The sequence below is a fragment of the Kitasatospora sp. NPDC098663 genome (genome assembly GCF_044760075.1).
Lineage (GTDB): Bacteria > Actinomycetota > Actinomycetes > Streptomycetales > Streptomycetaceae > Kitasatospora.
In genome coordinates, this window is record NZ_JBIWAP010000021.1 from 1 (window position 1) to 113558 (window position 113558).

Sequence of the window (113558 nt, forward strand, 5' to 3'; positions counted from 1 at the left end):
GGCCCGGGGGCTTCTCTGTCCTCCCCCACCCTTATCGCCGGGGGGGGGGGGGGGGGGGGCGGGGGCCGGGGGGGGCGGGGGGGGGGCCGGGCGGGGGGGGGGGGGGCCCCACCCCCCCCCCCCCCCCCCACGGCCCACCAACCATCTGCCCCACCCTCCCGCTTCGGGGGCGGGACGCCGGCCCGGCCGACGTCCCGCCCCCGTCCGCGGTTCACGGTGCGGGCGGCGGTCGACGGGCGGTCGACGGTCAGTCGTCGCTGTCCTGGTCCTGGCCTTGGTCCTGGTCGTCGCCCTGGGCGTCGCCGTGGCCGTGGTGCGCGGTGGCGCGGGCGAAGACCTGGGAGTCGGTGCCCGCCGGGCCGCCGGTGCCGCTGAGCAGGTTGCCGCTGGTCGAGCTGAACACCACCGTGCGGCCGCGGGCGTCCACGACCGGGTCGGTCGAGGAGCCGTTGCCGAGCGAGCCGTCCGCGGCGGTGGCGACCCGCTCGGTCCGGCCGGTGCGCAGGTCGTGCCGGTAGACGTCCCAGCCCGGGTGCTGCGAGCCCGCCACCAGGTTGTCGGCGGCGGAGGCGAAGTAGACCCAGCGGTTGTCGGCGGTGATCCGGGCGTGGTCGGAGGAGCCGACCGAGGTGGTGCCGGGCAGGCCGCCGCTGATCTTCGTCACGGTGCCCTTCCTGAGGTCCCGGACGTACAGCACGGTGTGGAACCGGTGGCCGCCGGTCGACCCGCCGGGCTCGGGCAGGGCGTAGATCGCGCGCCGCCCGTCGGGACTGATCGTCGCGTCGAAGCTCGCGGCGCCGAGCTTGCCGTCGAGGTCGAGGCTGGCGGCGGAGATCCGGCCGGACTCCACGTCGTAGGTGTAGTAGGGGGCGGTCACCGGCCGGGCCAGGTTCGGCTGGGCCAGGCCCTTCTGTGCGCTGTGCGGCAGGGCCGGGGCGATGCCCGGGGCCAGCTCCACGTCGGCGGGGGCGGCGGCGCCCCCGGCGGCCGGGGCGGGGGTCTGGTCGGCGGGCAGCAGGTTGTCGGCCATGGAGGTGAAGCCGATGGTGCGGCCGTCCGCGCTGATCGTCGGGTGGAGGGACATGCCGTCGCCCGGCTTGCCGTCCACGCCGCGGGTCACCAGCCTGGTCTTCCCCGTCCAGCGGTCGGTGACGTAGATGTTGTAGTCCCAGGTGTAGGGCCTGGCCAGCGAGGGGGCGTCACCCTGGAGGTCGGGGACGAGGTCCTTGCGGCTGGAGCCGAAGACCACGTAGTGGCCGTTCGCGCTGATCGAGGGCGCGTAGGAGGCGTGGAACTTGTCGGTGTCGGTGCCGGTGAGCCCGCCGCTGATCAGCTCGGTGCGGCCGGTCTTCCGGTCGCGGACGTACACCTCGTCGCGCCCCTGGACCTGCATGCCGGGCACCACGTTCTCGGCGTCGCTGTCGAAGGCGACGTAGCGGCCGTCGGCGTTGATCGCGACGTTGTCGGTGAAGCCGTCCAGCGCGCTGCCGTCGGCGGCCAGGTTGATCCGCTCGGTGCGGCCGGTCCGCAGGTCGCGGACGTAGGCGTCGCGGGCGCTCTTCGCGGGCTGGGACACCAGGTTCGTGGCCCAGGAGGTGAACAGGGCGTAGTGGCCGTCGGCGCTGATCGCCTGGCTCCACGACTGGTTGTCCGGCGCGGCGCCGTTCACCCCGACGCTGACCTGGACGGTGCCGCGCGGCGCCCGGTCGGCCCGGTCGGCCTGGGCGGGCGCGGCGGTCACGGCGAGTACGGCGGTGGCCGCGAGAATGCTGCCGCCGCCGGCCAGCCACCGGTTGCGGGTGGTACGGGTGCTGCGTGTCATGACGTCTGCCTCCCCGGGGGTCGCCCGGCCGGGCTCCCTCCCGGCGACGGGCTTTCGGGAGAGCCAATCGTCGGGAGGGCCGGTGGTCAACGCCCACGGGTGATCTCGGCCGAAAATACGTCAACGGACGTATGCGGCAGGGGAGTCAGGGCGTCACAGGCGGCGCAGGAAGACGTCCAGGAAGGTGTTGGTGTCACCCGGCACCAGGTCGCCGTCCGAGGCGTCGAAGATCACCGTGTCGCCGGTGGCGTCCACGTACGGGCCGTAGGAGGAGGCGGTGCTCTGCCCGCCGCTCCGGGTGAGGCTGACCCGCTCGATCCGCCCGGTCCACAGGTCGCGGCGGAAGATGTCGCTGGCGGAGTTGGTGTCGTCGGGGACGAGGTTCTCGGCGGCGGAGTCGAAGTAGACCCAGCGGTCGTCGAGCGTCATGACGCCACCGGACGAGGACCACTTGGCGGTGGTGCCCGGCAGGTCGGTGTTGACCTTGGTGATCTTGCCGGTGGCCAGCTCGTGCACGTACACGTCCATCCGGATGCCGTGGGCCGGGGCGGGGGCCCCGCCGATGAAGACCGGGAGGCTGTAGATCGCGTAGCGGCCGTCCGGGCTGATCCGGCCGTCGCGGCCGCCGTCGCTCAGCGCCCCGGTGTCGTCCAGGCTGGCGCCGGCGATCCGGCCGGTGCCGGCCTTCCAGACGTAGTACGGGTAGAAGCGGGGCCCGGCCAGCTGGGGCGACCCGGCGCCGGTGGCCGGGTCGGTGGCCGGGGCCGGAGCGCCCGGGAGCAGGTTCCCGGCCCGGGAGCCGAAGCCGACGGTCGAGCCGTCCGCACTGATCGTCGGACCGAAGGAGTTGTTGTCGGCGCCCTCGCCCTCCGTGCCGGAGGTGACCAGCCGGGTGGTGTGCGTCCAGCGGTCGGTGACGTAGATGTTGTTCTTGCCGCGCTTCACGCCCGGGGCGAGGTCGGTGCGGCTGGAGGCGTAGGCGACGAAGCGGCCGTCCCAGCTGAGGGTGGGGCTGTCGGCGGTGCGGATGCTCTGGTCGTCGGTGCTCGCCGGGCCGGCGGCGGTGATCAGCTCGGTGCGGCCGGTCCAGCGGTCGCGGACGAAGACGTCGCTGCCGTGCTTCGGCTGGCCGGGCAGCACGTTGGTGGCGGCGGTGCTGAACGCCACGTACCGGCCGTCGCCGCTGATCGCGGCCTGGTCGGTGGCGGCGTCCAGCTTGGAGCCGTCGGCGGCGACGCTGACCCGCTCGATGTGCCCGTTGCGCAGGTCCCGCACGTAGATCTCGTCCGAGTTCGGGGTGCCGGCCCCGGGCAGCAGGTTGGTCGCGGTCGAGCTGAACAGCGCGGAGCGGCCGTCGGCGCTCAGCCCGAGCGCGGACGAGGTGCCGTCGAGCTGCTCGCCCTTGGGCCCCTCGCTCACCCGGGAGGTGTCCCCCTTGAGCGGCCGGGCCTCGGCGGCGGGCATCGCGGCCCCGGCCACGGCGGCGGCCACCAGGACGCCGGCGGTGCGGGCCAGCCAACGGCGGGTTCGTGCGGTGGTCATGGACATCCTCCCCTGATGACGGCGCCGGGCCCTCGTCACCCCCGCGGCCCGGCTCGGGAAGAGCCAATCGTCGCCCGGGCCGGGTGGTCAACCGGGCGAAGCGATCTCGTCCGGAAATACGCCACCGGTCGTATCGCCCCTTACCCGGAACCGGGCCCGAACCCCGCCCCGGCTCCGGGCCCGGTCCGGGCGGCCCCGGCACGCTGGCAGAATTGGCCTGTGATCGACGCCCGACGGCTGCGGACCCTGCGGGCCGTGGCGGACCACCGCACCGTGACCGCCGCGGCGGCCGCCCTCTACCTGACCCCCTCCGCCGTCTCCCAGCAGCTGGCCGCCCTGGAACAGGAGACCGGCCACGACCTGCTCGCCCGCGAGGGCCGGGGGGTGCGGCTGACCGCCGCCGGGGAGATCCTGCTCGGCCACGCCGACGCCGTGCTCGCCCAGTTGGAGCGCGCCGAGGCCGACCTCGCCGCCTACAGCGCGGGCGTCTCCGGCGAGGTGACCGTCGCCTCCTTCGCCACCGGCATCGCGCTCGTCCTCGCCCCGGCGATCGGGCTGCTGGCCGCGCGGGCGCCCGGGGTGCGGCTCAAGGTGCTGGACGCGGAGGGCGACGCCAGCCTGCCGATGGTCCTCGACGGCCGGGCCGACCTCGCGGTGGCCGTCGAGTACCGGGGCGCCCCGCGCGCCGACGACGCCCGGCTCACCCGCGTCCCGCTGTACGCCGAGCCGTTCGAGGCGGTGCTGCCGCTCGGCCACCCGCTCGCCGCCGACGGCGGTCCGCTCGCGGTCGCGGCCCTGGCCGACGAACGGTGGATCGGCCCCTACCCCGGCAACCCCTGCCACGACGTCGTCCTGCTGGCCTGCGAGCACGCCGGCTTCCAGCCGCGCCTGGTGCACTCCTCCGACGACTTCCGGGCCGTCGTCGCCCTCGCCTCGGCGGGCGCGGGCGTCGCCCTCGTGCCGCGCTCGGCGCTGCGCGGCGTCGACCTCGGCCGGATCGCCGTCCGGCCGGTGGACAGCGAGCTCGCCACCCGCCGGGTCTTCGCCGCCGTCCGGGCCGGCGCCGACGGGCACCCGCTGATCCGCCCGGTGCTGGACGCCCTCGCCGAGGCGGCCGCGGCGGGCGCCTGAGCCCGGGCCGGACCGGGGGGGGGAGGGGAGCGCCCGGGACCGGACGGCCTACCGGACAACCCGGGATCCCACCGGACGGGAGTGTGAGAACTTCACGATCCGGACATGGCGGGATCACTGGCGCGCCGCGAGACGAGGCGGGCAGACTCGGTGCCGGAGAACCAGCTGACGGGAGGCCGTGGACGTGGGATTACCGGTCGCGCCGGACGGGGGGCGGCCGTATCGCGAGCTGCGCTCGCTCCGGGAGGACACCCTGCTGACGCCGCGGCCGGACGGCCCGGCGGTGTTGCAGGGGCCGTGGGGGACCAGACGGCTGGAGGTCGCGGCGGAGGCCGAGGCCCGCAGCTTGCTCGGGGCCGTGCAGGCCCGGGGTGCGGACGAAGCCCTGGCCGGTGGGGCTGGGCTGGCTGCCCTCGGTGATGAACACCGCTGCAGAGGCCCGCTGGGCGTAGCAGGTGGCGGCGGACGGGCCCGGCGCCCCTTCGCGGTAGGCCCGGTTGCGGGTGAGCGGGGACATGGCCGAACTCGGCGGTCCACCCCTCGTAACTGCCCGGCCCCGGCGTCCCCGGCGTGCCCGCGTACGTCGCCGACTACCTGCTCGACACCACCCGCGCCGCCATCGACCGCACCAACTCCGCCCGGCTCTTCGCCGGGGCGGCGTTCCTCAAGTAGCGGCCGAAGGCTGTGGGGGCCTCACTCCACGATCAGGTACCGCTGCGCGCTCGCCCCGCTGGCGCAGGTCCCGCCGTCGCAGCCGCCCTTGGCCTCGGTGAACGCGTTCCAGACGTAGACCCCGGGCGAGGGCGGGGTGTACAGGTAGGTCGACGCGTCCTGCCAGGGCATGTTCTGCCAGGTCCCGTCGGGCGACAGCACCGAGGCGTGGGAGGAGAAGCCGCTCGCCGCCCAGCTCAAGGAGACCGGCCGGCCGGCCTTGGCCACGGCCTGGTCCGCCGGGGCCAGCAGGCGGGGGACGGCCGGGGCGTCGTGCCCGGGGTCGGGCGTCGAGGAGCCCTTCGCCCTGACGAACAGGAACCGGTCCTCGGACCACGCGCTGCCGGCCTGTCCTTCGGCGGCGTTCGCGGTGCTCGCCTCCCACCGGTACAGCCCGGCGGCGGTGGGCGTGAACGTGCAGGCGGCTGAGCTCAGCCAGGTGGTGTAACGGGGGGCGTCGTCGCCCAGCCCGGCGAAGACCCGCGACATCGCGGCGGCGTGGGCCCAGCTGAGCGTGACCGACTGGCCGAGCTCGATGACCGTCCGGTCGGCGGGCCCGGTGGGCTCGGGCGGGTGCGGAGTCCCCGCGGGCACGCTGGTCACCCTGGCCGGGGGCGGGGAGTCGGCCGGGGCACCGCCGGACGGGAAGCAGTCCGGCGGCCCGGAGCCGCCGGTCATCACGAAGAGGCGGACGCAGACGGCGGCGGCGACGAGCACGAGGGCGAGCGGCACCGGCAGCCAGCGGAGCCGGCGCTTCCCGCCACCGGGCGGCGGGGCGTCGGGAGCCTGCCGGAGCTCGGTGATCGCCGTACGGGTGCGGTCGTCCGGGTCGTTCGGTGGCCCGATCGGCGGGGGCCCGGGGTGGGCCGGAGCCGCCCGCCGCTGCGCCGGAAGCCACGCCCCGGCGGGCGCGTCGTGCGCGGCCGGCCCGAACAGGTCCAGCAACTCGGCGGGGGTGGGCCGGTCGGCGGGATCGCGTGCCAGACAGGCGGCGATCGCCGGGCGCAGGGCCTGCGGGACGCCGTCGAGATCCGGCTCGGTGTGCATGACCCGGTAGAGCATCACCTGCGCTGCACCGTGGCCGAACGGCGCGCACCCGGCAGCGTGGCAGAGCACGTGGCCGAGGCTGAACACGTCACAGGCCGGCCCGATCGCGCCACCCGCGATCTGCTCAGGCGCCATGTAGCCGGGCGTGCCGACGACGACCTGGGTCCGGGTGATCGCGGTCCCGTCCAGCGCGCGGGCGATCCCGAAGTCGATGACGCGCGGCCCGTCGTCGGCGAGCAGCACGTTCGACGGCTTGAGGTCCCGGTGGATCAGGCCGACGGCGTGGATGGCGTCCAGCGCCTCGGCCAGCCCCGCCCCGAGGACGCGCAACGACGCTTCCGGCAGCGGGCCGTGGGCGGCGACCGCCTCGGCCAGGGACGGCCCCGGAACGTAGGCGGTGACCAGCCACGGCGGGTCGCCGTCCGGGTCGGCGTCGACGACCTGGGCGGTGTGGAACCCGCCGACCCGCCGTACGGCCTCCAGCTCGTGGGCGAAGCGCCGCCGGAACTCCGGGTCGGCGGCGAGCTCCCGGTGCACGCACTTGACGGCGACCAGCCGGCCGCCCGGCGAACGCCCGAGGTACACCACGCCCATCCCGCCGCTGCCCAGGCGTCCGAGCAGCCGGTACCGGCCGCCGACCGTCGTCGGGTCAGTGGCTCGTAACGCCTCCACGACACCCCCGGTGGGCCACCGCGCAGCAGCCGGTCCCGTCGACCGGACCCCCCGTGACGAACCCTCGCCTCATCCCAGCGCGTCGCGCGCGGGGCTGTCAATGCCGGCCGCCGAACACCGGGCCGCCGAACAGCCGGCGACCGAACACCCGGCGACCGGCCGCCCCCGCGGGGCCGCTCGCGCTACGGCGTCAGATGCGCAGGGTCCGCAGGAAGCAGCCCTTCGCCGAGTCGGAGTAGTCGCAGCCGGCGACGTACAGCGAGTGGCCGTCCGGCCCGACGGTAAGGGCGTGGATGTACGGGTCGGGGATGGAGAGGGGCACGCTCTCGTCGAACCGGTTCTCGCCCGGTACGAACGTGTGCAGCGGAACGGGGAGCCTGTACTCGGGGCCGAAGAGCAGGTAGACGCGGCTGCCGTCGGCGTTCATCGCCGGGTGGTGGAACTCGAAGTAGCCGGAGCCGTACTTCATGACGAAGCGCACCTTGCCCGTGCCCGTTTCGAGCCCGATGCCGTCGGAGTAGGTGCGGACCAACCCGAGCGCCAGCAGGAAGGAGCCGTCGGGGGAGAGGGCCAGCTCGTCCTTGGCCCCGAGGTCGACGACCTTGACGGTGCCGATCCCGGTCCTGATGTCGAGGCGCAGCAGGTCGAGGTTGGTGCCCGCGTAGAGGTAGTTGCCGTCGGGCAGGACGGCGAGATCGTTGACCGTGTGGCCGGTGACCGCCGTCTGGTCGATGAACTCCTGGTCGCCGGTGGAGAATTCCAGGATCCGGCCCGGCTCCTCCTGCCCGGCGGGGCCCGAGGGCCCGGACTGGCCGACGTAGAGGGTCTCGCCGTCCGGGTCGGTGGCCAGACTGGTCGCCGCGCCCGGGGTCCAGCCTGCCGGGAGCTGCTGCTCCGGCGCGGCGATGCGGGCCTTGACCGTGTTGGTCCCGGTGTCGATGACGTAGAGGGCGGAGCCGACTCCGACGTACAGCCGGGTGCCGTCCGGGCTGAGGGCCGGCCGCCCGTAGGGTGCCGGGTCGCCGAGCGGGAGGCGGGCGGTCACCGTGCCGGTCTGCGTGTCGACGGTGGACAGGTAGACGCCCTGGCGCCCGCCGACCACGTCCGTCAGCACGAGGTAGACCGTCCGGCCGTCCGGACTGACCGCCTCGGTGACCTTCTCCCAGGTGAATTCCGCGAGCCGGACGGCCCCCGGAACGCCGGAGGCGGGGGCGGCGGGATCGCCGGAGGGGGCCGCCCCCGAGGCTCCCGAGACACCCGCCCCACCGAGCAGCAGGGCCACCGCCGTCGCCGCCGAGACGGTCCAGCGGGATCCGCGCCGTAACGCGCCTGCCGGGGTCCTCATCATGTCCTCCCCTTGTCGGCCGGTGCGCCGAGCCGGGCACCGGGTGGATCGAAGTCTAGGGGATTCCATTGCCGTCGAATGGCTCAACTATTAAGGAGTAAAGGAGAGTTGGAAGATGCGGAAGTGGCTGGTGGGTCGGGAGGCGGCCAGCGAATAGGGTGGGTACGGCCGATGACCGAGCGCACCACTGGAGACCTCATGAGTTCGACCGCTGTTCCCGACACCCTGCTCCCGGTCGGGGTCATCGGCCTCGGTGACATCGCCCAGAAGGCGTACCTGCCCGTCCTCGGCGCGATGCCGGGCCTCGACCTGCGACTGATGACCCGGGACCGGGCCAAGCTCGACCGCCTCGGCGACGCCCACCGGATTGCGCCCGAGCACCGCTTCACCGATCTCGGGGAGTTGATCGGGAGCGGGATCCGGGCGGCGTTCGTGCACGCCGCGACCAGCCAGCACGTCCCGATCGTGGAGCAGCTGCTGACGGCCGGTGTCGACGTCTACGTCGACAAGCCGCTCGACTACACCGTGGACGGTGCCCGCCGGCTCGTCGATCTGGCCGACCGGACGGGCCGCTCGCTGATGGTCGGCTTCAACCGTCGGTACGCGCCCGGCTACGCCCAGGCCAAGGAGCGCCCCCGTGACCTGATCGTCCTGCAGAAGAACCGCGAGGGCCTCGCGGAGGCCGCCCGCACCCTGGTCTTCGACGACTTCATCCACGTCGTCGACACCCTGCGCTTCCTGGCCCCCGGAGAGATCGAGCACGCCGACGTCCGCGCCCGCGTCCGGGACGGGTTGGTCGAGCACGTCGTCCTGACCCTCGGTGGGGACGGCTTCACGGCGCTCGGCATCATGAACCGGCTCTCCGGCTCGACGGAGGAGATCCTGGAGGTCTCCGGCGCCGACTCCAAGCGGGCGGTGCACAACCTCGCCGAGGTGATCGACCACCGTGGCCAGCCCACCGTCCGTCGGCGTGGTGACTGGGTGTCCGTCGCCCGCCAGCGCGGCATCGAGCAGTGCGTGCTGTCCTTCCTGGACGCGGTGCGGGCCGGCAAGGCACTGGACGCGCACGACGCCCTGCGCACCCACGAGCTGTGCGAGCTGATCGTGGAGCGGATCGAGGCGGGCTGAGGGGCCGTCGAGGCGGGCTGAGGGAGCGGGGTAGGCGCAAGGGGCCGGAGCGGAACCAGAAGTTCACTGACGGGGTCTTGTCGCGTCATTTTCTACGCGCGTATCTTGAGGGCGCTGCAGAAGGCGGGTGACCGGCTTCCGCTTCATCTACGCGGGTAGCGCGTGCCGTGGGCACGCCGCCTGACCATGCGTCACGGCCCGGCGGCCGCAGGCCCGCCGGGTCGACGACACCCTGTGCCCCCGCTCCACCCTCGACCGCCGTGCCACGACCGTGCCGCACGACGGAGCTAGGAGTCATGACCCGGTGACCACCGCCCCCGCTCCCCGCCCCCGCCGGGCCCTGCTGCGCGCCGCGATCCTCCCGGCCGGACTGGCCGCCTCGCTGGTGCTCGTCCCGCTGCCGGCCGCGAACGCCGCGCCCGCCGCCGCGAACGCCGCAGCCCCCGCCGGGCCGACCGAGGCCGGACCGCTGCGCATCCACGACATCCAGGGCACCACCCGGATCTCCCCGCAGGCCGGAAAGCCCGTCACCGGCGTGCCCGGCGTCGTCACCGGCGTGCGCGCCTACGGCAGCGCCAAGGGCTTCTGGATGCAGGACCCGAACCCCGACGCCGACCCGGCCACCAGCGAGGGCATCTTCGTCTACACCGGCGGCAACCCGACCGTGAAGGCCGGCGACTCGGTCCTGGTCAGCGGCAAGGTCACCGAGTACTACCCGAACTTCGCGGGCGGCTCGCAGTCCGTCACCGAGCTCACCGGCCCCGCCGTCACCGTACTGTCCTCCGGCAACCCGCTGCCGGCCCCGGTGGTCGTGGACACCCGCAACATCCCCGGCACCTACGCCCCGCCGGCGCCCGCGGGCGGCAGCATCGACGCGCTGCCGCTCAACCCGGAGAAGTACACCCTGGACTTCTACGAGTCGCTGGAGGGCATGCTCGTCCAGGTCAAGGACGTCCGGGTGATACAGGCGACGGACAAGTACAACGAGCTGTGGGTCGCCGCCGACCGGCAGGACCAGCGCAGCAAGCGCGGCGGCGTGCTGTACGAGTCGTACGCGGAGCCCAACGTGGGCCGCCTGATGGTGCAGCAGCAGGCGGCGGTCACCCCGCAGCAGCCGTTCCCGGTGGCCAACGTGGGCGACGTGCTGACCGGCACCACCACCGGCCCGCTGGACTACAACCAGTTCGGCGGCTACACCCTCGTCGCCGGCACCCTGGGCACGCTCCAGGACAACCACCTCCAGCGCGAGGTCACCGCCAAGGCGGCCGACCGCGAACTCGCCATCGCCACCTACAACGTGGAGAACCTGGCCCCCGGCAACCCGGACGCCAAGTTCGCCGAGCTGGCCCAGGGCATCGTCACCAACCTGCGCTCGCCCGACATCGTCGCCCTGGAGGAGATCCAGGACAACAACGGCGCCAAGAACGACGGCACGGTCGACGCCAGCCAGACCGTCGCCAAGTTCATCGCCGCGATCAAGGCGGCCGGCGGCCCGGCGTACGACTGGCGCTCGATCGACCCGCAGGACGGCAAGGACGGCGGCGAGCCGGGCGGCAACATCCGGCAGGTGTTCCTGTTCAACCCGCAGCGGGTCTCCTTCACCGACATCCCCGGCGGCTCCGCCACCAGTGCCGTGGACGTCGCCGGCAGCGGCGCCACCACCGCGCTGACCGCCTCGCCCGGCCGGATCGCCCCGACCGACGACGCGTGGACCAACAGCCGCAAGCCGCTGGTCGGGCAGTTCTCCTTCCGCGGCAAGAAGGTCTTCGTCATCGCCAACCACTTCAACAGCAAGGGCGGCGACCAGGGCATCGACAGCCGCTTCCAGGCCCCCACCCGCAGCTCCGAGGTGCAGCGGGTCAAGCAGGCCACCGTCGAGCAGGCCTTCGTCGCCAAGCTGCTGGCCGCCGACAAGGAGGCGCGCGTCGTCTCGCTCGGCGACTTCAACGACTACCAGTTCTCGCCCGCGCTGGCCGCGCTCACCAAGGACGGCGTGCTGCTCGACCTGGTGAACGAACTGCCGGAGACCGAGCAGTACTCGTACGTCTACCAGGGCAACTCCCAGGTGCTGGACCACATCCTGGTCAGCCCCGAGGTCGGCTACGCCAAGTACGACGTGGTGCACATCAACGCCGAGTTCGCCCAGCAGGCCAGCGACCACGACCCGCAGGTGGTCCGCATCAAGCCCTGACCCCCCGCATCAAGCCCTGACCTGAAGCCATGCCGCCTTCGCCGGTGGTGACCACCGCCGGCGAAGGCGGCTGCGGCATGGGGCGGGGTCATTCGCCGAACGGCCGTTCCCACCCCGCAGGTTGGGCGGAAAAGCACGGGCCCCGAACGCGCCCGCGCCCTAGGATCGACGGTCATGGTTGATCTCTACCCTCCGACGAGTCCCTACGCCCACGGTTTCCTCGACACCGGAGACGGCAACCGGGTCTACTACGAGCAGCTCGGCAACCCCGAGGGCAAGCCCGTCCTGTACGTCCACGGCGGCCCCGGCGCGGGGACGCCGGACCGGCCCACCCGGGCGTGGGACCCGGAGTGCTACCGCGTGATCCGCTACGACCAGCGCAACTGCGGCCGCAGCACCCCGCACGCCAGCGACCCGGCGGCGGACATGAGCCTGAACACCACGCAGCACCTGATCGACGACATGGAGCGGCTGCGCCGAAACCTCGGCATCGAGCGGTGGTTGCTGAACGGCGCCTCCTGGGGTTCGACCCTCCTGCTCGCCTACGCGCAGCAGCACCCCGAGCGGGTCAGCGAGATCATCATCCAGGCGGTGACGACGACCCGCCGGGCCGAGACCGACTGGCTCTACCGGGGCGCCGGGTCCTTCTACCCCGAGGCGTGGGACCGGTTCCGCGAGGGCGTGCCCGAGGCCGAGCGGGACGGCGACCTGCTCGCCGCCTACGCGCGGCTGATGGAGAACCCCGACCGGGCGGTCCGGGAGAAGGCCGCCGCCGACTGGCTGGCCTGGGAGGACGCGGTCATCTCGAACGAGCCCAACGGCTCGCCCGGCATGTACAGCGCCCGGGAGGCCGACGAGCAGATCGCGTTCGTCCGGATCTGCGCCCACTTCTTCAGCAACGGCGCCTGGCTGGAGGAGGACCAGCTGCTGCGCAACGCCCACAAGCTGGCCGGCATCCCGGGGGTGCTGGTGCACGGCCGGCACGACATGGGCGGCCCCGTGCAGACGGCCTGGGAGCTGGCGAAGGCGTGGCCGGGCGTGCGGCTGCACATCTCCGAGGACTCGGGGCACATCGGCAGCGAGGAGATGAAGAACACCGTCCGGGAGGCCATCGAGGAGTTCAAGCACCGCTGATCCCCGGGGTGCCCGGCAGGGCGACGCCCGCCCGGGGCGTCGCCCTCAGGCCCGGTGTGACTGGAAGTCGTAGTCGGCGGGTGGGTCTGCGGTTCGTGCAGGTGGTGCGGACGTGTCGTGCGCCCGCAGCGTGTGCGCCCGCAGCGTGCGCGCGGGCAGGGTGGCCGGCGAACTCGGCGACCAGGGCGGCCGGGGCGCCGGGACAGGGCCACTCCATGTCCTCACCCCAACCCTCGCGCATCGGCAGCGGCATCACCACGTCCCGCAGCAGCATCGCGATGTCCACCGACGTGTCCGACACCAGCGCGAGACGGAACGCCACGATCGAATGCGTGTAAAGGTCCAGTGCCAGCTTGTGGACGTAGTTCTGGACTGACCGTTGACCGCTGGTCAGGGTCTTCTGGATCTCCGGCGGTATCTGGAGCCGGCTCGCCCGGTCACGTTGGCTCTTGCCCCGGGTTCTGCCCAGCACGCCTCATTTTCTGGTGGCCCCACCCGCGTGAGTCCTGGCATCATGGGCCCATGACGCAGACCCGAAAGGCCGATGGCGCGTAGGCCGCCCGGCGCCATCCGCGCTCAGCGGTGGCCAGCCCCCAGCACGACCCGTTCCGTCCGCCGGATTCCAGGCATTCCCCGTCGAACTCGGGCGGCCATCTACCAGATCGAGGCCCAGCATCTGGGGCGCGGTGCTGTTGCTGAGGCTCTGCACCGATACGAGAGATTCCTCCAAAAACCCGGCCGATACCTGTATCTGCCCTGGGATGACTGTCCCTGCTGCGACCCGACGGACGCCCGGGACACCCTCGAAGACGCCCTTCGCCGGCTGCCACCCGCAGCGCGGGGAGGGCTGCGCGGGATCGTCGCACGACTCGATGAGGAGTTCCTCCGCCGCACCCTGCCCGACCCATCGGCCGCGTCGGTGAGTTCATGGCATGCAGCAGCGTGGTGGAGGCAGCGAATCCGGGAGATATGACCGCTGACCTGCTGCTGGGCAGCGTCCTCCTGGACCGGGACGAGACAGACATCATCGAGCGCGCGCTCTTCATCGCCCTCTATCACCGGCGCCCGCCTGCGGACAGCGAACCGTCGGTGGACACGTGCCGAGCCCTCTTCGACGAACTTCGTCGCGTCAGATCGACGGCACAGCCTTCGGGACCCGAATCTCGCCGGCTCGCCGCCGCCGCCGCCGACGGCGTGCGACACGAGTGCCTCCGGGCGGCCAGGTGCCCCGGCCAGACCAGGGAGCCGTCTTGCAACGGCGATCCGAGGTCTGGTCACGCTTCTTGCAACCTGCGATGAATTGCCATTCATGGTGGAACCGGTTCCGGTCATCCCGGGCTCGCGCGACCGGGGCGGACCTCAACTCTTGATGGCCTCCGCGATCTGCAGGGCGGCTTGGGCGGGCGTGAGGTGCGTGGTGTCGATGACCTCGGCCTCGGCGTGCAGCCACGTGCGGGCCGCCTCGGCGTAGGGCTCAAGGTATTTGAGGCGGAACGGGGAGTTGGGACCAAGAACAGTGTCGCCCGCGATGCGCCCACGAAGGGTGTCCTGGTCGGCGTGGAGGACGAAGTGCCTTACCGGAATGTCATGTTGGGCGAGGCCCGTGCTGATCTCGCGCCAGTACTGCTCGACAAGGACAGTCATGGGCATCACCAGTGTGCCTCCGGTGTAGTCGAGTACGCGGCGGGCGGTCTCGACTACGAGCGGCCGCCACGGCGGCCAGTGCTGGAAGTTGTCCGTCACGGGCAGCCCCGGCGTGATGTCCATGAGCGTCTCACCGACCTTCTCGGCGTCGAATACCCGTGAATCCGGGATCAGTTGCTGCACGAGTGCACTGGTCGTCGTCTTGCCTGCGCCGTGGGTGCCGTTGAGCCATACGATCATGGAACCCGATGCTAGTGCTGTGCGGGCCGGGGGAACGGGCACAGCATCAATCTGGTACGGCTTCGGCTTTCCCAGGGTGGTATCAACCGCAAAGATCAGGTGTCACCGAACTCGAAGATGTCCCGTCGCGATGAGTCTGTCCGTGGATCTCGTGGTGAGCTGCGGGGTTGCCAGGTGGAGTGAGAAAGCTCGACGCTGGATTCTCGGTGTGCCTGGCTTCCGCGGAATCCGGGCGCAGTCGGCTCGTCGCCGTCGGGGAAGTCGGGCGCGAGGTGTCGTGGTGTCGGGGGGTCAGGTGCCGAGCAGGTCGGTCGAGACCGCCCATAGGCGCTCGGCGGCAGCGGGATCGAGCGCCCATTCCTTGACGCCGTGCGGGTGTTGCGCGAGATCGGCGTCGTTCGGCACCGTGTAGGCCTCCTGCGAGTCATCGAGGTAGTGGCCTCCGGAGTGGGCGAACTGCGGGGCGACGGCCGCGACCATGGTGGTGGCGGCCCCCTGCTGGACCGTTTTGTACGCGAAGACTCCGGCGGCCTCGGCCGCATCGAGCGCCTGCTTCTGCCGCGCGGTGAAGTTCCGCTGCAGACCCGTTGCGACGCCGCCGGGGTTCACCGCGTTGGCGACGATGCCGTCGGAGGCCCACAGCCTGGTCGCCTCGACAGCGAACAGGGAGTTCGCCGTCTTCGACTGGGCGTAGGCGATCTGCGGGTCGTAGCCGCGCCGCTCGAAGTGGAGGTCGTCGAAGTCGACGCCGGAACGCATATGCGCCGTCGAACTGACCGAGACGATCCGTGCGCCGTCGCGGTCGCACGCTCCGAGGGCCAATGCGTGGTGCAGACCTATGGTGAGTGCGAGGTGACCCAGATGGTTCGTCGCGAACTGCAGCTCCCAGCCCTCGCGGGTTCGTTCGAGGCCACCGGTGACCACGCCCGCGTTGTTGACCAGCAGGTGAAGCGGGCCGCTCCACGTGTCGACGAACGACGTGACGGTGGCCCTGTCGGCGAGGTCCAGACGGACGACTCGGGGGCGGATCCCTCTGGTCGAGCTCTCGATCTCTCCGGCGACGGCAACACCCGTAGCCGTGTTCCGCACGGCGAGCGTCACCTGTGCCCCAGCTGCGGTCAAGGCGCGAGCCGTCTCGATTCCGATTCCGGAGGAAGCTCCCGTCACGATCGCGCGGATGCCGGTCAGGTCAACGCCCCGCACCACCTCGTCCGCTGTGCTGGAGGCGGTGAAGGGCGTGGAGAGAGGTTCGCGAGCCGTCATGACAGCGAGGCTATACACACTGAACTGAACTTGTATAGCTGGACTCACGCTCCTATGCTCGCCCCATGAGCAGCCCCGAGGCCGGCCCCTTGTCGTCGCCAACCACCGATACCGACCGTCGGACCGCAGTCCTGGACTCCGCTCTGGCCACGTTCGCGCGATTCGGCTACCGGAAGACCTCGATGGAGGAAGTGGCGCGGGCGGCAGACATCTCCCGCCCCGGGCTCTACTTCCTCTTCTCCTCGAAGGAGGCTCTGTTCCGTGCCGCCGTCACCCAGGCCTTGGAACGCGACATCGCAGTGGTCGAACACGTCCTGGCCGATGTCGACCGTCCTCTTCCGGAGCGCCTCCTCGAAGCCTTCGACCAGTGGGCGGGCCGCTACGTCGGCCCGCTGACGCGCGATGTCGCCGTGGTCATCGAGAACAACCCCAACCTCCTCGGGGGGATCGCACAGACCACTCCACGACGTTTCGAGGAGCTGATCACGGATGCGATCTCCGTCGAGTCAGGGCAAGAGACAGCCACTCCCGTCGCGCGGACGATGATCAGCACATCGATCGGCCTCAAGCACCAGGCCGCAACGCGGGAGTTCTACCTCGAACGCCTGAAGATCGCCATCGAACTCCTGGTGCACTGAAGAGCCGAGGCCTGCCGCTTGTGCCCAGAGCCGCCGGTACCTCCGGCCTTCCGCGTACACGCCGCAAGCGACCGTGGCGGGAACGGTGAGAATCCGACGACACGGATGAGACCGAGTGAGAATCCGCCATCTGCCGTGCGACAGGACACCCGGCTCAAGTCACTCAGCGTGGCGGGAGCCTGAAGCCGCCACCTATCGGTTCCAACCGCCATCTATCGCTGCCAGTCACAAGGCCCGGTGTGACGGTCGACGTTCGCATCGGCAACGAAACAAGCAGGCGCGATTGCTTTTTTCTGCGCCCGGTGCCACGCTGCTGCCCGGCGGCGCTCGCGTGGGGGCGTCGCCAACCCGTCGGCAGGGGAGGCGCTTTGGCGCGCGAACGCTCGGTACTGCGGATCGGTAACGCCTCGGGGTTCTACGGGGACCGCTTCGCGGCGATGCGGGAGATGCTCACCGGCGGGCCGCTGGACGTGCTCACCGGGGACTACCTGGCAGAGCTGACCATGCTCATCCTGGCCCGGGACCGCCTGAAGGACCCTTCCCTCGGCTACGCCCGGACGTTCCTGCGGCAGATGGAGGAGTGCCTCGGCCTGGCGCAGGAGCGCGGGGTGAGGATCGTGGTGAACGCGGGCGGGCTGAACCCGGCCCGGCTCGCCGCCGAACTGCGGAACCTGGCGCAGCGCCAGGGCCTCGCGGTGGCCGTCGCTCACGTCGAGGGGGACGACCTGCTGCCGCGTCGGAGCGAACTCGGCTTGCCCGAGGGCCTGTTGGCCGCGAACGCCTACCTCGGTGGCTTCGGGGTGGCGGCCTGCCTGGCCGCGGGCGCCGAGGTGGTGGTCACCGGCCGGGTCACCGACGCGGCGCTGGTCGCCGGGCCCGCGATCGCCCACTTCGGCTGGACGGCGGCGGACCTCGACGCCCTCGCCGGGGCGGTGGTCGCCGGGCACGTGCTGGAGTGCGGCGCCCAGGCGACGGGCGGGAACTACGCGTTCTTCCGCGAGCATGACGTGACCCGCCCGGGCTTCCCGATCGCCGAACTGCACGCCGACGGCTCCAGCGTGATCACCAAGCACCCGGGCACCGGCGGCGCCGTCACCGTGGGCACCGTCACCGCCCAACTCCTGTACGAGACGGGCGGAGCGCGCTACCTGGGCCCGGACGTCACCGCCCGGCTGGACACCGTGCGGCTCGCCGAGGAGGGGCCGGACCGGGTCCGGATCGACGGGGTGTGCGGCGAGGCGCCGCCGCCCACACTCAAGGTGGGCCTGAACCGGCTCGGCGGCCACCGCAACGAGGTGGTGTTCGTCCTCACCGGCCTCGACATCGAGGCCAAGGCCGACCTGGTGCGGCGGCAGTTCCTGGACGCCCTGCCGCCCGCCGCCCGGCCCGCCGAACTGCGCTGGACGCTCGCCCGGACCGACCACCCGGACGCCGGTACCGAGGAGGCGGCCTCCGCCCTGCTCCGGCTCACCGCCCGCGACCCGGACCAGGCCAAGGTCGGTCGCGAACTTGGCAGGGCAGCCGTGGAGTTGGGGTTGGCCGGCTACCCGGGCTTCCACCTCACCGCGCCGCCCGGCGCCGGCGCGCCGTACGGGGTGTTCGCCGCCGCGTACGTCGACGCCAAGGCCGTCGAGCACACCGCCGTGCTGCCGGACGGCCGCCGGCTCGCCGTCCCACCGGCCCCGGTGACGAGCCGGCCGCCCGAGACCTCCGAAGAGCCGCCGCTCCCCGACGCGTACCCCGACGCGTACCCCGACGCGCTCCCCGACGCACCCCCCACCGGCCCGACCCGCCGCGCCCCGCTCGGCCTGGTGGCCGGCGCCCGCAGCGGCGACAAGGGCGGCGACGCCAACCTCGGCGTCTGGGCCCGCTCCGAGGTGGCCTGGCGCTGGCTCGCCCACACCCTCACCGTCGACAAGCTGCGCGAACTCCTGCCCGAGACGGCCGACTTGCCCGTCGCCCGGCACCTGCTCCCGAACCTGCGCGCGGTCAACTTCACCCTCACCGGCCTGCTCGGCGAGGGCGTCGCCGCGCAGCACCGCTTCGATCCGCAGGCCAAGGCCCTCGGGGAGTGGCTGCGCTCCCGCCATCTCGACATCCCGGAGGCCCTGCTGTGACCGTGCTGCCCACCCGCGTCGACCCGGCCGGGCCCGAGTACGCCGAGCACCGCGCCGCGATGCTCGCCAAGCTGGCCGGGCTGGACGCCGAGCACGCCAAGGCGCTGGCCGGCGGCGGCCCCAAGTACGTGGACCGCCACCGCACCCGGGGCAAGCTGCTGCCGCGTGAGCGGATCGAGCTGCTGGTCGACCCGGACTCGCCGTTCCTGGAGCTCTCGCCGCTGGCCGCCTGGGGCAGCGACTACCCGGTGGGCGCGGCGCTGGTCACCGGCATCGGCGTGATCGAGGGCGTGGAGTGCCTGATCACCGCCAACGACCCGACCGTGCGCGGCGGCGCGAGCAACCCGTGGACCCTGCGCAAGGCCCTGCGCGCCAACGAGATCGCGTTCGACAACCGCCTCCCGGTGGTGAACCTGGTCGAGTCCGGCGGCGCCGACCTGCCCAGCCAGAAGGAGATCTTCATCCCCGGCGGCGCGCTGTTCCGCGACCTCACCCGGCTCTCCGCCGCCGGAATCCCCACCGTGGCCGTGGTGTTCGGCAATTCGACGGCCGGCGGCGCCTACGTCCCCGGCATGTCGGACCACACCGTGCTGGTCAGGGAGCGCGCCAAGGTGTTCCTCGGCGGCCCGCCGCTGGTCAGGATGGCCACCGGCGAGGAGGCCGACGACGAGTCGCTCGGCGGCGCCGAGATGCACGCCCGCACCTCCGGCCTGGCCGACCACTTCGCGGCGGACGAGGAGGACGCGCTGCGGCTGGCCCGCCGGATCGTCGCCCGGCTGGACCACCGCAAGCCGGGCCCGTCGCCGGACCGGCTCGCCGAGCCGCCGAAGTACGACGAGGAAGAGCTGCTGGGCATCGTCCCGGGTGACCTCAAGGTGCCCTTCGACCCGCGCGAGGTGATCGCCCGGATCGTCGACGGCTCCGACTTCGACGAGTTCAAGCCGCTCTACGGCACCAGCCTGGCCACCGGCTGGGCCCGGCTGCACGGCTACCCGGTCGGCGTGCTGGCCAACGCACAGGGCGTGCTGTTCAGCGCGGAGTCCCAGAAGGCCGCCCAGTTCATCCAGTTGGCGAACCAGCGGTGCATCCCGCTGCTGTTCCTGCACAACACCACCGGCTACATGGTCGGCCGGGCGTACGAGCAGGGCGGCATCATCAAGCACGGCGCGATGATGATCAACGCCGTCGCCAACTCCCGGGTGCCGCACCTGTCGGTGCTGATCGGCGCGTCCTACGGTGCCGGCCACTACGGCATGTGCGGGCGGGCGTACGAGCCGCGCTTCCTGTTCGCGTGGCCGAGCGCCAAGTCCGCGGTGATGGGCCCGCAGCAGCTCGCCGGGGTGCTGTCGATCGTCGCCCGGCAGTCGGCCGCCGCGAAGGGGCAGCCGTACGACGAGGACGCGGACGCGGCGATCCGCGCCATGGTCGAGCAGCAGATCGAGGCCGAGTCGCTGCCGGTGTTCCTGTCCGGGCGGCTGTACGACGACGGCGTGATCGACCCGCGCGACACCCGTACGGTGCTCGGCCTGTGCCTGTCCGCGATCCACAACGCGCCGGTCGAGGGCACACGCGGCTACGGCGTCTTCCGGATGTGAGGCCGAGCCGCGATAACCGAGCTGCGATAACCGAGCCGCGAGACCGAGCCGCGAGACCGAGCCGCGAGGCCGAGTTGTGAGGGGCACCCGAGAGATGATCACCAACCTGCTGGTCGCCAACCGTGGCGAGATCGCCCGCCGGGTCCTCCGCACCTGCCGGGCCCTGGGCGTCGCGACCACCGCCGTCCACTCCGACCCGGACGCCGGGGCCGCGCACGTCCGTGAGGCCGACGCGGCCGTGCGGCTGCCCGGCGCCGCGCCCGCCGACACCTACCTGCGCGCCGACCTGATCGTCCGCGCCGCGCTGGCGGCGGGTGCGGACGCCGTCCACCCCGGGTACGGATTCCTGTCGGAGGACGCCGGGTTCGCGCAGGCCGTGCTGGATGCCGGGCTGGTCTGGGTCGGCCCGCCGCCGGCCGCGATTTCCGCGATGGGCTCCAAGACGGCCGCCAAGCGGCTGATGGCCGCGGCCGGGGTGCCCGTGCTGGACGCCCTGACCGACCCCACCGAGGCCGACCTGCCGCTCCTGGTCAAGGCGGCGGCGGGTGGTGGCGGACGCGGCATGCGGGTGGTGCGCACGCTCGCGGAGCTCCCCGGCGAACTGGCCGCCGCCAGCGCCGAGGCGGTGAAGGCCTTCGGCTCGGACGAGGTGTTCTGCGAGCGCTACCTGCCCGCCGGGCGGCACGTCGAGGTCCAGTTGCTGGCTGACGCGCACGGCACGGTCTGGGCGGTCGGCGACCGCGACTGCTCGCTCCAGCGGCGGCACCAGAAGGTGATCGAGGAGGCCCCGGCCCCCGGCCTGTCCGAGGCGGTGCGCGCCGGGCTGCACGCGGCGGCCGTCAGCGCCGCCCGGGCGATCGGCTACACCGGTGCCGGTACGGCCGAGTTCATGCTCGGCGAGGACGGCCGGTTCCACTTCCTGGAGATGAACACCCGCCTCCAGGTCGAGCACCCGGTCACCGAGGCGGTCACCGGACTGGATCTGGTGGCGCTCCAACTCGCCGTCGCCGAGGGGGACCGGCTGCCCGGGCCGGTCCCGCCGCCCGCCACCGGCTGCGCGATCGAGGCCCGGCTGTACGCGGAGGACCCGGTGAAGGACTGGCAGCCCGCCACCGGCACTCTGCACCGGCTCGAACTCACTGTCCCGCACGAGGAGTTCGGCGGGCGAGGCGTCCGGCTGGACTCCGGCGTGGCGGCCGGCGACGAGATCACCCCGCACTACGACGCGATGCTCGCCAAGGTGATCGCCTGGGCGCCGACCCGCGCCGCCGCCGCCCGCCGGCTGGCCGACGCGCTCGCCCGCGCCAGGGTCCACGGGCCCGCCACCAACCGGGAGTTGCTCGTCCGGGCGCTGCGGCACCCGGCCTTCCTGGCCGAACGCCTGCACACCGGTTTCCTGGCCGAGCACGCGGCCGAGCTCACCGCCCCGGACGGCAAGGAGACCACGCGCGCCGCCCTGGCCGCCGCCCTCGCCGACGCCGCCGCCCGGCGCAACGGGCCGCACGGCGCACTGCCGTCGGGCTGGCGCAACCTGCCCTCGCAGCCGCAGACCAAGCGCTACCGCACCGACGACGGCGCCGAGTTGGAGGTCCGCTACCGACTCACCCGGGACGGCCTGCGGGCCGACGACCACCCGCAGGCGGAGCTCCTGGACGCCTCGCCCGAGCAGGTCACGCTGCGCGAGGGTGCCGTCCGGCGCGGCCACCGCGTCGCGCGCTACGGCGACCGGGTGTACGTCGACACCCCCGACGGGGGCATCGCGCTCACCGCCCTGCCGCGCTTCCCCGACCCGGCCGCCCGGGCGGACCCGGGCGCGCTGCTCGCCCCGATGCCCGGCACCGTCGTGCGTATCACCGCCGCCGTCGGCGACACCGTCACCGCCGGCCAGCCGCTGCTCGTCCTGGAGGCGATGAAGATGGAGCACCGCGTCACCGCCCCCGCCGACGGCGTCCTGGTCGAACTCCGCGCCGCCCCCGGCCTTCAGGTCGAGCTCGGCACCCTGCTCGCCGTCGTGCAGCCCGAGGCCGAGCCCGCCGCCGAGCGCACCGCCGGGCCCGCCGCCGAGCCCACCGCCGGGCTCACCGCCGAGCCCGCTGCCGAGCCCACCGCAACAGCCGCCGTCCAGCCCGCCGCAGAAGCCTGAGGAAGGACCCGCATGTCCACCATCGGCAGTCAGCTCATCGAGACCCCCGAACGCCGGGCCCTGCGCCAGGCCGTCGGCGACCTCGGCCGCCGCTACGGCTCCGCCTACTACATGGCCAAGGCCCGGGCCGGCGAGCCCGCCGACGAGCTGTGGGCGGACGCCGGCAAGGCCGGCTACCTCGGCGTGAACCTGCCCGCCGAGTACGGGGGTGGGGGCGGAGGCATCACCGATCTGGCCATCGTGCTGGAGGAGTTGGGATCGGCCGGCTGCCCCCTGCTGCTGCTCATCGTCTCCCCGGCGATCTGCGGCACCGTGATCGCCCGCTTCGGCACCGAGGAGCAGAAGCAGCGCTGGCTGCCCGGACTCGCCGACGGCAGCCGCAAGATGGCCTTCGGCATCACCGAGCCGGACGCCGGCTCCAACGCGCACCGGATCTCCACCGTCGCCCGCCGGGACGGCGGGGACTGGCTGCTGACCGGCCGCAAGGTGTTCGTCTCCGGCATCGACCACTGCGACGCCGTGCTGTTCGTCGCCCGCACGGAGGACGCTCGAACAGGCAGGCTCAAGCCCTGCCTGTTCATCGTCCCGCGCGAGGCCGCCGGCTTCGAGTACCGGGCGATACCGATGGAACTCGTCGCCCCCGAGAAGCAGTTCCAGGTCTTCCTGGACGACGTCCGGCTGCCCGCCGACGCCCTGGTCGGCGACGAGGACGCCGGCCTGCTGCAACTCTTCGCGGGCCTCAACCCCGAGCGCGTGCTGACCGCCGCGTTCTCCCTCGGCCTGGCCCGCCAGGCTCTCGGCAAGGCCGTCGAGTACGCGAAGACCCGCACCGTCTGGTCCACCCCGATCGGCGCCCACCAGGGCCTGGCCCATCCGCTGGCCCAGTGCGCGGTGGAGATCGAGCTGGCTCGGCTGATGACTCAGAAGGCCGGGCTGCTCTACGACGCGGGGGAGGACGTGGCCGCCGGGGAGGCCGCCAACATGGCCAAGTACGCGGCCGGCGAGGCCGCCGCCCGCACCGTCGACCAGGCGGTGCAGACGCTGGGCGGCAACGGCCTCACCCAGGAGTACGGGCTGGGCGCGCTGCTGGCCGCCACCCGGGTCGGCCGGGTCGCCCCGGTCAGCCGCGAGATGGTGCTCAACTACGTCGCCCAGCACACCCTCGGCCTCCCGAAGTCCTACTAGTCCGCCTCCTTCCAGGGCGCACCGCACCCGCCGGACGCACCCGCCGGACGCACCCGCCGGGGGTGCCCCCGGTGGGTCACCAGAGGGACATCTCGGCGAACTTTGCAGTGGCGGACGTCATGGTCCGTATGCTCCTGTCCGTACCCTCGGTCTACCTCTCGCCGCGCCAGTCGATGCGTCAACTACCTTCCTGGAGGCTTACTTTGGTGTTCCGCAGCGAATTCCCGGACGTGCCGACGGTGGACCTGCCGATCCATGAAGCGGTGCTCGGCGGCGCGGCGGCGTACGGTGACGGGCCGGCCCTGATCGACGGCGTCACCGGGGAGCGCGTCAGCTACGCGCGGCTCGCCGCCGGCGTCGAGCGGGTGGCCGCCGGACTGGCCGAGGCCGGGGTGCGCCAGGGCGACGTGGTGGCCCTGTTCAGCCCCAACACGCTCGGCTACCCGACGGCCTTCTACGGCGCCACCCGGGCCGGCGCCACCGTGACCACGGTGTCCTCGATGGCCACGCCCGCCGACCTGGCCGGGCAGCTCGGCGACAGCGGCGCCCGCTGGCTGGTGACCGTCTCCCCACTCCTGCCGACCGCCCGCAAGGCCGCCGCCCTGCTGGCCGAGCAGGGCGACCCACTGGCCGAGATCCTCGTCCTGGACGGCGCCGAGGGCCACCGCTCGCTCGTCGACCTGCTGGCCACCACCGGCCCCGCCCCCGGGATCGCCATCGACCCAGGCCGGGACGTCGCCGTGCTGCCCTACTCCAGCGGCACCACGGGGCTGCCGAAGGGGGTGATGCTCACCCACCGCTCGATCGCCACGAACCTGGCCCAGTGCGACGCCCTCTACCGGCCCGCTGTGGGCGAGCGGGTGCTCGCCGTGCTGCCCTTCTTCCACATCTACGGCCTGACGGCGCTGCTCAACCAGCCGCTGCGCTGCGGCGCCACCGTGGTGGTGCTGCCCCGCTTCGACCTGGAGCAGTTCTGCCGCACCATCGAGGAGCAGCGGGTGCAGGCGCTGGTGGTGGCCCCGCCGATCGCGCTCGCCCTGGCCAGGCACCCGGTCGTGGAGCGCTTCGACCTCTCCTCCGTCGAGTACCTGCTGTGCGCGGCCGCCCCGCTGGACCCGGAGCTCGCCGCCGCCTGCGCCCGCCGCCTGGGCCTGCCGCACCTGCTCCAGGGCTACGGCATGACCGAGCTGTCCCCGGTCACCCATGTGGTCTCCCCGCTGGAGCGCGACCCCTCGCCCGGCTCGGTGGGGCGGCTCATCCCGTCCACCGAGCTGCGGGTCACCGCCCTGGACGGCGCTGGCGAGGACCTCGGGCCCGGGGAACCGGGCGAGCTGCTGATCCGGGGCCCGCAGGTGATGAAGGGGTACTTCGGCCGGCCCTCCGACACCGCCGCGGTGGTCGACGCCGAGGGCTGGCTGCACACCGGCGACGTCGGCTTCGTCGACGACCGGGGGTACCTGTACATCGTCGACCGGGTGAAGGAGCTGATCAAGTACAAGGGCCACCAGGTGGCCCCGGCCGAACTGGAGGCCGTGCTGCTCGGCCACCCGCAGATCGTCGACGCCGCCGTGATCGGTGTTCCGGACGCCGACGGCACCGAGTGCCCCAAGGCCTTCGTGGTCCGTGCTCCGGGCAGCGGCCTGAGCGCGGACGAGGTCACCGGCTTCGTGGCCGGGCTGGTGGCCCCGTACAAGAAGGTCCGCGCGGTGGAGTTCGTCGAGGCCGTCCCCAAGTCAGCGGCCGGCAAGATCCTCCGCCGCGAGCTACGGGCCCGCGAGGCCGAGCGCCGTGCGTCCGCCTCCGCCTCCGCCTCTGCCTCTGCCTCTGCCTCTGCCTCTGCCTCTGCCTCCGCCTCCGCCTCCGCCTCCACTTCCGCCACCGCCCCCGAGGCCTCCCGCTGAGCGGCCGGGCCCCCGGCGGCCGAAGACCGGCGCCCGTCTGTGAGGATCGACCCGCCGAGCACGGCGGGCCCGCCGACCGTAGCGGGCCCGCCGGGCACGACCGGCCCGCCGAGCCCCCACCGGAACAGGAACCGCCGCCAGCCATGACCAGCCACCCCGCCGCCCGCACCCCCCAGCAGGACCGCAGCCGCGCCACCCGGGCCCGGCTGCTCGCGGCGGCCGTGGACTGCCTGGCCGAGCTCGGCTGGCACGGCTCCACCGTCACCGTGGTCGCCGAGCGCGCCGGAGTGTCCCGGGGCGCCGCCCAGCACCACTTCCCGACCCGCGAGGACCTGTTCACCGCGGCCGTCGAGCACGTCACCGCCGAGCGGCTGGCCGCCGTCCGCGCCCACACGGACGAGCTGCCGGCCGCCGGCCCCGACCGCACCCGGGCCGTCGTCGACATGATCGTGCGTCTCTACACCGGCCCGCTGTTCCACGCCGCCCTGCACCTGTGGACGGCCGCGGCCACCGAGGAGCCGCTGCGCGAGCGGATCATCGCCCTGGAGGGGCACGTCGGCCGGGAGGCCCACCGGGCCGCCGTCGAGTTCCTGGGCGCCGACGAGACCCGCCCCGGCGTACGCGAGTCCGTGCAGGCCACCCTCGATCTCGCCCGCGGGCTGGGCCTGGCCAACCTGCTCACCGACGACAGCGTCCGACGATCCGGGGTGATCCGGCAGTGGACCGGCGTTCTGGAGAGTACGCTGCGGCCGGTACGCCCATGACTCCCGTACTACCGGAACGGCCGGACGACCCCTGACCAAGGGGTCGCCGGGCGGCCGATGTCCGTGCAGTCTGGAGAAGAATCCCGGCCGGCACGGACCGTGAGGCCCCCGGCCGGGCACGAGCTGAACCGGGGTGCTGCCTGATCATGCACGGAAACGAGTGGGACGTGACCTCCGCCGCCGGCCCCGCACCGGGCGCCACCCCCGTACGCCCCGAAGGCCACCGACTCGTCCCGCTCGCGACGGCCCTGCTCCAGGGCGACGGCCTGATCCTGCACTGGAGCGAGGACGCCGAGGCGCTGCTCGGCTACTCCGCCGAGGAGGCCGTCGGCAGCTACGCCGCCCAGCTGCTCACCGACGGCACCGACCGCCCCGAGGTGCTGTCCCTGTTCGCCCACATCATGGGCGGCTCCACCGGCTGGTCCGGCGTCTTCCCGGTCCGCCACCGCGACGGCCACAAGGTCGACCTGGAGTTCCGCACCTACCCGATCGCCGGCCCGGCCGGCACCCTGCTGCTGCTCGCCACCGCCTCCGACATCCGCGCCCTCCAGGCGGTCGAGGCCGACCTCGCCGTCCTGGACGGCGTCTTCGACCGCTCGCCGATCGGCATGGCCGTCTACGACACCGAGCTGCGCTACGTCCGGCTCAACGAGGCGCTCGCCCGGATGAACGGCGTCCCCGTCGCCGCCCACCTCGGCCGCCGGATACCCGCGGTGCTGCCGGGCATCAACAGCGTCGAGATCGAGCAGACCATGCGGCAGGTGCTCAGGAGCGGCAAGCCCGTGGTGGACGCCCGCTCCCACGGCCGGGTGCCCGGGGACCCGAAGCGCGACCGCGCCTGGTCCGCCTCCTACTTCCGGCTGGAGGACTCCACCGGCCGGGTCTTCGGCGTCTGCTCCTCGATCATCGACGTCACCGAGCGATTCCAGGCCGAGGCCCGTGCCGCCCGCGCCCAGGAGCGGCTCGCCACCATCGCCGAGGCAACGGCCCGGATCGGCACCACCCTCGACCTCCAGCGCACCGCCGAGGAGCTGATCGAGGCCGTCGTCCCCCGGTTCGCCGACTTCGCCACCGTCGACCTGCTGGAACCGGTGCTGCGCGGCGCCGAACCCACCCCCATCCCCTCCGACCGGACGGTCACCCTGCGTGCCGTCGCGGTCGGCGAGTCGTACGAGTCGGGCCTCGTGCACGCCGTGGACACCGTCGGCGAGACCTCCGAGTACGCCCCCGACCGCAGTTACACCCAGTGCCTGCGCAGCGGCCGCCCCCTGCTGCGCGCCCACGTGGACGCCGAGGTGCTGCGCGGCCTCGTCTCCAGCGAGGACCGGGTCGAGCCCGGCATCGCGGCGGGCATCCACTCGTACCTGATGGTGCCGCTCACCGCCCGGGGCATGGTGCTCGGCGGCTCCGAGTTCATCCGGATGCGCAACTCCGAGCCGTTCAGCGACGCCGACGTGGCGCTCGCCGAGGAACTGGTCGCCCGCACCGCGCTGGCCATCGACAACGCCCGGCTCTACCGGCGCGAGCGGGAGACGGCGCTCACCCTCCAGCGCAGCCTGCTGCCGCAGGAGATCCACCGCACCCTGGGCCTGGAGATCGCCTACCGCTACCTGCCCAGCAGCGTGGTCAGCGAGGTCGGCGGCGACTGGTTCGACGTCGTGCCGCTGTCCTGCGGCCGGGTCGCCCTGGTGGTCGGCGACGTGATGGGCCACGGCATCCGGGCCGCCGCGACCATGGGCCAGCTGCGTACCGTCGCCCGGACGCTCGCCACCCTCGACATGCCGCCCGAGCAGGTCCTCACCCGCCTGGACGAGACCGCCTCGGGCATCGGCGAGGGCCAGTTCGCCACCTGTATCTGCGCCGTCTACGACCCGCTGGAGCGCACCGTCCAGATCGCCTCGGCCGGCCACCTGCCGCCGATCCGGGTCGCCCCCGACGGCACCGCCCGCCGGGTCGAGGTGCCGCCCGGCGTGCCGCTGGGCGTCGGCGGGGTGGCCTTCGAGTCGATCGAGTTCACCCTGCCCGAGGGCGGCATGGTCACCCTCTACACCGACGGCCTGGTCGAGCGGCGCGGACAGGACCTCGACGACGGCATCGACCTGCTGGCCGACACCCTCGCCGGGCCCGGCCGGACCCTGGAGGAGAACTGCGACGCCGTCCTCGGCGCACTCGTCACCGACGGCACCGAGGACGACATCGCGATGATCATGGCGCGGGTGCTGCCGCTGCCCGCCGACCGGATCGCCACCCTCCCGCTCACCGGCGGCGGCCGGCTGCCCGGCAAGGCCCGCCGCTTCACCCGCGCCACCCTGGACGCCTGGGGCCTGTCCGCCCTCTCCGACTACGCCGAACTGCTGGTCAGCGAGCTGGTCACGAACGCCCTGCTGCACGCCGAGGCCCCGCGGCGGCTGCGGCTGTTCCGCGACCGGGTGCTCACCCTGGAGGTCTCCGACGCGGGCGGCGCGGCCCCGCAGCTGCGCCCCTTCGCCGAGCAGGACGAGGGCGGGCGCGGCATGTTCCTGGTCAGCGAGCTGGCCCAGCGCTGGGGCAGCCGGCTGACCAGGGACGGCAAGGTGGTCTGGGCGGAGCTGGAACTGCCCTTCGGGGCCGCTTAGTTCCCCGCGGGTCAGTCCCCGGTCAGCACGCTTCCCCGGTCAGTGCGCGGCGAGCGGGTAGTGGTCGGAGAGGTCGGTGTAGGTGTAGCTCTTGCCCCAACTGCTCACCGTCCACGGTGCGCTGTGCGTGCGCAGGACCTGGTTGGTGTACTGCTGCGGGCGGGCGTGGTCGGCCCGGTAGAGCACGTAGTCCAGGTCCTCCCTGGGCTCGCCCGGGTAGCGGTAGGCGGCGATGGAGTTGTCGGCGGTGTCGAAGGAGTAAGGCCAGCCGGTGCGGGCGGAGGCCGGCGCCAGGTTGGCGTTGTCCAGCAGGGCCTGGTACTCGGAGCCGTGCGAGTCGATGTTGAGGTCACCGGCGAGCAGGATCGGCTCGTTCGCCGGGATCTGCTTGGCGTCCAGGAAGCCGCGCATGGCCGTGAGCTGCTTGGCCCGGATGGCGGCCGGCTGGCCGTTGGAGCAGCCCGAGTCGGTGGACTGCAGGTGGGTGCCGACCACATGGGTGCGCTGGCCGTTCACGTTCAGCACGGCGTAGACGAAGCCCTTGTTCGAGAAGTAGTCCGAGCCGCAGGCGTCCTTGTAGACGTACTGCTCCTTGCGCAGGATCGGCCACTTGCTGAGCAGCGTCACGCCGCCGTCCTCGGGGGTGGCGGCGCTGTAGCTGCCGGAGGTCGCGTCCCAGCCGCTGGTGGAGCGGCCGACGACCGGGGTGTGGTACGGGTAGGCGGCCGAGGCCTTGGCGGTCAGGGCGTCGGAGGCCGCGTTGTCGAAGGCCTCCTCCAGGACGACCACGTCGTGACCCTGGAAGAAGTCCGCCGAGGCGATCGCCTGCGCCCGGTGCGCCTGGCCCCAGTTGGGGTAGAGGGTCGTGCTCATCAGGAACGTGTTGTACGTGAGGACGTCCAGCGCGGGCGCGGTGACCGGGGCGCTCTCGGTCGTGGCGCCGGTGGCAGCCGTGGCGGGGGCGGTGGCGAGCGCGCCGAGCACGGCGGCGGCAGCGCAGGCGGCGGCGGCCTTGCGGAGGGACGACAGCGGCATTGGGGCTCCGTGAGGGTGTGACGTGAACGCGACGGTCGGCGGATGGTGTACATCCAACGTTGCCGCCCGCACGGTGCACAAGACCGCGCACGAGCATTCGGTGAACGCAGTTGAAACACTGTCACCACCCAGAACGCGCGAACCCCACTACCCGCGGTGGGTAGTGGGGCTCAGGCGGCGTGCGTGCGTCAGACCTCGCCGAACTCGCCGGCCTGGACGGCGGCGACGAACGACGACCAGGCGTCGGCGGGGAAGACGAGGGCAGGACCCTCGGGGTCCTTGGAGTCACGAACGGGCGTCAGGCCAGGGAAGTTCGGAGCTACCTCAACGCAAGTGCCACCGTTGTTGCTGTAGCTGGACTTGAACCATGTGGCGCCGGATAGGTCTACAGGGGCGATCATGATGTTCCTCTCACGCCTTGCACTTTCGGATCAGCTCCAGTGACGCAGCCTTCGAGAGCGCTTCCACCTGGAGCTGGTGGCATTCCCGCTCCCAGGCTTGAGCAGTCTCGGCGTCCCGCGAGAGGAAGCCGCGCAGCTGGCACTCCGAGTATGCCAGGAGTTTGCGATCCGCCAGGGTCAGCAAGGTAACAACCATGGTGAACGGCAGCTCTTCTGCAAGAGAGAACGGCGCCACTTGGATCGTGATGTTCGGACGAGTGGCGAGGTCTTCAAGGTGCGCAAGCTGCCGAGCCATGACCTTGCGCCCGCCCACCGGTCGCAGAAGGGCGCCCTCGTCCAGGACGAAGTGGAGCCGGGGCGCAGGCTGCCGGTCAAGTAGCTTCTGGCGCGTGGCAAGGAAGTCGAGCCGATCCGCAGCCTGCTCCTCGGTGACGCTGCCACGCCGCACGGCGGCCGAGGCGAAGGCTGCGGCGTACTCCATGGTCTGCGCCAGGCCAGGCACGATGCCCAGTTCGAAGTGGTTGATGCTCAGGGCCTTCGCTTCTTGCTGGGCGTACTCGGGAAACCCTTCCAGCAACGATGAGCCGCTGAGACTCCAGTACGTCAGTTCTAGTGTTCCACCAGCACCGAGGGCCCGGTCAGCTTGTACGACCCAGTCGAGTGTGGGACTGCGTGTCCCTCGTTCGAGGTTGGAGATCTGACTGTCGCTCAAGTTCGTCATCGCCCCGAGGTCGGTCTGCGTGAGCCCCGCCGCCTTGCGCAGCCTGCGGAGTTGTGCACCGAAGGCCTTGAGCGGTGATGCGGACGGGTCCAGCTCGGTCTCGCGCATGATCAGACCTCCGGTGCCTTCCTTGTCCCACAAGGGATTTCGTCAAGTGGAGAACCCTTCCGATCGTAGGGGATGCCACGCCACCATGGCTACACCAAGTGACACGCCAAGAGCGAAGCGCTACGGAGACCCCATGTCCGAAGACCCGAAATCCGTGCTGCCCGACTTCGTCCGCAACGAGGTGGTGCGGGACCTGAAGCACCGAGACGACGATGGCAGGCCGAAGGAGGGGGTCTTCATGGAGATCCTCTGCGGGGCGGCCTTCCTGAGGCCGCTCGGCGGGGGGTGCGAGTGGACGACCAGGCCCGATCAGCTGCGACGGTGCGACCCCAGGGAGATCGCGCCGGGTACGGGGACCAGCCCGCAGCGTCGGCCGATGTTTCCGGAGTCGGCGTGACCTCGGGGGAGATGCTGCTCGCCGGGCTGCACCTCGGCTCGTTGGCGGCCGGCGGCTTCACCGCCGTGGCGGGGACGACGCAACGAAACGCGGTCGAGGCGGGTGACGAGCCGACCACCGAGCCGCCGGGTCAACGCCCCTGCGGATGCGGCGCGTTCGTGCCGGACTGACAACACGCTCCCGCCACCGCGCCGCGAGCGCTCATCCCGCGCGGCGGCGGGGTCCAACGCCCGTCCGTGACAGACAATCACGGACGGGCGCCGGCAGGCAGACCTCCCCTGTCGGTCGGCTCCGAGGGCGCGTTGGCGCCAGACCCTCGCCGAGCCACACCGCTCCCCGCCGGAATCGCCGCTCCGGCGGGGAGCGGCCTCCCCTCGATCGGAGCTGCCCCCGCCACAGGTTCCTTCTGACGCGCGAGCCCCACTGCCCGCCGTGGGCAGTGGGGCTCGGACAAGGTGCGCGTCAGACCTTGCCGAACTCGCAGGCCTGGACGGCGGCGATGAACGACGACCAGGCGTCGGCGGGGAAGACGAGGGCAGGAGCCTCAGGGTCCTTGGAGTCACGGACGGGCAGTACACCCGGGAAGCCGGGAGCCACCTCGATGCAGCTGCCCCCGTTGTTGCTGTAGCTGGACTTGCGCCACTCGGCGCTGGCCAGGTCAAGGGTGGGGCCGGTCATTCGTGCTCCTTCCGAGCAGTGCGGATCACAGCGGGCGAAGCCACCTTGGGAAGCGACTTCACCTGAAGCCGATCGTAGTCACGGCTCCATGCCTCGACCTTCCTGCATTCCCGTTCCAGGACGCCTGAATCGGCCACTGGAAGTTGCGGGCGGAGCCGGGCCGTCGTGGTCAACGGCTGCCGAGAGGGTCGGGCGGCGTCACGATCTTCACCCGTCGAACCTCACAAGAGTCACTGACAATGCCCGCCGCCCACCGGTGAAGAGCACCCCGGCGTTCCGCGCCTCCGCAAGAATCCACTGAAAGGCTCCCGAGACATGACACACATCCCATGGGAAGGACGGGCCGCTGATCTGGCGGCCCGGGCGACCGATCCGGACTCCCGATGGCGGAACCCGGTGGCTGGCATCCCCCGGCACGAACTGGTCCCCAGGTGGTGGGAACCTGTCGAGGACGGCACTTGGCGGCTTCAGGCAGGGGAAGCGAACCCGGACTTGTGGCTCCAACGGGCCTACGGGAACGAGTCCCTGGTCACCAGCGTGGGCGGGTTGCACGCGGACCACGCGAAGTCTGACGACCGCCCGACCGGGCTGCCCACGTCGTCGGCCACGCTCACGCCGCTCGTGGTCAAGATGCTGCGGCACGGCCGGATCGCTGCCGAGCACGACCTGCTGGACATCGGCACCGGAGCGGGCGGGTTGACCGCCATTGCTGCCACGCGGCTCGGTTCGGATCGCGTGACGAGCGTGGACATCGACGGGTACCTGGTCGACGCCGCGCGGGATCGCCTCGCAGGCATGGGGCTGAGCCCCCACTTCGTCACTCAGGACGCCACCGAAGCCCTCCCGGGCGATTACGACCGGATCGTGGCCACCGTGTCCGCCCGCCCCGTCCCGGTCCCGTGGCTCCAGGCGCTCCGGCGCGGCGGACGGCTCGTCACCACCATCGCGGACACTGCGCTGATCCTGACGGCTTGGAAGACCCCGGACGGCGGGGCAACCGGCGTGATCGAACGCGACTGGGCGGGCTTCATGGCCACGCGCCACGGCTCCACCTACCCACGCGGCTTGGACGAACTGTTCAAGACCGCCCGCGAAGCCGAAGGCGAGAACGTCAAGCTCTTCCGGTACCCGGTCGCCGACATCCGCAACAACTGGGAAGTCTGGTCGATGCTCACGATCAGCATCCCGGGCATCGAAATCGACTTCGAGGAGACGCCCGAGGGCCGTACGGCCTGCCTCGCCCATCCGGACGGGTCATGGGCACGCGCAGAGGCAACGAAGTTCGAGCCGCCGACCGTCCACCAGAGCGGCCCCCGTCGCCTGTGGTCGGAACTCGAATCCATCCGGAACTGGCGGGAGGTCGAAGGCGGCCTCCCGCTCTACGGCTGCCGCGCCGTCGTCACCCCGGACGGCACGATCCACCTGTCCCGGGGCCGGTGGTCGGCCACCATCGGCTGACCGTAACCGGACGGCCCCGTCCGGCTTCTCCGGGGCGGGGCCTTGCCCGGAACGGTGTCATCGGCAGCGATGCGCTGGCCCCACTACCCGCAGCGGGTAGTGGGGCCCAGGCAGCGTGCGTGCGTCAGACCTCGCCGAACTCGCCGGCCTGGACGGCGGCGACGAACGACGACCAGGCGTCGGCGGGGAAGACGAGGGCAGGACCCTCGGGGTCCTTGGAGTCACGGACGGGAGCGAGGTTGGGGACGTCGGTGGCGACCTCCACGCAGTCGCCACCGTTGTTGGAGTATGAGGACTTGACCCAGGAAGTGCCGGACAGGTCTACGCGGTCGGTCATGACTGGAATTCCTTTCGGGCCCGATGATGAACTGTCAGGTGTCATAGGGCTACCCCGGAAGTCAGGCAGATGCCGGTGATCGCCGACCTGATCGGCGCTCAGCCCGCGTCGACTTCGGCCCTCCACATGGGGCGGAGTTGCGCGTCGACGTCGTCGGCCTGGCGGAGGCCCGCCTGGTAGGCGGGTTCCCAGGCCGCCAGGTCGCCCGGGTTCGAGCCGAATGCGCGCACCGAGGCCGGGTCGGGGCCGATGGTCACCACGGCGTCCGCCCCCACTGCCGCCAGCTGCTGGTTGAGCGGTTCCCGGGGGAACAGGTGGGCCATCGGCTCGACCACGACCAGCGTGCGGGCTCCAGCGGCGAGATCGGCGTTGGGGCCCGCACGCAGCGCACCGTCCATGTACCGCCGGCCGTCGATGGCGACGGGCGGCGCGGCTCCGGGGAAGGCGCTGCTCGCCGCCACCGCGTGGACCAGCGGTACGCCGCTGTCGCGGTCCCACACCACGGGCTCACCGGTGGTGGCGCAGACGGCGGCGATCAGCAGGCGTCGCTCCGGCCACGCGTCCGCACCGATCAGGGCGGCGCGCCCCGCGATGAGCGCCTCCTCGGCTTGGGGGTCGGTGCCGTCGAGCGCGAGGCGGCCGACTCGACGCCTCGCCTCGCCGGGTTCCAGGCTGCGGTCGCCGAGTACGGCGAACACCGCGTCCATCCGCTCGGGGTCGGGCTTCACCCGGTGGGCGGCCTGGCGGGCCGAGGAAGCGAGCCGCCCCGGGTCCTGCCCGGTGGCGAGCAGTGCTCCGACGATAGAGCCGGCTGACGTGCCGACGATCAGGTCGGCCTCGCCCAGGTCCACGCCGTTGCGGCGCAGCCCGTAGGCCAGTCCGGCTGTCCAGGCCGTGCCGACGTGACTTCCGGGGCCCAGGACGAGTGCCCGGTCGACGGTGTGCATGTGGTCTCCCCTCGTTATTGAAACAGTCGTACCATATACTCGCCAATGCCGTTTCAACTCCGATGCGCCGAAGGGAGATCCGCCGTGGGGCGACCCGCCGACCCCGCCCGTCGCGAGCGCACGCTGGCGCGGGCGACCGACTACGTGCTGGCGCACGGCCTGGCCGGACTGAGCCTGCGACCACTGGCCGCGGCCCTCGACACCAGTCCACGGATGCTGCTCTACGACTTCGGCAGCAAACAGGAGTTGGTCGCGGCGGTCCTCGCCGAGGCCCGCCGCCGGGGCGCGGTACGTCTGGCCGGGCACCCCGCGCCGATGGAGGGCTCCGTGCGGGAGCGGCTGCGCGGCATCTGGGGGTGGATGAGCGCGGACGAACGTGCGCCGTTCGTCCGGCTGTTCTTCGAGGTGCATGCCGACGGCCTGGTCCACCCCGAGAACTACCCCGACCAGGCCGAGGCGATCACGGACTGGTTCGACACTCTCGGGGCCACCTTCCGGGACGTCTCCACCGGCCCTGACGACACCGTCACGCCCACGCTGGTCATGGCCGTCATCCGGGGTCTGCTGTTCGACCTCACGACCACCGGCGACCGCCGGCGCACCGATCTCGCGCTGGACCGCTTCGCCGAACTCCTGGGGCGGTGAACGCGCGACAGCGGTGAACGCGCGAGAGGCATGACGGGCGAGTGGCGTGACGGGCGAGTGGCATGACGGGCGAGTGGCGTGACGGTCAGGGCTGCGTGCGGTGACAGTGACGTCAGCGAGGCCGAGGAAGGCGCACGTGGCGGTCCTGCCCCGCGCCGTATCCGGCCGCCGCCATGGCGATGCCGAGGACGACCAGAACGATGAGCGGAAGTGTCCAACTGCCCGTGCTGTCGTGCAGGATGCCGAGGAGGAGCGGGCCGGCCGCCGCCACGAGGTAGCCGATGGACTGCGCCATGCCGGCCAGTGCGGCGGCTTCGCCGGAGCTGCCGGCGCGTTCGCTCTGGAAGGTCAGCGCGAGGACGAGGCACGCGCCGCCGCCCAGTCCGAGCAGGGTGCACGCCACGGCGGACAGCGCGGGGGCGGACACCAGAACGGTGAAGCCGCCGGCCACGATGACCGAGGCGACGGCCGCGGTCCACCGCTGGTCGTGGCGGCCCCGGGTGAGCAGGGGCAGCAGGCCGCTGGTCGCCAGGGAGATCAGCTGGTAGTAGAAGAGCATCCATCCGGCCGTGGTGCTGCTCGTGCCGTGGTGGATCAGGATGCTGGGCAGCCACGCGACGGCGGTGTAGAAGGCCAGGGACTGCAGGCCCATGAACATGCTGACCTGCCATGCCAGCCCCGACCGCCAGGGCACCGGACTGCGGGCCGCGCCGGTGGAGGCCCGGGCCCCGTCGCCCCGCATCCGGGGCAGCCAGACGAGGAGCGCCGCGATGGTGAAGGCGATGCCCCAGGCGAGCGCGGTGTGCCAGGAGCCCGGTAGGGAGTGGGAGAGCGGGGCGGAGATCCCGGAGGAGACGGCGGCCGTGACGCCCATGACGGTGACGTAGAGAGCGCTGACGCCCTGGATGCGGTGTGCGGGCACGTTCCGCCTGATCATGGCGGGCAGCAGCACATTGCCGAACGCGATGGCGGCGGAGAGGATCACCGTCCCGGCGAACAGGCAGATCACCGAGGGCAGCGACCGGACCACCGTTCCGACGGCCAGCGCGCCGAGGGCCGCCACCAACAGACGCGCGCTGCCGAACCGGTGGGAGGCCCGGGCCACCAGGGGTGACGTCGCGGCGAACGTCAGCAGGGGGAGGGTGCTCAGCAGCCCGCCCCAGCTCGCCGTCAGGCCGCTGCCCTGTTCGATCGCGGGCAGCAGCGTACCGACGCCGGTGAGGCTGGTCCGCAGGTTGGCCGCCACGAGGCAGATCGCGAGGACGAGCCCGATCGACACGGTGGGCCGCGTGTTGTCGGCGGCCGCCGGCCCGGGGATGGAGTGCTGACGGGGCGTTGAGGACAGTTGTGGACTCATTGCTCCTCCGTCGCCGGTGATGCCTGGACCTCGTGGTCGTGGGTGATGCGTTTCATGGAGGCAGCCTATACAAACATCAGACATTTGAACATCGCATGTTTCCGGGCCTGGGTGGCCCCGGTTCCGGCCGCCCGGCACGCGATACGCCGCCGGCGGGAACGGCGGTGGCCGTTCCCGCCGGCGGGTGCGGAGGTGGGTGCGGAGGAGGAGGGCGGACGGGCTACAGCAGGTGCTGCGCCCGGAGGTCCGCCACGTACTTGGTGATCAGGTCCCGCGACAGGTGCGGGATGTCGTTCTCCTCGTTGAGGGCGGCGGCCCGGACCGCCGCGCGGAACCGGACCGCCGGCAGGGCGGATCCGGGCAGCGGCTCCGACGGCGCGGCGAAGGCGTGCAGCAGGGGGAGCAGCGAGTGCTGCCGCTGGCGGTCGGGCAGAGCGCGTATGGCGCTCTCGAAGCGGTCGAGCCACTCGTCGTAGTCGTGGATGCGTGTCAGGGGGTGTCCGGCCGCCACCAGCCAGTCGACGAAGGTGTCGAGGGATATCCCGTCCTCGTGCGGGTTCACGATGTTGAAGGTCCGGTACCCCTCCCGGGTGTCGTCGCCCAGCGCGGCGACGGCCTGCGCGGTGAAGTCCACGGGCAGCGCGTCGTAGTGCCCGCCGCCGTCACCGGTGCCCCGGGCGTAGAAGCTGCCGGGGGCGATGCCGGTCGCCAGCAGGCTCAGCAGGAGGCGGGTGAACACGTCCGGGACGTTCAACTGCCCGCGGTAGCGCGGATGGGCGAGGATCAGGTTCGAGCGGAACACGGCGACCGGGAGGCCGAACGTGTCGTGCGCCTCGCGCAGCAGCACCTCGCCCGCCCACTTGCTGGCGGCGTAGCCGTTCGCGTAGCCGCTGCCGAGGTCGCGCGTCCCGCAGGCCGTGCGGATGTCCGCGTCCTCGTCGGCCGCGGCCGCGGAGTCGAAGACGACGGCGACCGTCGACAGGTAGGTGAACTGCTTGGCCCTGGAGGTGACCGCGAGCCTGATCAGTTCGGCCGTGCCCAGCACGTTGGGGCCGAACAACTGGTCGTAGGGCAGGACGTGGTTGACCAGTGCCGCCGGGTGGACGATCAGGTCCACGGTGTCGGCGAGCCGCTGCCAGGTCTCCCGGTCGAGCCCGAGGTCGCTCTCCCCGACGTCGCCGGCGACCACCTCCAGGTGCGCGGCGGCCAGGCCGTGGTAGCGCCGCAGGAGCTCCGGGTCGCCGCTGTCGAAGGCCGCGTCGAGCCGCGCCCGGGCCGACTCGTCGGTGGCGCCCCGGACCACGCAGACCAGTGTGCCGCCGCGCTGCGCGACGCGCTCCAGCCATTCGAGGCACAGGAAGCGGCCCAGGTAGCCGTTGGCGCCGGTCAGCAGGACGGTCCGTGCCTCGGGCAGCGGGCCCGTCGGCCTGCCGGTCCGCGTCGGGGTCTCCGGGGCAAGGAACGCGTCCAGCGTCAGGTCGCCCGCCGCGAGCCGCGTCGCGCCCGGTCCGTGGACCTGGTCGGCGGTCGGGCGCCGGTCGCCCGACGCGAGGGCGTTCTCGATGTGGTCGGCCACCCGCTGGAGCGTGTTGACCGGGTTGATGACGACGTCGACGGGGACGTCGACGCGGTAGACCTCCTTGAGCAGCTGGGAGAACGACAGCGCGGAGAGGCTGTCACCGCCGAGTTCGAGGAAACGCGTCCCGGGGTGGACGTCGTCCTGCCGGTTTCCGAGCAGCGCGCGGGCGGCCTGGCACACGGTCTCCGGTACGGGCCGGGACGGGCCGAGCTGGCGCAGCGCCCGGAGTTCGTCGCTCTCGTGCTCGGTCAGCTCGGCGTACAGGGCTTCGAGGCGCTCGCCGTAGCGCTTCGCCAGCGCGGGGCGCAGCGGCTTGCGCACGCCGGAGAGCAACCCGTTCTCCTGGCTGAACGGCTCGGTCTCGATGAGGAAGTCCCGTGGGATCTCGTACGAGTTGAGGCCCGCCCCGGTGGCGAGGCGGTGCAGGGACTCGCGCAGGAGCGACCTCAGGCGCGGGCTGTCCCCGGCGGCGAGGTCGAGCGCCTCCTGGGTGGGCACGATGACCGCGAGCAGGTAGGCGCGGGCGCTGTTGCCGTACACGAAGACCTGCCGGACGAGCGGACTGCCGGCGAAGAGGGCTTCCAGCCGGGAGGTGGCCACGAACTCGCCCTGCGACAGCTTGAGGACGTTGGAACGGCGGTCGACGTACACGAACTCGTCGGGACCGGTGAGGGCCACGATGTCGCCCGTGCGGTAGAAGCCGTCCTCGTCGAAGACCTGGGCGGTGGCGTCCGGCCGGTGGAAGTAGCCGGGAACGAGGCGTTCCGACTTGACCAGCAGTTCGCCCCTGGGGTGCGGGGAATCGCTGCGGAAGTACCCCAGCTCGGGCACGTCCGCCAGCCGGTGGTCGGTCACCGGCGGGCGCAGCACCCGGCCGTCGAGCGAGACCAGCCCGGCTTCCGTGGACCCGTAGCCGTTGAAGACCCTGATCTGCAGGCAGCTCTCCAGGAACGCCGCCAGCTCCGCGATCACCGGGGCCGAGCCGTAGATGGCCCACAGGAGGCGGCCGCCCAGGGTCTTCTCCCGCAGCTCCTCCTTCGCGCGGTCCGCCTGCCCGGCGGCGCCGCCCCCCGCCTCGCTCCGCTCGTTCCGGCGGGCCGCCTCGCTCCGGTAGCGCTCGAAGAGCATGTCGCAGATGCGGGGCACCAGGATGAACTCGGTGGGCCGGACCAGGGAGAGGTCCACGAAGAGGGTCGACAGGTCGCTCGACGCCACGAAGTGGGCGGTGCCCCCCTTGGCGAGCGTGCCGAACAGCACGCCTCGTCCCATCATGTGGCTCAGGGGCAGGTAGTTGAGAACGATGGACGGCTGCGTCCCCTGGCCGGGCACGAAGTCGATCCAGAAGTGCTTGACGAGACGCTCGGTGTACACGGCGCCCTTGGGGGTGCCGGTGCTCCCCGAGGTGTAGATCAGCGCGCTGAGCGTGTCGGCCGTCGAGCCCTCGGGGACCCGGGGGAGCGGTGGCAGGCTCCTGCCCCGCTCGACGATCGACGCCAGCACGTCCAGGGTGACGCCCCGGCCCTGCGCCGCGAGCCGTCCGCGGGCGGCGTCCAGCGCCTCCTGGTGGTCGGTGACCTCCGGGCGGTGGCCGAGCACGACGATCCTGCCCAGTGACGGGGCGTCCGCCGCGATCCGGAGCGCGACGTCCAGGTGTGCCACGTCCACCGCCAGCAGGCGTGGTCCGGTCTGGGCGACGACGGGGGCCAGGTGTTCCACCGAGGCGCCGGCCTGGAGGGGGACGCTCACCGCGCCGGAGCGGACGCAGGCCAGATCCAGCACGGCGTACTCGGGGCTGGTGGAGCCGAGGACGGCGACGAAGTCGCCCGGGCCCACGGCGTGGTCGGGGTGGTGGCGCCACTCCGAGGCCACCGCGCCGACGCGTTCCCACAGTTCGCCGTAGGTGACGGTGTCGAACCTGTCCAGGAGGCGCAGGGTGGTGCGGCCGGTGTCCGGGTCGGTCACCGGCTCGGCGGCGCGCTCGCCCAGGGCGGGGCGGTCCGCGTACCCTTCCATCACCGTGGCCACGAGGTCGGCGAGCGGTAGGCCCGGCCGCCGGATCGCCTCGCTGACGGTCTCCAGGGGCGCGGCGGCACGGAACTGCGGATCCGTCGCGTACAGGTGGGCGGTGCGTCGGGCGGTGCGTGCGTCGAGGTCGTCGGCCGGGGGCGGTAAGACGGACATCGGTGTTCTCCTCTACGGCCTCGAAGGCCTGTGCAAGGGGTGAGCGGTCCTCATTCTTCGGTGAAGGCCGGTCCGGTGGAAGTGCGTGGTGCCTGGACCTCGTGGTCGTGGGTGAGCCGGACGATCGCCGCCGCCGCGGTGCGGGCGCCGTTCTCGTCCTGGGCCTCGATCGCGTCGACGAGTCGCCGGTGCAGGTCGGCGTGCTCCTCGGCGGCGGTGGCGTCCCAGGACAGGCCTCCCAGGGCGGAGGTGAGGGCCGTGCCGAGGTAGTCGTAGACCTCGATCAGGAGGTCGTTCCCGCTCGCCCGGACGACGGCCCGGTGGAACAGCGCGTCGACGCTCATGGCCGCGGACCTGTCCTCGCCGGCGCAGGCCGCGTCGGCGTCGGCCAGCAGCTCCCTGAGCTGGTGCAGCTGGTCCTCGCTGCGCCGCAGGGCGGCGGCCCCCGAGGCGTACTCCTCCAGGACGGTGCGCAGTTCGAGGACGTTGTCCCGCCGCGCGGAACTCGCCCGCCGCACCATGACCGACTGGAGCTCGCTCGACGCGCGGACGTAGGTGCCGTCCCCGGCCCGGGGTTCCAGCAGGCCGAGGTGCACGAGCGCGCCGATCGCCTCCCGCAGCGTGCTGCGGCCGACCCCGAGCTCCTCGACGAGGACCTGCTCCGGCGGGATCCGCGTCCCCACCGGCCAGCCCCCCGCCTCGATGTGCGAGCGGAGGCTGTCCACGAGCTGCGCGGACAGGCTGGCCGTCCTGCGCGGTGTGCTGATGCGTTTCATGGGAGCAGCCTATACAAACATCAGACATTTGGACATCGCATGTCCCTGGGCCTGGGCCTGGGCCGCCCCGGTTCCCACCGCCCGGCACGCGATACGCCACCGGCGGGAACGGCCGTGGCCGTTCCCGCCGGTGGCGGGGGAGTCGGGGGTGCCTACGCGTCGACCTTCTTCGGCTGCTCCGGCTGCTCCGGAGCGGGTACCTCGGACACGGTGGCCGCGCTGGTCGGGGTGTCCAGGCCCCGCAGCAGCCGCCAGGCCATCGCGGCCGCGCCGATCAGCAGGACGGCGGCCAGCAGACCGGCGCTGTTCATGCCGTGCGTGAAGGACTCCCGGGCGCTCGCCAGCAGCGGCTCCGCGACGCCCTGCGGCAGTGCGTGCGCCGTCTCGACCGCCGCGCCCAGCGACTCGCCGGCCCGCGCCGCGGCCTCCGGGTCCGTCCCGGCCGGGACGACGAGGCCGCCGGCGTAGATCGAGCCGACCACCGAGCCGACCAGCGCGATGCCGAGCGCGGTGCCCAGCTCGTACGCGGTCTCCGAGACCGCCGAGGCGGCGCCGGCCTTGTCGGCGGGCGAGGCGCTCAGCACCAGGTCGGCGCCGAGCGTGTAGACCACGCCCTCGGCCGTCCCGACCAGCAGGAAGGAGGCGGCCAGCAGCAGGTAGGTGGTGTCCTGCTGGAGCCAGCCGAGCACGCCCACGCCGAGGCCCATGGCCAGCAGGCAGCCGGTCAGCGCCGCCCGGGCGCCGGTGCGGCGCACCAGCCGGGCCGTCAGCAGACCGCCGACGACGGCGCCGACGAAGGCCGGCAGCTCGGCCATCCCGGCCCGCAGCGGCTCGTAGCCGCGGACCAGCTGGAGGTACTGCGAGGTCACGAAGACCACACCGGACAGGCCGATCAGGGCGATCAGCGAGGCCAGCACGGCGGCGGTGAACCGCCGGTCGCGGAACAGCCGCACGTCCAGCAGCGGGGTCTCCAGCCGCAGCTGGCGGCGGACGAAGACGGTCAGCGCGGTGACGCCCAGCACGAAGGCGACCGGGACGTCCCAGCGGGCCACGCCGTGCGCGGCGGCCTCCTTGATCGCGTAGACCGTGCCGATCACCCCCGCCATCGACAGGGCGACGCTCAGCACGTCCCAGCGGCCCGGCTTCGGGTCCTTGGACTCCGGCAGCAGCCAGGCGCCGAGCACGAGCAGCAGGAGCAGGATCGGGATGTTCAGCAGGAACACCGAACCCCACCAGAAGTGCTCCAGCAGCACCCCGCCGACCACCGGCCCGAGTGCGGCGCCGGCGGTGGCGGCCGCGCCCCAGATGCCGATCGCGGTGGCCCGCTCCCGGTCGTCCGGGAAGAGGCCGCGGATCAGCGACAGGGTCGAGGGCATGATCGTCGCGCCGGCGACGCCGAGCAGCGCGCGGGCCAGGATCAGCCAGCCGGCGCTGGGCGCGTAGGCGGCGAGCAGCGAGGCGGCGCCGAAGGCGGCCGCGCCGATCAGCAGCAGTTTCTTGCGGCCGATCCGGTCGCTGAGCGAGCCCATGCTGACCAGCAGGCCGGCCAGGACGAAGGAGTAGGAGTCGCCGATCCAGAGCAGCTGGGTGCCGCTGGGCTCCAGCGTCTCGCTGATGGAGGGGATGGCGAGGGAGAGGACGGTCGCGTCGAGGGCGACCACGGTGACGGCCAGGACGAGGACGGCGAGGCCGGTCCAGCGCTGGCGGGGGCTGGCAAGGACGGTACTGCTCATGCGCCCGACTCGCTTCGCTCGGCAGGCGCTTCGCGCAATGCGCACCCGCTGATGATTCGTTCGCTTCGCTTACTCATGGGATATCGGTTTCAGGTGTGCGGGCCGAAGGTGCTGTGGGCGGGGGAGTGGCGGCGTCGGGCCGGCGCAGCGCGCCGCCGAGGAACAGCTCGGCGAGCGAGAAGGCGGCGTCGCGCGGGGCGAGGCGGCCGTCCTGGATGGCCCAGCCGACGCCGGCCACCAGGTCGAAGAAGGCCTCGCTCAGCCAGGCGGCGCTCAGCTCGATGCGGAACGTGCCCTGCTGCTGGCCGCGCAGGAAGAGCGCGTGCAGCCGGACGATCTGGAGCTCCCAGAGGTCGTTGACGCTGTCGTCGTCGTAGAGCTGGTTCTCGCCGGCCAGGAAGGCGCAGAGCGTGGCGTCCGGGACGGCGGCGTCGACCAGGCGGCGCAGCGCGGCCTCGGCGTCGCCGTCCTCGACGGCGGCGGTGTCCAGGGCGGCGGCGAACCGGTGCAGGCCGAGCAGGCCGACCTCGCGGATCAGGGCCTCGCGCCCGGGGAAGAGCCGGTGCAGGGTGGCGCGGCTGATCCCGGCGGCGCGCGCGATCTCGTCCAGGTGGGCGGTCGGGCGGCGGGAGAGCACGCCGACGGCGGCTTCCAGGACGGTGTCGCGATCGGTGGCCATGTATCGAGTGTAGGCCAAATGAGACATGGATGTCTCAAAATTACGGTGACCGTCTCGGATGAGGCGTTGACCGCCACGGTCGGGGCGGCAAAAAACCGGGGACGGCGGGTGCCGTCCCCGGTCGGGGTGCCGCTGTCGTGCGGCCGGTTCAGCCCGGTCGGTTCAGCCCGGTCGGGCCGTGCGCCGCCCGGATCAGCTCTGGTTGTAGAACCCGGTCTCGTCGAGCGGGCGGTCGATCACCATGACCTCGACGTCGGCCGGGGTGAGCAGGAACACCCGGCGGGCGATCCGCTCGATGCCGCCCTGGGTGCCGAAGATCAGCCCGGAGGCGAAGTCCACCATCCGCTTGGCCTCGGCCTCGTTCATCTCGGTGAGGTCCATGACCACCGGGATGCTCGCCCGGATGTGCTCGCCGACCGTGCGGGCCGCCTCGAAGCCGGTCGGCCGCAAGGAGACGATCTTCGCGGGCGCGGGCGAGGCCGGCATCGTCTCCTGATCGACCCACTCGTCCTCGTACACCGCGGCCGGGTAGTTCCCCGAGGGCATCAGCCACCCGTTGTGGTGCTCGTCGCGAAGTGCTCCCATGCCGCGCCTCCCTGCCTCGTCCCGTCCTGGTCCCCCGGGGTCGCGTGTCCTTTTTGACACGTCATCCACTCGTCGGAACTGTCCGAGTATCGCACTGTTCACCGGTCCCGTGCCCGCTCGCGGCCCCCGTACGAGTCGCGCCGCGCCGGAAACCCGGGCGAACCCGGGCAACATCAGCGACGCGGCGGTGAGCCGTACGGTTGCGCGCGTAGACCATATCGGTCGCGGTCACCGCGCAATTGACCTTCTGTCAACAATGCGGAAACGATTTCACCCGCCGGTGGTGCCGTCCACCAGTTCGCGCAGAAGATCGGCGTGGCCGTTGTGCCGCGCGTACTCCTCGACCATGTGGACCAGGATCCAGCGCAGCGTCACCTCCTCGCCGCGGCGCAGCTGCTTGCCGACCGTGTCCAGCGACAGGCCGGCGCTCGCGCGGCGGGCGGCCTCGACCTCGGCGCGCCAGGTGGCGAAGTCGGCCGCGACGTCGGCGGTGTCGACGTTGTTGAAGTCGCCGTCCTCGTCGGCCTCCGTCCAGTAGTGGTTCTCGACGGACTCGTCGCCGTGCAGGACGGTCCGGAACCAGTACTGCTCCACCTCGGCCATGTGCCGGACGAGGCCGAGCAGCGAGAGGGCGGACGGCGGGACGGAGCGCTGCCGCAGCTGGTCGTCGGTCAGGCCCTCGCACTTGAGCGCGAGCGTGCTGCGGTGGTAGTCGAGCCAGGCGGTGAGCATGGCGGTCTCGTCGGCCGCCATCGGCGGGTCGACCCGCGGGGAGAGTTCGGTCATGCGGGACATCCTGGTGCCCAACGACCGGCGGGCGCGAACGAATTGTCGAGCGCCCCCCGAGTGCCTCGGATCCCGGCCGGTCAGCCGGTCAGCCGGTCAGCCGGTCAGCCGGTCGGCCGGTCAGGCGGCCGGTGCGCGGCGCCTGGTGGCCGCGGCCCGCCACAGCCCGACCACGCTGCCCAGCACGAGCAGCGCGATCACCCCGGCCGACACCAGGAAGGCCGCCGAGCCCGGCTCGCCCGCGCTGGCGGCCGCGGTCACGTACACCGCGGTGGTCGGCACCACGCCGATCGCGGTGGCGAACAGGAAGGGCGCGAAGCGGACCCCGGAGAAGGCCGCGCCGTAGTTGGCCGCCTGGAACGGCATGCCCGGCAGCAGCCGCAGCACCAGCACGCTGCGGAAGCCCTGCTCGGTGAAGCGCCGGTCCAGCGTGCCGAGCACCCGCCCGCGCAGGTACGGCCGCAGCGCCTCGCGCCCGAGGCCCCGGCCGAGCCCGAAGGCCATGGCCGCGCCCAGCGTGGTGCCGAGCACGGACAGCAGCACGCCCTGCTGGATGCCCAGCAGCAGCCCGGCGGCGGCGTTCAGCGCCGGCCGGGGGACGAAGGCGAGCGTGCCGACCGCGTACACGGTGGCGAACAGCGGCGCGAACCAGTACCCGGGCATCCGGTCGGCGAGGCCGCCGTTCAGCAGCGCCGTCGGGCTCCACAGCAGCAGCGATCCGGCCGCTGCGCCGAGCAGCACCACGAGGAGCGCGAACCGCCACCACGGCGAACGCGGCGCGGGGCCGGACGGCGGCCGCTCGACGGCGGGCGGGGGCGTTGCGGGTGCGGGCACCGGCCGAGCCTAACCGGTGCCCCGCCGCGGCCGTCGAGGCGGTCGCGGTCAGCTGTACGGGGGCTTGTCCGGGTTGTAGTGCCAGAACTGGTTGTCGCCACTGTGGAACTCCCACTGGATCACCGGGGTGCCGTCGGTCAGCGCGCCGCCGGAGACGTCCAGGACGAGGCCGCTGTAGCCGTTCACGATCCGGCGGGGCGTGCCGGGGTGGCTGGCCGGGGGGTCGCTCCAGCTCTGGTTGGCGCCGCCGTCGCAGGTCCACTGGTCGGCCTGGGTGCCCCAGGTGGTGCTGAAGGCCGGGATGTCCAGGCACTTGCCGCTGTTCAGGTTCACCCAGCCGCGGGCGCTCTGGGTCCACTGCTGGTTGGCGCCGCCGGTACAGGTCCAGATCCGGACCGGGGCGCCGTCGTCGGTGCGCCAGTCGGCGACCTCCAGGCACAGGTCGTTCGGGCCCGCGTACATGCCGGTGCGGATCTCGGCGGGCCCGAAGTCGGCGGCGGCCGTGGGGGTGGCCGCGGGGGCGGGTGGGGCGGTGAGCGCCACCACGGCGCTGGCGAGGGCGGCCGTGGCGGCGGCGAGCCGCGCACGACGGGGCGGGCGGGAGAGGCGGGGCGGGCGGGACATCAGAGCGTCCTCCGAGGGGTCGCGGATGCGGAGCGGTCGGCGAGGAATCCCAGCAGACGTCCCCAGGAGTCCCGGGCCGCGTCCGAGTATTCGACGGCGGAGAGCGCGAAGAAGTTGTGCGGCGCGCCCGGGTGGCCGACGAACTCGTGCGGGCAGCCGGGGGCCGCCTCCGGGCGGCGTCCTGGTGGTGGCGCACCGGGTTCACCCCGGGGAACGCGAAACCGCCGGGCGCGGAATGCGCCCGGCGGCCGGTGCGAGGAGGGGGGATTCCCGGGAATTCCCCGTTCAGATCGCCGAGAGGTCTTTTGCGGAGGTGCCGCCCGGTGGCGTCGTGGCCGCGGCCGCGGCCACGGCCGCGTCTTCGGCGCCGGATCCGGATCCGGGGGAGTTCCGTTCGGCCCGGCGCAGCGCCCCGGCGCTCAGCAGCAGCGCGAAGGCGAGCGCGGTGACCAGGCCGAAGGAGACGGTCAGCGAGGTCGCCTGGGCGAGTGCGCCGATGATCGCGGGCGCGACCAGGCCGGAGGTGTAGGTGACGGTGGCGACGCCCGCGATGGCCTGGCTGGGGTTGCTGCCGATCCGCCCGGCCGCCGCGAAGGCCAGCGGGACGGTGACCGCGATGCCGATGCCGATCAGGGCGAAGCCCGGGATGGCGAGCGCCGGGCTGTCGGCCACCACCACCAGCAGGCCGCCGACGGTGGCGACGGCGCCGCCGAGACGGGTGGTGCGCACGGCGCCGAGCCGGCGGACCACCGCGTCGCCGCAGAGGCGGCTGACGGCCATGGTGAGGGAGAAGGCGGTGTAGGAGGCGGCCGCGATGGTGGCCGAGGCGCCGGTGACGTCCCGCAGGTAGACGCCGCTCCAGTCCATCGAGGCGCCCTCGGCGAAGACGGCGCAGAAGCCGACCAGCCCGATCACCAGCGAACTGCGCGGCGGCAGCGCGAACCGCGGCGGCTCCTCCGTCCCCTCCGGCGCCCGCAGGTCGGGCAGGTTCCGGCAGACGGGCTGCGCGAGGGCGAGCAGCACGAGCGCGGTGACGGCCAGCTGGAGCCGGGCGTCGAGGTCGAGGTGGGCGGCCAGGATGCCGAAGCCGGAGGCCAGCAGCCCGCCCGCGCTCCACATCCCGTGCAGTCCGGACATGATCGAGCGGCCGAGCCGCTGTTCGATCTCCACGCCCTGCGCGTTCATCGCGACGTCCGCCATCCCGGCCGAGGCGCCGTACGCGAGCAGCGCCACGCACAGCACCGGCAGCGAGGGGGCGAGCGCGGGCAGGGCGAGGGCCAGGCACCAGAGCGAGATCAGCCCGCGGACCGCCGCCCGCCCGCCGTAGCGGTGGACGAACCGGCCGGCCAGCGGCATCGCGAGGGAGGAGCCGATGGCGGGCATCACCAGGGCCAGGCCGAGCTGGCCGGGGGAGAGGTCGAGGCGGTCCTGGATCCACGGGATGCGGGTGACGAAGCTGCCGCTGACGGCGCCGTGCACGCCGAAGACCAGGGCGATGCCGGCCCTGGCCCGGCGTGGGGAGGCCAGTGGCTCCAGTGCGTGTGCGGTCGTGCTCATCCGGCGTTCCCTCCCGGGTCGCGCAGGCGGGGCGGCGCGACGGTGCCCTGTGTGGGTGGTTGACGTGCTGGTGGGTGGTCTGACGTGCCCGGCAATGGTTCTGACGTGCCTGAGGGTGGTCTACGTGCGGGCCGTTCGGTCCGCGCGGCGGCGACGGCCGTCCGGCGGATGGTTCGATAAAATTATCAGGAAGGGACCCTGATAGAAACACTCTGGAAGGATGAGCCGCCATGACCACCGCGCGCACGGCCACGCCGAGCACCGCCCGGGCGATCAACGACCGGCTGGCCCTCAACCTGCTCCTCGAACAGGGCCCCCTGACCGCGACCGACCTGCGCGACCTCACCGGCCTCTCCCGGCCGACCGTCGCCGACCTGCTCGACCGCCTCCAGCGCACCGGCCTGGTCGCCGTCGTCGGCGAACGGGGCGAACAGCGGCGCGGCCCCAACGCCCGGCTCTACGCGCTGGTCGCCTCCCGCGCCCACCTCGCCGCCTTCGACGTGCGCTCCGGTGGCGTCAGCCTGGTCGTCGCCGACCTCACCGGGCGCACCCTCGCCAGCGCCGAGGTCCCGGTCCACGGCGACGGGACGCCCGACACCGCCGGACACCTGGTGCGCACCCTGCTGGACACCGCGCGCGGCGTCGGCGTCGAACGGCTGCACACCGTCGCCGTCGGCGCCCCCGGACTGGTCGACCCCGCCACCGGGCGCCTCAACAGCACCGGGAAGCTCCCCGCCTGGCACGCCGAACTGCTCGCCGAGCTGCGCGGGCTGCCCGGTACCGAGGTGATCCTGGAGAACGAGGTCAACCTGGCCGGCCGGGCCGAGTACCGGATCGGCGCCGCCCGCGACCGCGACACCTTCGTGCTGCTCTGGCTCGGCCACGGCGTCGGCGCCGCCGTCGTCCTGGACGGCCGGCTCCGCCGGGGCTTCTCCGGCGGCACCGGCGAGATCGGCTTCCTGCCCGTCCCCGGCACCGGCGGCCTGCCCAGCGCCACCGGCTGCGACGGCGGCTTCCACAGCCTGGCCGGCAGCGCCGCCGTCTGCGAGCTCGCCCGCGCCCACGGACTGCCCGCCGGCGCCACCGGGGACGCCCCCGCCGCCGAGGCGGCCGTCCGCGCCGCGCTGGACGCACTCGGCCCGGGCGGGCCCGGCGGGCCGTTCCTGGACGAGCTGGCCGCGCGGATCGCGGTCGGCGCCGCCAGCATCTGCGTCGTCCTCGACCCGGGCTGCGTGGTGCTCGGCGGCGAGCTCGGCCGGGCCGGCGGCGCCGAACTGGCCGGCCGGGTCGAACGGCGGCTGGCCGAGCTGTCCCCGCTGCGCACCGAGGTCCGGCCCGGCACGGCGGGCGGCGGCGCGGTGCTGGCCGGGGCCGTCCTCACCGCCGGGGACGCGGTGCGCCGCGACCTCTTCGGCGAGTCCTGACCCGCCTCGCTTGGCGGCCCCGGCCGCCGGTACGGCAGGATGACGGCGACGGCCCGCCGCGCGTACGGCGTCCCCGTTCCCGTCCCACGTTCCCCGGGTCAGCCCCGGGGCGGTCCCCGAGTCAGTGTCAGGAGTCGCACATGGGCCAGTCCGAGGCGCCGGTCAACCCGTACCGCATCGGTGAAGCCGCGGCGCTGCTCGGGGTCAGTGCCGACACCATGCGGCGCTGGGTGGACGCGGGGCGGGTCGCGGCCGAGCGGGACGAGCACGGCCACCGGATCATCCCCGGCGTCGACCTCGCCGCCTTCGCCCGTGAGCTGGCCCGCCCGGAGAACGCCGAGGCCGAGGGCCGTCCGTCCTCGGCCCGCAACCGCTTCCCCGGGATCGTCACCCACGTGGTGCTCGGCGACGTCGCCGCCCAGGTGGAGGTCCAGGCCGGGCCCTTCCGGGTGGTGTCGCTGATCAGCCGGGAGTCGGCGGAGGAGCTGAACCTCGTCCCCGGCGCTCCCGCCACCGCGGTCATCAAGTCCACCAATGTGATGATCGAGCGGCGTTAGGCCCAGCCTGACCCGCACGGCACGCCCCACCGGGTGCCGCGCGCCGACGGCGTGCCGAGCCCCGTCCGTACCGGTTCCGAACGAGAGGCCCCGCCCGGGATGTCCCACCCGCATCTGCCGACCACCCAGAGCGCCGTCCGCGCGGTCGGGGAACCGGCCACCGACCGCCGCCGGGTGCTCGCCGTCGCGCACCGCGGCGACCCGTACCGCCACCGCGAGAACACCCTGCCCTCCGTCGAGTCCGCGCTCGCCGCCGGCGCCGACGCCGTCGAGGTGGACGTCCAGCTCACCCGCGACCGGGTGCCCGTCCTGCTGCACGACCACACCCTGGAACGCCTCTGGGGCGACCCGCGGTCGATCGGCCGGGTCACCACCGCGCAGCTCGACGAGCTGCGCCAAGGGCCGCTCGCCGTCCCGACCCTCGCCGAGACGATCAAGGTCGTCGCGGCCGCCGAAGGCCCCCGGCTGCTCATCGACCTCGACGACCCCGGCCCCGTCGCCGCCACCTGGTCCGTCGTCACCGGCCTCGGCGCCGAAGGGCTGGTCTCCTTCTGCGGCCCCGCCACCGCGATGTTCGCCGTCCGCGCGCTGGCGCCCGGCGCCGAGATCGCCCTCACCTGGAAGGAGCCCCGGCTGCCCGTCCGGGCCCTGCTGGACGACCTGCGCCCGCGCTACCTCAACCCGCCGTTCGGCCTGGTCACCCCCGAGTTCGTCGCCGCCGCGGCGGACGCCGGGCTCGCCGTCTCCACCTGGACCGCCGACCTGCGCCGCACCATGCGCCGGCTGCGCGACACCGGGGTCGCCTCCATCACCAGCAACCGGATCGGCGTGCTGCGCGCCGTCCTGGACGGCCGCCGCTGAGCGTGCCGTTTCCAGGCGAACTGAGGTCCGGCGCTCGAACGCGTCCGCCAGGGCGCTTCGTCCGATGAGGTGAGCTCCACCGGCTGCTCTGTACGCGACGGACGGGGGCGGATTGAATCGGCTCCACCCTTGATCGGCCGGACGGCGGCGTGCCGTTGTCGCCGAGGGGACGGCCGGAAGCGGGCACGCTGACGGATCGTCCGTCGAGACGGGGCGATTCGGACTCGTCGACGAGCCAGGCGGAGGTGGCCGTGCCCGAGGAGCACCCGGCCGGGGAGGGCCCGGCGGCGGAGCCCCGGTTCGTGGGCGGGGCCGCGCCGGACCCCCGCAGGCCGTACCTGATGCTGCCGCCGGTGGTCCGGCAGGCGGCCGCCTGGGCGGCGGCGGTGATCCTGCTGCTCGCCCTCGCCTCGCTGCTGGTCTTCGCGCTGGTCGAGCTGCGGGCCGCGACCGTGCCGGTGGTGCTGGCGCTGCTGGGGGCCTCGCTGCTCTACCCGGCGGTGCCGTGGCTGGTCCGGCGGGGTGTGAACCGGGGGCTGGCCGCCGGGCTCACCTGCGTGCTGCTGGTCGCGGCCGTCTGCGGGGTGATCGCGCTGCTGGTCAACGCCCTGGTGCACAGCGCCCCGCAGATCGCCGAGTCCCTCCAGCAGGCGGGCAACCAGCTCGCCGCGTGGCTCGGCCCGACCGGGGAGAAGATCCGGCACGCGCTGGACAACGCGAAGGGGGAGACCAACTCGCTGGTCTCGACCGTCACCAACGGTGTGCTGTCCGGGCTGGGCCTGGCGACCCAGCTGATCGCCGGCGGCGTGCTGGCGCTCGCCCTGGTGTTCTTCTTCCTCCGGGACGGCCACCGCACCGGCGACACGATCCGCTCCTACCTGCCCGAGCGCAGCGCCGAGACCGTGATCGCCTGTGCCGAGCGGGCCTTCGACGCGATGGCCGGCTTCATGCGCGGCACCACGCTGATCGCGCTGATCGACGCCACCTTCATCACCATCGGCCTGGTGGCGCTCGGCGTGCCCGGCGCGCCGGGGCTGGGCGCGCTGGTGTTCATGGGTGCCTACATCCCGTTCGTCGGGGCCTTCCTGTCCGGGGCGGTGTCCGTGCTGGTCGCGCTCGCCGACGGCGGGATCGGGACGGCGCTGTGGGCGCTCGGCGTGGTGATGGCGGTCCAGCTGTTCGAGGGCAACGTCCTCCAACCCCTCATCCAGAGCCGGACGGTGGAGCTGCACCCGGCCACCATCATGGTCGCGGTGGTGGCCGGCTCCGGGATCGCCGGCATCCTCGGGGCGCTGCTCGCCGTCCCGGTGTGCGCCGCCGGCGTGGGCATCGTCTCCGTCCTGCGCGGCGTCCCCGCCCCGCGGGCCGCCCGCCGCGCGGGGAACGGGGTGTAATCCGGTTGCCGGGGGCGGAGAGGCCGTGCGAGGATCGCTAATGCGACGACAGTCGCAATAGCGAGGGCGGGGGTTCGCATGGCACGGATCGCGGAGCTGATCGAGGTCGCCGAGGAGGGGGCCGGACCGTACGGGGTCGTCGTGGGGCCGGACGGGGGCGTGTGGTTCACGCTGGTGCACGCCGGGGAGATCGGACGGCTGGCGGCGGACGGCACGGTCGCGCGCTACGGCCTCGGGGCGCCGCAGTGCGGGCCCGCGGTGCTCACCGTCGGCCCGGACGGCGCGCTCTGGTTCACCCGGATGCGCGACCACCGGATCGGACGGATCGACACCGACGGGAAGGCGTCCTCCTTCCCCGTCCCGACGGCGGGCGCCGGGCCGTACGGGATCGCGGCGGGGCCCGACGGGGCGCTCTGGTTCACCGAGCTGAACGCCGACCGGATCGGGCGGATCACCGTCGAGGGCGAGGTGACGGAGTACCCGCTGCCGCGGGCCGGGGCCTTCCCGTCGTTCATCACGGCGGGCCCGGACGGCGCGCTCTGGTGCACGCTCAACCAGGCGGACGCCGTCGCCCGGACCACCGTCGGGGGCGAGGTGACCGTCCACCCGCTGCCCACCGGGGGCACCGCCCCGGTCGGGATCGCCGCCGGGGCGGACGGCGCGCTCTGGTACGTCGGCATCGGCGGCGGGCTGGTCGGCCGGATCACGGTGGACGGCGAGGTCACCGAGTACCCGCTGGCCGACCGGGCGGCCCGGCCGCACGCGATCACCTGCGGCCCGGACGGCCGGCTCTGGTTCACCGAGTGGGGCGCCGGCCGGATCGGAGTGCTCGGCCCGGACGGGCTGCTCGACGGCCACCAACTGCCCGGCCCGGCCGCCGAGCCGCACGGCATCGTCGTCGGCCCGGACGGCGCGGTGTACGCGGCGCTGGAGCGCGGATCGATCGCGAGGTTGGCGCCGCGTCAGGGCTGACGGCGCAGCAGCTCCTCCAGGTCGGCCAGCAGGTCGAGGGCGGCGGCGCGGTCGGGCACCGCCGCCGGGGCCGGGGAGCGCTCGGCGATGACCCGCAGGGCGGCGGCGGCCTGGCGGGCGAACAGGGCGAGCAGGTCCAGCTCGGGCAGGCTGGACCGGGCCTGCGGGGCCGGGTCCAGCACCTCCAGGACGCCCAGCACCCTGCTGCCGTGCGTCAGCGGCGCCGCCATCAGCGCGTTCGGAACGTACGCGGTGGACTCGGCGAAGGCCCGGTCGAAGGTGCGGTTCGCGCCCAGGTCGTCGACCACCATCGGCTCGCCCGAGGCGGCGACCCAGCCCGCGATGCCGCTGCCCGCCGGGAAGCGGCGGCCCACCAGGGACTCCTCGCCGCGCCCCGAGACGGCCTGGAACACCAGCTCCCCGGCCGCCTCGTCGAGCAGGCAGACCGAACCGGCCTCGGCACCGAAGATCGCTCGGGCCACGTCCACCACGGACTGCAGCAGTTCGCGGGCCAGCGGGTCGACGGCGGGATCAGTGCTGAGGGTCATCGGGCGCCTCCGTGATGGGGGTGGACGGGGTGGGCCCGGTCGTCGAACTCCCGCCCGGGGGACGGCGAGGACCGGCACCGGGGCCGACCTGGACGTTGGCCGCGGTGAGGTAGAGCGCGCTCTTCAGCTGGAAGGTCGTCAGCCTCGGGTGGCCGGACAGGATGCGGGCGCACAGCCCGGCGACGTACGGGGTGGCGAAGCTGTTGCCGGTGGTGCGGATGGTGGAGCCGCCGAGCCAGGGGACCCGGACGTTCTGGCCCGGGGCGAAGAACTCGACCGGCGGCGCCGGGTTGTACAGGTGCAGGGCCGGGTCCTCCTCCTGGTGGCTGCCGACCGAGATCACCGAGGAGAACCGCCAGGGGTAGCTCTCCACCGGGGTGTTGTGCGCGGAGGCGACGATCGCGGTGCGGGCGAAGAAGGCGTCGTCGGCGATCGCGTGCAGCTCCTCCAGGAAGCGGGTCCGGGTGGTGGAGAGACTGAGGTTGACGACGTCGAAGCCCTGCTCGACGGCCCAGCGCAGCCCGGTGATCAGCATGTCGCCGGTGCCGGTGAAGCGTTCGCCGAGCACCCGGACGCTGTACAGCTCGCAGTCCGGGGCGGTGCGGCGGATGATGCCCGCGCAGGCGGTGCCGTGGCCGCAGGTGTCGCCGGTGCGGTCGGGGCGGACCACCAGCTCCCGGGTCGTCGGGTCCTTGACGACCACCCAGGAGCCGTTCAGCGGGCCGACCAGCGGGTGGTCCGGCTCGATGCCGGAGTCCACGACGCACACCCGCACGCCCTTGCCGGTGCCCCCGCCGTCGAGGGCGCCGTCGGGGCCGGTGGTGTCGGGGCCGGTGGTGTCGTGGGCGGTGGTGTCGGCGAGCACCGGCAGGTCCGCGGCGGCCCGGCCGCGCAGGCTCCAGGTGAGGCCGGCCGGGCCGCTCACCGGGCGTCCCCGAGCCGCTCGGCCCGGCGCACGCCCGGCAGGTGGCCCTTGGCGGCGAACCGGTCCCGGGCGGTGGCGGCCGCGACGGCGGCCTCGGCGCGCCGGTCGAGCAGCAGCAGCGCGTGGGCGCGGTCCAGCGCGGTGAGCGCCTGGAGCAGCAGCGACTCGGTGGCCTCGGCCGCCCGCGCGGCGGCCGCGGTCAGCTCCAGCGCCGGGTCGGCCTCGCCCCGGGAGGCGGCGAGCCGGCCGCGCAGCGCGTCCAGCTCGATCGCCAGCACCGGCGGCAGCGCGGCCGCGGCGTCGACGCCGTCCAGGTGGCGGGCGGCCGGGCCCGGGCGGTCGGCGTCCAGCAGGGCGCGGGCGGTGGTGAGGGCGAGCCGGGGCAGCGGGGCGGAGTTGCCCAGCCGGCGGGCGACCTCGGCGGCGTCGGCGAGCAGGTCCAGCGCCTGCGCGGTCTGGCCGGTGGCCGCCGCGGCCTGGGCGGTCAGGGCCGGCAGCGAGATCATCGCGTCGGCCAGCGACAGCTCGCCCGCCAGGCCGTTGGCCTCGGCCAGCAGCAGTTCGGCCTCGCCGGGCCGGTCGCGCAGGGCGAGCAGGACGGCCAGCGGGCCGTTGAGCGCGACCCGCACCGTCCGGTGGCCGGCGCCGTGCCCGGCCAGCAGGGCCCGCAGCCGGAAGACGGCGTTCGGGACGGGCTCGGGGCCCGCCAGCAGGGAGGCGGCCAGCGCGGCCAGCACGGCGGCCCGGTCCAGCTCGGCGTCGGTGCGGGCGGCGTGGTCGAGGGCGTCGTCCAGCAGCCGCTCCGCCTCGGTGTGCCGGCCCGCCAGCAGGTGCTCCTCGGCCAGACGCAGCCCGGCCCGGGCCTGGCCCAGGTCGTCCCGCAGGTCGATGAAGAGCGGGAGGACAGCGCGGGCGGTGGCGGCGGGCTGCTCCGGGCCGGGCGGCAGGCCGCGCGCGGCCAGCGCGAGCCGGGCGTGCGCGGCGTCCAGCGGGTCGGCGGCCGAGTCGCGGACCTGCGCCAGGACGGGCAGGGCCTCGTCGGCCCGGCCGAGCGCCAGCCGGGCCTCGCCGAGGCGGCGCAGCGCCGGGCCTGCGGTGCGCTCGTTCGGGTAGTGCAGCCGGACGGCGCGCTCCAGCAGGTCGGTGGCGGCGGGCAGGTCGGCGTGGGCGAGGGCGTGGGCGCCGGCCACGCCGAGGGCGGCCGCCGCGCGGGTGCGCAGGGCGTCCGTCCGGGCGTCCAGCAGGCCGAGTTCGAGCCGGTAGCGGTGGGCGCGCTCCAGGTGGCCGCCGACGGCGGCGTCCCCGGCGGCGCGGACGGCCGGCAGGTCGGCGGCGCGTTCGTGGCGCTCGGCGCGGGCCCGCTTGGACATCGACTGGTAGACCGACTCCTGGACCAGGCCGCTGCTGAACCGGAAGCTGGTGCCGGCCGCTTCGACCAGGCGGCGCTCGGTCAGCCGGGTCAGCGCGGCGTGCAGCCGCGGCGGGGTGTCGTCACCCGCGGGCAGGCCCGGGAGGCCGTCGAACGGGCCGGTGAAGACGTCGTCCTCCGGGTCGGCGAAGGCGTCCTGGTCGGCGCCGCCGTGGGCGAGCTGGGCGAGTTCGGCGGCGGTGAAGGCGCGGCCGAGCACGGCGGCCAGGTCCAGGGTGGTGCGCTCGTCGCGCTCCAGGTCGTCGATCCGCGCACTGAGCAGCGCCCGGCCGGTGGGCGGGAGTTCGTCGGCGAGCGCGGGGCCGTCCGCCTCGGTGAGGGCGGCCAGCAGCTCCTCCAGGTGCAGCGGGTTGCCCTCGGCGCGCTCCAGCAGCCGGGTCGGCACCGCGTCCTGGTGGGCGCTCAACTCCGTCAACTGGGCTGCCAGCAGAGCTGATTCGTCCCAGGACAGGCCGCCGACCGGCAGCGCCGGCAGCTCCGGGCGGGAGGCCGGTAGCTCCGGCCGGGCCAGGCACAGCAGCAGCACCGGGGCCTGGCCGAGGGCGGCGACCAGCCGCTCGACGGCGTCCAGCAGCACCGGGCCGGCCCACTGGCAGTCGTCCAGGACCAGCACGGCCGGGCGCTCGACGGTCCGCCCGCGCAGGATCGCGGCCAGCCGGTCCAGGGACTGTTCGGCGCTCACCCCGGGCGCGGTGGCCTGCGCCAGCCGGTCCAGCGCCTCGGCGGGCGCGGGCGCCCCCGGGCCGCCGAGCAGGGCCCCGACGGCCTCCGCGAGCGGGGTCAGGACGCCCTGCTCGCCGTAGCTGCGGCAGCGGCCGGTGCCGCAGCGCGCGGTGTGCCGGCCCGTCCGCTCCTGCCACTCGCGCACCAGCCGGGTCTTGCCGATCCCGGCCTCGCCGACGACCAGCAGCAGTTCGGCGCCCTGGCCGCCGGCCACCCGGACCAGCGCGGCGTCCAGCTGGGCGAGTTCACGCTCCCGCCCGACCAGCGGGACGTCGAACCGGCGCAGCAGCTCGGGGTCGTCCTCGTCCAGCCCGACCAGGCGGTACGCGGTGACCGGCTCGGCCTTGCCCTTGAGCCGCAGCGGGCCGACCTCGTGCACCTGGGCGGCCGGCCCCGCCGCGCGCAGGGTCTGCGGGCCGATCAGCACCTGTCCGGGGGCGGCCTGGGTCTGGAGCCGGGCGGCGATGTTCACGGTCTCGCCGGAGATCAGGGCCTGGCGCGCCGAGGCGTCCGAACCCGCCACCACCTGGCCGGTGTTGACACCGATCCGGACGTCCAGGCGGACCCCGAGGGTGGCGTCCAGCTCGGTGTTGAGGTCCTCCAGGTCCTCCAGCATGGCGAGTGCGGCGGCCAGCGCCCGGTGGGCGTCGTCCTCGCGGATCACCGGGACGCCGAACACCGCCATCACCGCGTCCCCGATGAACTTCTCCAAGGTGCCGCCGTGTGCCTCGATCTGCCGGTGCATCCGTTCGAAGTAGCGCAGGATCACCTCGCGCAGCGTCTCCGGGTCGAGCGCGCCGGACAGGGCGGTGGAGTCGACCAGGTCGCAGAAGACCACCGTCACCAGCTTGCGCTCCTCGGCGGCCAGGTCGAGGGCGGCGGCCCGGGGGGTGCCGCAGGCGGGGCAGAACTGGTCGTTCGTGCTGGCGAGTTGGGCGCAGAGCGGGCAGGGCATGGTGGCAGTCCTTCGCTAGTCCTTCGCGGTGCGGGGAGTGCATCGGGGAGTGTGTGAGGTCGGAGTGCGTGAGGTCGGGGTGCGCATGGAGCCCGGGCAGGCGTGGTCGGAGCCGGGCGTGCGGGCGTGCCGGGTCAGGCTCCCCGGCCCGGCTTCGGGCCCGGTTCGTGGCCGCCTTGCCGGCGGTATGGCCGCAGCCCGGGGCGGGTGCGCAGGGCCGCCGGGCGGGCTCGGCAGGCCGGACGGCGGCGCCGCCGACGCCCCGACCTGCGGCCATACCGGGGCCGTACCGGTTCGCAGGCCGTGCGCAGCCCCGCCTGCCTAACGTCCTCACCACGGCGGGCCACCACCCGTCGAACCCCCACCGATCAACCCAGCGAAAGGAGTTCGGCCATGGCCGAGAACATCGACCCGATCGTCGGCGAGGACAGCGAGGAGACCCCGGAGGTCCAGGCGCACGCCGCCAACGTCCTGGACCTCCAGGCGATGAAGGTCCTCCAGGAGGCCTCCGACGGCAGCTGCTTCAGCCTGATCAGCTACGTCAGCTCCGCCGAGACCTCCGCCTGATCAGCGGCAGGTCGAAGGTGTCCGGCGCGGGGGCGGGCGCACCACCGCCCCCGGCCGCCGGGCAGTGATTGGCTTCCGGGGCGGTCCCGCCGGTGCGGGGCCGCCCCGGCCCGATTCCACCCCCCACCCCGGAGGACGGCCATGGAGCCCACCTCGCTCTCCCGCAACCGGGACTTCCGGCTGCTCTGGGTCGGCGGCCTGATGGCCTCGCTCGGCTCCCAACTCGCCTCGATCGCCCTGCCGCTGCTCGTCCTGCGGGAGACCGGATCGGCCGCCCAGGCGGGCGCCATCGGCACCGTCTCGATCGGCGCGCTGCTGCTCACCATGCTGCCCGGCGGCGTCATCGCCGACCGGATCGAGCGGCGCCGGCTGATGCGGGTGTGCGACGTCGGCAGCCTGCTCGCCGTCACCGCGCTGGTGATCGCCGTCCTGCGCGGCCACACCCCGCTGCCGCTGGTCCTGCTGGTGGCCGCCGCCGGGGCGCTCATCACCAGCGCCTACGGGCCCGCCGCCGGCGGCCTGCTGCGCGCGGTGGTGCCGCGCGAGCAGGTCCGCGCGGCCTCGTCCCGGATGCAGGCGCGCGGCGCCGCCGCCCGGCTGGTCGGGCCGATCGCCGGCGGCGCGCTGTTCGCCTGGCACCCGGTGCTGCCGTTCCTCGCCGAGGGCGTCGGGCTGCTGCTCTCCACCGTCTGCGTCGCGCTGATGCGGACCCGCTCGGTGCCCGCCGCCAGGGGCGGCGCGGCGTTCAGCCGCGGCGAACTGACCGCCGGGCTCAGCTTCATCTGGCACCAGCCCTACCTGCGCACCCTGCTGCTGATCTTCGGGCTCGGGATGAACTTCGCGTTCAGCGCGCTGATGTTCACCACCCTGGCCGTGGCCTCCGACGGCGGCCGCTCCGGGATCGGCGGCGGCACCGTGGTCTCCTGCACCGCGGCCGGCGCCCTGGCCGGCGCGCTGCTCGCCCCGAGGCTGGAGGCCAGGGCGCGCCCCGGGGTGCGCGACGGCAGGCTGGTGGCACTCAGCTGCTGGGCGGCCGCCGCCACCGCCGGGGTGCTGGTGCTCACCCGGATCCCGCTGCTGATCGGGCTGCTCTGCGCGGTGTGCATGTGCCTGTCCACGGTCGCCAGCATCGGCTTCGTCTCCGGCATGCTGCTCGCCGCGCCGCCCGACCGGATCGGCCGGGTGCAGAGCGCCGCCGGTTTCCTGTCCACCCTGGTCCAGCCCTTCGGCCCGCTGGTGGGCGGCGCGCTGCTCGGCGCCCTGGGCGGCACCCGGACCTTCGCCCTGCTGGCGCTCGCCATCTCGCTCTGCGCGGCCGTCGTCACCTGGGCGCCGCCGGTCCGGCGCGGCCCGGCGCCGGCCCCGACACCGCTACCCGCGCCCGCACCCGCGGGCTGAACCGTTCGGCGGCCCGGGAGACGAGCGACCCGGAGAGCTTGGACGAGCCCGGAAGACGACCCGGAACAGGAGGCGCGCCATGGCCGGCGCCCAGGAGACCCAGCTGTACTGCCTCGCCGATCCGACGTACTACGACACCCCCGGCCGGCTCCGCGACCGGGCCGGCCGGTACCGGCTGGGGCTCGGCGCACCGCCCGCCGGGTGGCGGCGCGAGCGGCGCGGGCTGTGGACGGCGCTGCGGCCGGACGGCGCCCGGCTGCCGGAGCAGGGCTGGAAGATCCACGTCTCGACCGTGCCGGAGGAGGCCGAGGCGACCCTGCGGGCCGTCGCGCGGATCTGCCTGGCACGCCGCACGACGTTCAAGTTCCTGCGCAGCGACGAGGCGCTGCGGGTCGCGAACGGCAAGTACATGGGGCGCGGCAGCAGCGGCAAGTTCGTCACCGTCTACCCGGGGTCGGAGGAGGAGTTCCTGGCCGTGGCGGCGGAGCTGGCCGAGGTGCTGGCGGGCCGCCAGGGGCCGTACGTGCTCACCGACCTGCGGATCGGGACGGCGCCGGTGTACGTGCGCTACGGCGCGTTCGTCGAGCTGTGGTGCCAGGACGAGGACGGGCGGGCGGTACCCGCGCTGCGCGACCCGTCCGGCGAGCTGGTCCCCGACCGGCGCGACCCGGTGTTCCAGCTGCCCGCCTGGGTCGAACCGCCCGGGGATCTGCGCCCGCACCTGGCCGCCCGGGAGGCGGCCGGCGGCGACCTGCCGTACCGGATCGTCGAGGTGCTGCAGTTCTCCAACGCGGGCGGGATCTACCTCGCCGAGCACCGGACCACCGGGGAGCGGGTGGTGCTGCGCGAGGCCCGCCCGCACGCCGGGCTGGACGCCGCCGGGGACGACGCCGTCACCCGGCTGCGGCGCGAGCAGTGGGCGCTGGAACGGCTCGCCGGCCTGGACTGCGTGCCCCGGCTGCACGAGGTCCGGACGGTCTGGGAGCACACCTTCCTGGTCCAGGAGCACATCGAGGGCGTCCAGCTGTTCGCCGAGGCGATCCGCCGATACCCGCTGGTGCACCAGAACTGCACCGCCGGGCAGCGCGCCGAGTACGCGCACTGGGTGGCCGGGGTCGTGGCCGGGCTGGAGAAGGCGCTCGGTGCCCTGCACGAGCGGGGCGTCCGGTTCGGCGACCTGCACCCGGCCAATGTGATCGTCCGTCCGGACGGTTCGGTGGTGCTCGTCGACTTCGAGTACGCGGAGGAACTCACCGGCCGCCGTGTCCCGCTCGCCGGCGCGGGCGCGCTGCAGCCCCCGCCCGGGCTCGACGGGGCCGACGCCGACCGCCACATGCTCTGGGCCACCTGGCTGATGCTGCTGATGCCCGTGATGGAGCTGGCCGAACGCGATCCCGGCAAGCTGCCCGCGCTGGAACGGCGGGCACGGCACTGGTTCGGCCTCGGGCCGGAGGACGGACCGGTACGGCCGGGCGCCGTGGCACCGGTGGCGCCGGTGGAACCGGTCGGTGAACGGCGGGTCCGCGAACTCCTCGCCGGGCCCGCCCTCGACGCCGCCAGGAACGAACTCGTCGCCGGCATCCACGCCGGGGCCACCCCCGACCGGCCGGACCGGCTCTTCCCCGGCGACCCGGCCGGATTCGCCGACGGCGGCACCGGCGTCGCCCACGGCGCCGCCGGCGTGCTGTACGCGCTGCACCGCGCCGGGGCGCCCTGCCCCGACGACTACGCGGACTGGCTGATCGCGGCGATGCGGCGGCGCGGCCCGAGGCCGGGCGCCGGCGGGCTCTTCGACGGGCCGCTCGGCGTGGCGGCCGTGCTCGCCCGGGTCGGCCGCGGCGACGAGGCCGCCGAACTGGCCGCGCAGGCCCGGCAGGCCCGGCCCGCGCCCACCGTCGCCCTCCACGGCGGCCGGGCCGGCGCCGCGCTCGCCCGGCTGCGGCTCGCGGACGCCCTCGGCAGCCGGCGCGAACTCGCGGACGCCCTCGCCGACGCGCGGGCGCTCGACGCGGTGCTGCGCGGGCAGACCGTCCCGGGCCTCGGCGCGCCGACGGCGGCCGGACTGCTGTACGGCCTGGCCGGGATCGCCCTCGTCCAGCTGCGGCTGTACCAGCGGACCGGTGAGGACTGGCTGCTGGCCTCCGGGCGCGAGGCGCTGGGGCGGGCCGTGGCGCAGTGCGTGCGGGTGCCCGACGGGTCGGTCCAGGTCCTCGACCGGGGGCGGCGGCTCGCCTACCTCGACCGCGGCAGCAGCGGGATCGCGCTCGTCGCCCGGGAGTACCAGGCGCTCGGCGGCAGCAGGTGGGAGGAGTTCGCGGGGTCGGAGGAGTTCGGCGGGTTCCGGGAGTTCGGCGGGTCCGAGGAGTTCCTCGCCGACGTGCGGCGGGTGTGCGCACCCGGATTCGTCCGCGAGCCCGGGCTGTTCCGGGGCCGCGCCGGGCTGCTGCTGGCGCTGGACCGGCTGGGCGGGGCGGCCGCCCGGGACGCCGTCCGCGAGCAGGTCCGCAAGCTCCAGTGGCACCTGGTCGCGCGGCCGGAGGGGCTGCTCGTCCCCGGGATGCGGCTGCGCCGGTTCTCGGCGGACCTGCACACCGGGGCGGCGGGCGTCCTGCTGGCCCTGCGGGCCGTCGAACAGGGCCTGGAGGGTGGGGAGTTGCTGGACATGCTGACGCTCGGCCCAAGGGGCTCCGGCCGGCGCGGCGGGCTCAGTTGAGGCTGTCGGCCAGTACGGTGCTGTGCTCGCGGGCGTGCAGGTGGGTGAGGCGGGGGAGGGCGTAGAGGGCGGCGTGGGCGGTGACCTCGCCGGTGGGGGAGGTGACGGCGCCGGTGTCGGTGAGGGCCTCCAGGGTGCGCAGGGCGAGGCGTTCGGGGCGGCCGAGGGCGGCGGCGGCCTCGGGGAGGGTGAACAGCAGGGAGAGCGGGAGGGCGGCGAGCCGGCCGAGGGCGAGGCGGCCCTGGTCGGTGAGGTCGCGCCAGCCGGAGTCGAGGCGGGCGCGGACGGTGACGTCCCCGGCGACGAGTTCGTCCAGGGCGCCGGCCGGGTCGGCGAGGCGGGCCGCGTACTCGGCGAGCGGCAGGTGGCGCAGGACGGCGAGCCGGGTGCCGGCGACCCGGACGGCGAGCGGCAGCAGCCCGCAGGCCTCGACGATCCGGGAGGCGGCCGCGCGGTCGGTGCCGGTCCGGCCGGTGCCGACGATCCGGCCGAGCAGGTCGAGCGCCTCGGCGGGGGCGAAGGGCGGCACGGTGACCCGGTGCACCGAGGCCAGTCCGGCGAGTTGGCTGCGCGAGGTGACGAGGGTGGCGCTCGGGCCGAAGCCCGGCAGCAGTTCGCGGACCACGGCCTCGCCGGGGGCGTCGTCGAGGATCAGCAGCATCCGGCGTCCGGCCAGGGAGGCGCGCCAGAGGGCGGCGGCCTGGGCCGGGTCGGCCGGTCTGGGGCCGGATCGGCCGGTGAGGGCGGCGAGTTCGGCGAGGATGTCGGCGAGCGGGCGCGGGGCGCCGTCCTCGGTGCGCAGCCGGAGCAGCAGCCGGCCGTCGGGGAAGCGGTCGGCGAGCAGGTGCCCGGCGTGTACGGCGAGGGCGGTCTTGCCGACGCCGGCCGGCCCGGAGAGGACCGCGACGCGCTCGCCGCCCTCCGCCAACGCGTCGATCAGCTCCCGCAGTTCGTGGCTCCGGCCGGTGAAGTCGGTGGTGTCGGCGGGCAGTAGCGCGCCGCTCGGGCCGGGGTGCTGCGCCGGCCGGGCGGTGGCGGGGCGGGCCGGGCCGTGGGCGAGCAGCTGCCGGTAGCGGGCGGTCAGGGCGGGGCTGGGTTCGAGGCCCAACTCGCGGGCGAGCAGCTGGCGGTGGGTGTCGTAGACGGCGAGCGCCTCGGCCTGCCGTCCGGACAGGTGCAGGGCGTTCATCCGGGCGGCCTGGAGGCGTTCGCGCAGCGGGTGGCGCTCGGCCGGGTCGGCGAGTTCCTCGGCGACGGCGGTGGCGTTGCCGAGCTCCAACTCGGTCTCCGCCCAGTCCTCGTGGACGCCGAGGCAGCGGGCCTCCAGCCGGTCGGCCTCGGCCTGGACGGCGGGCGAGCAGCGCAGGTCGGCGAGCGGCGGGCCCTGCCACAGGTCGAGGGCCTGGCGCAGCAGCCGGGCGGCGGGGGCGAGCGCGCCGCTGTCGGCGGCGGCCCGGCCGGCCCGGGCGAGGGCGCGGAACTGCAGGACGTCGAGCTCGGGTTCGGCGACCCGCAGCAGGTAGCCGCCGGCGGTGTGGACCAGCCGTTCGGGCCCGGGGTCGCGGCCGAGCAGGGTGCGCAGGGTGCAGATGTAGACCTGGAGGTTCTTGCGGGCGGTGCGCGGCGGCTCCTCGGGCCAGACCGCGTCGGTGAGCAGGTCGACCGGGACGGCCGTGTTGGCGCGGCTCAGCAGGACGGCCAGCACCAGCCGCTGCTTCAGCGGGCCGAGGGCGAGCGGGCGGCCGTCCGTTTCGCCGGTCAGCGGGCCGAGGACGGAGAAGCGCGGCCGGGTGGGGGCGGCGGGCTGGGCCAGGGGCATCGGCGTACCTCCGGGGCGTGGGTGGGGGCCAGGGCGTGTCCGAGCGGGGGCGTGACCGGTGCGGTGCGGGCGTGGCCGCAGGCTACTTGACGGCCGATCCGATCTGTAGGGCACGGAATCGGCCTGTTTCGGTCACGTGACCCTCACACTTCGGGCACCTGGGGGAGGCGGCATCCGGGGGAGGGGGCGGCCGGGTGCGGCGGCGGCCGGCGGGCGCGGTGTCGTGGCCGGTGGGGTGGGGTGGGAGGGGCCGGCGGGGTGCGGTGGAGGGCCGGGGCCGGGGGTGCGGGCCCCGGGGCGGGCGGGGCCGGGCGGGGGCGGTCCGGGGCGGGGGCGCCGGGGCGGTTCCGGCGTTCCTCCAGCGGTGCTCGTCGGCGCGGTGAGCGCCGCCCGAGGGGCCGGGGAGGGACCGACGGCCACCGGAGGTCCCGGTCCGGGCGCCGGAACGCGGGCCGTGCGGCCCCGGGGGCGCGGGCCGAACGGCCCTAGGGGGCGGGGGCGGTGCGTTCGGATCATGGATCGCCAGCCATTCGCACGACGTTCCTAAGGAGTGCGTCCTTGAGCGCCACCCCGGCACAGGGCGACCCCACGCCACTGCCAACCTCCGTACCGCAGCCGTCGGTTCGGCCGAAACGGCCCGGTTCGGCCGTGGTCAGACTGCTGACCACCACCGACCACAAGACGATCGGCTCCATGTACCTGGTGTCGGCGTTCGGGTTCTTCCTGATCGGCGGTGTCCTGGCGCTGGTCATGCGCGCCGAACTCGCCCGGCCCGGAACGCAGATCCTCTCCAACGAGCAGTTCAACCAGGCCTTCACCATGCACGGCTCGGTGATGCTGCTGCTCTTCGCGATGCCGCTGTTCACCGGCTTCGCCAACTGGATCATGCCGCTGCAGATCGGCGCCCCGGACGTCGCCTTCCCGCGCCTGAACATGCTGTCCTTCTGGCTGTTCATGTTCGGCTCGCTGATCGCCGCCGCCGGCTTCGCGACCCCGCAGGGCGCCGCCGACTTCGGCTGGTTCCTCTACGCGCCGCTGTCCGACGCCGTCCACTCGCCCAGCGTCGGCGCCGACATGTGGATCATGGGCGTGACGCTCTCCGGCTTCGGCAGCATCCTCGGCGCCGTCAACTTCATCACCACGATCATCTGCATGCGCGCACCCGGACTGACCATGTTCCGGATGTCCATCTTCTGCTGGAACGTGCTGCTCACCTCGGTGCTGGTGCTGCTGGTCTTCCCCGTCCTCGCCGCCGCCCTGCTCGCCCTCGAGTGCGACCGCAAGTTCGGCTCGCACGTCTTCGACCCGGCCAACGGCGGGGCGATGCTGTGGCAACACCTGTTCTGGTTCTTCGGCCATCCCGAGGTGTACATCCTGGCGCTGCCGTTCTTCGGGATCATCTCCGAGATCATCCCGGTCTTCAGCCGCAAGCCGATGTTCGGCTACGCGGGGCTGATCGCCGCCACCGTCGCCATCGCCGGCCTGTCGGTGACGGTGTGGGCGCACCACATGTACGTCACCGGGCAGGTGCTGCTGCCGTTCTTCTCCTTCATGACCTTCCTCATCGCCGTCCCGACCGGGGTCAAGTTCTTCAACTGGGTCGGCACCATGTGGAAGGGCTCGCTCAGCTTCGAGACACCGATGCTGTGGACGGTCGGCTTCCTGGTCACCTTCCTGTTCGGCGGCCTCACCGGCGTGCTGCTCGCCGCCCCGCCGATCGACTTCCACGTCTCCGACTCGTACTTCGTCGTCGCCCACTTCCACTACACGCTGTTCGGCACCGTGGTCTACGCGATGTTCGCCGGCTTCCACTTCTGGTGGCCCAAGATGACCGGCAAGAAGCTGGACGAGCGGCTCGGCCGGATCACCTTCTGGACGCTCACCGTCGGCTTCCACGGCACCTTCCTGGTCCAGCACTGGCTCGGCGCCGAGGGCATGCCCCGCCGCTACGCCGACTACCTGGCCTCGGACGGCTTCACCACGCTCAACACCCTGTCCACCATCTTCTCCTTCCTGCTCGGGCTGTCGATCCTGCCGTTCCTCTACAACATCTGGAAGACGGCCAAGTACGGCGAGCAGGTCGAGGCCGACGACCCGTGGGGCTACGGCCGCTCGCTGGAGTGGGCCACCTCCTGCCCGCCGCCCCGGCACAACTTCGTCCGGCTGCCGAGGATCCGCTCCGAATCCCCGGCCTTCGACCTGCACCACCCCGACATCGCGGCCCTGGACGTCCTGGAGAACACCGGCAAGCCCGCCACCCACCTGGGCGACGTGAGCCCGGCCAAGTACGACCTGCCGCACACCAGGGCGGAGCGGGCGCGGTCCGCCGTGGACAGCTGACCCGAGGCCGGGCGCGCCCCGGCCACCCGCGCCGAACACCCACCCCGACCGCCGTCTCCGCCCGCGCCCCCGTCACGGGCGGGGACGGCCCCCTCCCCTCGCGACCTGGAAGGCCGGCCCCATGACCCACACCGTCCTCGCCATCGGCACCGCCGCGCTCACCGCGAGCGGCTGCGTCTGGTACCTGCCCGCCATCGCCGACCTCCAGGCCGGCGCCGACCGGCCCCGCTCCACCCGCACGGCCGCGGCCGCCTGCGTCCTGTGGTGGGCCGCCCTCGCCATGGCCGGCGGGCTGCTGCTCGCCGTGCCCGACTGGCGGCCCGCCGCGCAGATCGCCCTCGCCGGGCTGGTCGGCGGCGTGGCGCTGCGGGTCCGCGCCCGGTGGGACCGGCGCGGGGAGCAGCACGAGGCCGCCGCCCGCTGGGCGGCCCTGGGCGCCCGGCCGGCGCCGCGCTCCGGCCGCCCCGCCGCCGTCACCCTCGCGGGGTGGCTGGTCGTCGGCGCCGCCGTCGCCTCGCTGGGGGCGGTGGCGATCCTGCTGTCGGACGAGGGCGCCGTCGGCTCCCGGGTGGTGCTCGCGGCGGTCAGCGGGGCCGGGGTGGCGCTGGCCTTCCTGCTGGCGGGCCTCGGCAGCGCGCGGCGGCGCTGACGGCCCCTCCGGTACGGGCGGCGCGGCTCCTTCGGGGGCCGCGCCGCCCGCGCGCTCGCCCGGAATGGGGTCGTTGGGCCCTGGGCCCTGCGGCGGCCGGTGGGCGATGATGCCCTGGGCCCTGCCGGGAGTGTGCGGGGGTGACGAAGGTGGAGCCGCGTGATGGCGACCAAGACGGCGGGCGCCGGGGCACCGGCGCCGGTGCGGGTGTTCCTGCTGGACGACCACGAGGTGGTGCGCCGCGGGGTGCACGACCTGCTGGACGGCGAGCCCGATCTGGAGGTGGTCGGCGAGGCCGCCACCGCCGAGCAGGCGCTCGTCCGGGTGCCCGCGCTGCGGCCCGACGTGGCGGTGCTGGACGTCCGGCTGGGCGACGGCGACGGGGTGTCGGTCTGCCGTGAACTGCGCTCCCGGATGCCCGGCCTGGCCTGCCTGATGCTGACCTCCTTCGACGACGAGGAGGCGCTGCTGGACGCCGTCATGGCGGGCGCCGCCGGGTACGTGCTCAAGCAGATCAGCGGCACCGATCTGGTGGCCGCCGTGCGGACCGTCGCCTCCGGCCGCTCGATGCTGGACCCGGGCGCCGCCACCCGGCTGCTCAACCGCCTGCGCAGCGACGCCGAGCCCGCGCAGCCCGTCACCACCGGGCCCGCGCTGACCGCGCGCGAGCAGGAGGTGCTGGCGTTGATCGGGGAGGGCCTGACCAACCGGCAGATCGGCGAACGGCTCTACCTCGCCGAGAAGACGGTGAAGAACCACGTGTCGCGGCTGCTCGCCAAGCTGGGTGTGGAGCGGCGGGTGCAGGCCGCGCTGATCTCCACCGAACTGCGCCAGGCCGCCGCCGCGCAGCCGGCGCACCTGCGCTCCCTCCGGGGCTGACGCGACGTCCGGGCCCGGGACCCCCGGCGGGACCATCGGCCCTCGCGGCGCCGCCACCGCCGGGGCGAGCATCGAGGGCATGAACGGTGATCACGACCTGCTCGAACTGGACCGGGAGCGGGCGCTGGAACTGCTGGCCAGGGCCGCGGTCGGCCGGGTGGTCTATACCATCCGCGCCCTCCCGGCGGTGCTGCCGGTGTCCTTCCGGCTCGACCTCTCGGACGGCGGCGGAGTGCTGCTCTCGGCCCCGGCCGGCTCCGAACTCGCCCGGGCCGTGGACGACGCCGTGATCGCCTTCGAGGCCGACGAGGTGGACGGCGTGGACGGCTCCGGCTGGTACGTGACCGTCCTCGGCCGCGCCCAGGTCGGCCCCGCCGCCGGCCGCACCCCCGGGGCCGTCCGGATCCGCATCCGCCCCGAACTCGTCGTCGGCCGCCGCCTGCCACCGCGCACCGACTAGGCCTGGCCTAGTGCGGATCGCCCTCGATGCGGCCCGCCAAGGCGCGGACGGTGGGCGGGAGTTGGCGCAGGCGCACGGCGAGCAGCGGGACGGCCAGGGCGAGGTAGACCCAGCTGAGGGCGACCCGGGCGGACTCGCCGGGGAGGGCGAACTGGACGGCGAACAGGGCGAACAGCAGCCCGGCCTTCCAGGGCAGGAACCGCAGGTCGAGCAGGAGCACCACGGCCAGGACGGTCTGCGCGGCGGTCAGCAGCACCTCGTCCACCTGGCGTTCGACCAGCGGGAGGGAGGCCGCGCCGCCGCCGGCCAGGTAGGCGAACGGGAGGCAGCCGATCAGCAGCGTCCACTGGTTGACCTTGCTGGAGAGCAGCGCGCCGAGGCCGTCGTCCCCGCGCAGCCGCCAGGCGAAGACGACCGCGACGATCAGCTCGGGCGCCTCGGAGGCGAGCGGGGCCAGCCACTGCACCAGCAGGAAGCGGTCGATGCCGAGCGAGGCGCCGGCGTCGACCAGCGAGGTGGCGAAGGGCTCGGCGCAGGCGAAGATCACCCCGGCCGCGACCGCGAACACCAGGACGGTGGTCGCCCGGCGGCGCTGCCGCGGGAGGGCGGCCAACCGGGCCGGGACGCCGATGAGTTCCTCCTCGTCCTCCTCGCCGCAGCGGCTGACCCGGAAGAGGTAGTAGCCGTACCAGGCGATCAGGACGACCGCGAGCACCCAGGAGATCTGCCGGGTCAGCGGCATCACGAAGGCCACCAGGGCGGCGGCGCCGAGGAAGGCGGTGTCGATCCGGCGGTGCTCCCGCAGGGTGATCCCGGAGGCGGCGCCGCGCCGCCGGGCGGCGAAGTAGGAGGCCAGGGCGACCAGCGGCCAGCCGACGCCGACCAGCAGCCGGTTGGCGCCGGTCATGTTGGCGGCCGCGTAGGCGGCGTACTCGGGCCGGGTGCCGGCCGCGTACGCGAAGTAGAGGTCGACGGCGTACTCGGGCAGGACGGCGATGAACGCCAGCAGGGCCAGGGCGAGCGGGCCGGAGATGTCGGCCCGGGCGGTCTCCGCGGCCCACATCAGCAGGAGCGCCGCCGCCAGGACGCCGAGGCCGAAGACCACCATGCCGGGCACGGGCGCCAGGTGCACCCCGGCCAGCCGCAGCACCACGGAGGGCAGCGCGCCGGCCACGGCGGCCCCGATCCGCAGGGCCGTCACGGATCCGCTGGGCGGCTGCGCCGACGGGATCTCGGCGGGGCCCGGTGGGGTGGCGGTCGCGGGTGACTTCTGGGCCATCAGCCGTCCTTGCGCTCGGGGAACCTGAGCAGGCTAGGGGCGGCGGGCGGCGGGGCGGGCCGAACGGCGGGGCGGCGCGGCCGAGTTCCCCCGGACGGCGGCCGGGTGCCGTGCTCTACGCTGGCCCGGACGCCGTCGACGGAGGGAACAGGACGCCATGCTCGACCCCGGGACCGCCGCCCTCTACGCGCGGGACGAGACCTGCCGGATGCTGGGCATCGCGCTGGACGAGGTGTCCGCCGGTCGCGCGGTGACGCGGATGACGGTGGCCGCGACGATGGTGAACGGCCACGGGACGGCGCACGGCGGCTTCCTGTTCCTGCTCGCCGACGCCGCGTTCGCGTTCGCCTGCAACAGCCACGGCCCGGTGACGGTCGCGCAGGCGGCGCAGGTCGTCTTCCTGGCCCCGGCGGCGGTCGGGGACGAACTGGTGGCGGAGGCGGTGGAGCGGTCGCGGGCCGGGCGCGGCGGGGTCTACGACGTGACGGTCCGGCGGGCGGACGGGAAGGTCGTCGCCGAGTTCCGCGGGCAGAGCGTGGTGATCGGGGGCCGACCGCAGACCGACTGAGCACCCGGCCCCTACCGCTGCCCGGCCCCCGGCACCGCCGCCCCGGCACCGCCGCCCCGGCCTCCGCCGTCACCGCCCGGTCAGGACCGCGGGCGCTCGTCCAGCACCTGCTGGAGCTTGCCGGTGCGCGGGTTGGTGACCAGTTCGGAGCGCGGCACCCACTCGACCGCGAGGTCGTGGATGCTGCCCAGCGCGACTTCGTCGGGGTAGAGCGGCCGGGCCGTGTACACGGCCTCGACGAGCCGGTCGGCGAGCTCGGGGGCCGGCCGCTGCCCGGTGTAGCCGAGGCGCAGGATCAGGCCGTCGCGCCCGGCCCAGCGGCGCTGCACGAGCTGCATGCCGGTGATGCGGCGCTCCGGGTCGGCGGCGAGCAGGACGGCCCGGATCTCCTCGGTGGGCATGGCGACGGTGCCGACCCGGGCGCCCTCGGTGGAGCGGCCGAGCAGGCGGAAGCGGCGGCAGCGGGCGTCGGTCCACTCGGCACGGTCGCCGGTCGGGTAGCGCAGGATCGGCATCAGGGTGCGGAACAGGTTGGTGACGACGACCCGGCCGGGAGTCCTGGGCGTGGTGATCGTCCTGCCGGTGACGTCGTCGACGAGCTCCACCACCGTGCGGTGCGCGAAGGCCTCGTGCACCCGGACGTCGTCGCCGGGGACGGGCGAGCCGACCAGCCCGGCGTCGTTGGAGGCGTAGCCGACGGAGGCGACGGCGGCGTGGGGGAAGGCCCGGGAGAGGATCGGCCGCAGGTCGGCGAAGAGCAGGTCGCCGCCGAACAGCAGCAGTTCGACCCCGTCGGCCGTCTCCCCGCGCTGGACCAGGCACTCGGCGACGGCGCTGAGCTTCATCGGCTCGCCGGCCAGCACGTGGACGCCGAAGCCGGTGATGAGGTCGGCGATGTACGGGTCGGGGGCGGCGCCGCCGACGCCCAGGCGGACGTTGTCCACGGGGGCGTGGTGCAGGGCGCCCTCGATGTAGAGGAAACCGCCGTAGAGTTCGCCGGCCGTGAACAGGTTGGCGACCCGGTGCCCGGGCCGCAGGCCGGCCCGGACGAGTCCGGCGCCGAAGGCGGTGACCGAGTCGGCGTGCTCGGTGCGGGTCCAGGGCGAGAACTTGGGGACGCCGGTGGTGCCGCCGGTCTTGTAGATGCCGGCGTCGCTGAGCGGGCCGGTCAGGACGCGGTTGTCGGGCCAGGTGTTGGCGGCCCAGAAGGCGGCCTGGTCGATGACGGGGAGCTGGTCGAGGCGCTCGGCGGCGGGGGGCAGGTCGCGGTACAGCTCGGCGTAGAACGGCGAGTTGGCGCGGGCGAAGGCGATCAGCTCGGCCAGGGGCTTGGCGGGCATGGTGGTCGGGTCCCTTGCTCAGGAGGAGGGTGCTGTGGGGGGTGCTTCGGCTCGTGTTTCGAGGCGCGCTTCGGGCTGTCCGAGCCAGGACCGGGCGAGGGACTGGACGGTGGAGCCGTCCGGGTCGGCGAGTTTGGCGGCCAGGTAGTCGGCGGCCCACCGGTTGGCGGGGACCCGGAAGGGCGGCCGGTCGGCGAGCAGGGTCCGTACGACGACCTCGGCGACCTCCCGGGCGGGCTGGCCGGCCGACTCCCAGCCCTGGCCGCCGACCCAGTCCAGGTAACCGGCGAAGGTGGGCGCGTACGGGCCGGAGGCGGCCTGGATGGTGCCGCGGTCGATGTCCGGGAAGACCCCGAACCGGGTGTCCGGGACGTAGCCGGGCACGACCACCGAGACCTGGACGCCGTGCGCCGCCGCGACCGGGGCGAGCGCCTCCAGGAACCCCTCGACGGCGAACTTGGCGGCGCAGTAGGCCTCGTTGAACGGCTGGCCGACCACGCCGTGCACGCTGCCGACGGCGACCAGGCGGCCCGCGGCGGCCCGCAGCAGCGGCAGCGCGGCCCGGCTGACCGCGGCCACCCCGAAGAAGTTGACCTCCAGGTTGGCCCGCAGCGCCGCGTCGGTGGACATCTCCAGGGTCGGGTCGGAGTTGGAGACGCCCGCGTTGTTGACCACGGCGTCCAGCCGCCCGTACGTCCGGGCCACGCCGTCCAGGCAGGCGGCGATCGAGCCGGGGTCGGTGACGTCGAGGCGGCGGACGTCCACGGTGACGCCGGCGGCCTCGGCGGCCCGCCGGAGCTCCCCGGCGCGGCCGGGTTCGCGCAGGGTGGCCACCGTGCGGTATCCGGCCCGGGCCGCCGCGACGGCGGTGGCCAGGCCGATGCCGGAGGACGTCCCGGTGATCAGCAGGACCTTGCCGTCGGTGCTCCTGGCCTTCGCACCGCTCCCGCCGCTCCCGCCGCTCCCGCCGCTCCCGCCGCTCACGACGCGCTCTCCGCGAGTTCCCCGGGGGCGGCGGCCTCGCGCCCGGCGGCGTCCAGCAGCGGCTGGAGGCCGAGGGCGGGGAGGAAGGAGCAGGCGGCCAGCAGGGTGCCGCCCGCCATCACCGCCCGGGCCGCGTCCAGGATGCCCAGCGGGCCGGTGAGCAGGGTGACGGCCAGGCCGCCGACCAGCGCGGCGAGCGGGATCACGCCCCAGGTGACGGTCCGGAAGGCGGCATGCATGACGCCCTGGTTGCGGGCGGTCATCCGGGCCTGCCGGGTGGGCGCGCTGCACACGTTGATGCAGGACATGAAGAACCCGTAGCAGCCCATGGTCACCGCGATCACCGGCCCGGGCGGCAGTGCGGGCGCGGCGAGCAGGCCGAGGCCGGCCAGGCAGTGCAGCAGCAGCGACCAGGCCATCGTCCGGCCCAGGCCGAACCGCCGGCTGAGCCGCGGGGCGACCAGGGCGCCGACCAGCGCGCCGAGCGCGGCCACCGACATGGCCGCGCCGAAGGCGCCGACCGTCACGCCCAGGCCCCGGTAGGCGAGGACGGGCAGGACGGTGACGAAGATCGGCCCGCCGCAGTTGAGCGTGACGGCCGCCAGCACCACCCGGCGCAGCACCGGGTCCGCCCAGTTGAGCCGGAAGCCGAGGGTCAGCCGCTCCCGGATCGAGCCGGGTTCGACCGTCCGCTCGCCCCACGGGCTCATGTACCGGAAGCAGACGGCCGAGACCAGGTAGCTGGCCGCGTCCACCAGCAGGGCGGCCACCCCGAGCGCGCTGTACAGGGCGGCGGCGATGGAGGGGCCGGCGACCTCGGCGACCGAGCCGCTGCCCTCCAGCCGGGAGTACGCGCGGACCATGCCGTCCTCGGGCACCACGGCGGGGACGGCGACCAGGTAGCCGACGTTGAAGAAGATCGTCGCGCCGCTGATCACCGCCACGCAGCCGAACAGCAGCGGGGTGGACAGCACGTCGAGCCAGTACGCGAGCGGGATCGCCGCCACCGCCGCCAGCCGGACGAGGTCGCAGCCGAGCATGGTGCGGCGCTTGTCCCAGCGGTCGACCAGCACCCCGGCGACCGGCCCGAGCAGCGGGATGCCGAGGTACTGGGCCATCGCCACCACGCCGACCTGGAGGGCGGAGGCGTGCAGGACGAAGATCATCAGGGTCGGGACGACGAACACGGTGACCTTGTCGCCGACCAGGCTGACGGTCTGCCCGGCCCAGAACAGGTCGAAGCCCCGGCCCAGCGGCGCCGGCCGGACGGGCGCCGCCCCGGCCTCCACCGGGTCGGACGTCGTGCCCTCGCCCGCCCGGTCGGACTTCACGCACCCTCCCGCAGGACCAGCCCGGCGGTCTTGCCGGTGCGGCCGTTGCTGATCAGCTCCTCGACCGGCCGCACCCGGAAGGACTCCGGGTCGTGCTGGAAGGCGGTGCTGAGCGTGAAGGTGGCGGTGAACAGCTCCTTGCGCAGCCGCTCGGCGTCGGGCGCGGCACCCGTCCCGCCGGTGAGCAGCAGGACCTCCACCCCGGTGGCCCGGCCGCGCTGTTCGGTCAGCACCACCTGGGCGCGGGCCACGCCCGGTTCGCGCTCGGCCCGGGCGATCAGCTCGGCCACGTCCAGCCCGAGGCCGCGGACCTGGACGACGCTGTCGCGCCGGCCCAGCACCCGCATCGCCGGGCCCGGGCGCCCGCACGGGCAGTCGGTCAACTCGCCCGCGTCGCCGGTGCGGTAGCGCAGCACCGGGTTGAGCATCTCGGGGTTGAGGGTGGTGAAGTCGAGCAGGCCGCCGGCGTCGGCGTGGACCAGCTGGTCGGGCAGCGGGTGGAAGGTGTCGGCCGGGCAGTCGGGGGTGTTGGTGGCCACCACCCAGGTCTCGGTGCTGCCGAACATGCCCCAGCGCCGCGCCTCGGGCGCCACCACGGCGAGGTCCTCGTCGAGTCGGGGCTGCCAGGCCTCGCCGAGCCACACCACCTTGCGCAGGGACGGGAGTCGGATGCCGGCGGCGCGGGCGTGCGCGAACCAGAGCCGCAGCACGCTGGGCGTCCCGCCGATGGCCGTCACCCGGCGCGCGGCCAGGAATGCCAGCCAGTCGCCGTACTCCTCGGCGGCGACCGAGCCGAGCGCGATGATCCGGCAGCCGGAGAGGTCGGCGAGCGCGGCGGCGAGGAAGTGCGCGCCCCACATCCGGCCGGCGCCCCAGGCGTTGACGAAGACGTCCGTCCGGTCGAGCGGCTGCCAGTGGGCGTGCACGCCGGCCATGTAGAAGCCGGTAGGGGCGTAGCCGACCTGGGGGGCGCCGGTGCTGCCGCCGCTCTGGAACAGCCAGGTGGCGGCCTGGTCGGCGGCGGGCTCCAGGTGGGCGAGCGCGGTGTTGAGGTCGTCCTTGGCCAGGGGCGGGAGCGTGGCGAGCCGGTCGAGGGTGTGGACGTTGACGTGGCTGGCGTAGCGCGGGGCCAGGGCGGGGACGCTGCGCAGCCGCTCCAGGGTGCGCCGGGCCACGTGCAGGCGGGGCTCGGCGGCCTCGGGGGGCAGGGAGAAGGAGGCGGTCATCGGGAGTCCGTCCGGGGGTCGAGGTCGAGGTCGCGGTCGCGGTGGGAGGTGCGTGCGGGTGCGGGTGCGGGTGCGGGTGCGGGGGCGGGGCTTCGGGCGGGGTCGAGGGTGAGCGGGCGGGCGCCGTCCGCGAGCCACTGGGCGTGGCCGTCGCGGTAGGCGGCGAAGCGGGCGCGGGTGACGTCCCGTTGGAGGGTGCGGTCCGGGTCGGTGAGGTCGGGGGCGATCACGCCGTCCGGTTCCAGTTCGGAGAACCAGTACCGCTCGCCGTCGTACAGGAAGTCGACGCAGAAGAACGGGATCGGCAGCCGCTCGGCGAACCAGGCGGTGGCGGCGGCGAGTTCGGGCGGCACCGGGGGGAACTCCATGGCGCCGCCCCGGCTGGCGTTGGCGACCGGGGAGCCGGGCTCCGGGGTCCGCTTCATCACCGCGTACGGCTCGCCGTCGACGACGTACACCCGGTAGTCGATCGTGCCGTCGCCCAGGTAGGGCTGGACCACCAGCGTGGTGTCGCCGCCCTGGGCGAGGCTGGCCAGGCCCCGGACGTCCTCCGGGCCGCGGGCCAGGTTGATCCCGCCGCCGCCGCACCAGCCGGCGGGTTTGACGATCGCGGGGTAGGTCATGTTCCGCAGGCCCACCTCGTAGCCGTGCTTGCTGATGTCCCGGCCGGTACCGATCCGCACCGTCGGGATGGTCGGCACCGGGGAGCCGCCCAGGAACAGCAGGGTGGCCAGCTTGTCGTTGCCGATCAGCGAGACCTGCGGCGGGAACGGCAGGTAGAACCCGGCCTGTTCGAGCACCGCGTACAGCGCGTACTGGTTGAAGACGTCCATCGACTGGTACGGCAGCGAGTAGAGCGCGGTGATGAACAGGGTGTCCTCGGGGGTGACCGGCTCGTCGTCCACGTAGACCCGGGGGCGGCCGGGCCCGGTGGCGTCCACCGTGACGGCCTCCGGGGCGTGCCTGGTCCAGCGCAGGCCGAGGCCGGCGGCGCTCTCGGCGTAGAGGTCCCAGAAGAAGCCGTGCCACATCGCGGCCATCCGGGAGGACTCCCGGTCGGGGAAGATCCAGCACAGGCGGCGCAGTTCACCGCCCCGGGGAGGGGCGGGGCTCGGGGCGGGGCTCGGGTCGGGGGTGCTCATCGCGCTCCTCCTGCGGTGGACGGCTCGGACCACCAGCGGCGGCCGGTCTCCGGGAGGGTGTCCACCGGGTCGTAGTAGGGGTGGCGCCGGTCGAGCGGGGCGTCCCGGCCGCCGCCGCTCTCCAGGCCGGTGCGGTAGTTCTTGGTCCAGTACGAGATGCCGAGCTCGCGGTCGTAGGCCACCGCCTGGTGCACCCAGCGCTTGCCGACGTGCGGGACGTCGCAGACCAGGCGCGGGGTCGCGTAGCCGGGCAGGTAGCCCATGATCGCCTCCTGGAGGCGCTGCGCCTGGTGCAGCGGCGTCCGCCAGTGCTCGGCGCCCGGGATCACGTCGCAGAGGTAGAAGTAGTACGGCAGGATGTTCGCCTCGCCCTGGAGGGCGAAGCAGAGGTCGAGCAGGTCCTCGGGGGTGTCGTTGACGCCCCGCATCAGCACGCCCTGGTTGCGGACGTCCCGTACGCCCGCGTCCAGCAGGGCCCGGGCCGCCTCGGCGACCAGCGGGGTGATCGAGCGCACGTGGTTGGCGTGGGTGTGCACGGCCAGGTTGACCGCGCGGCGGGCGGCCAGTTCGGCGACCCGGGCCAGGCCGTCCAGCAACCGCGGTTGCAGCCAGTGCTGGGGCAGGCCGACCACGGCCTTGCTGGCCAGCCGGATGTCCCGGACGGTGCCGAGGTCCAGCAGCCGCAGCAGGAAGGACTCCAGCCGGGGCCAGGGGACGTTGGCGAGGTCGCCGCCGGACAGCACCACGTCGCGCACGGCGGGGGTGCGCTTGAGGTAGTCGAGCATCTGCTCCTGCCGGTCGGCGGGGCGCAGCAGCAGCCGGGTCTTGGCCACCTGGGGCGTCGAGGTGCCGACCAGGTCCATCCGGGTGCACTGCCCGCAGTACTGCGGGCAGGTGGCGGTCAACTCGGCCAGCACCTTGGTGGGGTAGCGGTGCGTCAGGCCCTCGACGGCCCACATGTCCGCCTCGTGCAGCGAGTCCCGTTCGGCCCGGGGGTGGCTGGGCCAGTGCGGGTGCCGGTCGGTGCGCACCGGCAGCATGTAGCGGCGCACCGGGTCGGCCAGGAACGCCTCGGTGAAGGCCTGCGGGTCGGCCGGGGCGTCCGGGGCCATGGTGTTCAGCAGCTGCGGCGGCAGCAGCATCGGCATGGTGGCGAACCCGGCCTGGTCGGCGGCGAGTTCGCGGTAGAAGTGGTCGCAGAGCCGGTCGCCGACGACGGCCCGCAGCTGCCGCGCGGTCTTCACCGAGTGGGCCCGCTGCCACTGGGCGTCGCGCCACTGCACCTCGGTGACGTGGCGCCAGCCCGGCAGCCGGCGCCAGTCCGGCTCGACCAGCGCCGTTCGCGCGTACGTGTACGGCTGGCGGATCACGGGGTGGTCCATGGCCGGCTACTGGCCGGCGGAGGGGGCGGTGGGGAGGCCGGTTCGTGGGCCGGTTCGGAGCTCGGCCCGGGTGTCGGCCCGGGTGTCGGTTCGGGACTCGGTCCGCGGGTCGGCGAGGAGGCCGGCGAAGCGGGTGCGCAGCTCGCGCTTGAGCACCTTGCCGGTCGGCCCGAGCGGAAAGTCCTGCGGCGTGCGGGCGATCCGGACGGCGGCGAGCGCGGCCAGCCCGGCCGCGGCCAGCGCCTTGTTCGCCGCGTCCCGCACCTCCTCGGCGCCGGCCCCGGCGTCCCCTCCGGCACCTGCCTGCAACCGGACGACGGCGACCGGGCGTTGGCCCTCACCGGGCGCCCCGGGCACGCCGACCACCGAGCAGTCCTGCACCAGGTCGGCGCAGTCGGCGAGCAGCACCTCCTCGATCGGCAGGCTGTAGACCGGGCCGTCGGCGGTGTCGATGACGTCCACCGTGCGGTCGAGGTGGTAGAAGCGGCCGTCGGGCGAGCGGCGGGCGACGTCGCCGGTGAGCCAGTAGCCGGCCAGCTCGAAGCTCTCGGTCAGCCGCCGGTCGTGCCAGTAGCCCGGGGTCCGGGAGGGGCTGACCACGCCGAGCAACCCGACTGTGCCGTCCGGGAGTTCGGTGCCGTCCTGGTCGAGCACGGCGGCCTTCAGGACCACCTCCAGCGGCCTGCCGACGCAGCGGTCGTCGCGGGCGCTCTCCGGGGTGGTCACCTGGCCGAAGAGCGCCATTCCCATCTCGGAGGAGCCCAGGCCGTCGACGAACTGTGAACCGGGCAGCGCGGGTCGGTCGGCCCGGTCCTGCGGCAGCAGCCAGGGGCGGATCAGCCCGGCCGGCCGCTCGCCGAGCGTCACCAGGCGGCGGATGTGCCCGTGGTGCGCGCTGTCGCCGGTGTTGAACCAGGAGTGCACCCGGGCCGCGCCGCGGACCGGGAGTTCGCCGGTGGCCAGCTCGACGAAGGTCCGGGGGAAGGAGGCGACCATGGTCGGCTGGAAGGCCTCCATCACCGGCTCGACGACGGCGCGCCGCCAGTCGGACATCACCACGGTGGGCAGGCCGAGCAGGGTCGCGGTGAGGAAGTAGCTGAGCCCGCCGGCGTGGGTGTGCGGCATCAGCGACATCAGCCGGTCGTACGGCTCGGCGGGGAAGCGCTCCATCCGCGGCTGCTTGCCGTCCCAGAACTGGCGGTGCGCCAGCATCGTCGACTTGGGGGTGCCGGTGGTGCCGGAGGAGTGGATCAGCGCCACCACGTCGTCCGGGGCGTGCCGGTACGGGTGGTCGGCGGGCAGCTCGACGGCGTCGGCGTCGAAGGCCTGCACCTCGGCGGCCAGGGCGAGGAAGCGCGGGCGGCGGCCCGGGTCCTCGCGGTAGGCGGCGGCGAGCCGGGTGGGGTCGTCGGCGACCACGCCGACCACGCCGACGTGGTCCAGGTAGCGGACCAGCACGTCGTGCCGCATCGCGTCGTTGACCAGCGCGGGGACGGCGCCCAGGGAGGTCAGCGCGAGGAAGTGCAGCAGCGGTTCCAGGCCCTCGCCGACCACGACGCCCACCGGCTCGCCGGGGCGCACCCCGTTGGCGTGGTACCAGGCGGCGTAGCGGTCGCGCAGCGCGGCCAGGTCGAGCAGGCTGTGGCCGCGCAGCACGACCTCGCCGCGGTGGTCGGTGCGGTGGGTGAAGACGGACGGGACGGCGCGGTGCGGGTTGGCCGCGAGGGCGTGGTCGAGGAAGTTGCCCGCGCCCAGGGCGGGTTCGGTCATCAGCCGCTGTCTGGCGGCGAGGGGCGCGATGGAACTGCGGTCGCTCATGGGGGTCTCCCGAAGGGGGGCGGGCGCGGGTTCTCGTGGAACCGGCGCCGGGGAGGGGGAAAGGCCGGGGAAGGACAGGGGTGGGGCGTCAGGCGTGGGTTCGGGGTGCGGGCGTCAGGCGCGGGCGAGGATGTCGGCGACGACCCGGTGGCCGGAGCGGATCGCGCCCTCCATCAGCCCGAAGTACGCGGTGCTGGTCTCGGTGCCGGCCCAGTGCACCCGGTGGTGCGGCGCGGTCAGCGCCGGGCCGAGCCGCGGCCAGTCGCCGGGCCCCAGCAGGGCGGCGTAACAGCCCTGGCTGTACGGGTCGTTGAGCCAGTCGGTGACGTGGCAGGCGGTCGGCTCGGGGAGCATCGGGAAGAGCTGCGCGGCCTGCCCGATCGCCGCCGCGCGTTGCTGCCGCGGGGTGAGGGCGGCGAAGCGGTGAGCCTCGGCGCCGGTGACGAAGCCGGTCAGGACGCCGATGCCGGCCTCGGCGGGGGAGTCGTCCACGGTGGAGAGCAGCGGCCCCCGGGCGTTGACCGACCAGCCGGACAGGCCGTGGTCGCGCCACAGCGGCGCCGGGTAGACCAGGTGGACCTTGACCGCGCAGCCGCGCGCGGTGCGCTCGCCGGCCCGGCGCACCGGCAGGCCGGGCCGGTGGTCGATCGCGTCGGCGAGCAGCGGCGGCAGCGCCATGACGGCGACGTCCGCGCGGTGCTCGCCGCGGTCGGTGTGCACGGTGACGGCGTCGGCGTCCTGGTGGACGGCCCGGACCGGCTCGCCCAGCCGTACCCGGTGGCCCAGGCGCTCGGCCAGCCGCTCGCACACCTGGTGGGCGCCGCCGCAGATCCGGTCCTGCTGGGCGCCGCCGGCGAAGGCGTTGAGGTAGCGCAGGCCGCCGCCGGAGCGCAGGTAGAAGGCGAGGTGGAGGACGGAGATGTCGGCCGGGTCGGCGGCCGTCATCTCGCCCAGGAACAGCGGGAAGAACAGCCGGGCGTCGGGGTGGGTGAGGTGCTGCTCGGCCCACTCGGCGGCGGTCAGGGCGTCCAGGCGTTCGGCGTCCGGGGTGAGCCAGGGCGCCTCCGGCCGTACGGCGGCGGTGAGTTCGGACAGCCGGTCGAACAGGTCGCCGAGCGCGACGCCGTCGAGCGGCGGGAACCGGCCGTCGCGGGTCGTGGCGTCGGTGCCGGGTCCGGCGTCGGTGTCGCTGCCGGTGTGGAGGGCGAAGCGGCTGGCGCCGGACATCGTGGTGGGGGTGGTCTTGAGCCCCAACTCGTCCATCATGGCAAGGAGTTCGGTGTGCCGGTCGCCCAGGTAGGCGGCTCCGGCGTCGATCAGGGCGCCGGGGGCGGCCTCGATGCCGTGGGTGCGTCCGCCGACCCGGTCCCGGGCCTCCAGGACGGTCACGTCGAAGCCGTGCGCCGCCAGCCCGGTGGCGGCGGTGAGCCCGGCCAGTCCGGCGCCGACCACGACGGCGGTTCCTCCTGGCCGATGCGCGTCGAACGGGTGCTCGTTGGACGGGCGGTCGTTCATCTCCCGGCCGTGATTCTGCGCGCGAGCGCGGTGGGGGTGGGCGCGAGCAGGAACTCGTCGAAGGTGAGCTCGACGGCGTAGCCGCGCGCGACGGCGCTCAGCACCCGGGTGGCGATCAGCGAGTCGCCGCCGAGGTCGAAGAAGTCGGAGTCGGGCGCCACGTCGTCGCGTTCCAGCACGCGCCGGAAGACGTCCACCAGGTCCTGCGGGGTGGCGGGGGTGGTGAGGTCAGTGCTCAACGGAGGTCTCCTTCGACCTGTCGTGGGCGCCGTAGCGCAGGTGGCAGCCGGCCCGGTCGACCTTGCCGCTGGGGGTGTGCACGAGCCGGGGGACGACGGTGATCCGCCCGGGCACGAGGTGGCCGGGCACCCGGGCCCGCAGGTAGGAGAGCAGGTCGCCGGCCAGGTCCGGCGGGCAGGTGTGCCGCCGCGCCACGACGTACGCGAGCAGCGTGGTGCGGCCGGCCAGGGCGGCGCCGGTGACGGCGGCCGCGGTCACCTCGGGGTGGCCGGTGAGGTGCGCCTCGACCTCCGCCGGGTCCACCCGGACCCCGCGTACCTTCAGTTCGCCGTCCAGGCGGCCCTGGTGGGTGAGCAGGCCGTCCGGGCCGCGGCTCACCCGGTCGCCGGTGCGGAAGTACCGCTCGCCGTCGACGGTGGTGAACCGGGCCGCCGTGGCCTCGGGCAGGCCGGGGTAGCCGAGTGCGAGGCCCGGCCCGCCGATCAGCAACTCGCCCTGCTCGCCGAGGCGTTCGACGACGTGCGGCAGGGCGTGGCCGATCGGTGCGCGGGCGGCCGGCGCGTGGTGGGCGCCGGGCCCGACCGGTTCGCGGGCGAGCGGTCCGGACAGGTCGACGGCGTGGGTGATCTGGGTGGTCTCGGTGCAGCCGTAGGTGTTCAGCAGCCGGATCCGCCCGGTGTCCAGTCGGGCCCAGTCGTCCAGCCGGGCCGGCTGGACGGCCTCCCCGCCGATCACCAGGAGCCTGACGCAGGGCGGAAGTTCGGCCCGATCGTCGACCAGGTGGTGGACGAGTTCGTGCCAGAAGGCGGTCGGCAGGTCCAGGACGGTGATCCGCTCGCGCTCGACCATCCGCAGGAAGCGCGGGAACGACCCGCAGTGCGCGTCGGGGTCGAGGACGAGGGTGGCGCCCGCGGTGAGTGCGGGGAGGATCTCCTCGAAGCAGGTGTCCCAGTTGAGCGAGGCGAACTGGAGCACCCGGTCCTGGGGGGTGAGGTGGAAGAGGTCGCGCAGTGTGTGGGCCGTGGCCGCGACGGCCCGGCGGGGAGTGGCGACGGGTTTCGGCTGCCCGGTCGAACCCGACGTGAAGAGAATGTAGGCCGGATGTTCCGGGCCGCTTGCGGCGTGGTCCGCCGGAAGGGTTCCGGGCGGTTCTCCGGGGAATTCCGGGAGGGTCGGTAACTCCACTAATCGAGCGTCGAGTCGGTGGTCCGCGACGGCTTCGCCGAGTATCGCCGTGCGGCAGTTCGCGGCCGTCGCCATGGCGTGTCGACGGGCCTCGGGGAATGCCGGATCGATCGGGCAGTACGTGCCTCCGGCGGTCAGCACGCCGAGAAGCGCGACCACCGTTTCGGCCGTGTGGACGGCCGGCACGGAGACCGTGCCGGGGTCCGGTCCCAGGCGCCTGGCCAGGGTGTTCGCCAGCTCTGCGAGCCGGCCGTAGTCGAGGGTGCGCCCCCGCTGGACGATCGCGGGGTGCCGGGGATTGCGGCGTGCCATTTCCGTGAACGCGTGGATCAGGTCGGGAACGACCCGGAGGGTGTCCTGATTAAGGGTGTCCTGATTAATTGACATGGCCGCCCCAAATGATGCTGTCGAATGCTCATCCGTGCTCGGCGAACGGCGACTCTACCGTCGAACATGCGTGGCGACAATGGATGTTGAGAGCGTTCTTCGAGGGGGGCGTGCCCGACGTGTGAACCCGCCCGAGGGCGTTCGGTCGTTCGAGTAGGGACGGCGTGCGCGAGGGCGCGGAGCGGCGTGGGCGAAGGCTGGCTGACCGTACGTCAGGAGCCGAGCGGGGCCTCCCAGGAGAGCCGGGCGCCGCCGCCCTCGGCGGGCCCGATCGTGAAGGTGCCGCCCACCCGCTCGGCCCGCTCGGCGAGGTTGCGCAGCCCGCTGCGCCGGCCGCCCTCGGGTACGCCCACCCCGTCGTCGGCCACCACCAGGGCCACCCGCCCGGCGAGCGCCCGCAGCGTCACCTCCACCCGGCCCGCCCGCGCGTGCCGGGCGGCGTTGCTGAGCGCCTCGCCGAGGACGGCCACCACGTGGTCGGCCAGCTCCTGCGGCACGTCGGTGTCCAGCAGGCCTTCCATGCTCAGCCGGGGCGCGAAGCCGAGCGTCCCCTGCGCCTCGGCGACGACGCGGGTGGCGCGGGCGCGCAGGCCCCGGTCGGGCTCGCTGTGGGCGCGCAGCCCGAAGATCGTCGACCGGATGATCTTGATGGTCTCGTCCAGGTCCGCCACCGCGCGGGCGACCCGGTCGGCGGCTGCCGGGCTGTCGATCAGCCGGCCCGCGCTCTGCAGCGTCATCCCGGTCGCGAACAGCCGCTGGATCGCCAGGTCGTGCAGGTCCCGGGCGATCCGGTCCCGGTCCTCCAGCAGCGTCAGCTGCTCGGCGTCGCGCCGCCGCTCGGCCAGCTCCAGGGCCAGCGCCGCCTGGTCCGCGAAGCCCAGCAGCGGCCCGGTCTCGTCCGGCCCGAAGGCCGGCTGCCCGGCCGCGCGGGCCAGCAGCAGCACGCCCCGCCCGTACCCCGCCCCGGTGCCCAGCGGCACCGCGACCGCCGGGCCCAGCCCGTCGAAGCGCCCCGCCGGGCCCGCCGGGTAGCGGGCGTCGCAGGCCAGGTCGTCGCTGGTCACCGGCGAACCGGAGGCGTACGCGGCGCCCGACAGCGTGCCGTCCACCGGCACCGTCACCCCCAGCCGCGCGGCCGGCGCCCCGCCCAGCGCGACCTCCACCGTCAGCTCCTCCGCCCGCTCCTGCGGACCGTCCAGCGCCACCGAGACGTCGGCCAGCTCGGCGCCGGCGATCTCCCCCGCCCGGCGGGCGATCAGCTCCACCACCTCCAGCCGGGGCGCGCCCGACAGCAGGCTGCGGCTGATCTCCGCGCTGGCCCGCAGCCAGCGCTGGCGCAGCTGCGCCTCCTCGTACAGCCGGGCGTTGTCGATCGCCACCCCGGCCGCGACCGCCAGGGTGGAGATCACCGCCTCGTCATCCGTGTCGAAGTCCAGCCCGCCGCGCTTGTCGGTGAGGTACAGGTTCCCGAACACCTCGCCGTGCACCCGCACCGGCACCCCGAGGAAGGTGTGCATCGGCGGATGGTTCGGCGGGAAGCCCGCCGAGGCCGGGTGCTCGGACAGCACCGGGCAGCGCAGCGGCTGCGGGTCGCGGATCAGCTCGCCGAGGATGCCCCGGCCGGACGGCGGCGGGCCGATCTCGGCGATCTCCTCCTCGGACAGCCCCACCGTCAGGAACTGCGACAGCGAGTGCCCGTCCGGGCCGATCACCCCGAGCGCGGCGTAACGGGCGTCCACCAGATCGGCGGCGGCCTCGACGATCCGGTGCAGCGCCTGGCCGAGATCCAGCTCCCGGCCGACCGCGAGCACCGCCTCCAGCAGGCTGTGCACCCGGTTCTGGGTGCCGCGCGCCGCGTCGATCCGCCACTGGAGCTCCTCCAGCAGCTCGTCCAGGCGCAGCCGGGGCATCCGCGCGCCGCCAACCGCCGCGCTGCCGTCCGCTCCGCCCACCGCTGTCCTCCTCGTACTCGCCCTGGCCCGTCCTCCACCCGCCGCCGGAGGGCGCCGGGTGCCGCCCGATCAGGGCGATTGCCGGAATCACGGTAGTGCCCGGGTGTCGGTACCCCGCACGCCGGGGTGCGCCGTACGCTCCCACGGGCGGGCCTTTCGTCCCGTCGCCGAAGGGCCTGCCGCCTCTGTCGCGAGGCCCTGGCGGACCGCCAGGGTGGGGGAGGAGCGGACGGGCCGTCAGTGCGCGCACCGTCCCCGCGCCGCCCCGCCAAGCGCCGACACAGTGGAGGAACCCTCATGACGCCATCCGTCCTGGCCGGGGTCGACGGCTCGCCGGAGAGCACCACCGCCGCCCTCTGGGCCGCCGACGAGGCAGTGCTCCGGGGTGCCCCGCTGCGCCTGGTGCACGCCTGGCCGTGGCTGACCGACGGCGTGGCCACCTTCGCCGAGCCCGACGACCTGCCGGCCGCCGCGCAGCGAGTCCTGGCCTCGGCCGCCGACGCGATCCGCGAGCGCCACCCCGACCTGGAGGTGCACACCGACGCCGTCCTGGACGCGCCGGTGGACGGCCTGGTCGCCGCGGCCGCGGACGCCGCCCTCCTGGTGCTCGGCTCGCGCGGCCTCGGCGGCTTCACCGGGCTGCTGCTCGGCTCGGTCGGCATGGCCGCGGCCGCCCGCAGCACGGTGCCGGTGGTCGTGGTGCGCGAGCCGGGCGCGCCCGAGGGGGCCGGCGACGGAGTGCCCGAGGTGCTGGTCGGCGTCGACGCGCACGCCCCTGAGGAGGAGGTGCTCGCCTTCGCCTTCCAGGAGGCCGCCCTGCGCGGCGCCCGGCTGCGGGCCGTGCACGGCTGGGACCTCCCACCGGTCTTTGGCTACGCCGGCGGGGCCGTGCCGCCCACCGAGATCGCCCAACTGGAGGCGCTGGAGGCCAAACTGCTCACCCTCGCCCTGGCCGGCCAGCGCGAGCGGCACCCGGACACCGCGGTGATCGAGGACGTCCGGCTCGGCTCCGCCCGCGGCCTGGTCGAAGCCTCCGCCGGCGCCGCCCTCCTCGTCGTCGGCCGCCGCCACCGCTCCCTCGACTTCGGCCCCCGCCTCGGCCGCGTCGCCCACGCCGCCCTGCACCACGCCCAGTCCCCGGTCGCCGTCATCCCCCACGCCTGACCGGCTGCCCGTCAGCGCACGCTCGGAAAGCGTGCCGGGTTCGCCCCCTCGCGAGTTCGAATCTCGCATCCGCCGCCTTTGCCTGGCAAGGCAGTTGAAGGCCCCGACCGGGTTTCCGGTCGGGGCCTTCTTCGTGCCGCGGTCTCAGTTCTGGTCTCAGTTGCTCTGGACCCGCCCCTTGGCGACCTTGCCGGACTTGTCGGTACCGGTGATCTCCACCAGTGTCCGCCACAGGTTGTCGGTGCCCTTGGTCAGCAGCTGCCACCCGTCCTTGCCGGGAGCGACCCCGATCACCGCACCCAGGGACAGCGTCAGCAGATCGAAATCGGCTTTGTCGACGGAGCCGTCGTGGTCATTGTCGAGCATGCGGAACAGCCCCTCGGCGCGCTCGGCCGCTGTTGCCATGGAGATCACCTGTCCTATTCGGTCCAGTAGTTGACGAACCGTCGAAGCGCCTCAGGCCATCCGACCCCTTGAAGTGAAGCTTCATCACAGATCATCCGATCGGTAGAATGCTCGCCCTCCAGGGATTCAGCGTGGGGCCGCTACTGAGCGGAGGGCCATACCGCCGTCAGCCGTGGTGTCGGCCACAGCAGGAAGACGCATTCGCGCCGAACACCATCAGGCCGCAGCCCTCCGCTCGGCCGCCCAGGAACTCCTGAACACGGCCGACTCCGGCGAGGACGGCGCCACCGCCGCCGCCCTCCTGTCCACCGCCGTGTTCGTCCTGATCGCCATCGCCCGCTGGCGCGAAGCCCACGGCCACCGCAAGCAGGCCACAGCCGCCCAGCAGTGCCTCGTCCACCTGCGAACCGCCTACCGGCAGACCGCCGAGCCCGTCATCGCCGACCTCACCCGCCGCACCCCCACCCCCAAGGCCACCGACCGCCTCGCCACCCACGTCCGGACCACCGTCCCCGAGCACGCTCAGCGCATCCTCGCCGCCCCCTCCTGGCACGCCCTGGCCGCCGCACTCGCCCAGGCCGAATCAGCTGGCCAGCCGCCCCACCGCGCCATCGCCGAGGCCGCCCAGCAACGGGAGTTGACCACCACCGACCGCCCCGCCGAAGTCCTCCTCTGGCTCCTCCTCAACGTCCGCCACCAGGTCTTCGTCCGCTGCCGCTGCGCGGCCGCATGGCGCGAGGCCGACCTCACCCGCGCGTACTTCGACCTCCACTTCACCGCCCCCGAACACGAGTGGGACGACTGCGACACCGCAATGCAGGCGCTCGGCTTCGACGGGCTCCTGGCCGGCACCACCTGGTCGTGACCCAGCCCCTGAGACCTGCCCACCCGGCTGGCCTCAGGGGCTCCTGGGCTACACCAGACACATGCACCGGCGGCAGCATCAGCACGGCAGCGCGGTGAACGCCGGCGTCGCCCCGAAAGCCCTACACCGCGCCCCCGATCATCGGTACGGTAGCCCTCCGTAATGGCTTCAACACGATGCTGGGGGCCGGCGTGGGGAGCAGTGGCATCACGTTCGGCAAGTTCATCGCACTCCGCCGCGCCGAGATGGAGTGGACGCAGCTCCGTCTCGCCGCCGAGCTCGACCGCAGCGAGGTCTGGATGTCGCTGGTGGAACGCGACCTGCAGCAGGTAAAGGATCTGACTCTGCTGCGTCGCCTCGCGGCGGTGCTGGGTTGCGAGCTCAGCGAGCTGATGGCCTTACCGCAGCCAGCCGCGGATCGGTCGAGGTCCCGCCCCCGCAAGTCCGCCTCCGCTACGCTGACGAGCACTTCCGCTGCCGAGGAGGACGATGTGCGACGCCGCCCGTTCCTGACCCTGGCGGCTGCCGCCCTGTTCGCCCCGGTTGCCGGCCAGCAGGCCGCACATGCCGAGACAGGCTCGCCCTTGGCCGGTCTGGAAGACCTGCTGCTCTACGGGCCGGGCCGGATTCCAGCTCCTCGGCGCGAGCCGACCAAGGAGTCAGTCACCGCCTCACTCCTGACATCGCGCCAGGAGTTCAAGGCGGCCAAGTACGACGCACTCGCCGGGGCCCTGCCCGTGCGGATCGCCGCCGCGCAGATGGCCGGTACGCCGGAGGAGCGCGCATGCAACGTCGCCCAGCTCTACAACCTCGCCGTCCGACTGTGCATCAAGGTCGGCGACAACAACCTGGTCGCCATCACCGCAGACCGCGCGCTGACCTCCGCCCGCGCGGGCGGTGACCCTCTGGTCGTCGCCGAGTCCCAGCGGATGGTCTCCAGCTCCTGGCGCCGCCAAGGCAGCCTCGCCCGAGCAACCGACATCGTGGTGGTCGCCGCCGAAGACCTCCTCGCCGACACCACGGTGTCCGAGTCCGCCCGTCTGGCTGCCCGCGGCGACCTGTACGCCACCGCTGCCTACACCGCCGCGAAGACTGGCGACCGCGCCTACTCGCACTCGCTGATCCATGAGGCTGCTGACAGTGCCGCTGCTGCCAGCCGGGCCTCTGGTCTGATGGACGGCGTCCAAGGCGTCGCCCTGCACGAGTTGTCGGTGCACTACGAGTTGGGCGACGCTGGCCGGGCGATCGAGCTGGCCTCCACGATCGACCCCGCCGCTCTGCCGACCGCCGAGCGGCAGGCCCGCTTCTTCATCGACGTGGCCCGCGCATTCGACCAGTGGGGCAAGCCCGAACAGTGCTACCGGGCTCTGCTGGCCGCCGAGGAGGCGGCCCCGCAGGAAATCCGCCGCGGTGCCGTCCGCGACCTCGCCACCACCCTGCTGCGACACGACCGCAAGCTGCCCGGCGTACGGGACTTCGCCGTCCGAGCGGGCGTTCAGATCATCTGACCCGTAGCCGGACTACGGCCCGTAGTCCGGCTACGGATCCGGCCTTTCGCCTGGCGGTTCACTGGGGAACGTCCACCCCTCCCTCTGCTGTCGAAGACCCTCCCATGCCAACGCCCAGCACCTCCCTGCCGCCCGCTGGCCAGCGGCACGCCGCCCCGGCGGACCGCGACCGGCTCGGCACCTTCCTCACCGCCTCCTGGGCCGCCCTGCACCTACCCGTGCTCGCCCTGGCTGTCCACAACCACCCGGCCGAGGCCAGCCCCCGGATGGCGGCGGCCGTGCTTGACCTGTCTGCCTCCTGAGGCCCCGGGGCCGTCGCGACGGCCCCTTCTTCCACTCGCTTGCCCGAGAGGAGATCCAGCCATGCACCGGCTGACCGACGCGCCCGCACTGCACACCGAGCTGGAGCGCATCGACTACCGCACCACCCCTGAGTACTACTTCGACACCGAACACGTCACCGACCCGGTCGTGCTGGAGCTGCTGAACTGCTGCCCGACCGTCTTCGGCCTCAAGAAGGCCATCACCGACCTGCTGGCCGGCCACCTGGACATCCCGCTGCCGGAGGCGACCGGGATCATCGAGCCCGGCGCCACCGTCCGGGGCCACGTGATCGTGGCGCCCGGGGCCGTCATCGCCGAAGGCGCGTTCGTCACCGGTCCGGTGCTGGTCTGCCCCGGCGCGGTGATCGAGGCAGGGGCCCGGGTGCGCGACAACACCGTCGTCGGCCCCGGCTGCCGGATCGGCTTCGGCGCGGAGGTCACCCGCTCCCTCCTCGTCGGCGGTGTCTTCATGAAGCACACCAGCTTCGTCGGGGACTCCGTGCTCGGCCTCGGCGTCAACATCGGCGCGTTCGTCTCCACCACCGGCCTGCGGGTCACCTCCGGACCGGTCACCGAACCGGCCACCGAAGAGGTCTGCGCCCACCTCGACGGCCGGCGCATCGCCACCGGCCAGACGAAGTTCGGCGCGGTGGTCGGCGACGGCGTGATCGTTCCCGCCGGAACCGTGCTCCAGCCCGCCACCCTGATCGGCGCGCACACCCTGCTCTACCCGAAGACCCAGGTCGGGGGCTTCTTCCCGGCCGGAAGCCAGGGAAGGTGACCATGCCCACCACCGACACCACCGCCGACGCGCGGGCCGTGCGCATCACCGGTGGCCACCGCCTGGTCGGCACCACCACCGTGCAGGGCAGCAAGAACATCGCCCTGCACCTGTATGCCGCCGCCATCCTGGCCGACGACCCGCTGACTCTGGTCGGCGCCCCCGAGATCCTGGACACCCTGGTCGTCGCCGACATCCTGCACCGCACCGGCACCCGCGCCACCGTGACTGGCGACGAGTTCGCCACCCGCCCGGCCGACTCCTACTTCCCGGTCATCCCGGACGACCTCGGACGGCGCATCCGCACCACCGCGGTGATGGGCGGCGCCCTGCTGGCCCGCTCCGGCAAGGTCACCTTCCCCACCCCCGGCGGGGACGCCTTCTGCGCCCGCTACATCGACCGGCACCTGGCCGCGATGGAAGCCGCCGGGGCCGAGGTCGAGGTGAGCCGGGGCCGGGTGCGGGCCCGTTTCACCGGCAAACGGCTGCCGTTCATCACCGACGCCGAGACCCGCTCGTGGGGGCCGAGCCTGGGCGCGACGGTCACCGCGATGCTGCTGGCCGCCCGAACCCCGGGCACCTCCACGATCCTCAACCCCAGCGTGGAACCCGAGGTCACCCACACCGCTGCCTTGCTCTCGCAGGCCGGCGTCGGCATCGAGTGGCGGGGCAGGGCGGCTCTCAACCTGACCGGCACCGACCGGATCCGGGGCGGGGTGTTCACCGTGCCGCCAGACCGTCTGGAGGCCGCCACGCTCGCGCTGGCCGCCGCCATCACCGGCGGCACCGTCCACCTGGACGGCTTCCCGCCCGCCGCGTTCCCGGACGGGCTGGTGTCGGTGTTCGCCGACGCCGGAATCCAGCTCGACCCGCTGGACGGCGGAACGGCCGTCAGCACCCCGGCCGGGCCGCGACCGGTACAGATGGCCACCGGCCCGCACCCGGGCTTTCCGACCGACGTGCAGCCGCAGCTGACCGCCTTCCTCACCCAGGCCGAGGGCAACTCCCGCATCGACGAGCGGATCTACACCCAGCGCGACACCCACCTGCCGGCCCTCACTGCGTTCGGCGCCGCCGTCAACGCGACCGGCTCGGTGATCACCGTCCAAGGCCGGTCCGCCCTCACCAGCGCCGACGTGGCCGGGGAGGACATCCGGGCGGTGACCGCGCTCGTGATCGCTGCCCTGGCCGCCGAGGGCACCTCTACGATCCGAGGGATGTACCACCTGCGGCGCGGATACGGCAGCCTGCTGCCGAAGTTGGCCGCGCTCGGTGCCCACCTGACGATCGACCAGGAGTAGCCGTGACCACCACCGTGCCGTGGAAGCCGAACGCGCTCGCCGACCTGCGCGAGTGCCTGGACCTGACGACCGCAGACGGCACCGTGCCCGGTGGCGTCATCGCCCACGGCACCTTCGACACCGACCCCGGCTACCTGGCCTGCGGCGTCGTCGCCCCCGAGTGCGGCGACGCCCGGCCGGGGCCGGACACGGTGTATGACGTCGCGTCGCTGACGAAGGTCCTGGCCACCTGGCCGCTGGTCGGCACCTCCCTCATGGATGGCTTCACCCTGGACACCCCGATGCGCGAGCTGCTGCCCGGCATCCCGGCCGAGGCACCCGGCGGTCAGGTGACGGTCGGCCAGATTCTGTCGCACACCTCCGGCCTGCGGGCCGACACCCGCCTCGACCAGTACCGGCACCGCGCCGAGCCGCTTGCCCACCTGATCTGCGGAGAGCCGCTGATCGCCGCCCCCGGAGCCGGACACCGCTACATCAACCGCGGCTTCATCCTCCTCGGCCTGGCCCTGGCCCACTGTCGCGGCCGGCGCCTGGACGAGCTGGCGGCCGAGCTCTGGCAGGACCTCGGCATGACGAGCACGACCTACGGACCAGTGCCCCGCTCCGCTCAGGTCGCCCCGACCGAGCAGCGGTTGACCGGCGGTCCCCGGCTGTGGGGGACGCCGCACGACGACAACGCCGCCCTGCTCGGCGGAGTCGCCGGCCATGCCGGGGTGTTCACCACCCCGGCCGACCTCGCCGTCTTCGCCACCCACCTGCTGTCCTCGCACGCCACCGATGGGCCCCTGGGCCGCTGGCTCACCGCCAGCATGCAGCCGCAGGCCGAGATCGAACCCGGCCTCGACCGTGGCCTGGCCTGGATCCTCGCCGACGAGGGCCGGGTCGCCTACCACCACGGCTTCACCGGCACCAGCCTCTACCTCGCCCCCGCCACCGGCCGCTACCTGGCCATCTGCACCAACGCCGTCTACCACCACCAGGACAACCGCACCAGCCTCGCCCCACTCCGGGCCCTCGCCCTCAAGGCGATCACCGACGAACCCTAGGAGGGCCACCCGTGCCCAGCACCACGCTTGCCTCCCTCACCACCCTGCGGCTCGGTGGCCCGGCCAGCGACGTCCTGCAGGTCGCCGATCCCGACGACTGGTTCGAACTGGTCCGTACGATCGGCGACCGGCAGCAGGACGCGCCCCTCACCCTCGGCCACGGCAGCAACGTCATCGCCGCCGACACCGGCCACGAGGGCACCGTCGCCGTGATGAACATCCGGGGCATCACCGTGAAGCGGGTGGGCGACGACACGGTGGCCGCGACCGTCCAGGCCGGCCACCCGCTCGCCGACCTCGTCCAGTGGGCCGCAGCCGAACACCTCGCCGGGATCGAGTGCCTGGCCGGCATACCGGGCACTGTCGGCGCCGCCCCCGTCCAGAACGCCGGAGCCTACGGCCAGCAGGTCTCCGACGCCCTCGACCACCTCGCCGCATGGGATTGGGACATGGGCCGACTGCGGCCCCTGCCCGCCCAGGCATGCCGCCTCCGCCACCGCGACAGCCGCTTCAAGAGCGACCCCGGCCGCTGGACCATCCTCACCGCGACGTTCCACCTCACCCGCTCACCGGCTGCCCCGATCACGTACCAGCCGCTCGCCGACGAACTCGGCGTCCAGGTCGGCGCCCGTCCGCTCGTCGCCGAGGTGACCGCCGCAGCCCTCGTCAACCGTCACGGCCGGGGACTCCTCCTCGACCCCCACGGTCCCGATGCCCGCCAGGCCGGATCGGTCTTCCTCAACCCACCCGTCACCGCCGGGAGAATTGGAAAGCGTGTTGGGTCCACCCCCTCACGAGTTCGGATCTCGCATCCGCCGCCTTCGCCCGCCAGGGCAAACGAAGGGCCCGACCGCACTGCGATCGGGCCCTTCGTCGTTCCGTGGTTGCCGTTCTGGTTGCAGTTGCCGGGACCCACCGGGGACCGGTCGCACGACCGCATCCGGTGGGCAGGCTCTCTGGCCGATCCGTCGCGTTCGCACCCGTTGGGCACCGCTCCTCTGGCAGGGGGCTGTCCATGGCCGCGTCCGAAAGAACCCGGAAGATCATCTCCTGGTGGGCATCGGCCACAAGGAGGACAACCCCAAGCGATCTTGACACCGGACCGGCTACTGTTGGCGGCGCAGCCGCAGCGGACCGTTGCGTCCCATGTCGGCTGCGCCACCTCAGAGCGACGGATACCGGAGTCATGGTCTACACCGTGGGGGCGCGAGCTATCTGCGCCGAGCTGGAGAACTGAGAACCACTCAGTCCTCGTTCTCGGCCCGGCTCGGCGTGTGATCACCCCACCTCTCTCCGCGACTCTTCCGTGAGGGCCATACCGCCATGCGCTCGACGCAGATCCGCTCCGCCTTCCTGGACTTCTTCACCTCGCGTGGCCACCGCCACGTCCCGTCCAGCCCGCTCATCCCCTCCGACCCGACCCTGCTGCTGGCCAACGCCGGCATGAACCAGTTCAAGCCCTACTTCCTGGGCGAGGTCACCCCGGAGTACCCCCGCGCCACCACCATCCAGAAGTGCGCCCGCACCTCCGACATCGACAACGTCGGCCGCACCAACCGGCACGCCACGTTCTTCGAGATGATGGGCAACTTCTCCTTCGGCGACTACTTCAAGGCCGACGCCATCGCCTACGCCTGGGAACTCCTCACCCAGGGCTACCACTTGGAGAAGGACCGTCTCTGGATCACCGTCCACCAGGACGACGACGAGGCCGAGCAGCTCTGGCGCAGGATCGGCGTCCCCGCCGACCGCATTCAGCGGCTCGGCGCGGACAACTTCTGGGACATGGGCGTCCCCGGGCCCTGCGGTCCCTCCTCCGAGCTCAACTACGACCGGGGCCCGGCCTTCGGCCGCGAAGGCGGACCGGCCGTCGACGGCGAACGCTACGTCGAGATCTGGAACCTCGTCTTCATGCAGTCCCTGCGCGGCGAGGACGACGACAACGGCACCTTCCCGATCCTCGGCGACCTCGCCCGGCAGAGCATCGACACCGGCCTCGGCCTCGACCGCCTCGCCGCCATCCTCCAGGACGTCGAGAACGTCTGCGGCACCGACCTGCTCCTGCCCACCCTCACCACCGTCCAGGAACTCGCCGGCCGCGACTACCCAGGCTGCGGCCCCGGCGGCGAGGAGAAGGTCTCCTTCCAGGTCGTCACCGAGCACGCCCGCTCCATCGCCTACCTCATCGCGGACGGCGTCCTGCCCGCCAAGGACGGCCGCGGCTACGTCCTGCGCCGCCTGATGCGCCGCGCGATCCGCCACGCCCGTCTACTCGGCATCGACCAGCCCGTCCTGGCCCCGGCCACCGCCAGCGTCATCGCCAACCTCAGCGACGTCTGGCCCGAACTGGTGGGCCAGGCCGCCCTCATCGAGCAGGTCGTCACCGCCGAGGAGGAGTCCTTCACCCGCACCCTCACCCAGGGCGCCCGGCTGCTCAACGCCGCCGTCACCCGCAGCCGCGAGGGCCGCTCCACCACCCTCACCGGCGACACCGCCTTCGAACTGCACGACACCTACGGCTTCCCCGTCGAGCTGACCATCGAGGCCGCCCGCGACGCCGGCCTGAGCGTCGACGAGGACCGCTTCACCGCCCTGCTCGCCGAACAGCAGAAGCGCGCCAAGGCCGGCGGCAAGGCCAAGACCGCCGAGGCCCTGCGCCGCCAGGACGCCTACCGCGAACTGTCCTCCCGCCACGGCCGCACCGACTTCACCGGCTACGACCGCCTCGACACCGAGGCCACCATCCTCGGCGTCGTCTCTGACGGCACCGTCGTGCCCGGCGCCGACCAGGGCGACACCGTCGAACTGGTCCTGGACCGCAGCCCGTTCTACGCCGAATCCGGCGGCCAGGTCGGTGACACCGGCACCATCCGCACCGCCGGCGGCGCGCTCCTGGAGGTCCTGGACACCAGGCTCGGCCTGGAGGGCTTCCACGTTCACACCGTCCGCGTCCGCGAAGGCGAGATCCGCACCGGCGAGCAGGCCGAAGCCCTCGTCGACGGCCCGCGTCGCGATGCCGTCGCCCGTTCCCACTCCGCCACCCACGTCCTGCACGCCATGCTCCGCCGCACCCTCGGCGATTACGCCCGCCAGCACGGCTCCCTCGTCGACGCCGGGCGCCTGCGCTTCGACTTCGCCCACTTCTCCGCCCTCGACCGCACCCAGCTCGCCGCCATCGAGGCCCTCGTCAACGACCACCTCCTCGACGACCCCGAGGTCCGCATCTGGCACGCCACCCGCTCCGAAGCCGAGGCCGCCGGAGCCACCGCCCTCTTTGGTGAGAAGTACGGCGACCACGTCCGCATCGTCGACATCGGCGACTTCTCCCGAGAACTCTGCGGCGGCACCCACGTCCCTCACGGCGCGGGCGCCGGCCCCGTCCGCATCCTCGGCGAAGCCTCCGTCGGCTCCAACCTCCGCCGCATCGAAGCCCTCACCGGACGCGACGCCCTCACCCACTACGACACCGAACGCCGCCTCCTCGAAGAACTCTCCACCCTTCTCGGCACCCGCCCCCAGGACGCCCCCGACACCCTCCGCAAGCGCCTCGACGCCCTCACCACCGCCCAACAGGAACTCGCCCGCCTCCGCGACGCCGAGCTCCGCACCCGCGCCCGGCAGCTCGCCGCCTCCGCCCGCACCGTCCCCGGCGGCCGAATCGTCACCGAGAACGTCACCGAGAACGTCACCGGCCTCGGCCCCGACGAACTCCGCACCCTGGCCACCGACACCGCCGACCTCCTCGGCGACGACCACGCCGTCGTCATCCTCGGCACCGAACACGACGGCAAGGCCCTCCTCGCCGCCGCGATCACCCGCAGCCTCCACGACACCGGCACCCAGGCCAGCCAGATCCTCATCCCGGCCGCCCGCACGGTCGGTGGCGGAGCCGGCGGCAAGGGCCCCATTGCCAGCGCCGGTGGACGTCATGCCGGAGCACTCGACAAGGCGCTCGCCATCGCTGTCCAGGACGCGACCCGAGTTCTCGGCCAGTAGCCCCAGGTCATCCATGGCACGGGTTGCCGGTGCCTCCCCCTCACCGGGGAGGCACCGGCAACCCGTGCCGCGTCCTGTGTCAGGCCGCCGCCAGGTCCTTGAGGAGGACCACGCTCTCGTAGTTGGTCACATCCCACCGCCACGTCCCGACCGGCACGTACCCCCGCCGGCGGTACCAGCCAAGCACCTCGGTGGCCTCGGCCGATGTGTCGATCGCGACCTGGGCTGAGCCGAGAGCAGCGACCCGTGCCTCCGCGAGTGCCAGCAGACGCTGCCCGAGTCCCGTCCCTCGCTGTGAGGGGGCCACCGCAAGCTGCCAGAACGAACCGGCACCCGCCGGGGCCGGGTACCTCTCCGGTGCCTCGTACGGAGCCGCCAACGTCACGGTGCCCACCAACTCAGTCCCGATCAGAGCTATCCAACACTCGCCCTTCCTCAGGCGGTTGGCCGTGTCCTGGACGGACTGGTACGAGGCGAAGAAGACTCGCCCAGCGGCGACGTGATCGGATTAAGCGCGGTGAAGCAGACGCGTCAGTCCCTCAACGGAGTCATCCTGGGTGAAGCGCCGCAGCACGACCGGTTCGCCGGGGCGTGGCGACATCGCCCCTTGAGTCGATCGCCTGTTCACGTGATCAAGTGTCGGGTGAGCGGCGATCTGCCGCCCGCTGAACCGTGGTCCCTGCGCCCGATCGAGCCCTCGACCAGGCAGAACCCGATCATCTGTGGTCGCGGTTCTGGTCTCAGCCACGTAGCGGGGCCACGCAGCCAGTGCTCGACCCTTCCCGCAGCCCGCCGACAAGGAATGAGGTCAGGGAGCCTCAGTGCCGTAGCCGTAGTGGTGGACGGCTGCGCCCTCGGTGTCGAAGAGGTGTGCGGTGTCGCCCTTGTCGTTCCAGATGGCGCGTCCGCTACCGAAGGAGTAGCCGCCCCATTCGGCATGGACTTCGTTGGTGTAGACACGGATTCGCTGGCCGGCCTTGAGGGTGGTGCCGGGCGGGAAGGTGAAGTTCTGGCCGGGGTCGTCGGCGTGGAGGAGCCAGCCGGAGATGTCCGCGTGCGCCGTGCCCTGGTTGACGATCTCGACGTACTCGTCGGCCTGGGTGTACTTGACAGTGCCCTTGTGGCAGACGTCGGTGATGATGACGTCCGGAGCGCCGACGCGGGAGAGCACGGCAACGATGTCGGCGCTGTTGGCGCCGTTCTCGGGGCTGAGGAACTTGTTGACGATCTTTCCGTTCCGCTTGAAGCCGGTGATCACGGCGGCGTATTCCTCGCCGTCGATGGTCACGCTCTCCGGGGACACCCGGGTGGGCAGGTCGACCTCGTCATCATGAACGGGGCCGACGTTGGGCGTCTCGAAGTGGTGGAACCTGAAGCTGAACTCGCGGTCCTTGCTGTCCTCTTCGAACCGGATGCGCACCACGAGATCGACATCGAACCGGTCGACGCCACCACCGTAGATGGGGAAGTTCTGGTGGGTGAAGGTGCCCAGTACCACCTCTGAACCGTCAGCCTTCATCTCGATCATCCCACCGGCGAACGAGTAGCCGCTCTTGCCGCCCCCACCTGCGGGAGTGCCCCAGGTGACGTGGCCGGTGTTGAGGCCCGAGACGTTGGGCGGGGTCGGGGTGACAGCAGTCCAGGTTCCCGACGTCGTGACTTTGGACATGCTCAGACCACTCCTCGATTTGATGGGCACATCGCGCGCAAGGACGGTTGCGTGCGTTTCGTCGGCAGCCAATGCTGCGGCCGACCTCAGGAAGGCCTTCGCCGACTGACACCCCCACTCTCCCAACTGCTCAGGCGATTCCTGCGCAAGGATGCCCTCGCATCACTCGTCCGAGTGATGGGGCACCTCGTGGCAGCACGGCACCCGTGTAGGCCCGCCTTCGCCGGCGTGTCGGGGGCAACTCCGTACGAGTTCGAATCTCGTATCGTCCTCCGACGGATGGCCCGGACCGCACAGCGGTCCGGGCCATCGGCGGTTCCGGGTCTCGCCCCGACGGGTGTCGGGGACCAGTCGGCCGGGGGTGCCAGGCCGTCGTCGGCCCGGTCAGCGGGGGCGGGTGCCCGGGGGGAGGACTTGGGCCTTGAGGTGGAGGTCCGGGCTGTGGCGGAAGCCGAGGGTGAAGTCCACCCATTGGCCGGCCCGGAGGGGTGGGGGGTCGGCGATCATCAGGTCGGCGTCCTCCGGGGCCATCGCCAGCTCGCCGCGGCCCGGGACCGGGAGGGTGGCCACCGGCTCCCAGCGGCCTGCGGCGCCCTGGTGGAGGTGTCGCTTGATCGTGATCCTGCCGCCGAACTCCCAGCTGGCGGAGGTCAGTTCGTCCGGCACGTCGCCCGGGTTGCGGATCGTGAAGAACGCCGCCGTGGCCGGGGCCGCGCCCGCCGTCGGCAGGAGCAGCCAGCCCGGGCCGGCCTCCACCGGCCGGGGCCGCCCGGCCCCGCCGACCGCCGTCCACCCGGTCAGCAGCACCAGCGTCAGCGCCGCCGCGCCCACCGGTGGGCCGACCACCCGCAGCCGTCCGATCGCGCTCGTCGCCGCGCTCATCGCCGCGCCCCCTTCCGGGCCGCCGAGGTGCCGCGCCCGGGCTGCCAGGTGCGCAGCCGCAGGCTGTTGCCGACCACCAGCAGCGAGCTGAGCGACATCGCCACCGCCGCCAGCATCGGGTTGAGCAGGCCGACGGCCGCCAGCGGGATCAGCACCACGTTGTAGCCGAAGGCCCACAGCAGATTGGCCCGGATCGTGCCGAGGGTACGCCGGGCCAACCGGACGGCGTCCACCACCGCCTCGATGTCGCCGCGCACCAGGGTGAGTCCGGCCGCGCCGATCGCGGCGTCGCTGCCCGAGGCCAGCGCCACCCCGAGGTCGGCCGAGGCCAGAGCCACCGCGTCGTTGACGCCGTCGCCGACCACCGCGACCGTCCGCCCGGCGCCCCGCAGCTCGGCCACCACCGCGGCCTTGCCCTCCGGCGAGGCCGCGGCGTGCACCCGTTCGATGCCCAGCTCGCGCGCCACCGCCCGGGCCGCGCCCGGGCCGTCGCCGGTCAGCAGGACGGTCTCCAGCCCCAGCCCGCGCAGCCGGTGGAGCGCCCGCCAGCTGCCCGAGCGCAGCGTGTCGCCGACGGCGAGCACGGCCGCGGCCCGCCCGTCCAGCTCGACCACCACGGCCGTGCGGCCGGTGTCCGAGGCGGCGGCGACCGCGTCCGCGAGGTCGGCGGGCAGCGGCTGCGCCGTGCCGTCCGGGCGGACCACCCGTATGCTCCGGCCCTCGACCACCCCGGACACCCCGACCCCGGTGGCGGCCGCGAAGCCGTCCACCGGGGGCAGCGGACCGCAGCGCTCCCGCGCGGCCGCCGCCACGGCCCGCCCGATCGGGTGCTCCGAGCGGTGTTCCACTGCGCCGGCCAGCCGCAGCACCGCACCCTCGTCGAGACCTTCGCCGAGACCCGAGCCGAGACCTTCGCCGAGACCCGAGCCGAGACCCGAGCCGAGACCCGAGCCGAGACCTTCGCCGAGCCTGGAGTCGAACCCCGAGCCGAGCTCAGAGTCGAAGCCCTGGGCGACCGTCACCGCCGCCAGTTCCATCCGCCCGGTGGTCAGCGTCCCGGTCTTGTCCAGCACCACGGTGTCGACCCGGCGCAGGCTCTCCAGTACCTCCGGGCCGCGCACCAGCACGCCCAGCTCCGCGCCCCGCCCGGTCGCCGCCAGCAGCGCCGTCGGGGTGGCCAGGCCCAGGGCGCACGGGCAGGCGACCACCAGCACCGCGACCGCCGCCGTCACCGCCGCCTGCGGGGCCGCGCCCGCGCCGAGCCAGAAGCCCAGCACGCACACCGCGCCCGCCAGCACGCACGGCACGAACACCCCGGCCACCGCGTCGGCGAGGCGCTGCGCCCGGGCCTTGCCGGCCTGGGCGTCCGCCACCAGCGCGGTGATCCGGGCGAGTTGGGTGTCGGCGCCGACGGCCGTCGCCCGTACCACCAGCGCGCCGCCGACGTTGACGGTCGCGCCGGCCACCGCGTCCCCGGGGCCGACCTCCACCGGCACGCTCTCCCCGGTCAGCAGGCTCAGGTCGAGCGCCGAACCACCCTCGACCACCACCCCGTCGGTGGCCACCCGTTCGCCCGGCCGCACCACGAACTCCTGCCCGGGTAGCAGCAGTTCGATCGGTACCAGGCGCTCCTCGCCGGTCCCGCCGTCCCGGACGCACACCTGCTTCGCGCCCAGTTCGGCCAGCGCCCGCAGCGCGGAACCGCTGCGCCGCCGCACCCGGCCCTCCAGCAGCCGCCCGGCCAGCACGAACAGCGGCACCCCGACGGCCGCCTCCAGGTAGACGTGCGCCGCGCCGCCGCCGTCCGCGGTCAGCGAGAACGGCATCCGCATGCCGACCTCCCCGGCGCCGCCGAACACCAGCGCGTACGCGGACCAGCCGAAGGACGCCACCACCCCCAGGCTGACCAGGGTGTCCATGGTGGCCGCCGCATGCCGTAGCCCCTGCCAGGCCCGGCGGTGGAACCCGGCCGACCCCCAGGTCACCACCGGGACGGCCAGCGCGAAGCAGACCCACTGCCAGGCGGGGAACTGCAGGGACGGCACCATCGACAGCACCACCACCGGGACGGCCAGCAGCGTCGTCACCAGCAGCCGCCAGCGCTCCGCCGGCTCCTCGTCCGGCAACCCGCCGCCCGCCCCCGCGGGCGCCGACTCGGCGGTGTAGCCCGCTCGTTCGACGGCCGCCACCAGCTCTGCGACCGACACCCCGGCCGGGTGCAGCACCCGGGCCCGACCGGTCGCCAGGTTCACCCCGGCCGTCACTCCGTCGATCCGGGCCAGCCGCTTCTCCACCCGGCCCACGCAGGCCGCGCAGGTCATCCCGCCGACCGCCAGATCGGTGCTCACCAGGGCCCCGGCGTCGGCCCCCGCGACCGGGCTCATCGCATCCCGCCCATGTCGTGCCCGCCCATCCCGGGCGCCCCGGGCGACGCGCCGCCCCCGGGCGTCAGCCCCGGGGACACCGGGCCCGCCTGCCGTCCCACCGCATACGCCACCACGAACACCACCACCAGCAGCAGGGCGAACCCCGCCAGCACACTCAAGGGCCGGACACCCGGCGACTTCGCACTCACCCCCCAGCAGTCGGACGGCGGGCGCGGTTGGTTCCCGTACGGTCCGAACCGGTGGGAGCGCCCTGGCGCCGCGGGCTCGGCGAGACCCGTACGGCAGGCCCCGGGCCCGGATTAATTCGGATGACGCACCCGATGTGACCAGGTAGCGTCGGGGACGGCGCCTCCCGATGCGCTGGGCCCCGGCTACTACCCGTCAACTAGGTGCCGGTGCCCGTGGTCGGTTCCGGGAGGCGCCCATACGCGTTCGGCCCCGGGGCCGTTCCAGCCCGTGACCCGAGGTCATGGCCAGGGGGGCTACGTCCCGGAACGGGTCCCGTTCGGTCCTGCCGCGCGCGACCGGCCCGAACGGGACCGGCCCTAACCCCGCACGCTGCGCGGCCCGGTGACCGCCGCGCCCAGCGCGCCGACCCGGGCCCGCAGTTCGCGGTCGGCGGTGACGACCAGGCAGTCCCGGTCCGGCTGTTCGGCCCTGGCCGCCCGGACCAGCTCGACGATCCGGTCGTCACCGCTGCCGGCCGCCGCGACCACCCGCACCTCGGGCAGTCCGTCCACGCCCCGGGCCGTGCCCTCCACGACCAGCACCACCTCCAGCGGTCCGGGCCGCTCCGGCAGTCCCTGCCCGGCGACGGCGACCAGCGCGTCCCGCAGCCGCTCGGCGGCGCCCCGCCGATCCCGCCACCACCCGTCGGGCACCGACCCGACCACGTTGGCCCCGTCGACCACCAGCAGCGGCAGCCCGCCCGGGGCCCCGTCCGCGTCCCTGTGCTCCATGGCGTCTCCCATGGCCGCCAAGCCTGCCACGCCCTGCCACGCCCTTCGTCCCCCGCGGGCCGCCCGGGCGAGTGACCGGGGCCCCGTCAGCCGGATGGCGCGTCAGGTGAGGGTGATCCGGATGCCGACGGTGCCGCGCTCGCCGCGGCGCAGGCGGCTGCCGAGCAGGGTGAGCACGCCGAGCAGGCCGTACTTCTGGCGCAGCAGGGTGCGGTAGGCGGCGGTGCGCTCGGGGCCGAGGATCTCGGCGGTGGCGGGGTACTGCTCGCCGGTCGGCCGGCCCTTGACGTCGCAGGGGCCCACCAGGACGTCCGCGCGGTTGCGGATCCGCTTGACCTTCCAGGAGTCGGTGACGGTCCAGACGCCGAGCGCCTCGCCGTCGCGCACCACCCACACCGGGGTCGGCACGGTGGTGCCGTCCTTCTTGTAGGTGGTGACGAGCAGGTAGCTGCCGGAGGAGAGGCTGACGATCCGGGCGAGCCGGCCGGAGGAAGCGGGGTCGGGCGTGGTCATGGCCGGAAGTCTAGGGCGTGCCTGATCATTCTCGTCGGGCGCGCGGCAGGGCGTGCCTGACCAGGGCCCGGGCCCGGCGGGCCAGCCCGCGGTGGCGGTGCCCGCCGAGGGCGGTGGCGCCCGGGTCGGGGAGCGCGCCCGGGTCGGCGGTGAGTGCGGCGCGGCGGCGGGCGGCGGTGCGCCCGGCGGCCCACAGGGCGAGGACGGCGCCGAGTGCGATGGCCGTCCAGGCGGTCGGGGCGAGGCCGGGGTCGTTGCCCCGGACGGCCTGCGGACGCGCCTGGCCGGCGGTGGCGGCGGTCGCGGCGGCGGCGGTGCCGCCCCGGCCGGTGATGCCGGCCGGGTGGACGGCGGCGGTGTCCTCCACCAGTTGCCCGACCGGCTGGACCTTGCCGGCCGCCGCGAAGCCCCAGTCGAGCAGCTCGGACGCCTCGTCGTAGACCCGGGTCTGGGTGTCGGGGTGCATCACCGTCACCAGCAGGGTGCGGCCGCCGCGCTGGGCGGCGCCGGTGAAGGTGGCGCCCGCGTTGGTGGTGTAGCCGTTCTTGACGCCGATCAGGCCCTGGTACTTGCCGAGCAGCCGGTCGGTGTTGGCGATGTCGAAGCTGGTGCGCTGCCCGGTGAGCTTGTCGAGCCCGCCGGGGAAGTGCGCGGTGCGGGTGGAGCAGTAGGAGCGGAAGTCGGCGTTGCGCAGCCCGGCGCGGGCGAACAGGGTGAGGTCGTAGGCGGAGGACACCTGGCCGTCCATGTCGTAGCCGTCGGGGGAGACCACCTTGGTGTCGCGGGCCTGCAGGGTCTGGGCGCGGGCCTGCATCTCGGCGACGGTCTGCTGGAGGCCGCCGTTCATGTGCGCGAGGACGTGGACGGCGTCGTTGCCGGAGCTGAGGAAGACACCCCGCCAGAGGTCCTCGACGCGGTACGGCAGGTCCTCCTTGACGCCGACGAGGCTGCTGCCGGCGCCGACGTTGGCCAGTTCGGCCGTGGTGACCTTGTGCTCCGTGGTGCGGTCGAACTTGGGCAGCACGGTGTCCGCGAAGAGCATCTTCAGGGTGCTGGCCGGGGGGAGCTGGAGGTGGGCGTTGTGGGCCGCGAGGACCTCGCCGGTGCCGGCGTCGGCGATCAGCCAGGACCGCCCGGTCAACGTGGCCGGCAGCGTAGGCGCCCCGGCCAGCGGGGCGACCTGGACGTCGGACCGGCCGAGCCGTTCGCCGCCGATCGCACCGGCGGCGTCCTGCCCGGGGGCGGTCTGGGCGCCGGCGGCGAGCATCAGGGTGGACACCGCGGCGGCCGCCGCCACTCTGCTGACAAACTGTGGCATCTGCTGCACACGGCGAACGTACCCGGGGCGCCGCCGGGCCGCCGCGCCTGCTGCTCCGTCCGGAGCCCGGGTGGTACGGATCGCGGGTGGCAGGGCGCCGGGGACGGCCGGGGGAAGGTGCCGGGACGACTTTGGTCATCCCCGGGTCGCGCCGAAAGTCGGATTCCCGGGCGCCGGGAGCTGCCTAGGCTCGGGGTATGAAGACGCTGCTCGGCTATCTCGGTTTCGTGCTGATCCTCGGCGGCGGGTCCGGCCTGGCGGCGGACTGGCTGGGGGGCTTCCGGCTGTTCGGCTTCGTCCGTTTCCTGGTCCCGGACGGCCATGAGACCGCCGGGTACGCCACCCTGCTGGTGCTCGGCGTCCTGCTGGCGATCCCGGCGGCCCGCCGGGGCTGATCAGAGGATCAGCCCGAGGCCCGAGGCCCGAGGCCCGAGGCCCGAGGCCCGAGGCCCGGTCGGCACTCAGTCCGCGCCCCGACCGGCACCCTGATCAGTCCCCGCCCCCGGGGTCGCCCCCGCCCCCGAGGCCGCCACGCCGTCGAGCAGGACGGCGAGCCCGGTGCGGAAGGCCGCCAGGTCGCGGTCCTGCGGCGTGCCGTCGGCCGCGCCCTGGAGGGCGGTCAGCAGGGGGAAGCGCTCGGTGAAGTCCGGTGCCAGTTCGGCGAGTCGGACGGACCGGGCGGTCCACCAGTCCTCGTCGGCGATGCCGGTCGCGGCGGCGGCGCCGCGTGATTCGGCGGCCACGGCGGCCGTGCCGCGGACGAACTGCCAGAGCGCCGCGACGACGCCGTGCAGCCGCGCGGGTGCGAGGGCGGCCGGTCGCAGGGCGCGCAACAGGCTTTCCATGGCGGCGAGTTCGGCCGGTCCGAGCACCGGCCGGGCCTGCGAGACCTGGAGGATCCAGGGGTGGCGCAGGTAGCAGGCGTACAGTTCCTCGGCCCAGGCGGTGACGGCAGGGCGCCAGTCGTCCAAGTCCGCCACGTCCAGCCGTAGTTCGCCGAGTGCCCGGTCGTGCATCAGGTCGAGGAGTTCGGCCTTGCCCGGGACGTAGGTGTAGAGGGCCATGGCGGTGCGGCCGAGCCGTTCACCGACGGCGCGCATCGAGAGCGCGGCCATGCCGTCCGCGTCGGCGACGGCGATGCCGGCGGAGACGATCGCGTCGACGCTGAGGCCAGGTTTGGGGCCGCTGCGCCCGGTGCGCGGTTGCGGTGGTGTGCCCCAGAGCAGGGACAGGGACCGGTGGGCGTCGCCCTGTCCGGCGTAGACGACCATGCAGCAACTCCTTATGGCGTAAAGTATCCTCGGCCGCGACAACTCTTTATGTCGTAAGGTTATCAACCGAAGGGGTTCTGCGATGACACTGCCCGTCGCCTTCGTCGAGGTCGTCGAGGTCCGCCGGATCACGCCGCGCACCGCCCGGGTCACCTTCGAGGCCGAGGCCCTGGCGGACTCCGTGGGCACGGCGCCCGACCAGCAGGTGAAGCTGTGCTTCCCCCGCCCCGGCCAGGCGGTGCCCGAGCTGCCCGCGCGGAGCGACGACCCGATGAGCTGGTACCAGGCCTATCTGGCGATCCCCGAGGCCCGGCGCCCGCTGCTGCGCAGCTTCACCCTCCGTCGCCGCCGGCCCGGCACCCGCCTGGTCGAGATCGACTTCGTGCTGCACGGTGACACCGGCCCGGCCGCAGCCTGGGCGGAGCGCGCGGAGCCCGGGCAGCGGCTCGGGATGGTCGGCCCCTCGGCGCTGTACGCCCCGTCGGTCCCGTTCGCCGAGGCCGCCGCCGCTGCCGACTGGGTGCTGCTGGCGGGGGACGAGACGGCGCTGCCGGCGATCGCGACGCTGGTCGAGGCGTTGCCTGCCGGGGTCCGGGCCCTCGCGTTCGTCGAGGTCGCGGACGCGGCCGAGCGGCAGCCGCTGGAGAGCCGTGCCGAGCTGGCCGTGCACTGGCCGGCCCGGGGCGGGGCGGCCCCCGGGGCCGTGCTGGCCGAGGCCGTGCGGTCCGCCGCGCTGCCGGCCGGCGCGCCGTTCGCCTGGCTCGCGGGGGAGGCGGGCGCGGTGCGGGCGCTGCGCCGCCACCTGGTGGCGGAGCGCGGCGTGCCGAAGCGGTCGATCGACTTCACCGGGTACTGGCGCCACCGGCTGACCCAGGACGACGCGCCCACCGCCGAGGATCTGGCGGACGCCCAGGAGCGGTTGGCCGCCGGCTGATCGGGTGCTGATCGCCCGGTGGCCGGGGGATTCCGGCCACCGGGCGCCGGTGTGACCGCGCGCCCGTTCTGTCATGTCCGGTTTCAGAGTGGGTCCGGGGGGAAGGGAGTGTGGCGGTGCTGACGGTGTGTCCCAGGTGGCGGTGGTCCGCCACTGTCCAGAGTTCGCCACCGACTTTTTCCGACCGGGATCGGACAGTTCCGACCGGGTCTGGTCAGCGAAAAGGGGCGGACATGGCCCGATTTCTGCCGTGAATTTTACTTTCTGATGGTCTTTTTTACTTTCTAATGGGGATTTCCCCCCTTGTCGTGGTCGTGTCGGATGCGCTGGAATGCGACCGCTGTCGGGACGCGCGGTCCGGAGCAACCACGCGTCCGACCTGGATTCGCGTACGCTGGGCCGCGCAACCTGACGTCTCATCAGACGAAAGGATGTCCATTGATCGGCTGGCGGAAATCCCAGCTAGCAGCTGCCGTCACGGTCACCGCCGCGTCCATGGTCCTGACCTTCGGGTCCAGCGCCAACGCAGCTCCGCTCCCGGACCCGCAGAACGCCCCCGTGGCGTCCGCGGACGGGACCCCGGTGCCGGTGATCGTGATTCTCAAGGACCAGATAGCGGACGCCCCGGCCGACAACGGCCACCTCGGCGCCCGTAAGCAGAAGGCCGCGAACGCCCAGGCGCCGCTGCTGGACAGGGTCAAGGCCAACGGCGGCACCAACATCAAGAGCTTCGTGGTCGGGAACGCGTTCTCGGCCACGGTGAGCCCCGCGCTGCGTGCCGCGCTGCTGGCCGACCCGGCCGTCGCCTCGGTCGTCGCGGACGAGCAGGTCACCGTCACGCCGCCGGCCGCCGGCAAGGCCGCGGCCGCGAAGGACGCCGCGGACTCCAAGGCCGGCGCCAAGTCGGCCAAGGCCACCGCTCCGCAGGCCGTTTCGGGCAGCAACGGCCAGGGCGCCGAGCAGAACGCGACCAACACGATCTGCCCGTCGGACCCGTCCCAGCCGCTGCTGGAGCCGGAGGGCCTCTACTCGACGCACGCCGTCGGCGCCGACGGCAAGCCCGGCGCGGCCGACCTGGCCACCGGCAAGGGCGTCAAGGTCGCCTACATCGCGGACGGCCTCGACCCGGAGAACCCGGACTTCATCCGGGCCGACGGCTCGCACGCCGTCGTCGACTACCAGGACTTCGCGGGCGACGGCGTGAACGCGCCGACCGGTGGCGCGGAGGCCTTCGGCGACGCCTCGGCGGTCATCGCCCAGGGCCGCCAGGTCTACGACGTCTCGAAGTTCGTGAACGCCTCGCGCGGTCTGCCGGCCGGCTGCAACATCCGCATCCGCGGCCTCGCCCCGGACGCCTCGCTGGTCGCCCTGCGGGCCGGCGGCGAGATCATGTCGAACTCGTCGATCCTGCAGTCCATCGACTACGCGGTCTCGGTCGCCAAGGTCGACGTGCTGAACGAGTCCTTCGGCGGCAACGTCACCCCGGACAGCGGCGCGCACGACACCATCTCGCTCTTCAACGACCAGGCCGTCAAGGCCGGTGTCACCGTCTCCGTCTCCACCGGCGACGCGGGCATCAGCGGCACCATCGGCACCCCGGCCACCGACCCGAACGTGATCGCGGTCGGCGCCTCGACGGACAACCAGAACTACCAGCAGACCGGCTACGCGGCCGCCCAGTTCTCCAACAAGACCTGGAGCAACAACCGCATCTCCGCGCTCTCCTCGGGCGGCTTCACCCAGGCCGGCCGCACGGTCGACCTGGTCGCGCCGGGCGAGTCGGACTGGGCGCTCTGCTCGCCCGACACCAGCAAGTACACCGACTGCACCGGCTACAACGGCCAGGGTTCGCCGATCCAGTCGTTCGGCGGCACCAGCCAGGCCGCGCCGTTCGTCACCGGCGCCGCGGCCCTGGTCATCCAGGCCTACCGCGACACCCACAACGGCCAGTCGCCCGCCCCGGCGCTGGTGAAGAAGTTCATCACCGGCACCGCCCAGGACCTCGGCGTCCCGGCCGAGGAGCAGGGCGCCGGCCTGCTGAACGTCCGCGCCGCCGTCGAGGCCGCCCGCGGCTACCACGCCGGCTCCGGCGCGTCGGACAGCAAGACCGTCGTCGTCACCACCGGTCAGGTCGACATCGCCGGCAACCCCGGCTCGACCCACACCGCCGACGTGACCGTCACCAACACCAGCTCCGCCCCGCAGACGGTCAGCGGCGCCACCCGCACCTTCGTGCCGCAGTCGAGCAACCAGCAGACCGTCCAGCTGGACACGGCCTCCACCGACACCTTCAAGTACGCCACCAACGGCGCCACCTGGGTGCAGAAGCAGGTCAAGTTCACCGTCCCGGCCGGCGCCGACCGCCTCGCGGCGTCGATCGCCTGGCAGGGTGCGGCCAGCCCGGTCACCAACGGCTCCGTGGTCCGCATGACGCTGCTCGACCCGTCGGGCCGCTTCGAGACCAACACCCGTCCGCAGGGCGGCGCCACCCCGGCCGACTTCGGCCTGGTGGACGTCCCGCACCCGGTGGCCGGCGAGTGGACCGCCGTCCTGTACACCCCGGCGGGCAAGGCCGGCTACAACGGCGCGGTCCAGCTGGGCACCGCCACCCAGCGCGCGGTGCCGGCCGGCGCCGTCAGCCCGAGCGTCGCGGACCTGAAGCCGGGTGAGACCAAGACCCTCAAGGTCCAGCTCACCACCCCGGGCACCAGTGGCGACTCCAGCCAGGCGATCACCGTCGCCAGCTCCAACGGCACCGCCACCAGCGTTCCGGTCGTGCTGCGCAGCCTCGTCCCGGTCAACCAGGGCAAGGGCACCTTCACCGGCACCATCACCGGTGGCAACGGCCGCAACGCCTCGCCGACGCAGAGCTTCGCGTACGCCTTCGACGTCCCGAAGGGCCAGAAGGACCTGCGGGTCGGCGTCACCGTCGCCAAGGACCCGAAGCTGCTCATGCAGGGCGCGCTGATCAGCCCGAACGGCACCCCGATCGACATCGAGGGCAACGGCCTGCTCGACGCGCAGGGCAACCTGACCGGCACCACCGCCGGCGTCTCGGCCACCACCGTCAACCCGGCCGCCGGCCGCTGGCGGTTCGTCCTGAACGTGCTCGGCCCGGTCAGCGGCCAGGAGCTCGCCCAGGACTTCACCGGCAGCGTCGCGTTCAACCAGAACGTCGCCACCGCCGCCGGCCTGCCGAACGACCCGCACGCCAAGCTGGCGGCCGGCAAGCCGGTCACCGTCCAGGTGAACTACACCAACAACACCGTCGCCACCCAGAAGATCTCGGCCGACGGCCGCCTGGACCGCCGCACCGACCTCCCGCTGGTGCCGCAGGGCGCCTCCGCGACGGTCACCCTGCCGCTGAGCCTCACCTCCGCGGTGCCGTCCTTCCTCGTCCCGCCGGGCACCGACCAGCTGAAGGCGGTGGCGGCCTCCTCGACGCCGGCCCACCTGGAGCTGTCCGGCACCACCGGCTCGCCGGACCTCTTCGGCGACCTGAAGAAGGCCCAGGACGGTTCGACCATCTCGGTCGTGACCGACAACGGCAGCGCGTCGCAGCCGGTCCTCCCCGGCGTGTGGGGCACCTTCCTGCAGCAGATCGGCCCGTTCGGCACCGCCAGCGCCCCGGCCGGCACCGCCACCATCACCGCGACCGCGCACACCCAGGCGTTCGACCCGGCGCTGACCTCCAGCACCGGTGACCCGTACGCCCTGGCGGTCAACGCCTCGGCCCCGGCCGCCAACCCGGTGACCGTCCCGTCGGGCGGCAAGGGCTCGCTCCAGGTGACCGTCACCCCGACCGGTCCGAAGGGCAGCACCGTTCACGGTGTGCTGTACCTGGTGTCCGCCCCCAGCTCGGTGGCGACCGCCAACAACACCCTGGGCACCACCGGTTCGGTGCTCGCGGCGATCCCGTACAGCTACACGGTGAACTGACCTTCCATCACCACACCGAGGCCGCCCCGGAGTTTCGGAGCGGCCTCGGTCGTTTTCCCGGATCGGCGGGAATGCCCCGAGCCCCGGCGGTGTTGCGCGGGGCAGGACCGGGGCGAAGCGGATGCCCGGCCCTTCCACCGGACCGGGAGCGGGACTTGAACGACACGATCAAGCACAGCCACGTCGAGGTGAACGGCGTCCGTCTGCACGTCGCGGAGCAGGGCGAGGGCCCGCTGGTCCTGCTGCTGCACGGCTTCCCGGAGAGCTGGTACTCCTGGCGCCACCAGTTCGCCCCGCTCGCCGCGGCCGGCTACCGGGTCGTCGCCCCCGACCAGCGCGGCTACGCCCGCAGCGAGCAGCCCGAGCGGGTGGACGCGTACTCCCTGCTGCACCTGGTCGGCGACGTCACGGCGCTGATCCGCGCGCTCGGCGAGCAGCGGGCCGTCGTGGTCGGGCACGACTGGGGCGCGCCGGTCGCCTGGGCCACCGCCGCGCTGCGGCCGGACCTGGTGCGCGGGGTCGCCGGGCTGAGCGTGCCGCCGCTGCCCGGCGGGCCGCGGCCGCTGCGGGAGTCCCGGGAGAACTTCGGCGAGGGCTTCTACCAGAACTACTTCCAGCAGCCGGGCCGCGCCGACGCCGAACTGGCGGCCGACGTGAAGTCCAGCTTCCGCCGCGTCCTGGGCGGTGGCCCGCGCGGTGGGGGGAAGCCGCAGCCGTGGGTCGTCCCCGAGGGCAAGGTCCTGCTGGACACCATCCCGGAGCCGGCGCAGCTGCCGGCCTGGCTCACCGAGGCGGACATCGACGCCTTCGCGGCCGACTACGCCCTGCACGGCGAGCACGCCTTCACGGGCGGGCTCAACTGGTACCGGAACATCGACCGCAACGCCGAACTGATGGCCGCCTTCGACGGTGTGACGATCGACGTGCCCGCGCTGTACGTGGCCGGCGAACAGGACATGGTGAACGCGCTCGTCCCGCCGGAGGTGCTGGCCCACCTGCTGAGCCGGGTGCCCAAGCTGCACCGCCACGTCCGGCTGCCGGACACCGGGCACTGGACGCAGCAGGAGCGCCCGGGGGAGGTCAACGAGGCGCTGCTCGACTTCCTCAAGCACCTGGACGCCTGACGCCCGCCCGGCTCCGGCCCGGATACCGGGTCGGAGCCGGATCAGGATGGCGGAGGCGGCGCGATCAGTGGTGGTGGTGGCTGCCCATGGGGTGGTCGCAGGCGCGGCACCTCCGGATGAAGAGGAGGCTCAGGCCGACGGTGACCACCGCGCCGAGCGCCACCCCGGTGCCCCGCACCGTCTTGCGGGCCGCGTTGCCGCCGATCGAGCCGGTGCACCGCGAGCAGTTCTGGCATCCGGTCCGGACCGGGATCTTCTTCCCCACGACGCTTCCTCCCAGGCGAGGTCCCGACCAGCGGCCGGGCTCGTGAACGTCCCGCAGAAGCTTATAACTTGAGCTGCCCGTTCATCACTTGAGCTGCCCGTCCTCGCCCTGCGAACGATCATCCGCCCGACGGGCCGGCCCCGTACGGGGCGAGGAGTTCGGCCACGAGCCGGCGCGCGTACGCGGGGTCGAGGCCGACCGGGCGGAAGAGGATGCGGTACATCAGGGGGGCGACGACGCCGTCCATGACCGCCTCCACGCCGGGGGTGTCCTCCCCGCGGCCGCGCGCCCGGCTCAGCACGGCGTCGACCTGTTCGGCCGCGTAGTCCGAGCACTGGCCGGCGTTGCCGCCGTCCGGGTCGCCGAGCAGGGCGTCGCGGATGTAGGCGCGGCCCGAGGGGGAGGCCATCTCGTCGAGGAACTGTTCGGCCCAGGCCGTCAGGTCGGACCGCAGGTCGCCGAGGTCCTCCGGGGCCGTGTCGGGCCGCAGGCGCTCCACCGCGACGTCGGACAGCAGCTCCTGGAGATCACCCCAACGGCGGTAGACCGTCGACGGGGTGACGCCCGCGCGCTGGGCGACCAGCGGCACCGTCAGCGCGTCGCGGCCCACCTCGGCGAGGAGTTCACGCACAGCGGTGTGCACCGATGCCTGGACCCGGGCGCTGCGCCCGCCGGGGCGCACCATCTGTTTGCGACTCATGATTAACACCTTAAAGCACAATTCTTGCGTTTGTGGGGTGCCGGGGTGCCGGGGCGCTGGGGCGCTGGGGCGCTGGGGTGCCGGGGCGCCGGGGTGTCGGGATGCCCGCCTCGGAGCCGGACGGCGGGCCGACGCCTTCCGGCCCGGCCCGCCTGCGGTCCTCAGACCGCCGGTGCGAGCGCCCGGGCGGGCTGCGTCCGCTCGTAGGCGTGGCCGACCCGCAGCAGCGTGCGCTCCCCGAGCGGCCGGCCGAGCAGCTGCATGCCGATCGGCAGACCCTCCGCGTCCCGGCCGACCGGCACGGACAGGGCGGGCACCCCGGTGATGTTGGCGGGGGCGGACAGGCGCACATAGGCGTCGGGGACGCTCTCGACCGTGCCGTCGGGCCAGGTGACGGCCTCCTGGTCGGTCCGTACGGCGGTGACCGGGACGGTCGGGGCCGCGATCACGTCGACCTCCTCCAGCATCCGGGCCCACTCCTGCCGCATGAGCGTCCGGGAGCGCTGGGCGCGCAGGTAGTCCCCGGCGGTCATCAGCTCGCCGGCCTCCAGGAGGGCGCGGACGTCCGCCTGGTACAGCTCGGGCACCGCCCGCAGGGAGTGCTCGTGGTAGGCGGTGGCCTCCGGTGCCACCAGCCCCCACAGCGTCGCCTGGAGGTAGCGGGTCATCGGGATGTCGACGTCGACGAGCCGTGCGCCGAGCGCCTCCAGGTGCTCGACGGCGCGCCGGACGGCGGCCTCCACCTCCACGTCGACGCGGTCGAAGTAGTAGCTGCGCGGCACGCCGACGCGCAGCCCCGCCAGGTCCGTGTCCGCGCCCGGCCGGTGGTCCACGGCGGTGGTGGCCAGCGAGGCGGGGTCGCGCGGGTCGTGCCCGGCGAGGGCGTCCAGGACGAGGGCCGTGTCCTCGACGGTCCGGGCGATCGGGCCGACGTGGTCCAGCGACCAGGACAGGGACGCGACGCCGTGGCGGGGGACGAGGCCGTAGGTCGGCTTGAGGC

Annotated in this window: 94 protein-coding genes and 2 pseudogenes (1 of these 96 running past the window's edge); 43 read left to right on the forward strand and 53 right to left on the reverse strand. The window is 73.7% G+C overall.

Annotation, left to right across the window (positions count from 1 at the left end; translation table 11 throughout):
- Positions 1-247 precede the first annotated feature (247 nt).
- Together ACIQVZ_RS22535 and ACIQVZ_RS22540 are read right to left on the reverse strand one after the other, a co-directional pair.
- Positions 248-1822, reverse strand: coding sequence for a TolB family protein (locus tag ACIQVZ_RS22535; RefSeq protein WP_402452402.1), 1575 nt, complete (start codon positions 1820-1822; stop codon positions 248-250).
- Positions 1823-1975: 153 nt separating this feature from the next.
- Positions 1976-3364 (reverse strand): TolB family protein, encoded by a 1389-nt coding sequence (locus tag ACIQVZ_RS22540; protein ID WP_402452403.1) that lies wholly within the window; start codon positions 3362-3364, stop codon positions 1976-1978.
- Positions 3365-3583: 219 nt separating this feature from the next.
- On the opposite strand from ACIQVZ_RS22540, the gene ACIQVZ_RS22545 reads away from it, so the two are divergent.
- Positions 3584-4495 (forward strand): LysR family transcriptional regulator, encoded by a 912-nt coding sequence (locus tag ACIQVZ_RS22545; RefSeq protein ID WP_350879719.1) that lies wholly within the window; start codon positions 3584-3586, stop codon positions 4493-4495.
- 190 nt (positions 4496-4685) lie between these two features.
- Here ACIQVZ_RS22545 and ACIQVZ_RS22550 read toward each other — a convergent pair whose 3' ends face one another.
- From ACIQVZ_RS22550 to ACIQVZ_RS22560, 3 genes are all read right to left on the reverse strand, one after another.
- Entirely contained in the window at positions 4686-5012 is a 327-nt protein-coding gene (locus ACIQVZ_RS22550) for a hypothetical protein (RefSeq protein ID WP_402452404.1), read from the reverse strand.
- Between the two features lie 176 nt (positions 5013-5188).
- Complete coding sequence (locus ACIQVZ_RS22555) at positions 5189-6925, reverse strand: serine/threonine-protein kinase (RefSeq protein WP_402452405.1); 1737 nt, start codon at positions 6923-6925, stop codon at positions 5189-5191.
- A gap of 190 nt (positions 6926-7115) precedes the next feature.
- On the reverse strand, positions 7116-8273 hold the full coding sequence (locus ACIQVZ_RS22560; protein ID WP_402452407.1) for a hypothetical protein: 1158 nt from the start codon (positions 8271-8273) through the stop codon (positions 7116-7118).
- Positions 8274-8468: 195 nt separating this feature from the next.
- Between ACIQVZ_RS22560 and ACIQVZ_RS22565 the strand changes: the two genes are divergently transcribed.
- The 3 genes from ACIQVZ_RS22565 to pip all read left to right on the forward strand — a co-directional run bounded on the left by ACIQVZ_RS22565 (position 8469) and on the right by pip (position 12723).
- Positions 8469-9398, forward strand: coding sequence for a Gfo/Idh/MocA family protein (locus ACIQVZ_RS22565; RefSeq protein ID WP_402452408.1), 930 nt, complete (start codon positions 8469-8471; stop codon positions 9396-9398).
- A gap of 304 nt (positions 9399-9702) precedes the next feature.
- A complete protein-coding gene (locus ACIQVZ_RS22570; RefSeq protein ID WP_402452410.1) occupies positions 9703-11589 on the forward strand; it encodes an endonuclease/exonuclease/phosphatase family protein in 1887 nt (628 codons plus the stop codon).
- A 174-nt stretch (positions 11590-11763) separates the two neighbouring features.
- Positions 11764-12723 carry a prolyl aminopeptidase gene (gene pip, locus ACIQVZ_RS22575; protein ID WP_402452411.1) on the forward strand — a complete coding sequence of 320 codons (960 nt, stop codon included), beginning with the start codon at positions 11764-11766 and terminating at the stop codon, positions 12721-12723.
- A gap of 160 nt (positions 12724-12883) precedes the next feature.
- On the opposite strand, the pseudogene ACIQVZ_RS22580 reads toward pip, so the two are convergent.
- A pseudogene (locus ACIQVZ_RS22580) lies at positions 12884-13075 on the reverse strand (hypothetical protein); the annotation flags it as partial.
- A gap of 617 nt (positions 13076-13692) precedes the next feature.
- Here ACIQVZ_RS22580 and ACIQVZ_RS22585 point away from each other — a divergent pair.
- Complete coding sequence (locus ACIQVZ_RS22585; protein WP_402452412.1) at positions 13693-14022, forward strand: hypothetical protein; 330 nt, start codon at positions 13693-13695, stop codon at positions 14020-14022.
- 60 nt (positions 14023-14082) lie between these two features.
- Here the strand turns inward: ACIQVZ_RS22585 and ACIQVZ_RS22590 are convergent, their stop codons facing one another.
- A complete protein-coding gene (locus ACIQVZ_RS22590) occupies positions 14083-14607 on the reverse strand; it encodes an ATP-binding protein (RefSeq protein ID WP_350879725.1) in 525 nt (174 codons plus the stop codon).
- Positions 14608-14898: 291 nt separating this feature from the next.
- Entirely contained in the window at positions 14899-15870 is a 972-nt protein-coding gene (locus tag ACIQVZ_RS22595) for an SDR family NAD(P)-dependent oxidoreductase (protein ID WP_402452414.1), read from the reverse strand.
- A gap of 65 nt (positions 15871-15935) precedes the next feature.
- Between ACIQVZ_RS22595 and ACIQVZ_RS22600 the strand changes: the two genes are divergently transcribed.
- The 8 genes from ACIQVZ_RS22600 (at position 15936) to ACIQVZ_RS22635 (ending at position 28828) form a co-directional block, all read left to right on the forward strand.
- On the forward strand, positions 15936-16508 hold the full coding sequence (locus ACIQVZ_RS22600) for a TetR/AcrR family transcriptional regulator (protein ID WP_402452416.1): 573 nt from the start codon (positions 15936-15938) through the stop codon (positions 16506-16508).
- Between the two features lie 437 nt (positions 16509-16945).
- Positions 16946-18625, forward strand: a complete 1680-nt coding sequence (locus ACIQVZ_RS22605) for an acyclic terpene utilization AtuA family protein (RefSeq protein WP_402452565.1) — start codon at positions 16946-16948, stop codon at positions 18623-18625.
- Positions 18622-20220, forward strand: coding sequence for an acyl-CoA carboxylase subunit beta (locus ACIQVZ_RS22610; protein ID WP_402452417.1), 1599 nt, complete (start codon positions 18622-18624; stop codon positions 20218-20220). The genes ACIQVZ_RS22605 and ACIQVZ_RS22610 overlap by 4 nt, the downstream gene beginning before the upstream one ends.
- A 94-nt stretch (positions 20221-20314) precedes the next feature.
- Positions 20315-22363, forward strand: a complete 2049-nt coding sequence (locus tag ACIQVZ_RS22615; protein WP_402452418.1) for an acetyl/propionyl/methylcrotonyl-CoA carboxylase subunit alpha — start codon at positions 20315-20317, stop codon at positions 22361-22363.
- A 12-nt stretch (positions 22364-22375) separates the two neighbouring features.
- The gene (locus ACIQVZ_RS22620; RefSeq protein WP_402452419.1) at positions 22376-23548 is read left to right on the forward strand and encodes an acyl-CoA dehydrogenase family protein; all 1173 of its coding nucleotides are present in this window, start codon (positions 22376-22378) and stop codon (positions 23546-23548) included.
- Between the two features lie 203 nt (positions 23549-23751).
- Positions 23752-25449: a 4-coumarate--CoA ligase family protein gene (locus tag ACIQVZ_RS22625; protein ID WP_402452421.1), complete on the forward strand. Its 1698-nt coding sequence runs from the start codon at positions 23752-23754 to the stop codon at positions 25447-25449.
- A gap of 143 nt (positions 25450-25592) precedes the next feature.
- The gene (locus ACIQVZ_RS22630) at positions 25593-26213 is read left to right on the forward strand and encodes a TetR/AcrR family transcriptional regulator (protein ID WP_402452422.1); all 621 of its coding nucleotides are present in this window, start codon (positions 25593-25595) and stop codon (positions 26211-26213) included.
- A 146-nt stretch (positions 26214-26359) separates the two neighbouring features.
- Positions 26360-28828 (forward strand): SpoIIE family protein phosphatase, encoded by a 2469-nt coding sequence (locus ACIQVZ_RS22635; protein WP_402452424.1) that lies wholly within the window; start codon positions 26360-26362, stop codon positions 28826-28828.
- A 39-nt stretch (positions 28829-28867) separates the two neighbouring features.
- On the opposite strand, the gene sph is transcribed toward ACIQVZ_RS22635, so the two are convergent.
- From sph to ACIQVZ_RS22650, 3 genes are all read right to left on the reverse strand, one after another.
- Positions 28868-29863, reverse strand: a complete 996-nt coding sequence (gene sph / locus ACIQVZ_RS22640) for a sphingomyelin phosphodiesterase (RefSeq protein ID WP_402452426.1) — start codon at positions 29861-29863, stop codon at positions 28868-28870.
- A 188-nt stretch (positions 29864-30051) separates the two neighbouring features.
- The gene (locus ACIQVZ_RS22645; protein ID WP_402452427.1) at positions 30052-30264 is read right to left on the reverse strand and encodes a DUF397 domain-containing protein; all 213 of its coding nucleotides are present in this window, start codon (positions 30262-30264) and stop codon (positions 30052-30054) included.
- Positions 30265-30274: 10 nt separating this feature from the next.
- Complete coding sequence (locus ACIQVZ_RS22650; RefSeq protein ID WP_402452428.1) at positions 30275-31093, reverse strand: helix-turn-helix domain-containing protein; 819 nt, start codon at positions 31091-31093, stop codon at positions 30275-30277.
- Positions 31094-31226: 133 nt separating this feature from the next.
- Here ACIQVZ_RS22650 and ACIQVZ_RS22655 point away from each other — a divergent pair, with 133 nt between their 5' ends.
- On the forward strand, positions 31227-31490 hold the full coding sequence (locus ACIQVZ_RS22655; protein WP_402452429.1) for a hypothetical protein: 264 nt from the start codon (positions 31227-31229) through the stop codon (positions 31488-31490).
- Positions 31487-31660: a hypothetical protein gene (locus ACIQVZ_RS22660; RefSeq protein ID WP_402452430.1), complete on the forward strand. Its 174-nt coding sequence runs from the start codon at positions 31487-31489 to the stop codon at positions 31658-31660. The genes ACIQVZ_RS22655 and ACIQVZ_RS22660 overlap by 4 nt, the downstream gene beginning before the upstream one ends.
- Before the next feature lie 292 nt (positions 31661-31952).
- On the opposite strand, the gene ACIQVZ_RS22665 is transcribed toward ACIQVZ_RS22660, so the two are convergent.
- Positions 31953-32168 carry a DUF397 domain-containing protein gene (locus ACIQVZ_RS22665; RefSeq protein WP_402452432.1) on the reverse strand — a complete coding sequence of 72 codons (216 nt, stop codon included), beginning with the start codon at positions 32166-32168 and terminating at the stop codon, positions 31953-31955.
- 537 nt (positions 32169-32705) lie between these two features.
- Here ACIQVZ_RS22665 and ACIQVZ_RS22670 point away from each other — a divergent pair.
- On the forward strand, positions 32706-33626 hold the full coding sequence (locus ACIQVZ_RS22670; RefSeq protein WP_402452434.1) for a methyltransferase domain-containing protein: 921 nt from the start codon (positions 32706-32708) through the stop codon (positions 33624-33626).
- Positions 33627-33750: 124 nt separating this feature from the next.
- Here the strand turns inward: ACIQVZ_RS22670 and ACIQVZ_RS22675 are convergent, their stop codons facing one another.
- Both ACIQVZ_RS22675 and ACIQVZ_RS22680 read right to left on the reverse strand, forming a co-directional pair.
- Positions 33751-33963 (reverse strand): DUF397 domain-containing protein, encoded by a 213-nt coding sequence (locus ACIQVZ_RS22675; protein ID WP_402452435.1) that lies wholly within the window; start codon positions 33961-33963, stop codon positions 33751-33753.
- 98 nt (positions 33964-34061) lie between these two features.
- A complete protein-coding gene (locus ACIQVZ_RS22680; RefSeq protein WP_402452437.1) occupies positions 34062-34910 on the reverse strand; it encodes a patatin-like phospholipase family protein in 849 nt (282 codons plus the stop codon).
- Between the two features lie 84 nt (positions 34911-34994).
- Between ACIQVZ_RS22680 and ACIQVZ_RS22685 the strand changes: the two genes are divergently transcribed.
- Positions 34995-35555 (forward strand): TetR family transcriptional regulator, encoded by a 561-nt coding sequence (locus ACIQVZ_RS22685; RefSeq protein WP_402452439.1) that lies wholly within the window; start codon positions 34995-34997, stop codon positions 35553-35555.
- A gap of 112 nt (positions 35556-35667) precedes the next feature.
- Here the strand turns inward: ACIQVZ_RS22685 and ACIQVZ_RS22690 are convergent, their stop codons facing one another.
- The 10 genes from ACIQVZ_RS22690 to ACIQVZ_RS22735 all read right to left on the reverse strand — a co-directional run bounded on the left by ACIQVZ_RS22690 (position 35668) and on the right by ACIQVZ_RS22735 (position 48246).
- The gene (locus tag ACIQVZ_RS22690) at positions 35668-36912 is read right to left on the reverse strand and encodes a CynX/NimT family MFS transporter (protein ID WP_402452441.1); all 1245 of its coding nucleotides are present in this window, start codon (positions 36910-36912) and stop codon (positions 35668-35670) included.
- 220 nt (positions 36913-37132) lie between these two features.
- The gene (gene car, locus ACIQVZ_RS22695; RefSeq protein WP_402452443.1) at positions 37133-40672 is read right to left on the reverse strand and encodes a carboxylic acid reductase; all 3540 of its coding nucleotides are present in this window, start codon (positions 40670-40672) and stop codon (positions 37133-37135) included.
- 50 nt (positions 40673-40722) lie between these two features.
- Entirely contained in the window at positions 40723-41448 is a 726-nt protein-coding gene (locus ACIQVZ_RS22700; protein WP_402452445.1) for a FadR/GntR family transcriptional regulator, read from the reverse strand.
- A 152-nt stretch (positions 41449-41600) separates the two neighbouring features.
- Positions 41601-43181, reverse strand: coding sequence for an MFS transporter (locus ACIQVZ_RS22705; RefSeq protein ID WP_402452447.1), 1581 nt, complete (start codon positions 43179-43181; stop codon positions 41601-41603).
- 73 nt (positions 43182-43254) lie between these two features.
- On the reverse strand, positions 43255-43860 hold the full coding sequence (locus ACIQVZ_RS22710; protein ID WP_350879751.1) for a helix-turn-helix domain-containing protein: 606 nt from the start codon (positions 43858-43860) through the stop codon (positions 43255-43257).
- 192 nt (positions 43861-44052) lie between these two features.
- Positions 44053-44445 carry a cell division protein SepF gene (locus ACIQVZ_RS22715; RefSeq protein WP_350879752.1) on the reverse strand — a complete coding sequence of 131 codons (393 nt, stop codon included), beginning with the start codon at positions 44443-44445 and terminating at the stop codon, positions 44053-44055.
- Between the two features lie 270 nt (positions 44446-44715).
- On the reverse strand, positions 44716-45231 hold the full coding sequence (locus tag ACIQVZ_RS22720) for a DinB family protein (RefSeq protein ID WP_350879753.1): 516 nt from the start codon (positions 45229-45231) through the stop codon (positions 44716-44718).
- Between the two features lie 120 nt (positions 45232-45351).
- Positions 45352-46065 (reverse strand): VTT domain-containing protein, encoded by a 714-nt coding sequence (locus ACIQVZ_RS22725; protein ID WP_350879754.1) that lies wholly within the window; start codon positions 46063-46065, stop codon positions 45352-45354.
- 48 nt (positions 46066-46113) lie between these two features.
- Positions 46114-46689: an RICIN domain-containing protein gene (locus tag ACIQVZ_RS22730; RefSeq protein WP_350879755.1), complete on the reverse strand. Its 576-nt coding sequence runs from the start codon at positions 46687-46689 to the stop codon at positions 46114-46116.
- A 285-nt stretch (positions 46690-46974) separates the two neighbouring features.
- Positions 46975-48246 (reverse strand): MFS transporter, encoded by a 1272-nt coding sequence (locus ACIQVZ_RS22735; RefSeq protein ID WP_402452450.1) that lies wholly within the window; start codon positions 48244-48246, stop codon positions 46975-46977.
- 230 nt (positions 48247-48476) lie between these two features.
- Here ACIQVZ_RS22735 and ACIQVZ_RS22740 point away from each other — a divergent pair, with 230 nt between their 5' ends.
- The 5 genes from ACIQVZ_RS22740 (at position 48477) to ACIQVZ_RS22760 (ending at position 53454) form a co-directional block, all read left to right on the forward strand.
- Positions 48477-49670 carry an ROK family transcriptional regulator gene (locus ACIQVZ_RS22740; RefSeq protein ID WP_350879757.1) on the forward strand — a complete coding sequence of 398 codons (1194 nt, stop codon included), beginning with the start codon at positions 48477-48479 and terminating at the stop codon, positions 49668-49670.
- 140 nt (positions 49671-49810) lie between these two features.
- Positions 49811-50227: a molybdopterin-binding protein gene (locus ACIQVZ_RS22745; RefSeq protein ID WP_208869038.1), complete on the forward strand. Its 417-nt coding sequence runs from the start codon at positions 49811-49813 to the stop codon at positions 50225-50227.
- 99 nt (positions 50228-50326) lie between these two features.
- Entirely contained in the window at positions 50327-51088 is a 762-nt protein-coding gene (locus tag ACIQVZ_RS22750) for a glycerophosphodiester phosphodiesterase (RefSeq protein WP_402452451.1), read from the forward strand.
- 251 nt (positions 51089-51339) lie between these two features.
- Complete coding sequence (locus ACIQVZ_RS22755; protein ID WP_402452453.1) at positions 51340-52482, forward strand: AI-2E family transporter; 1143 nt, start codon at positions 51340-51342, stop codon at positions 52480-52482.
- Between the two features lie 78 nt (positions 52483-52560).
- Positions 52561-53454 (forward strand): virginiamycin B lyase, encoded by an 894-nt coding sequence (locus ACIQVZ_RS22760; protein WP_402452454.1) that lies wholly within the window; start codon positions 52561-52563, stop codon positions 53452-53454.
- On the opposite strand, the gene ACIQVZ_RS22765 is transcribed toward ACIQVZ_RS22760, so the two are convergent.
- From ACIQVZ_RS22765 to ACIQVZ_RS22775, 3 genes are read right to left on the reverse strand one after another with little or no spacing between them, the layout of a single operon-like run.
- The gene (locus ACIQVZ_RS22765; protein ID WP_350879761.1) at positions 53445-54002 is read right to left on the reverse strand and encodes a GAF domain-containing protein; all 558 of its coding nucleotides are present in this window, start codon (positions 54000-54002) and stop codon (positions 53445-53447) included. The two genes, ACIQVZ_RS22760 and ACIQVZ_RS22765, sit on opposite strands and share 10 nt — an antisense overlap.
- Positions 53986-54927 carry a S8 family peptidase gene (locus ACIQVZ_RS22770; protein WP_402452455.1) on the reverse strand — a complete coding sequence of 314 codons (942 nt, stop codon included), beginning with the start codon at positions 54925-54927 and terminating at the stop codon, positions 53986-53988. The genes ACIQVZ_RS22765 and ACIQVZ_RS22770 overlap by 17 nt, the downstream gene beginning before the upstream one ends.
- Positions 54924-58034 (reverse strand): adenylate/guanylate cyclase domain-containing protein, encoded by a 3111-nt coding sequence (locus tag ACIQVZ_RS22775; RefSeq protein ID WP_402452456.1) that lies wholly within the window; start codon positions 58032-58034, stop codon positions 54924-54926. The genes ACIQVZ_RS22770 and ACIQVZ_RS22775 overlap by 4 nt, the downstream gene beginning before the upstream one ends.
- 393 nt (positions 58035-58427) lie before the next feature.
- Here ACIQVZ_RS22775 and ACIQVZ_RS22780 point away from each other — a divergent pair, with 393 nt between their 5' ends.
- The 3 genes from ACIQVZ_RS22780 (at position 58428) to lanKC (ending at position 62712) form a co-directional block, all read left to right on the forward strand.
- Positions 58428-58601, forward strand: a complete 174-nt coding sequence (locus ACIQVZ_RS22780; protein WP_350879764.1) for a hypothetical protein — start codon at positions 58428-58430, stop codon at positions 58599-58601.
- A gap of 141 nt (positions 58602-58742) precedes the next feature.
- The gene (locus ACIQVZ_RS22785; protein WP_402452458.1) at positions 58743-59999 is read left to right on the forward strand and encodes an MFS transporter; all 1257 of its coding nucleotides are present in this window, start codon (positions 58743-58745) and stop codon (positions 59997-59999) included.
- A gap of 79 nt (positions 60000-60078) precedes the next feature.
- Entirely contained in the window at positions 60079-62712 is a 2634-nt protein-coding gene (lanKC, locus tag ACIQVZ_RS22790; protein ID WP_402452459.1) for a class III lanthionine synthetase LanKC, read from the forward strand.
- On the opposite strand, the gene ACIQVZ_RS22795 is transcribed toward lanKC, so the two are convergent.
- Positions 62705-64531 (reverse strand): BTAD domain-containing putative transcriptional regulator, encoded by a 1827-nt coding sequence (locus ACIQVZ_RS22795; protein WP_402452460.1) that lies wholly within the window; start codon positions 64529-64531, stop codon positions 62705-62707. The genes lanKC and ACIQVZ_RS22795 overlap by 8 nt on opposite strands.
- 693 nt (positions 64532-65224) lie before the next feature.
- On the opposite strand from ACIQVZ_RS22795, the gene ctaD reads away from it, so the two are divergent.
- The 4 genes from ctaD (at position 65225) to ACIQVZ_RS22815 (ending at position 68859) form a co-directional block, all read left to right on the forward strand.
- A complete protein-coding gene (ctaD, locus tag ACIQVZ_RS22800) occupies positions 65225-66871 on the forward strand; it encodes a cytochrome c oxidase subunit I (protein WP_402452566.1) in 1647 nt (548 codons plus the stop codon).
- A gap of 121 nt (positions 66872-66992) precedes the next feature.
- The gene (locus tag ACIQVZ_RS22805; RefSeq protein WP_363621700.1) at positions 66993-67520 is read left to right on the forward strand and encodes a hypothetical protein; all 528 of its coding nucleotides are present in this window, start codon (positions 66993-66995) and stop codon (positions 67518-67520) included.
- A gap of 162 nt (positions 67521-67682) precedes the next feature.
- Complete coding sequence (locus tag ACIQVZ_RS22810; protein WP_350879770.1) at positions 67683-68399, forward strand: response regulator transcription factor; 717 nt, start codon at positions 67683-67685, stop codon at positions 68397-68399.
- A gap of 79 nt (positions 68400-68478) precedes the next feature.
- Entirely contained in the window at positions 68479-68859 is a 381-nt protein-coding gene (locus ACIQVZ_RS22815) for a pyridoxamine 5'-phosphate oxidase family protein (RefSeq protein ID WP_402452462.1), read from the forward strand.
- 7 nt (positions 68860-68866) lie between these two features.
- Here the strand turns inward: ACIQVZ_RS22815 and ACIQVZ_RS22820 are convergent, their stop codons facing one another.
- Positions 68867-70138, reverse strand: coding sequence for a hypothetical protein (locus ACIQVZ_RS22820; RefSeq protein WP_350879772.1), 1272 nt, complete (start codon positions 70136-70138; stop codon positions 68867-68869).
- Between the two features lie 157 nt (positions 70139-70295).
- On the opposite strand from ACIQVZ_RS22820, the gene paaI reads away from it, so the two are divergent.
- Entirely contained in the window at positions 70296-70706 is a 411-nt protein-coding gene (gene paaI, locus ACIQVZ_RS22825) for a hydroxyphenylacetyl-CoA thioesterase PaaI (protein ID WP_350879773.1), read from the forward strand.
- Between the two features lie 80 nt (positions 70707-70786).
- Here paaI and ACIQVZ_RS22830 read toward each other — a convergent pair whose 3' ends face one another.
- The 11 genes from ACIQVZ_RS22830 to ACIQVZ_RS22880 form a co-directional block, all read right to left on the reverse strand.
- Positions 70787-72046, reverse strand: coding sequence for a phenylacetate--CoA ligase family protein (locus ACIQVZ_RS22830; RefSeq protein ID WP_350879774.1), 1260 nt, complete (start codon positions 72044-72046; stop codon positions 70787-70789).
- Between the two features lie 18 nt (positions 72047-72064).
- On the reverse strand, positions 72065-73030 hold the full coding sequence (locus ACIQVZ_RS22835) for an SDR family NAD(P)-dependent oxidoreductase (protein ID WP_402452464.1): 966 nt from the start codon (positions 73028-73030) through the stop codon (positions 72065-72067).
- Positions 73027-74361: an MFS transporter gene (locus ACIQVZ_RS22840; RefSeq protein WP_402452466.1), complete on the reverse strand. Its 1335-nt coding sequence runs from the start codon at positions 74359-74361 to the stop codon at positions 73027-73029. The genes ACIQVZ_RS22835 and ACIQVZ_RS22840 overlap by 4 nt, the downstream gene beginning before the upstream one ends.
- Positions 74358-75587, reverse strand: coding sequence for an AMP-binding protein (locus tag ACIQVZ_RS22845; RefSeq protein ID WP_402452468.1), 1230 nt, complete (start codon positions 75585-75587; stop codon positions 74358-74360). The genes ACIQVZ_RS22840 and ACIQVZ_RS22845 overlap by 4 nt, the downstream gene beginning before the upstream one ends.
- Positions 75584-76729, reverse strand: a complete 1146-nt coding sequence (locus tag ACIQVZ_RS22850; protein ID WP_402452469.1) for a RimK family alpha-L-glutamate ligase — start codon at positions 76727-76729, stop codon at positions 75584-75586. Before ACIQVZ_RS22850 ends, ACIQVZ_RS22845 begins: the two co-directional genes overlap by 4 nt.
- Positions 76726-78111, reverse strand: coding sequence for a KamA family radical SAM protein (locus tag ACIQVZ_RS22855; protein WP_402452472.1), 1386 nt, complete (start codon positions 78109-78111; stop codon positions 76726-76728). The genes ACIQVZ_RS22850 and ACIQVZ_RS22855 overlap by 4 nt, the downstream gene beginning before the upstream one ends.
- A gap of 6 nt (positions 78112-78117) precedes the next feature.
- Positions 78118-79929: a class I adenylate-forming enzyme family protein gene (locus ACIQVZ_RS22860; RefSeq protein WP_350879780.1), complete on the reverse strand. Its 1812-nt coding sequence runs from the start codon at positions 79927-79929 to the stop codon at positions 78118-78120.
- Between the two features lie 114 nt (positions 79930-80043).
- The gene (locus ACIQVZ_RS22865; RefSeq protein WP_402452473.1) at positions 80044-81444 is read right to left on the reverse strand and encodes a flavin monoamine oxidase family protein; all 1401 of its coding nucleotides are present in this window, start codon (positions 81442-81444) and stop codon (positions 80044-80046) included.
- The gene (locus ACIQVZ_RS22870) at positions 81441-81683 is read right to left on the reverse strand and encodes an acyl carrier protein (RefSeq protein WP_350879782.1); all 243 of its coding nucleotides are present in this window, start codon (positions 81681-81683) and stop codon (positions 81441-81443) included. Before ACIQVZ_RS22870 ends, ACIQVZ_RS22865 begins: the two co-directional genes overlap by 4 nt.
- Positions 81673-83256 (reverse strand): AMP-binding protein, encoded by a 1584-nt coding sequence (locus ACIQVZ_RS22875; protein WP_402452475.1) that lies wholly within the window; start codon positions 83254-83256, stop codon positions 81673-81675. Before ACIQVZ_RS22875 ends, ACIQVZ_RS22870 begins: the two co-directional genes overlap by 11 nt.
- Positions 83257-83468: 212 nt before the next feature.
- The gene (locus ACIQVZ_RS22880) at positions 83469-85166 is read right to left on the reverse strand and encodes a GAF domain-containing protein (RefSeq protein ID WP_350879863.1); all 1698 of its coding nucleotides are present in this window, start codon (positions 85164-85166) and stop codon (positions 83469-83471) included.
- Positions 85167-85505: 339 nt separating this feature from the next.
- Between ACIQVZ_RS22880 and ACIQVZ_RS22885 the strand changes: the two genes are divergently transcribed.
- A complete protein-coding gene (locus ACIQVZ_RS22885; protein WP_402452477.1) occupies positions 85506-86372 on the forward strand; it encodes a universal stress protein in 867 nt (288 codons plus the stop codon).
- Between the two features lie 156 nt (positions 86373-86528).
- Here ACIQVZ_RS22885 and ACIQVZ_RS22890 read toward each other — a convergent pair whose 3' ends face one another.
- Complete coding sequence (locus ACIQVZ_RS22890) at positions 86529-86777, reverse strand: EF-hand domain-containing protein (protein ID WP_402452478.1); 249 nt, start codon at positions 86775-86777, stop codon at positions 86529-86531.
- 172 nt (positions 86778-86949) lie between these two features.
- On the opposite strand from ACIQVZ_RS22890, the gene ACIQVZ_RS22895 reads away from it, so the two are divergent.
- The 8 genes from ACIQVZ_RS22895 (at position 86950) to alaS (ending at position 96597) form a co-directional block, all read left to right on the forward strand.
- Positions 86950-87642, forward strand: coding sequence for a hypothetical protein (locus ACIQVZ_RS22895; protein ID WP_402452479.1), 693 nt, complete (start codon positions 86950-86952; stop codon positions 87640-87642).
- A gap of 191 nt (positions 87643-87833) precedes the next feature.
- Positions 87834-89150, forward strand: a complete 1317-nt coding sequence (locus ACIQVZ_RS22900) for a helix-turn-helix domain-containing protein (protein ID WP_402452480.1) — start codon at positions 87834-87836, stop codon at positions 89148-89150.
- A 104-nt stretch (positions 89151-89254) separates the two neighbouring features.
- The gene (locus tag ACIQVZ_RS22905; RefSeq protein WP_402452481.1) at positions 89255-89452 is read left to right on the forward strand and encodes a hypothetical protein; all 198 of its coding nucleotides are present in this window, start codon (positions 89255-89257) and stop codon (positions 89450-89452) included.
- Positions 89453-89513: 61 nt separating this feature from the next.
- Complete coding sequence (locus tag ACIQVZ_RS22910) at positions 89514-90254, forward strand: hypothetical protein (RefSeq protein ID WP_402452483.1); 741 nt, start codon at positions 89514-89516, stop codon at positions 90252-90254.
- A 2-nt stretch (positions 90255-90256) separates the two neighbouring features.
- Positions 90257-91555 (forward strand): UDP-N-acetylglucosamine 1-carboxyvinyltransferase, encoded by a 1299-nt coding sequence (locus ACIQVZ_RS22915; protein ID WP_402452484.1) that lies wholly within the window; start codon positions 90257-90259, stop codon positions 91553-91555.
- Positions 91556-91557: 2 nt separating this feature from the next.
- Complete coding sequence (locus ACIQVZ_RS22920; protein ID WP_402452486.1) at positions 91558-92601, forward strand: serine hydrolase domain-containing protein; 1044 nt, start codon at positions 91558-91560, stop codon at positions 92599-92601.
- A gap of 11 nt (positions 92602-92612) precedes the next feature.
- The gene (locus ACIQVZ_RS22925) at positions 92613-93911 is read left to right on the forward strand and encodes an FAD-binding protein (RefSeq protein ID WP_402452487.1); all 1299 of its coding nucleotides are present in this window, start codon (positions 92613-92615) and stop codon (positions 93909-93911) included.
- Between the two features lie 13 nt (positions 93912-93924).
- Complete coding sequence (alaS, locus tag ACIQVZ_RS22930) at positions 93925-96597, forward strand: alanine--tRNA ligase (RefSeq protein ID WP_402452488.1); 2673 nt, start codon at positions 93925-93927, stop codon at positions 96595-96597.
- Positions 96598-96676: 79 nt separating this feature from the next.
- Here alaS and ACIQVZ_RS22935 read toward each other — a convergent pair.
- The 8 genes and pseudogenes from ACIQVZ_RS22935 to ACIQVZ_RS22970 all read right to left on the reverse strand — a co-directional run.
- Positions 96677-97060 (reverse strand): annotated as a pseudogene (locus tag ACIQVZ_RS22935) (GNAT family N-acetyltransferase); the annotation flags it as partial.
- 345 nt (positions 97061-97405) lie between these two features.
- Complete coding sequence (locus ACIQVZ_RS22940; protein ID WP_402452490.1) at positions 97406-98266, reverse strand: choice-of-anchor K domain-containing protein; 861 nt, start codon at positions 98264-98266, stop codon at positions 97406-97408.
- A 384-nt stretch (positions 98267-98650) separates the two neighbouring features.
- Positions 98651-99148 carry a copper chaperone PCu(A)C gene (locus tag ACIQVZ_RS22945; protein ID WP_402452492.1) on the reverse strand — a complete coding sequence of 166 codons (498 nt, stop codon included), beginning with the start codon at positions 99146-99148 and terminating at the stop codon, positions 98651-98653.
- Complete coding sequence (locus ACIQVZ_RS22950; protein WP_402452493.1) at positions 99145-101532, reverse strand: heavy metal translocating P-type ATPase; 2388 nt, start codon at positions 101530-101532, stop codon at positions 99145-99147. The genes ACIQVZ_RS22945 and ACIQVZ_RS22950 overlap by 4 nt, the downstream gene beginning before the upstream one ends.
- Positions 101529-101693: a hypothetical protein gene (locus tag ACIQVZ_RS22955; protein ID WP_350879799.1), complete on the reverse strand. Its 165-nt coding sequence runs from the start codon at positions 101691-101693 to the stop codon at positions 101529-101531. The genes ACIQVZ_RS22950 and ACIQVZ_RS22955 overlap by 4 nt, the downstream gene beginning before the upstream one ends.
- 387 nt (positions 101694-102080) lie before the next feature.
- On the reverse strand, positions 102081-102494 hold the full coding sequence (locus ACIQVZ_RS22960; RefSeq protein WP_402452495.1) for an NTP pyrophosphohydrolase: 414 nt from the start codon (positions 102492-102494) through the stop codon (positions 102081-102083).
- A gap of 102 nt (positions 102495-102596) precedes the next feature.
- Positions 102597-103007: a PPOX class F420-dependent oxidoreductase gene (locus tag ACIQVZ_RS22965; RefSeq protein WP_402452496.1), complete on the reverse strand. Its 411-nt coding sequence runs from the start codon at positions 103005-103007 to the stop codon at positions 102597-102599.
- 25 nt (positions 103008-103032) lie between these two features.
- Positions 103033-104325: a D-alanyl-D-alanine carboxypeptidase family protein gene (locus ACIQVZ_RS22970; RefSeq protein ID WP_402452498.1), complete on the reverse strand. Its 1293-nt coding sequence runs from the start codon at positions 104323-104325 to the stop codon at positions 103033-103035.
- A gap of 197 nt (positions 104326-104522) precedes the next feature.
- Here ACIQVZ_RS22970 and ACIQVZ_RS22975 point away from each other — a divergent pair, with 197 nt between their 5' ends.
- Complete coding sequence (locus ACIQVZ_RS22975; protein WP_350879802.1) at positions 104523-104720, forward strand: hypothetical protein; 198 nt, start codon at positions 104523-104525, stop codon at positions 104718-104720.
- Between the two features lie 66 nt (positions 104721-104786).
- On the opposite strand, the gene ACIQVZ_RS22980 is transcribed toward ACIQVZ_RS22975, so the two are convergent.
- On the reverse strand, positions 104787-105596 hold the full coding sequence (locus ACIQVZ_RS22980; RefSeq protein ID WP_402452500.1) for a TetR/AcrR family transcriptional regulator: 810 nt from the start codon (positions 105594-105596) through the stop codon (positions 104787-104789).
- Between the two features lie 82 nt (positions 105597-105678).
- Here ACIQVZ_RS22980 and ACIQVZ_RS22985 point away from each other — a divergent pair, with 82 nt between their 5' ends.
- The 3 genes from ACIQVZ_RS22985 to ACIQVZ_RS22995 all read left to right on the forward strand — a co-directional run bounded on the left by ACIQVZ_RS22985 (position 105679) and on the right by ACIQVZ_RS22995 (position 111593).
- A complete protein-coding gene (locus ACIQVZ_RS22985) occupies positions 105679-106530 on the forward strand; it encodes a siderophore-interacting protein (protein ID WP_402452501.1) in 852 nt (283 codons plus the stop codon).
- Between the two features lie 495 nt (positions 106531-107025).
- Entirely contained in the window at positions 107026-110469 is a 3444-nt protein-coding gene (locus tag ACIQVZ_RS22990) for a S8 family serine peptidase (RefSeq protein ID WP_402452503.1), read from the forward strand.
- Positions 110470-110624: 155 nt separating this feature from the next.
- Positions 110625-111593, forward strand: a complete 969-nt coding sequence (locus ACIQVZ_RS22995) for an alpha/beta fold hydrolase (RefSeq protein WP_402452504.1) — start codon at positions 110625-110627, stop codon at positions 111591-111593.
- Between the two features lie 64 nt (positions 111594-111657).
- Here the strand turns inward: ACIQVZ_RS22995 and ACIQVZ_RS23000 are convergent, their stop codons facing one another.
- The 3 genes from ACIQVZ_RS23000 to ACIQVZ_RS23010 form a co-directional block, all read right to left on the reverse strand.
- Positions 111658-111858 (reverse strand): hypothetical protein, encoded by a 201-nt coding sequence (locus ACIQVZ_RS23000; protein WP_063346158.1) that lies wholly within the window; start codon positions 111856-111858, stop codon positions 111658-111660.
- Positions 111859-111976: 118 nt separating this feature from the next.
- The gene (locus tag ACIQVZ_RS23005) at positions 111977-112558 is read right to left on the reverse strand and encodes a TetR/AcrR family transcriptional regulator (RefSeq protein WP_402452506.1); all 582 of its coding nucleotides are present in this window, start codon (positions 112556-112558) and stop codon (positions 111977-111979) included.
- A 161-nt stretch (positions 112559-112719) separates the two neighbouring features.
- Positions 112720-113558, reverse strand: partial view of an amidase gene (locus tag ACIQVZ_RS23010; RefSeq protein ID WP_402452507.1) — the 3' portion only. The gene runs 553 nt beyond the window's last position; the window shows 839 of its 1392 coding nt (coding positions 554-1392); its start codon lies off the right edge, out of view — the gene reads right to left on this strand; it ends in the stop codon at positions 112720-112722.

What these genes read in the sequence shown, in the direction of transcription:
- ACIQVZ_RS22820 (WP_350879772.1), bottom strand. Translation starts at nt 70,138, where the DNA reads ATGGCCCAGAAGTCACCCGCGACCGCCACCCCACCGGGCCCCGCCGAG.
- ACIQVZ_RS22880 (WP_350879863.1), bottom strand. Translation starts at nt 85,166, where the DNA reads ATGCCCCGGCTGCGCCTGGACGAGCTGCTGGAGGAGCTCCAGTGGCGG.
- ACIQVZ_RS23005 (WP_402452506.1), bottom strand. Translation starts at nt 112,558, where the DNA reads ATGAGTCGCAAACAGATGGTGCGCCCCGGCGGGCGCAGCGCCCGGGTC.
- ACIQVZ_RS22765 (WP_350879761.1), bottom strand. Translation starts at nt 54,002, where the DNA reads ATGACCCTCAGCACTGATCCCGCCGTCGACCCGCTGGCCCGCGAACTG.
- ACIQVZ_RS22815 (WP_402452462.1), top strand. Translation starts at nt 68,479, where the DNA reads ATGAACGGTGATCACGACCTGCTCGAACTGGACCGGGAGCGGGCGCTG.
- ACIQVZ_RS22745 (WP_208869038.1), top strand. Translation starts at nt 49,811, where the DNA reads ATGGGCCAGTCCGAGGCGCCGGTCAACCCGTACCGCATCGGTGAAGCC.
- ACIQVZ_RS22720 (WP_350879753.1), bottom strand. Translation starts at nt 45,231, where the DNA reads ATGACCGAACTCTCCCCGCGGGTCGACCCGCCGATGGCGGCCGACGAG.
- ACIQVZ_RS22885 (WP_402452477.1), top strand. Translation starts at nt 85,506, where the DNA reads ATGACGCCATCCGTCCTGGCCGGGGTCGACGGCTCGCCGGAGAGCACC.
- ACIQVZ_RS22860 (WP_350879780.1), bottom strand. Translation starts at nt 79,929, where the DNA reads ATGAGCGACCGCAGTTCCATCGCGCCCCTCGCCGCCAGACAGCGGCTG.
- ACIQVZ_RS22740 (WP_350879757.1), top strand. Translation starts at nt 48,477, where the DNA reads ATGACCACCGCGCGCACGGCCACGCCGAGCACCGCCCGGGCGATCAAC.
- sph (WP_402452426.1), bottom strand. Translation starts at nt 29,863, where the DNA reads ATGCCGCTGTCGTCCCTCCGCAAGGCCGCCGCCGCCTGCGCTGCCGCC.
- ACIQVZ_RS22550 (WP_402452404.1), bottom strand. Translation starts at nt 5,012, where the DNA reads ATGTCCCCGCTCACCCGCAACCGGGCCTACCGCGAAGGGGCGCCGGGC.
- ACIQVZ_RS22730 (WP_350879755.1), bottom strand. Translation starts at nt 46,689, where the DNA reads ATGTCCCGCCCGCCCCGCCTCTCCCGCCCGCCCCGTCGTGCGCGGCTC.
- lanKC (WP_402452459.1), top strand. Translation starts at nt 60,079, where the DNA reads ATGGCCGGCGCCCAGGAGACCCAGCTGTACTGCCTCGCCGATCCGACG.
- ACIQVZ_RS22915 (WP_402452484.1), top strand. Translation starts at nt 90,257, where the DNA reads ATGCCCACCACCGACACCACCGCCGACGCGCGGGCCGTGCGCATCACC.
- pip (WP_402452411.1), top strand. Translation starts at nt 11,764, where the DNA reads ATGGTTGATCTCTACCCTCCGACGAGTCCCTACGCCCACGGTTTCCTC.
- ACIQVZ_RS22710 (WP_350879751.1), bottom strand. Translation starts at nt 43,860, where the DNA reads ATGGCCACCGATCGCGACACCGTCCTGGAAGCCGCCGTCGGCGTGCTC.
- ACIQVZ_RS22700 (WP_402452445.1), bottom strand. Translation starts at nt 41,448, where the DNA reads ATGAAACGCATCAGCACACCGCGCAGGACGGCCAGCCTGTCCGCGCAG.
- ACIQVZ_RS22795 (WP_402452460.1), bottom strand. Translation starts at nt 64,531, where the DNA reads ATGCCCCTGGCCCAGCCCGCCGCCCCCACCCGGCCGCGCTTCTCCGTC.
- ACIQVZ_RS22585 (WP_402452412.1), top strand. Translation starts at nt 13,693, where the DNA reads ATGACCGCTGACCTGCTGCTGGGCAGCGTCCTCCTGGACCGGGACGAG.
- ACIQVZ_RS22975 (WP_350879802.1), top strand. Translation starts at nt 104,523, where the DNA reads ATGAAGACGCTGCTCGGCTATCTCGGTTTCGTGCTGATCCTCGGCGGC.
- ACIQVZ_RS22805 (WP_363621700.1), top strand. Translation starts at nt 66,993, where the DNA reads ATGACCCACACCGTCCTCGCCATCGGCACCGCCGCGCTCACCGCGAGC.
- ACIQVZ_RS22910 (WP_402452483.1), top strand. Translation starts at nt 89,514, where the DNA reads ATGCACCGGCTGACCGACGCGCCCGCACTGCACACCGAGCTGGAGCGC.
- ACIQVZ_RS22990 (WP_402452503.1), top strand. Translation starts at nt 107,026, where the DNA reads ATGGTCCTGACCTTCGGGTCCAGCGCCAACGCAGCTCCGCTCCCGGAC.
- ACIQVZ_RS22855 (WP_402452472.1), bottom strand. Translation starts at nt 78,111, where the DNA reads ATGGACCACCCCGTGATCCGCCAGCCGTACACGTACGCGCGAACGGCG.
- ACIQVZ_RS22690 (WP_402452441.1), bottom strand. Translation starts at nt 36,912, where the DNA reads ATGAGTCCACAACTGTCCTCAACGCCCCGTCAGCACTCCATCCCCGGG.
- alaS (WP_402452488.1), top strand. Translation starts at nt 93,925, where the DNA reads ATGCGCTCGACGCAGATCCGCTCCGCCTTCCTGGACTTCTTCACCTCG.
- ACIQVZ_RS22675 (WP_402452435.1), bottom strand. Translation starts at nt 33,963, where the DNA reads ATGACCGACCGCGTAGACCTGTCCGGCACTTCCTGGGTCAAGTCCTCA.
- ACIQVZ_RS22605 (WP_402452565.1), top strand. Translation starts at nt 16,946, where the DNA reads ATGCGGGAGATGCTCACCGGCGGGCCGCTGGACGTGCTCACCGGGGAC.
- ACIQVZ_RS22965 (WP_402452496.1), bottom strand. Translation starts at nt 103,007, where the DNA reads ATGACCACGCCCGACCCCGCTTCCTCCGGCCGGCTCGCCCGGATCGTC.
- ACIQVZ_RS22865 (WP_402452473.1), bottom strand. Translation starts at nt 81,444, where the DNA reads ATGAACGACCGCCCGTCCAACGAGCACCCGTTCGACGCGCATCGGCCA.
- ACIQVZ_RS22680 (WP_402452437.1), bottom strand. Translation starts at nt 34,910, where the DNA reads ATGCACACCGTCGACCGGGCACTCGTCCTGGGCCCCGGAAGTCACGTC.
- paaI (WP_350879773.1), top strand. Translation starts at nt 70,296, where the DNA reads ATGCTCGACCCCGGGACCGCCGCCCTCTACGCGCGGGACGAGACCTGC.
- ACIQVZ_RS22905 (WP_402452481.1), top strand. Translation starts at nt 89,255, where the DNA reads ATGCCAACGCCCAGCACCTCCCTGCCGCCCGCTGGCCAGCGGCACGCC.
- ACIQVZ_RS22780 (WP_350879764.1), top strand. Translation starts at nt 58,428, where the DNA reads ATGGCCGAGAACATCGACCCGATCGTCGGCGAGGACAGCGAGGAGACC.
- ACIQVZ_RS22540 (WP_402452403.1), bottom strand. Translation starts at nt 3,364, where the DNA reads ATGACCACCGCACGAACCCGCCGTTGGCTGGCCCGCACCGCCGGCGTC.
- ACIQVZ_RS22705 (WP_402452447.1), bottom strand. Translation starts at nt 43,181, where the DNA reads ATGAGCAGTACCGTCCTTGCCAGCCCCCGCCAGCGCTGGACCGGCCTC.
- ACIQVZ_RS22960 (WP_402452495.1), bottom strand. Translation starts at nt 102,494, where the DNA reads ATGGAGCACAGGGACGCGGACGGGGCCCCGGGCGGGCTGCCGCTGCTG.
- ACIQVZ_RS22590 (WP_350879725.1), bottom strand. Translation starts at nt 14,607, where the DNA reads ATGATCGTATGGCTCAACGGCACCCACGGCGCAGGCAAGACGACGACC.
- ACIQVZ_RS22760 (WP_402452454.1), top strand. Translation starts at nt 52,561, where the DNA reads ATGGCACGGATCGCGGAGCTGATCGAGGTCGCCGAGGAGGGGGCCGGA.
- ACIQVZ_RS22615 (WP_402452418.1), top strand. Translation starts at nt 20,315, where the DNA reads ATGATCACCAACCTGCTGGTCGCCAACCGTGGCGAGATCGCCCGCCGG.
- ACIQVZ_RS22940 (WP_402452490.1), bottom strand. Translation starts at nt 98,266, where the DNA reads ATGTCCAAAGTCACGACGTCGGGAACCTGGACTGCTGTCACCCCGACC.
- ACIQVZ_RS22830 (WP_350879774.1), bottom strand. Translation starts at nt 72,046, where the DNA reads ATGCCCGCCAAGCCCCTGGCCGAGCTGATCGCCTTCGCCCGCGCCAAC.
- car (WP_402452443.1), bottom strand. Translation starts at nt 40,672, where the DNA reads ATGTCCGTCTTACCGCCCCCGGCCGACGACCTCGACGCACGCACCGCC.
- ACIQVZ_RS22875 (WP_402452475.1), bottom strand. Translation starts at nt 83,256, where the DNA reads ATGTCAATTAATCAGGACACCCTTAATCAGGACACCCTCCGGGTCGTT.
- ACIQVZ_RS22715 (WP_350879752.1), bottom strand. Translation starts at nt 44,445, where the DNA reads ATGGGAGCACTTCGCGACGAGCACCACAACGGGTGGCTGATGCCCTCG.
- ACIQVZ_RS22970 (WP_402452498.1), bottom strand. Translation starts at nt 104,325, where the DNA reads ATGCCACAGTTTGTCAGCAGAGTGGCGGCGGCCGCCGCGGTGTCCACC.
- ACIQVZ_RS22595 (WP_402452414.1), bottom strand. Translation starts at nt 15,870, where the DNA reads ATGACGGCTCGCGAACCTCTCTCCACGCCCTTCACCGCCTCCAGCACA.
- ACIQVZ_RS22950 (WP_402452493.1), bottom strand. Translation starts at nt 101,532, where the DNA reads ATGAGCCCGGTCGCGGGGGCCGACGCCGGGGCCCTGGTGAGCACCGAT.
- ACIQVZ_RS22985 (WP_402452501.1), top strand. Translation starts at nt 105,679, where the DNA reads ATGACACTGCCCGTCGCCTTCGTCGAGGTCGTCGAGGTCCGCCGGATC.
- ACIQVZ_RS22945 (WP_402452492.1), bottom strand. Translation starts at nt 99,148, where the DNA reads ATGAGCGCGGCGACGAGCGCGATCGGACGGCTGCGGGTGGTCGGCCCA.
- ACIQVZ_RS22775 (WP_402452456.1), bottom strand. Translation starts at nt 58,034, where the DNA reads ATGCCCTGCCCGCTCTGCGCCCAACTCGCCAGCACGAACGACCAGTTC.
- ACIQVZ_RS22735 (WP_402452450.1), bottom strand. Translation starts at nt 48,246, where the DNA reads ATGAGCACGACCGCACACGCACTGGAGCCACTGGCCTCCCCACGCCGG.
- ACIQVZ_RS22645 (WP_402452427.1), bottom strand. Translation starts at nt 30,264, where the DNA reads ATGATCGCCCCTGTAGACCTATCCGGCGCCACATGGTTCAAGTCCAGC.
- ACIQVZ_RS22980 (WP_402452500.1), bottom strand. Translation starts at nt 105,596, where the DNA reads ATGGTCGTCTACGCCGGACAGGGCGACGCCCACCGGTCCCTGTCCCTG.
- ACIQVZ_RS22560 (WP_402452407.1), bottom strand. Translation starts at nt 8,273, where the DNA reads ATGATGAGGACCCCGGCAGGCGCGTTACGGCGCGGATCCCGCTGGACC.
- ctaD (WP_402452566.1), top strand. Translation starts at nt 65,225, where the DNA reads ATGTACCTGGTGTCGGCGTTCGGGTTCTTCCTGATCGGCGGTGTCCTG.
- ACIQVZ_RS22750 (WP_402452451.1), top strand. Translation starts at nt 50,327, where the DNA reads ATGTCCCACCCGCATCTGCCGACCACCCAGAGCGCCGTCCGCGCGGTC.
- ACIQVZ_RS22600 (WP_402452416.1), top strand. Translation starts at nt 15,936, where the DNA reads ATGAGCAGCCCCGAGGCCGGCCCCTTGTCGTCGCCAACCACCGATACC.
- ACIQVZ_RS22650 (WP_402452428.1), bottom strand. Translation starts at nt 31,093, where the DNA reads ATGCGCGAGACCGAGCTGGACCCGTCCGCATCACCGCTCAAGGCCTTC.
- ACIQVZ_RS22850 (WP_402452469.1), bottom strand. Translation starts at nt 76,729, where the DNA reads ATGAGCACCCCCGACCCGAGCCCCGCCCCGAGCCCCGCCCCTCCCCGG.
- ACIQVZ_RS22890 (WP_402452478.1), bottom strand. Translation starts at nt 86,777, where the DNA reads ATGGCAACAGCGGCCGAGCGCGCCGAGGGGCTGTTCCGCATGCTCGAC.
- ACIQVZ_RS22845 (WP_402452468.1), bottom strand. Translation starts at nt 75,587, where the DNA reads ATGACCGCCTCCTTCTCCCTGCCCCCCGAGGCCGCCGAGCCCCGCCTG.
- ACIQVZ_RS22620 (WP_402452419.1), top strand. Translation starts at nt 22,376, where the DNA reads ATGTCCACCATCGGCAGTCAGCTCATCGAGACCCCCGAACGCCGGGCC.
- ACIQVZ_RS22665 (WP_402452432.1), bottom strand. Translation starts at nt 32,168, where the DNA reads ATGACCGGCCCCACCCTTGACCTGGCCAGCGCCGAGTGGCGCAAGTCC.
- ACIQVZ_RS22565 (WP_402452408.1), top strand. Translation starts at nt 8,469, where the DNA reads ATGAGTTCGACCGCTGTTCCCGACACCCTGCTCCCGGTCGGGGTCATC.
- ACIQVZ_RS22655 (WP_402452429.1), top strand. Translation starts at nt 31,227, where the DNA reads ATGTCCGAAGACCCGAAATCCGTGCTGCCCGACTTCGTCCGCAACGAG.
- ACIQVZ_RS22630 (WP_402452422.1), top strand. Translation starts at nt 25,593, where the DNA reads ATGACCAGCCACCCCGCCGCCCGCACCCCCCAGCAGGACCGCAGCCGC.
- ACIQVZ_RS22785 (WP_402452458.1), top strand. Translation starts at nt 58,743, where the DNA reads ATGGAGCCCACCTCGCTCTCCCGCAACCGGGACTTCCGGCTGCTCTGG.
- ACIQVZ_RS22635 (WP_402452424.1), top strand. Translation starts at nt 26,360, where the DNA reads ATGCACGGAAACGAGTGGGACGTGACCTCCGCCGCCGGCCCCGCACCG.
- ACIQVZ_RS22810 (WP_350879770.1), top strand. Translation starts at nt 67,683, where the DNA reads ATGGCGACCAAGACGGCGGGCGCCGGGGCACCGGCGCCGGTGCGGGTG.
- ACIQVZ_RS22535 (WP_402452402.1), bottom strand. Translation starts at nt 1,822, where the DNA reads ATGACACGCAGCACCCGTACCACCCGCAACCGGTGGCTGGCCGGCGGC.